We start from the raw sequence: 115,343 nt of genomic DNA, 5'->3' as shown, positions 1-115,343 counted from the left end.
CCTCTTTATCATTCATAGCGATAAGTACAAAATCTACATTTTCTTTCCGGGAGTCGTACAGTTTTTGAATAGAGGGCCATTCTTTTCTGCACGGGGGGCACCATGTTCCCCAGAAATTAAGGAAAACGGCTTTGTTTCTGAAATTTTTGAGATTGGTATCCGGAACATTGATTCCTTTCAGCTCAATATCATAATCCTCTTCATTTACATGTACTGCATTTTCGATGGTGGCCACCGGGAAAAACTGATCTTTCAGGTAGTTTCTTACTCCCGGAATAAAAGCAATGACACCAATAATGATGATCAGTACGAGGTAAATAATATTCTTTTTCATAGGCCGGTTTTTACCGTTATTTTTTTGAACAGATATAGGGTTACAGTAATTCTAAAATTTCCTGAACTGCATCTTGACCCCTGTTTTTGGCGTAGTACAGCTGGAGGTCATTATAAAAATTATCCTTTGGATAGCCTTCAGGATCTGCTTTATGTTTTATCAGAAGCTGATGTCCGTATTGTGGACGTGGTCCCCAGGAATTCTTTACATGAAGATCGCTGTCCAGAATAAGTACCTTAGGAATAGATTCTGTTCCGTTGGTGAGAAACTGGCTGATAAGACTTTTATCACTGTCTCTAAGGAAAATCCTTACATCATTGTGTCCTTCAAAGAATTTAACAAGAGCAGGAACGGTAGCGCTGGCATCACCGCACCATGCTTCGGAAATAATAAGAATCTTTCCGTCAAAGTTTTTAGCAGCAAGCTCTTTCAGCTGATCTTCATCCGGAACATACTTCTTTAAAGTACGGTCCATTCTCTGCAGTCCCAGTTCATAATATTGTTTATATTCGGCTTCCTGTTCATTAACAGGATTTTCCAGTCTTTCTTTTCCAATGCGGATGTATTCTTCAAAAGAGATTCCGCTATCCCAGTAATTTTTCATTACCCAGTATTTATTAAAAATGATTGATATTTCTTGTTTTGTTGATGAGGAACAGATCTGCGAGTACAAAGGCGGCTAAACTTTCCACAACAGGAACGGCTCTTGGAAGCACACATGGATCATGACGTCCTTTTCCTTCTACGGTTACAGGATTTCCGTCTTTATCCACACTTTCCTGGGGTCTCAGAATAGTAGCCACGGGTTTGAATGCTACCCGGAAATAAATGTCCATTCCATTGGATATTCCACCCTGGATTCCTCCTGAGAGGTTGGATTTTGTAGTGAAATCTGTATTGAAAGCATCATTATGTTCTTTTCCTGTCATTTTCGCCCCGCAGAAACCGCTTCCGTATTCAAATCCTTTACAGGCATTGATATTAAGCATGGCTTTTGCCAGTTCTGCCTGAAGCTTGGAAAATACAGGTTCACCAATTCCTACGGGAACATTTTTGATCACGCAGGTGATGGTTCCGCCAATGGTATTGCCTTCTTTTTTGATCTCTTTGATTCTTTCGATCATTTTTTCGGCAGTTTCAGCATCCGGACAGCGAACCTCGTTGCTTTCTGTTTTTGAAAAATCCAAAGCCTGATAAGGTTTTTCACAGAAAATATCACCTACCGAGGAAACGTAAGCATTGATCTCGATATCTGATAAAAGCTGTTTGGCAAGCGCTCCGGCAACCACCCAGTTGATTGTTTCCCTGGCTGACGATTTTCCGCCTCCACGATAATCTCTTATTCCGAATTTCTGATCATAAGTGAAATCTGCATGACTCGGACGGTATGCATTGGCAATATGATCGTAATCTTTTGATTTCTGATTTTCGTTTTCGATAATAAAGCCGATAGGGGTTCCTGTTGTTTTCCCTTCAAAAATACCGGACAGGAATTTCACCGTATCACTTTCTTTTCTTTGGGTAACAATAGCAGACTGTCCGGGTTTTCTGCGGTCAAGCTCATACTGAACCTGATCGAGATCTACCGTTAAACCTGCCGGGAAATTATTGATAATGCCGCCATACGCAGCGCCGTGACTTTCTCCAAAAGTTGTAAGACTGAGAAGATTACCTAATGTATTGAACATGATACAAAATTACCTATTTTTCTTCAGATAATAAAGTTTCTGCATTAGTTCTGTTTATCAGTGTTTTTGATGGTATGAATAACCTTTTCGGCTTCTTTCTTTTCTTCAGGTGACAGCTTTTTCCAGATAAATCCCTTTTTTATATCTTTTTCATCAATGCATTGCGGGAAAATTCCTGAATCTGCATCGTCTGAAATATAGCTTTCTGAGATGGACGGAAGGGGAGTGTCGAAATTAAAAGGATAATTTCTGGAAACATTGAACTTCAGGTTGCCTACTTCAAAAGTGTTGTATTTTTTATACTGATAAACAGAAGGTTCGTATAACTGTTCTTTCTGAAAGCCGGCCATAAAACTTCCGGGCCTGAAACTGGGAATATACTGTTGAATAAAAGCGGGAAACGTAAGAATGAACATTAAGATCAGGCTGCCGGCCGCAAAGATCAATGCCGAACTTTTCCGGTTAAGATATTTAAACAGCAGTACAAAGAATATCACAAAAAATACATCAATAAAAAAACGGTACTGAGCGGAAAAAGCTAAAACGAATATGCTTTTTATGAGCAGAGAGATACAGATCAGGCTGATGGTTCTGTTCTTTTTAACGAAAGCAAACGCTGTAAACAGGATAAGACTGATGATGAAAAGAAGGTTGATCTTTGATTTAATGCCTTTTAAGGTGAGCCAGTTTATGATATGATCTCCAAAACCGAATTTCCGGATTTCCTCATAAGAATACTGCATATCAAAAGTTTTTTGAACGGCATACTGTGAAGAGGTATCCAGTATATCAGGGCTGGGTTTCCACCCGGTTCCGATATCGGCTATGGCAACCGGAAAAACCGGATAGCCAAACGTCCATATATTTTTAATAAAGAACAACAGGAGTATTGAAAATCCGAAGATCAGTTTGGTGAATCCGGTTTTAAGGCTAAAAACGGTAAAGAAGAAAGTAAGGACCGGGAGCCATATCATTGTTGGCTTTATGGCGAAAACTAAAACAGAAAAGGCAAAAAGAAGATTGGTATTCTTATTTCCGGCCAGTATTTCATTCAGGATTATTAATGAGATGGCGATCACAGGCAGATCGGGTGACGGTGACTGTGAAAAAAGAAGCAGTACGGGCAGAAAACATAGCAATATCCAGCTTTTTCTCTCAAAAATATACAGGGCATATATGATAAGAAGAACAGCATTTATCCTTAAGAACGGATCGGAGAAACCTGAAAATCCTGCCTGAAAAATATGCCACAGAGACATCTGTCCCAGGGTGAGATCCAGATTGGAAATGCCTTTCACCAGACCATATTCTGTAAGCCATTGTATAGAAGGTACATAGTATCCGAAATGGTCCAGTATGTAGGGATAGAAAGCGCTGCAATAGAGAATGATCGCCGAGATTACTGCCATTGAAACGGTGTCTTTCTTTGAAAATATATAAAAATTCAGGTATAATTTATCTTTGAAAAAAAAGAAAAGCCCAGCCAGTATTACAGGGATTTCCATATAAATGTTGACAGGAATAAAAAAGGCGGAAATAGTCCAGATAAGACTTAATCCCAATATTCCGGACAGGATCTTTCCTGAGATTCCTTCATATAAAGATCCGGAAAAAAAATCCATGATCTTTCCCCAGCCTGCGAGAACCGGGATAATGAGAATACAGGAAAATAAAAGTAGAATCATAAAAAAAGATTGCTTAAAAATAAGCAATCTTTACATGTTATCATGAAAATATTAATTACGCGGCTGTACTCTTCCGTCTTTTCTGTCCTGTGATCTACCGATCGTATATCCGGTTGCTCCACCTACTACACCACCAATCACGGCGCCCAGACCTCTGTTTTTCTTGGCAATAATAGCACCTGCGGCAGCTCCGCCTACGGTACCGATAATGGTTCCTTTGGCAGCTTTACTCATGCCTTTCTTTTGAGTGGTTCCCTGTGAGGCCGTGCTTCCGTTATCTGCATAACTTCCTCCCCCTGAATTAGAATTGGAACCTCTGTCTCTGTATATGGTTTTTGTCTCTCTTATGACCTGAGGTTTTGAATTATTGGCAGCTGCGGCTTTTGATTTTTTTTCTTCGGCGATGCTGTCTGCTTTTTTCTGAGCTTCGTATACCAGCTTTTCTTTTTCAATAGCCAGTTTCTGTTTTTCTATTTCAAGCTGTCTTGCCTGAAATTCAAGTTTCTGCTGTTCCAGAGATTTTTCTGCTGTCCTTTCATCTTTCTTGCAGGCCGTTAGTAAAAAAACGGATAAAAAACCTGCTAATACTATCTTTTTCATAATTCAAATTTTATAAGTAGTTTCCACCAAAACGGTTTCTGCTTTGTTTGTATTTCCAATTATGAAGCCAAATTTTAGTTAAAGGATGTTAAAATAATTTAAAAATGGAAATTTTTATGTCCACTGCCTATTTTCAGTAGATGTTTTTAAGTCTGTTTAATTTTAATTTGGTTTAGTAATTTGATATGAAGCCGGGAGCTGAAAGAGGGAGGTTATGGAGGTTTTCAGTACTTATATCTTAATTTTCTTAATCCCGGATTCATGTAATTTATACTGATATAATTATTAATTCACGGATGGTTTTTATTCAGTTCATACGAATGAGTTATTTTTGTTTTACCAAATTACTTTATTATGAAAAAATCAATTTTTATGGCCCTTGCCCTTGCGGGGATGTCGGCTGTTGCAGTTTCATGCTCATCCAATGATGATATAACGGATATTCAGACCAGGTCTCAGGAAAAGAATTCAGATCTGTTAAAGGAGATTTCAAAAACAAAAACTTATAAGGTAAGGTTCGGGCTTTTATCTCAGAGCGGAACCAGGATTCTCTCAGGAAATCATGATGTAGGCAGTTTTCTTGCTGAAAATACAGATACCGGAGAGGTGTATGACACTTATTACAGCGGCGGTTTTCAGACTCTTCCTCAATACTATGAGGGAATTCCTGCCGGAAATTATATTTTCTCTGCCATGCAGGGGCAGGGAGGATGGACCGGTTACGGTTCAGTAATTATGACGGTATCTGATGCCCAGATAGATGCCGACGGATATATCACGGTATATATTCCTGTAACCTGGTCAGAATAACTTTGCAGGTAAAAAATATTTGGATAACTTTGTAGACTGTTAGGAGGAAGATGTTCGTTTTATTTCATAGTCTTTAAAGAATTATATCAAATTTTGTGGCATGAAAACTGCTAAATTATATAGACTCTTAACTTTATCCATTTTAATCTGAGTGCTGTATTTGTTTATCAATGCTTATTTTAGGATGTATTTTGTACTTAGAAAAATAAACTATAAATTACGGTGCTGATTTTAAAGTATACCGAAACAATATAAGACATTAATTGTCAACGAATTTCTGTTTGGATTTTTCTGAATAGATTTTTTTCATCATTTGTGTTTTTAGGCCTCCTGAGAAGGGGGCCGTTTTTTGTGAATTAAAATATGCAAAAGATCATGCAGAATCTTATGGAAATGCATAAAAAAACTCCCCATTTCTGGGAAGCCTTCTTTGTTGTTATATATTGAATGTTACTTTTACTTTATTGATCAGCCTGTGTAATTTTTGGGTCTGATAATTCAGGAGCTGATAAATCTCCTGAGGATTCGTATAGCTTTCGGGAACTTCCCTGTTGTTGATCTTCCGGATTCCTCTTCTCTTCATTGTTTCGTGAATTACTTTGGCAAAAGATTCTTTGGCCCCCTGCTTAAAACTCTGCTGCGAAATACCATTGGAATGAAGTCTGTACAGATACAGAGGTTCCTTAATATATTTTACACCTCCGTGTTCAAGTATTTTTAAATACAGATCCTGATCTACCGCACTTTTAAGAGCCGGATTGATCCCTGAAGTCTTTAAATAGATTTCTTTTTTAAACGTGAAAAAATGAGCAAACTGAGTGGGACAGTTGAAAAAATAGCGGCTGTTGTAAATTTGTTTGGTTCCGGCAAATACTTTGTCCGGTCTGAGATTTTCATCGCACAGCATCATCTGAGAGTAGGTAGCAGCAATGTCGCTGTTATGAATGAATTCCTGTACCGTTTTTTCTAATGCGTCGGGATATAGAGCATCATCAGGATCCAGATAAGCACATATTTCTCCTTCTGCATGTTTCATACATTCACTTTTGGTATAGCCGCAGCCCTGGTTGGAAGAGTTGCGGTAGATTTTGAAACGCGGATCATTTTTAATGATCCTCTCAATTATTTCCACAGAGTTATCCGCAGAGGCATCGTCAACAATTATAACTTCCCAGTTTTTGTATGACTGGCTGATCAGTGAATTATAACAGTCTTTAAAATACTTCCCATTATTATAGTTGGCTATAAGTATCGAGAATTTTATCACGTTATATTGAATTAATATTTTTGTAAAACTATGAAATAAAATACCGGAAAAATATAACCTGGATCATGGTGTGTTTTATATTTTTTTATTATTTTTTAAGGATTATGTTTGGAAAATAATTTTTTATAATGAATTATTTGTATGAATATGTTAAAAATAGAATGTGTTTTTTAAAATCAGACCAATGGATTTGAATTTAACATAATAATCGAATTTGGAAAAATATAAATCAAATTTAATTTTATTTAGTAAATAATTTTAATTATTTGAATTTTGTGTGATTAAAAAGGGGTGTATTTGTTTTTTTATTGAATATTATTCTTAAGAAAAAATGAAATTATTTCATCGGTTTTTCTTTTGGATTGGGAACTGCGGAATAATCATGATTAAATTCGGGAATGTGATTGTAATCATAAAATAAATCAGAATAAGCAGTTAACTTTGAGATAAGAATAAAAGTTTGAATAATTTTAATTTCTGATATAAAAAAATTTTTTTCATCATTTGTGTTTTTTTGAAGCCTCCATTATCGGAGGCTTTTTTATATACGGAATAATTTTATGAATCATAAATTACTCTTCCGTCAAACGGTTCGCTCCAGCAGATAAAGACAGAATCATTAAATCTTTTAATCTCGGCCTGGATCACTTCATATCCGTTTTGACTGTTTTTTCTTTCAACAATAAGATCCAAACCTTCACCAATCTCATCGGTTTTGAATTCCAGTTTAAATTCATCTTTATCTTTTACAAAATCTTCTTTTTTGAAATTTGTGTGTGCCATGATGATGTTTTTTAACGTTTATAATTATCAGTGAATAAATTATGCCAATTTAGATCTGTACTTTTAATATTTTACTGTCAGGGTTGACCTGAATGAAAAACCCTCCTAAAAGGAGAGTTGAAAAATATATGGGGTCTAAAAAAAGTGTCTGTTGAAAAACTTCCCTGGACGGGAAGTTGGAAAAAGATAATAATGATGGAAATGGGACTGATATTCATCAAATTTAATAAGAAAAGTTTCCCTATGCGTATGATCCGGGTCATAAAATAAAGAGAAGATTTATCTCTACATTTGGATTACTTCTTCCCGCTAATTACATTTTCATCACTTTATATCATGCTTTCTGCTTCCTCTTCTTAAGATGGGGAAGCATTTATTTCATATTCCGGATTTATAAAATCAGACGGTCCATAACAGAAGAGATATATCCGGTTTCAACTTTAAAGCGTTATCGTCTAAAAAATCTTTGACTTTTCCATCATCAGATCAGTAAAGAGTAAAAAGAGATCCCTCCTTACCACACTGATAACCTTCGGAACTTTCCTTTTCAGATCCGGCTTTCAAATCCGGGATCAAATAACAGGTGCCCCCGATAGATAAAGTTTTTTCAAACAGGAAGGTATGAATGTTTATCTGTTCGAAGCTATGCTATTGAAAATAATAACGTAAAAACCGGAAATAATTTTATATATAAATTTTTTAGATGAAATTGGAAAGCATTTTTCGCTTTTTTTTGTGTTTGGCACGATTTTTCAATGTAACGTAGCAACTCATGTTTAATTTGAGTTTTCATGGTTATTAGTTTTTATCCCCGAAGCAATTCGGGGATTTTTTATTTTATACTGAAAGGGGAAATTGCTTGTAAAATCGTCAGGTTTTTACCTGTGCCGGCCAGGTGAGAATAGTTAATGTGAAAATTGTTTACAGAAGCAAAAAAAGACTTTTATGATCACAACATATTATGCAATGGATAATTTGTTGTATATTCGCCGCAGTTCATATTATAGTTCTATGAAAAACTAGTATTTTTTTGATGCCTTCCATTTTTGGAGGGCATTTTTATGTATAGAAAAAATAAAAAAGTACGCTCGATTCAAAAGTGGATAAAAGAACCAGATGGCATAAATCGAAAAATCCCTAAGCTATTATTAATAGAATAGGGATTTATTAAGAGGTACCTAGCGGATTCGAACCGCTGTAGATGGTGTTGCAGACCACTGCCTAGCCGCTCGGCCAAAGTACCATGTCTTTACCATTTTTAGGTGTGCAAATATAGCAAAATATATGATTCAACAAAAATTTTTTAAGCAATTTCTTTTGTGCCCATGCTGTTTATCTCCTCTTTAGCCTGTTTATCAGCGGTATATTTTTTTACACTGATTACTCTGGTATCGCTCCAGTTGTCATGCCACCCGTTATTTCCCAGGAAAGAGAAAGCATCAAAAGGAACCAGTCTGGAAATATTTCGGATAAAAAAATCCTGAAGGGTGGGAGTAGTTCCGTCTGTACTCATTACTTTGGTTCCTGTAATATATTTTCCGATAGTTCTTCCTTTTGTAAAATATTCCATGAAAAACAGATACAGAAAATAAACGGCGGTGGTTACTAAAATGTCTTCAACCCTGCTGAGGCTGGCAAGTTTGTTTGCAATGTTAAGGAAAAAGTCAATGTTCAGTAATTCGTACACAAGAACTGCAAATGTGCCGTACAGGAAAAAAAGTATATATATAACGACCCTGTCAATGATGAAATTAGCAAACCTGATCCCCTGTGAGGCTTTGTTATCTTCAATAATTTTTAAAAGTTTTTTCATGGTATAGTTTATTATTATTATTATTATTATTATTATTATTATTATTCAGTTTACAGGCCGCTTACAGTTAATTTCAGTGAAGCGCTGGTATCAATAACAGCTGTGATTCCTGAAGGGTTCATCAGAATACTGCCCGGTTTCAGGCTGAATACCTTTCCATTCATTTTTAGCCCTTTATAATATTCTTTGTTGAAAGCTTCCTCAATACTTTTTTTAGAGGCCAGCTCCAGATCCTGGGTTGGAATTCCATATTCTTCCTCAATCATTTTTACGATTTTTCCCTTGAACAGGAGGGTAGCGGTTTTCTGAAGGATATTCGCTGTTTTAAGGTTGAATTTTGTATTGGATAATACAATTTTCTTTTTTACATCATCATACACAGGAATACCGGAAATAAGGGCCCGCCCGTTCACGTAGCCTTCGGTTTCCGCTTCTATCACAACTCTGTCATCAATACCGTAAACTCTGATATCTTTAATTTTTACCTTAGATCCGCGTACATCATATTCTTTGTTTAAAAACATGTTTCTCGCAATATTCGAAGCCTCTGTGAAAGGAATGTTGGCAGTAGTCTGAAGCAGAAACCTGTCGGCAAGTGCCGGAGATACGGTAAAATTACTTACTGTTTTTACAGGCTGGGCTGCTGAGGGCCTGCTTCCGGTAAATGTTTCAGAATATACATCAATTCCGATGTTGGTATCGATCTGGCTGGAGTAAAATTTCAGCGGCGTGATATTCACGCTGATCGGGCTTACTTTCAGCCAGGTATTGTACTCTTCTGAAATGTTGAAAGGCTGGGAAAAAACATTCCATGCCATCACGGCATACTGCTGGAAATTCAACTGGGCAGCCAATTGCTGATCAATGGTTTTACTGAATTTTTCCTGCTGCTCTTTCAGGCTCTTTTCAACAACGGATGTAATGGGAATCTGGATTCTTCCGTAATCGAGCACCGGTTTGGTTACCCATCTGAAGCCGTTGGGACGGGTAAGGGTTGATATGGTCCAGTTATTATTGAATGTAAGTGTGGTACTGAAAGACATTACCGTTTCAAAGGTGGTATTCTGATAGGAATATACGCCTAATGTTCCGATTCCTTTCTCTGCCCAGATTCTTAAAGGAACTTCGATCAGAATATTCTGGTTGGTACCGCCTACCAGGCGGATCGGACGGGTTTTCCATACCTTTACCTTAAACTGGTCGTTATTATTATCCGTATAGGAATCGTCCTGGTAGACAAGATCTTTTACGGTTGTATTGATCATGTTGCTGATTTCGGAAAGAGGGATGGTTACCGGCATTGTTATGCTGGATTTCATCTTCGGAAAATTATAGACAGGTGCTTCTCCGGCAGTACCGCCCTGGCCGAAAATGATACCGAAACTCAGAAGAAATAATATTTTGAAGGATTTCAATGCTTTATGTTTTGATAAAACTAAAATAATAATTTTTAATGATTCTCAGGCTTGAAACTTCTTTCCAGTTCAATGCCTGCTCCTTTCATTTCTCCCTGCATAGGGGGAGAGGTTTTGGTTACTTTTAATTTGATGTAGGAAATCTGTGGAAACCTTTCGTGAATCTTTGAAATAATTCTTCCTGCCACATGTTCCAGCAGTTTGGATGGAACTTCCATTTCCCGGTGAATGACCGCATTGATGTCGGCATAGCTTATCGTGTCATTCAGATCATCGGTTTCTGCCGCTTTCCAAAGATCAGTATGCAGCTCTGCATTTAAAATGTAGTAGGTCCCAATGATATTTTCCTCAGGGAGAACACCGTGATAAGCATATATTTTAATATCCTCAAGATATATTTTACTCATTGTTTCTGTTTTTCTGTTCAGCAAAAATCGTTTTAATTATTCAGAATCAGGACCTGTTTCTATATTTTTTTTCTTTTTTCCCGGAGTTCTGCACAGAAGACCTCAAAAAAGCTACACTTACTGAAGAATTGTCTGCACCTGTTAATTGGTGATTTGTTTTGAATAAAAGAGCATTCATTTTTGTGTAACAAAGAACTCAACAAATCAATTCAAATTATTATGAAAAATTTTAAAAAGCTTTCAAGAGATCAGTTAAAGACTGTTACGGGAGCAGATATGAACTGCGGACCGTTTCCGTGTGTATGTATCTACACCCATTACTGGTGTGAATATCACCGTAAATGTATTCCTAAAGGAATATTTTGCGGTAAAATCCCTGATGAAATATAAGGTCAATTTAAAAAATTAAGCAACATGAAAAATTTGAAAAAATTATCAAGACAGGATTTAAAGAATGTAAAAGGATCAGCCGGAATTGATGGTCCTGTACAAATCTACTGTGGAAAGAACCGCTATTGGTGTGAAAAGAAAAAAGCATGTTTTCCTGTGGGAGTGGACTGCAGTCTCTTTGAATATCCGATAGAAGGGGGAGGGCTGTAATGAGACTTAAAAAAACACAACAAAATAAATGGATTATGAAAAACCTTAAGAAACTTTCAAGAGAAGAGAAAAGTAAGATCAGTGGTGGTTTTACTGAATTCCAGATTGAGACTTGTGGAGGGGCGGCGTATGTCTGCTTTCGTGGCGGCGGAGCGTGGGGATGCTGGAGAAAACCTGGCGGAACCTGCTATCCTCCGATGGTGTAACAAATCATATGAACCTAAAACAAATTATTATGAAAAAATTATCAAGGTCACAGTTAAAAAATATGAATGGCTCAGGATGTCCGGGTGGATGTCCGTATCCTCCGGGAACAACTTTTGGGCCTGTCGGATCAGGAGCATCCCGTACCTGCCAGCAGTATTTTGTGTTGTCTGACTGCTGTAAAGTGCAGTATTTATTAATGCCTGCCTGTGTAGGTCCGGTTATTTCTTAAACAGAATGGTAAACATAACATACTGACGATATTTAAACTATTTTGTTGACCTGTATTTATGGCAGGTTATCTTTTTAGAAATTGAAAAAAGCACTGTTTTTCGCAGTGCTTTTTTATTTATTTTATACTTTTTGAAAGATCCAGCATGGCCTCGATAGGCTTTAATGCCTTTAATCTTAATTCTTCATCGATAAGAATTTCCGGAAGTTCATACTTCATACACAGATACAGCTTTTCCATAGTGTTTCTTTTCATGTAGAAGCATTCTGAACAGTTGCAGCTTTCGTCAAAAACCAATGCAGGGATCAGTTCTTTGTGGGGAGCGCGCTTTCTCATTTCGTGAAGAATTCCTTCTTCCGTTGCGATAATGAATTTCTGGCAGTCATCTTTTTCCACATAGTTCAGCAGGGCGGAGGTTGAGCCGATAAAATGGGCCAGCTTTAAAACAGCTTCTTCACTTTCCGGGTGTGCAATAAGTTTGGCATCCGGATGATCAGCTAGCTGCTTCGCAATTCTTTCCATAGAAAATGCTTCGTGAACGATGCAGCTTCCGTCCCAAAGGATCATATCACGGCCTGTTTTCTGGGATAAATATCTTCCCAGGTTTTTATCCGGAGCAAAGATGATCGGTCTGTCTTTCGGAAGGGCTTCAATTACTGTTTCCGCATTGGAGCTGGTCACGATAATATCACTTTCTGCTTTGGTTTCCGCATTACAGTTGATGTAGGTTGCCACCAGAGCATTCGGGTGCTGTTCACGCATTTTTCTTAATCCTTCACCCGAGCATCCGTCTGCCAGTGAGCATCCAGCCATTGTATCGGGAAGAACGACTTTTTTCGTCGGATTTAAGATTTTAGCTGCTTCCGCCATGAAATGTACTCCGCAGAATACGATCATATCAGCGTTGGTGTCTTTGGCCTGTCTTGCCAGCTGTAAAGAATCTCCGAGGAAATCGGCAATATCCTGAATCTCTCCCGGCTGGTAGTAATGGGCGAGGATCACCGCATTTTTTTCCTCCTTCAGTTTCAGAATGGCTTTTACCAGTTCTTCCCCCTCAGGGATCATGATATCTTTAATATCCAGATATCCCCTTACAGGAATAGCTGCTTTGGCTTTTTCTAATGTTTCGGTACTCATATCAGCCTCAATTTTGTTAATTACAGAAATTATAAATCCAATATATCAGAAGTTAAGTTTATCTGAAGTTCGGTTTTTAATTTCCGATAAAATTTTTTATTAAACTTTCTATTTCTTTTTTTGCTTCATCAAGATCGGTATTAACGACGATCCTGTCGAACTCTGCGGCATAGGCCATTTCTTCTTCCGCCTTAGCTACACGGATTTTGATGGTTTCTGCATCATCTGTGTTTCTGGAAATCAATCTCCGTTCCAGTTCTTCAATGGAAGGCGGTTCAATGAAGATCGACAGGGCTTTGTCTCCGAAATATTTTTTCAGAGAAATTCCTCCTTTTACATCTACATCAAAGATAACCACTTTTCCCTGCTTCCAGATTTTTTCCACTTCAGATTTTAAAGTACCGTAATATTTATCAGTATACACTTCTTCATATTCTACAAAAGCATCTTCTGAAATTTTCTGTCTGAATTCATCAGGACTTAAAAAATGATAGTCCACAGCATGTACTTCGCTGCCTCTCGGCTGCCGTGTAGTGCATGAAATTGAAAATTCCAGTTCCGGAAAGGTTTCCAGGGAATGTTTTACCAGTGTAGTTTTTCCGCTTCCCGAAGGGGCTGAAAATATGATTACTTTATCCATTTATTATTTGTAAAGATTTTCAGACCGGAAACAAAAGACTGAAATCTCACGTTTCCTGGCCTGTTGTCTATAATACGTTTAACGTCTGTTCTTTGATTTTTTCCAGGTCATCCTTCATTTTCACCACCAGCTTCTGGATTTCCGCATGGTTGGCTTTTGAACCCAGCGTATTGATTTCTCTTCCGATTTCCTGAGAAATAAAACCAAGCTTCTTTCCGTTGAAATCTTCGTTATCCATTACTTCCTTGTAATATTTCAGATGCTGGGCAAGTCTTACCTTTTCTTCAGAAATATCAAGTTTTTCGGTGAAATAAGCCATTTCCTGGTAGAAACGTGTCTCATCAACATTTTCAAACTCTTTTAATGTTTTCTGATAACGTTCTCTTACGCTTACAATTCTTTCTTCTTCAAAAGGAATAACCTGAGAAAGATATTGATCAATATTCTGAACATTTCTTTCCAGTTCTTCATGCAGGATTTTACCTTCCGTTCTTCTGAACTCTTCGAAACGGTCAACAGCAGCATTCACGATCTTTGCCAGAGCTTCCCATTCACCTTCCGTAAGTTCATCAGGTCTGGAAGTAATAGCGTCGGGAAGCCTTACCGCCATTTTCAGGTATTCAAAATCAGGACCGTCTGAAGCAATGTTGCGCAGCTCATTGATATAAGAATCAATTAAACTTTTATTGATCTTCACGTCATTCGACTCTTCAAGGTTTTCCAGGTTGATGTAGCAGTCTACCTTTCCGCGGATAATTCTGTCGTTCAGAATTTTTCTGATATCGAATTCTTTTTCTTTATAGCGTAAAGGAACTTTGATATTCAAATCAAAACTTTTGCTGTTCAGTGATTTAATATCTATTGTAATCTTTTTTCCTTCAAAAACATCTTCGGCCCTGCCGAATCCGGTCATTGATAAAATCATAGTTTTTTATTGTTGTACAAAGATAAACATTTAAATTAGCACTGTGAAATCTGTAAAGACTCCATCTGACCGATAAAATAATGAACCTGAACTGATGAAAAACTTAATTTCTGTCGTAGGACCTACCGGAATCGGCAAAACGAAACTGGCCATTGATCTGGCAAAACATTTCCGTACAGAGATAATTTCCTGTGATTCCAGACAGTTTTTTAAAGAAATGAAAATCGGGACCGCATCTCCTTCAGAAGAGGAACTGGCGGAAGCACCTCATCACTTCATCGGTAATCTTTCTGTACAGGAATATTATTCTATCGGGCAGTACGAAGAAGATGCACTGAAAAAACTCAACCAGCTTTTTGAAGATCACGACACCGTTATCCTTGTCGGGGGAAGCATGATGTATGAAAAAGCAGTGATTGAAGGACTGAACGATCTGCCGGAAGCGGATGAAGACAATCAGAAAAAACTTCAGGAAATTTTTGAAAATGATGGCATAGAAAAGCTTCAGGAGATTTTAAAAGAACTCGATCCTGAATATTTTGCTGTTGTGGATTTTCATAATCACAGAAGGCTTTTACGGGCTATTGACGTTATTTGGCAGACAGGTAAAAAGTATTCCGAACAAATTGCTGTTTCACAGGATTCAAGGGATTTTAATGTGATCCGCATAGGGATTGAAGCTCCGAGAGAAGAATTATACGACAGAATTAACAGAAGGGTAGACCTTATGATGGAGAAAGGTCTCCTGGCGGAAGCGGAAGGTCTTGAAAAATTTAAACATTTAACAGCTTTAAATACAGTAGGCTATTCAGAACTTTTTAAATATTTTGACGGCGAGTGGGACCTTGATTTTGCTATTTCGGAGATTAAAAAGAACAGCCGGAGATATGCCAAACGTCAATTGACATGGTACAGAAAAGCGGATGATATTCATTATTTACAATTGGGATATTCGCAGAAGGACTTTGATGAATTAATTGAATATATTACTAAAAGAATAATGTAAAGGGTTTTATTTTGATACAATAACTTTTCGTTAATAAATGGATCAGGATAAGGCTTGAAGCTGAAGAGAGAAACCGGAAGGTTATAAATCTTTATCTGAATTAGATTCTTTATGTTTTTTTTGGTTAAAAAGACAATGTACTAATGACATGCTTTCCACGCAAAAGTTCATGTATAGGCAATACTGATTTTAAGGGAGCAAAGGCTGGAAATCAACGAAGCTGATTCGAAGAAGCGTATGGATAAGCATACCGCTTCAGCAACGAAGTCGCATCACTTTGGCCACTTAAAATAAAGCGGAATTATCCATAAACTTTACGTGAATCTTTTTTGTAGACTTGAAAAAAATATAAAATTCACATTATTTCTTAGTAAAAAAATCAAACATGATTTGTTGAGTTTTGTTAATTAAAAAGCTGATAATCAAATATGTGAAAATATTTTAACAGGCTCTGGAAATAATTTTCACTCTCTTTCTTCCAGCTTTTATACTTAAACTCCTTAATCCGAATTCAGGTTAAATAGTAAAACTTCATATCTCAAATCTCAAATCTCAAATCCCAAATCTCAAATCCCAAATCTCAAATTCTACATCGTCTTTTTACAATTAATGGATTGTTTGCCCTGCGTTAGTTTAGCCCCGGTTACGTTTCCTTTTTTATTGAATGTAAAATTAAATTCTGCATCATTTTCAGGAGAATAAAAAATATTTTCATTTTTGGGGATTAACAATCTTTTTTCTCCTTCCTTTCCGTTATTATACATACTTAAGAATAAATGATTTTTTCCGGCTTTTGAAATCTGAAATTTAGCAACGGTGATTACTCCGGCCAATTTTGCATTATAAACACCTGCAAACTTATCGGCAGATGGTAAAATTTTGCTTTCATATCTGGAAAAATCAGGGTAAATATATTTTTTTCTATAATATTTGGAAAGTATTCCGATGGCAATTGTATTGAGCTTTACCATATTTCCATTAGATAAAATAACCATTGAGAGTTGATCATCGGGAAAATAGCTTACAATTGAATGGAACTCATCTATTCTGCCTGTATGCCCATAGCCTGTTTTTTTATAGAACGGAGCAACTTGTAATCCATACCCGAATGCCTTAGTATTGGCGGTTTCCATTTGGGCAAGAGAATTTTTGGAAACCAGCTTTCCATTGAAAAGGGCATCCATGAGACGGGTAATATCTTCAGTGGTGGAAACAACCGCACCTGCTGAAAGCGTAAAGCTGGGATGGGTATCGGTTTCTTTTAACCATTTTTCTCCATCGTACAGATATGAAATATTCCTTTTGCCATATTCGCTTTCTGAAGTTTCATAATAGGTGTTTTTCAAATCCAATTGATTGATAATTCTTTGCTTTAAATTCTCTTCAAAAGATTTTCCTGTTAAGTTTTCAATAATATAACCCAACAATACATAATTGGAATTGCTGTAAGAACTGTCTTCCCCCGGTTTGAAACCGGCTTTACCGAGATTAATAAGTTTCAGTATTTCATCCTTTGAAAAAACATTGCTTTTTTTGCTGTAATAATCTTCCCACTGCAGATAATCGTAAATTCCGCTGGTATGGTTGAGCATATTTCCGATGGTGATTTTTTCCGAATTTTTAATGTCCGGAAAATATTGATTAAGCTTGGAATTTAAAGAAAGTTTTCCTTCTTCTATTAATTGAAATGTAATAATTGCTGTGAAAATTTTAGTCACCGAACCAATCCTGTATTCCTTGGAACTGTTTGGGAATCTGTTGAAATTTCCGGTGTAGATCGTTTTTCCGTCTTTTTGAAGTAAAACACTTCCTGAAAAAGCATTTTTTTCCTGCAGGTAATTCAGCAAACTGTCAATTGATTTTTTGTAATCGGGATTTTGTGCTGACAGGATTCCAAAAAAAATCAAAATAAATACCAGATATATTTTTTTCATTGTTAATTATTCTGAAGCAAATAAAATAACATTCCTGATTTATTTCAACAGTTTTTTGACCAATGAGACTAAAATCGTGACGTACAGTTTTGATGTTTAAAATGACAGGGTTTGTCCATAAAAAACATATGGTGGCGTAAAAAATATCCAGACCGCTATTAAAAATATTTAAATTTAAAGTTTTATAAAAAGAGATAATGAAGATATTAAAAGGGGATCAGTTTCTCAGGTTGCTGCTAAACACAGTATTTATAGTTTTAATCTTATTTGTTTCGGCAAACAATAATCATAAAAATTACCCTTTAAGTTATATTTTTCTGTATAATATACTCCTTTTTGTACCTGCGTACATCAATAACTTCTGGCTTATCCCTAAGCTGAACCTCAACAGAAATGTAAGAAAATACTTAACCGCTGTTATTATACTTTTTGGGGGTTCCGTCATTATACTGGGGCAATATCTAAAGTATCTGTATGATCATTTTAATACTTCCGGACTTGTTGATTTTACGCCTGTCGCAGCTACTGCTTCGGCTCCTGAAGCAGTAGAAAAATATCAGTATTATTTTGATGTTTTTCCGGGAATTGGTATTGTGATGCTTATGATGGCAACAGGTTATTCTATACAGACCTTTTTATTAAAAATTAAAAAAGAAGAACAGGCGGAAACTCAGCAAAAAATAGCAGAACTTAGTCTGTTAAAATCACAGATAAGCCCTCACTACCTTTTTAATGTGCTTAACAGTCTGTATGCTTTATCTCTTAAAAAATCTGAAGAAACCCCGGATGTTATTTTAAAAATATCTGATATTTTACGATATTCTCTATATGAAACACAGGAAAAAGAAATTGCCATAAGCCACGAAATCCATATCCTGAATATGTATATGGATATAGAAAAGTTAAGAATGTCTGAAAACGCAAGCATTTCTTTCCGGCATTCGGTAAAAGAACCCGTTAAAATTGCGCCTATGCTTTTATTGCCTCTGATAGAAAATGCTTTCAAACACGGCATTGATTCAACGGTTGAAGCTTCTTATATCAAAGCTGTATTAACATGCAGTCATAATAGCCTTATATTTGTCTGTGAGAATAATTTCAAAGAACTGCAGAAGAAAGAAACCGGGGGAATTGGTATTGAAAACATCCGCAAACGTCTGGAATTACTATACCCTGCAAATCATCGGTTAGAAATAAAAAAGCATAAAGATATTTTTAACGTTACCCTTGAAATAAAATTATAAAAAATGGACAGCATAAGATGCCTGATCGTAGATGATGAAAAACTGGCGCAGGAGGTTTTGGTACACCATATTTCAAAGTTTGATGTGCTGCGGCTGGAAGGAATCTGTAATAATGTTTTTGAACTGATTGCTTTTTTGAACAGAGACAAAAATATCGATCTGATTTTTCTGGATATTAAAATGCCTGAGATCAACGGAAATGATTTTGTTACCATGTTTAATCATCCTCCTGCCATTATTTATACCACGGCGTACAGCCAATATGCGCTGGAAGCTTTCGATCACAATGCAGTAGATTATTTGTTAAAACCGATTTCCTTAGACCGCTTTTCTAAAAGCGTACAGAAAGCAACTCAAATTCTGGAAGCGAGACAAAAAATTGTTCCTGTGACAAGGGAACAAAATGAAAATAATGATTGTTTTTATGTGAAAAGTGATAAGCGACTGGTGAAGATTGATCCTAAAGAACTTATTTATATTGAAGGGATGGGAAACTATATCTGCCTGTATACTGAAAACGATAAAGTGATGATTCACGGAACACTGAGCTCCACTGAAGAAAGCTTAAAGCACCTGAATTATATTTGCAGGGTACACAAATCATTTTTTGTCAATCTGAATAAAATCAGTTATCTGGAGCAGCATGTCATTTCATTGATCAATAAAAAGAATATTCCTATTGGATTAAGCTATCGTGATCAGGTATATGAAAAATTAAAGATATGGCAGACCCATAAATAAAATGCGGTCCCGAAAGACCGCACTCCAAACAATATAATTAAAATTTACTACTTCCAGCCGCCGCCTAACGCTCTGTAAAGGTCTACAATACTGCTTAAACGCTGTCTTTTTACAGAAGCCAGATTCAGTTCGGCCTGAAGAGAATTTCCCTGGGCTGTTATCACTTCAAGATAATTGGCCATTCCTCCTTTATACAGCATCTGGGCACTTTTGATGCCGTCTTTCAATGTTGCTGACTGTTCGGTAGCCTTTTGTTCCTGAACTTTTAAACTTTCGTTGGAAACCAGTGCATCAGACACTTCTCCCATCGCATTCAAAACGGACTGACGGAAAGCCAGTACATTTTTTTCTCTCTGTATTTTGGCCACTTCAAGATCTGTTTTCAGCTGCCTTTTCTGGAAAATAGGCTGGGTGATTCCTCCCAGTACAGATCCGAATAAGGAAGCCGGAATCTGAAACCAATTGTCAAACTTGAAAGAATTCACTCCTCCGTTTGCTGTAATTTTCAGAGAAGGATACATATTAGCCTGGGCAATTCCCACAATAGCATTGGATTCCAACAGTACCAGTTCCTGCTGACGTACATCAGGTCTGCGGCTTACCATAGCTGCGGGTAATCCTGCCGAAATATTTTGTGGAAGTGAAGTATCCGACATTTCAATCGTTCTGCTGATCTTGTCGGGAAGTTCACCTACAAGAATGCTCAGTGCATTTTCCTGAATCGCAATATTCTGTTCCAGCTGGGTGATCAGAAGCTCGGTAGACTGTTTCTGAGCAGTTGCCTGCTGTACTCCTAAAGAAGTGGTGTCGCCGCTTTCCCACATTTTCTGCGTAATACTCAATGTACTTGAACTTAATTCCAGATTGGATTTTGCGATCTGCAGCTGACGGTCAAGCATCAACAGGTTATAATATCCCTGGGCAATGGCTGCGACTACCTGGGTCTGTACCGCTTTTGATCCTTCATACGTATGCAGATACTGCATTCTTGAAACCTCCTGCTGATTTTTGATTTTCCCCCAGATATCAGCTTCCCATGAGAGATTGAAGGCCGCATTGTAATCTTCCACATGGCTTTGTCCTAAAAACAGATTAAGGCTCTGCCCGTTCATGCTGTTCTTGGAAGGTTTCGAAATCTGTCCCGAAACTCCGAAACCAACATCCGGATATTGCAGATATTTGGCCTGTTTAAGCTTTTCCTGAGATGCCGCAACCTGTTTTAAAGCGATCTGAAGATCATAATTATTTTTTATTCCTTTTTCAATGAGTTCCTGTAACATAGGATCACTGAAAAACTGTTTCCATTCCAGATTGGCGATACTGGCTGTATCTGCAGTAGCCGTGTACTGGAATTTTTCCGGAAGCCGGAGGTCCGGCTCCGCGTATGCCAGTTTAGACACACACGAAACCGAGGCCACAGCCAATATAAAAGTCAGAAAAATATTCTTTATTCGTTTCATAGTTGTTGTTTAATAAACTTTAATTGAATACAAACTTTGGAGAGAAACTATCTTATTGTTTAGCTGGAGATTTTTCATATTCTTAAAAAAATAATCTCTCGCTGATTTTGCAGATGACACAGATTTTTTTACTTAAAAACTATTGAAATGTTAAACCTTTCATTGTTCTTTCTCTCCAGAATTGGTAGTTAATTTTAATGAGCAGCTGTTAAAGCCTGTTCCTGCTGTAACTTTTTCTGGAGCCTTTTCTTCTTTCTGCTCGGCATTTTTTCATGCAGATACTGGAAGATCACGTACATTACCGGGATAATGAAGATCCCGAATATCACTCCAGTCAGCATTCCTCCAACGGTACTGTACCCGATAGAATGATTTCCTTTTGCAGAAGCACCCTGCGTCCATACTAAAGGAAGCATTCCCACGATAAAGGCAAAAGAGGTCATCAGGATCGGTCTCAGACGTAATCTTGAAGCCTGAAGTGCCGATTCTATCAGCGATTTACCTGCTTTTCTTCTCTGCACGGCAAATTCTACAATCAGGATGGCATTTTTAGCCAGTAATCCGACCAACATGATCAGTCCTACCTGTACATAAATATTATTATCAATCCCAGCCAGTCCTGTGAAGGCAAATACCCCGAAGATTCCTGTCGGAATGGTAAGGATAATGGCAAACGGAAGAATATAACTTTCGTATTGTGCTGCCAGCAGGAAGTAAACAAACAGAATACTTAAAAGGAAAATGAATACAGTTTGTCCGCCTGTCTTGATCTCTTCACGGGTAATTCCGGTCCATTCGTAGCCGTAACCTCTCGGAAGAGACTGCTGTGCTACTTCCTCCACAGCTTTGATGGCATCTCCGGTACTGTAACCCGGTTTAGGGGTTCCGTTGATCGTTACTGCGTTGAAAAGGTTGTTTCTTGTCACCGTTTCAGGTCCGAAAGATCTTTTTAAAGTAACCAGCGTTTTAGCGGGAACCATTTCTCCCGATTTATTTTTCACATAAATTCCTTCCAGGGAATTAATATCGGTTCGGTAAGGAATATCCGCCTGTGCCATAACCCTGTAATATTTTCCGAATCTGTTGAAATCCGAAACAAAGCTGCTTCCGTAGTAGATCTGCATCGTCTGCATCAGCTCAGTGACTGAAACGCCCAGCTGGTTGGCTTTATCAGAATCCACCTCAATGGTGTACTGTGGATTTCCGGCGGCATACGTGGTAAAGGCAAATGCAATTTCCGGACGTTTCATCAGTTCTCCGATAAATGCCTGGGTGGTGGTTCCCAGCTTTTCAAAAGAACTGTTGGTTTTATCCTGAAGCATGAACTCGAAACCGGAAACGTTACCAAACCCCTGCACAGTAGGGAAGTTGAAGAAGAAAGCATTGGCATCCTTCACCTGGCTTACCTTTCCTGTAAGTGTCGCAGCAATCTGGTCAGGGTCTTTCATATCACCACGTTTATCATAATCTTTAAGCTTGATAAAGCCGGCAGAATAGGGAGAAGCGTTGGCATTGCTGATGAAATTCATTCCGTCTGCTACCCAGAGGTGATTGGTGGCTTTTTCACCGTTAATGATTTTGTCGATCTGCTCAGTAGCTCTGCTGGTTCTTTCCAGTGAACTTCCCGGAGGAGTATTCACCGCATACAGAACAAATCCCTGGTCCTCGGTAGGAATAAATCCTGAAGGTGCTTTTTTAATCAGAAAAACACTGATTGCCGTAATAAGAACGAGCCCGCCTACGGCCATCCATTTATTTTTGATCAGAAATTTAACGCTGTAAATGTATTTCCGGGTCATTGTATTGAAGCTCGCATTAAATGCGTTGAAAAATCTGGCTCCAAAACCTTTTTTATGACCGTGCTCACCATGCTCTCCCTGAGGATCATTTAAGAAAATGGCACATAAAGCCGGACTCAGCGTCAATGCATTAATCGCAGAGATCAGAATCGCAATAGCCAGGGTGAATGCAAACTGCCGGTAGAAAACTCCTGCCGGACCCTGCATAAAGCCTACCGGAATAAATACGGCACACATCACCAGGGTAATGGAAATAATAGCCCCGGAAATTTCACTCATCGAATTCATGGTGGCATTCTCTACGGGCATTCCCGTCTGTTCCATTTTGGAGTGGACTGCTTCCACCACAACAATCGCATCATCCACTACAATACCGATGGCCAGAACCAATGCAAACAGGGTAAGCATATTAATACTGAACCCGAACAGCTGCAGGAAAAAGAAGGTTCCGATAATGGCAACCGGTACTGCAATAGCCGGAATTAGTGTAGATCTGAAATCCTGAAGGAAAATATAGACTACGATAAATACCAGAATGAAGGCAATCACAAGCGTTTCCACCACCTGATGAATAGAAGCATCCAGGAAGTCTTTGGAATTATACATAATAATAGGTTTCACTCCTTTTGGCAATGTAGTTTCCATTACCTTTACCTGCTTTTCAATTTCCGTCAGGATCTCGTTGGCGTTGGAACCGGCAGTCTGGAGAATAGCGAATCCTGCTACCGGCTTCCCATCCACCCTGTTGGTTGCGGTGTAAGTATAGGAACCGAATTCTACTCTGGCTACATCTTTTAATCTTAAGAATGATCCGTCATTATTGGCTTTGATGGCAATATTTTCATAGTCTTCATCCTTATTCAGTTTACCTTTATATTTAAGGATATATTCATAGGTTTCCTTACTTCCCTGGCCAAGACGTCCCGGGGCTGCTTCAAGGTTATGATCTTTAATGGCTGCAAGAACTTCCTGTGGAGAAAGGCTGTTGGCCGCCAGTCTGTCCGGCTTCAGCCAGATTCTCATGGAATAATCCCTGGTTCCGAAAACCTGTGCCTGTGCTACCCCCGGAATACGCTGTATCTGTGGAATAACATTGATCTTCAGATAGTTTTGCAGGAAAAGTTCATCGTACTGTTTAGCATCTTCGCTGGTGAGCCCCATAAACATGATCATACTGTTCTGAACCTTCTGTGTAGAGATTCCGGCCTGGACTACCTCCTGGGGAAGCTGGCTCATAGCTTTGGAAACACGGTTCTGCACGTTCACGGCAGCGTTGTCAGGATCCGCTCCCTGCTTGAAAAATACACTGAGGGTCATCGTTCCGTCGTTACTGGAGTTGGAGGTCATGTAGGTCATGTTTTCCACCCCGTTTACGGCTTCCTCGATTGGTGTTGCTACCGAACGGGCAACAACCTCAGCATTAGCTCCCGGATAAAAAGCCGTTACCTGAACACTTGGCGGTGCAATATCCGGAAAGAGGGCAATAGGCAGATTAAAGAGAGACAAGGCTCCCAATAATAAGAGTATAATGGAGATGACCGTTGAAAGGACCGGTCTTTCTATAAATTGTTTTAACATAAGAAGTTTATTTTTTTAAGTCTTCTGTGGAAACAGATTACAAAGGTTTTGCTTTCAGCAAACTGTCGGACGAGATCGGTTTCGGATGGATTGAAGCCCCGTCTTTTAAATTCCCGATTCCTGTGTAGACGATCTTTTCTCCCGGAGTAAGCCCTTCAGAGATAAAGTAATAGCTTTCAGTCTTACCAGAGATCTTTATCGGTTTGCTGGTGACTTTTTTATCTTTACCTAAAACATATACATACGTTTTGTCCTGAATTTCAAAAGTAGATTCCTGCGGAATGATTACCGCGTTGGAAATCAGCTGAGGCATGCGTACTCTTCCGGTATTTCCGGTTCTTAAAGTTCCGTTGGCATTAGGGAAAACTGCGCGTACACTGATGGCTCCTGTCGTTTTATCGAACTGGCCGTCCACAATACTCATTTTTCCTTTTTCGGGATAGATGCTGTTGTCTGCGATCACCAGTTCTACCATCGGCATATTTTTCAGTTTTTCTTCAAGAGAGGCTCCCGGATATTTGTTCTGAAAAGCAATGAAATCCAGTTCGCTTAAAGAGAAGTAAGCATAAATTTCGCTGATGTCCGAAAGTAAGGTCAAAGGATTGGGATCTGTTCTGGAGATCAGACTTCCTTTTTTATAGGGAATTCTTCCGATATATCCGCTTACCGGAGCAGTGATGGTGGTAAATCCTACATTGATCCTTGCGCTTCCCACAGAAGCTTTGGCCTGAGAGGCAGCAGCAACGGCAGCGGCATAATTGGCTTTTGCTGTTTTAAGCTGAACATCAGAAACAACTTTCGCGGCTACTAACGGCTGAAGTCTGTCTACTTCAACTCTTGCTTTTTCAATATTGGCGTTGGCAGCCTGAAGATTGGCCTGTGCCATATTCACCTGCTCGCCATAGCTTCGTGAATCTATTTTAAATAACGGCTGCCCGGCTCTTACGTAAGAACCTTCTTCCACATAAATTCTGTCCAGATATCCGTCTACCTGAGACCGGATTTCTACATTGTTTTTCCCCTCCAGGGCAGTAGGAAATTCCTGGTAAGTGGTAGCGGGAGAGGAGATGACGGTATAAACCGGAAGTTCAGGGGCAGGGGGTGCCATGTTGGAACCTTCTGCTGCTTTGGTGCAGTTCTGTAAAAGGATAATACTTGATATAAGTACGATGAACCTTATTTTTCCAGGTATTTTCATTTGATGGTTTAATTTTTTTAATGAAGTGTTAGATTTAAGTAATGGTGTTCTTTTTGTAAATCATGTTATTTTACCTAACAGTGTTAATTGTATGGGGTAAAAAAAATCAGGATTTCTGATAAGAGAGTCAGGTTGCTGTTTCCATAAGGGCAGATAGTGATTTTTTTAATGTTGTTTATATAATAGTGAAGTGTGTAAACTATATGTTAATTTTTCTAACAGTGTTAAGTTGGCTGACAAAAAGAAAAATCAAATATTTGAGTTAAGAAATTCATAGCACTAAGTTTTTATTGTTTTTTTACAGATTATATCTGATGTTATTTTTCCTAACGGTGTTAATTTTTAATTCAAAAAAAATTTACAGAGACTTAATAAAAGCCGAAACAGTTTCGTCCAGAGTTGTTTTATTCATCGTTGACGGGATGTCTGCATTCCTCATCATCATAATAGAGATCAGTCCGTGTACCGCAGAAAACAAGGCATGCGACATATGGCAGGCATTTTCAGGGTTTGAGCCGTTCTTTTTAATGATATTATAGGTGCATTCATAGATCAGGTCCTGAAAAGAAGAAAATTCTTCCTTCATCTGGCCTTTGCCGCAGCACTGCATTCCCAGACCAAACATCAGCTGGTAATATTCAGGGTTTTTAAAAGCAAAGTTCCAGTAAGCATCTACAATGGCTGTAAGCTGTTCTTCAGGAGTATCGTGCTTTCTCTGGGCTTTCAGCAGCTCTATGTGAAGAAAATGAAAACCGTTCAGGGAAATTTCATACAGAATAGCCTCCTTGTTTTCAAAATAATCATATACTACCGGAGCACTGTATTCAATGGCATCTGCAATTTTCCGCATGGAAAGCGAAGCCCAGCCTTCAGTTTTAGCCAAACCGAAAGCCGCCTGCAAAATATTTGCACGGATAGATTCTTTCTCTCTCTGACGACGTTCATGCAATCCCATGATATAATTACTAACAGTGTTAGCAAAACTACAAACTTTTGAATATAACTTCCAAATGAAATTGTATTTTTAACATTTAACTAAAGTTTATAAATCAGCAGATTCGCTTTGTATCAAAAGAAATTTTATCTTTGTGAACAAAGAAAATAAAGGATATGAATACGCCCTCCAATATGCTGGCTCTAGGAACAAAAGCTCCGTTTTTTGAGCTTCCGAACCCTTCAAAAACCAATGAAATCCAGTCTCTGGATGAACTGAAAGGAGAAAAAGGAACACTGGTGATCTTTATGTGCAACCACTGTCCGTTTGTTCTTCATGTGATTGATAAAATCAACGAACTGTACGAAGATTATAATGATAAAGGAATAGAATTCATCGCGATCAACGCCAATGATATCGAAAAATATCCGGCTGATGCTCCTGAAAAAATGATCGAATTCCAGATCGAAAGAAAATTTGATTTCCCTTATCTGTTCGATGAAAGCCAGGCCATTGCGAAAGCTTATGATGCAGCCTGTACTCCGGATTTCTATTTCTTCGATGACAAACTGGATCTTATATACAGAGGACAGATGGATGATTCCAGACCTGGAAATAATAAAGATGTAACAGGGGAAGATCTGATCATCGCATTTGAAAATCTTCTGGCAGGCGAACCTCAGGAAGAAATTCAGAAACCAAGCATGGGATGCAATATCAAATGGAAATAACAGAAGTTTAATTATTCAACTTCCTCTAAGATATAAAGCTGTTCTTTTTAAGGGCGGCTTTTTTTGTGCATTAAGCATCTGCGGATCTACAAGAGATTTTTTATGCTCGCAGATCGGGCAGATTGGGCAGATCTTTTTGTTGGAGCTGCGCAAAGACGCTGTTTTTTTACCAGCTTTATGGGGTATAAGGCGCAACGATATTATCTCCGATAAAATTTAATACCGTATGATTGGAAAAAAATTGCTGAAAATCTTAGATTTTCTCGCGCTTTAAAAGCAGCATGATGATTTAAAATCTTAGGGGGCCTTCGCGTTTATTCAAAAATTCGTTGAACACCCAGGACCTGTTAAGATAAATGGGTTACTTCTTATCCAGCCAGATTAGCCGTTTTGTATTTCCCTTTTTCATCAACCCTGATCTCAATGGAGTGCCCCCAGAATAGATCGTCATCATTACAGAAAATGGAAGATGAACCATTCTCGTTAAAGACAATGCTCTCTATTGAAACCCGCTGTCTGAAATCTTCAGCAGTGACAGGCTGTTCCTCTCCGGTTTCTTCGTCTTCCTCAATCCAGCAGTCGTTTTTCAGTTTCACCATTGGAGTTTCAGCGGCCAAAAGCATTTCTTCGTAGAATTTTTTTTGAATCTGAAGCTCTGCAAAGGCAGCCAGTTTTTCAAATTGCTCAGGCGTTGAATAGTGAAGGTAAATATCACAGAAAATTCCGTTGATCATAAGGTTTCCTTCATACCATTCAAGTTTTTCATTATAGAGAAACTCTCCCAGGGAAGGAAAGTGAATCATTGTATTTTCAACTTCCGGTTTTTGATGAGGTTCATACTGCTCATTACAGAGACTGTTAAATGCATTGTCAAGTTGCTCTTTCGTAAAGCTGCCCCAGAAATCCAGCTTTCTGAAAAGTTCAGTGACATTGGTTTTGATGTTTTTCTCTTTAGTTACAATCTCAACTTCTCTATTTTGTATAGTCAGTGCTTTATACTTAAATTGACCGGGAAGATAAACATTGCTTTGTGAGCCTCCGTCTTCATCTGAAGTAACGATTGTAATGCCCGGTAGGAAATTTTCCCCATCGGGATAACAGTTTAAAACGCGTATTTCATTTTCATCAAAATCAGCATGAAAGTTCCGGAACAAAAGCAATACAGAATACTCTTCATTCACGGCTGCCAGAGGTGAATATTTTTCGATGAAGGCTTTAAGTTCCTGCGGTTGGCCGGTTCTTGCGTCATCAAGAAGATCCATAAGATCATAATTCCAGGTATTTTTCATGTTTTTTGTAATGTATAGTTGAGGTTAAATAAGACTTTATTGATAGTAATTTTCTACACCAATCCCGATGGTCCAGAAGTTTTTTGCTTTTTCCAGGTCTTCTTCAATCCATTCTTTGTTTTCTTCATACTCATCATTGGCTTTCATATCGGCCATATCCTCTTCCACATCATGAACGGTGATCTGCCGCCATACTCCCACTGAAATATTTAAAAAAGTATAACAGTAGCCAGCCTCGCTGTCATCAATTTTTCCATTATTTTTTTCTGAAAGAATGTCAAGAAGTTGATCAGCTCCAATCTGAAAAGGATTAATTCCATACATTGAAATTTCTGTCTTTTCGGGATAAGGTCCGCTGATAAATTCTATAAACTCAGCATTTCCGTTGTTGTCAAGATCAACCCTGAATTCATAATCATCATAATATAACCGGTTCTTATCTGAGCCGTTTGACGGGGAACCAAGCAGCTTTTCAATGGCTGATCCGGATTCTCCCAATGAAAGTTTTCCGGTATTTTCAATAACAATTCCATCAAGGGGTAAGATTTCAATTTTTATCATGTGAAAAAGGAGTTTTATCTGATGTTTTTATGGAGTTTAAATTAGAAAAAAATTATATATTGACCTTATTGGATGAATAGTTTTTTATAAATTCCGAAGGTGTCTTTTCAGTATATTTTTTAAACATCCGGTTAAAGTAGGTTACATTATTAAAGCCACAACGGTAACTGCATTCCGAAATACTCATATCCTGAGCCATCAGCAGGCAGGCTTTATTGATCCGGTACTGGTTTACAAACTCTGTAAAAGTGATTTGGGTAGCTTTTTTGAAGAAATTACAGAAAGCCGGAAGGGTAAGATTCGCCAGCCGGGCAGCGTCTTCAATTCTGATCTCCCTGTCGTAATTGTTTTCCACAAAAGTGAAAATATTTTCTAGTCTTGTTTTGTTTTTTGAAATGATGGTATAAGGCATGATCTCTTTATTCAGCAGATCATAATCTTTACATTTTGAAAGTTCAAAAAGAATTTCAAGCAGCAGGAGATACCTTTTATAGCCTTCCGATTCCAGCAGTATTTTCAGTTTCGGAAGCATTATTTTTTTTATTCTATGATGAAAATGAATGCCATATTTGGACAGTTCAAGCAGGTTTTTAATAGAGACAGCATCTACTTCCTGTGGCGGGAACTGAAGGATTTCTTCTTTGAACTGGAGCACGATCTCTTCATGCGGGTCCGTAGAATTGAGTCCGAATCCGGAATGGGGAATATTGGAGCCGATCAGGACCAGATCCCCATTCGTATAGTTGCTTTTATGATAGCCGACGTGCCGGGTTCCGGTACCTGAAATGACGCAGACGAGTTCTATTTCCGGGTGGTAATGATACTCCCATTTGAACTCGCAGATCGGCGAGTTGTTATGAAGCGTACGGAAAGAGCTTTTTTCACTCGGAACGATTCTCTCAAAACTGACTTTCATTTCATTAATGTTAATTATTCAATAAAAATACTAATTATATTAATATAGTTCAAATATTGGTTTATTGTGTTAAATTAATGTTAACCCAAATGCTTCTATCTTAGCCGGCAAGAAATGATCTCCATGAAAAATTTCAACATCAAAACCGTACTTTTTCTGAATTATTTTGTTTTCGCCATTCTCCTGAATTCGGTGGGAACAGTAATTCTGCAGGTACAGCAGAACTTCGGAATATCCAAATCTTCTGCAAGCGTTCTGGAAGGTTTCAAAGACCTGCCGATTGCCATATGTTCATTTATCCTGGCATCATTCCTGCCGAAAATAGGCATTAAAAATTCTATGCTGGCCGCCCTTTTTATGGTGAGCTGTATGTGCTTTGTAATGCCGTTTTCCAATGATTTCTGGTTCTTTAAACTGTTATTTGCCGTGGTAGGCGTTTCTTTTGCCCTGATCAAAATATCGGTCTTCACCTCAATTGGCCTTGTAACGGATACGGATAAAGAACATTCCAGCTTTATGGGCTATCTGGAAGGTTTTTTTATGGTCGGTGTATTGATGGGAAATGTTCTTTTCAGCTTATTCATCGATGATCACAATCCGGAATCTAGCCACTGGCTGAATGTATACTGGGTTTTGGGTGCGGTTTCCACTTTATCTTTTCTGTTTCTGTTCTTTTCAAAGCTGGATGAGAAAGAAGCGAAAGATGAGAAAACTGATCTGTGGGGAGATCTGAAGAACAGTATAAGTCTTTTCAGCTATAAAAAAGTCCTGTTCTTCCTGTTGTGCGCTTTCCTTTTTGTACTGGTGGAGCAGAGTTTTCAGACCTGGACACCTACTTTTTATAAGGAGATTTTAAAAGTGCCGACTTCAATGAGCATCCAGGCCGGGGCTGTTCTGGCGGGAGCCTTTGCTCTGGGACGGTTTTTATCAGGCTTTTTCTCCCAAAAATTCAGCTGGATCTATGTGGTATCTTTCTGCGTGATCGGTTTTGGAATCAGTATCCTGCTGGTTTTACCGCTGACCCATAATATTCACATCAGTACCGGAACCAACTGGCTCAATGCTCCGCTGGCCGTGTATTTATTTCCTTTAATGGGAGGTTTGCTGGCTCCTATCTATCCAAGTATCAATTCCGTGATCCTGGCATCCATTCCTAAATATCTGCACAGTGCCATGTCCGGGCTGATCGTTGTTTTTTCGGCTGTCGGGGGAACGATAGGTTCTATGATCACCGGTTTTGTCTTCCAGGAATTCAGCGGACAGCAGGCGTTCTATCTTTCACTGATTCCGCTTTCGCTGCTGATCATTTCAGCAGTTTTCATGAATAAATTAAAAATAAATCCTAAGAAATAAAATGAATAAACAGCTTTATATAAACGAAATTCAGACTCTTTTTGATGATGTACAGAGATCAGAGATCTTTGAAGATCAGAAAATGATGACCGATGCAGTTCCCATGTTCCCGGTTGCTGAGATCAATGCTGAATATGAAAAGAGTAAAGGAACTGAAGGCTTTGACCTGAAAGATTTTGTGATGAACCATTTCGATTTTTTAGGGGCAAGAGTTTCTGTTCAGAGAGAAGACCGTCTTCCCATTGAAGAACATATTGAAAAACTTTGGGATGAACTTACCCGCGATGCCTACGAAGAAAAAGGGACGCTGCTGAAGCTTCCGAAACCTTATATCGTGCCGGGAGGCCGTTTCAATGAGTTCTTTTATTGGGACAGCTATTTTATTATGCTCGGGCTGCAGGTTTCAGGAAGAACAGAGATGATGGAAAATATTGTGGAAAACTGTTCTTATCTGATTCAGAATGTTGGATTTGTACCGAATGCAAGCAGAACCCATTTCCTGAGCCGTTCACAGCCTCCGTATTTTTCGCTGATGCTGGAACTGCTTTTTGAAACAACAGGCGATGAAACCATATACACCCGGTATCATGATACTCTGGAAAAAGAATATGCCTTCTGGATGAATGGGGAAGAATGGCTGAATAATGATTCTTCGGTAAAAAGAATAGCCAGAACCAAAAACGGAGACTTGCTAAACCGTTATTATGACGCAGAAAATGCACCGCGCCCGGAAAGCTATCTGATCGATATTGAAGACCATGAAACTGCTCTGAATGAAGAATTTTACAGAAATATAAGAAGCGCCTGCGAATCCGGATGGGACTTTTCCAGCAGATGGTTTGCAGACGGTGAACATATACAGACCATAGAAACGCTGAATATAGCGGAAGTAGACCTGAACTGCCTTTTATGGCACCTGGAAAATACGCTGACAAAATCTTCAGCCCTTCAGAAACTGGAAGAAAAAGAACACTATTTTAACAGCAGAGCAGCAATGCGCAGACAGATGATCGATACCTGTTTTTGGGATGAAAAAACCGGATTTTACAAAGATTATCACTTAAAAAAACACACTTATACACCGTCTGAGCATATTGCTGCTCTTTATCCTCTGTTTCTGGGACTGGCCAGCCATTCACAGGCTGAATCCGTGGCCGATAATATTGCTGAAAAATTTCTTTACCAGGGAGGTCTGGTTACTACAACAAAAAAATCCGGCCAGCAGTGGGACCTTCCGAATGCATGGGCTCCCTATCAGTGGCTGGGCTTCAAAGCGATGAAAAATTACGGCTTTGATCAGCTGGCAGAGGAAATTAAAAACAATTGGTGCACGAATGTAGAACGGGTGTATGCCAATACCGGAAAACTGATGGAAAAATACAACGCATTAGACACGGAAACGATTGCAGGAGGAGGAGAATACCCGAATCAGGACGGATTCGGATGGACCAATGGGGTTTATCTCAAATTAAAACAAAACTAACTCTATAAAAATCATGTGCTATGAAAAAAAGATCGATATTTTTAATGGCGGCTACGGCTACTCTTTATTTCAATAATATGTATGCCCAGGAAACTCCACAGGATTCCATCAAAACCTCAGCAATAGACCAGATCGTTATCACCGGAAATTCAGGCCCGAAAAAGAAAATAGAATCCAGTACGGCAATTTCTACGTTTACGGCCAAAGAGATCCAGAAACAGAACCCGATCAGTGCAGCGGCTTTGCTGCAGAGAGTTCCGGGGTTTGCTGTGGAAACATCGGGTGGTGAAGTCGGAAATAACCTTTTTGCAAGAGGGATTCCTTCCGCGGGAGCTTATGAATTTGTTCAGGTACAGGAAGACGGACTTCCGGTGTTTGAAGATGGAGCTCTTCAGTTTGCCAATGCAGATAATTTCTTCCGTGTGGATAATACGGTGAGCCGTCTGGAAGCACTGAGAGGAGGCTCAGGATCTATTTATGCCAACAATTCCCCCGGCGGTCTGATCAACTTTATTACCAAAGAAGGAACCAATAATTTTAGAGGAACCGCTAAACTGGAAACCGGAACCTATGGCCTGATGCGTACCGATCTGAATGTAGGCGGCGCTTTGATTCAGGATAAGCTGTTCTTTAATGTAGGCGGGTTTTACAGATCGGATGACGGTATCAGAAAAACAGGATTTAAGGCCAATAACGGAGGACAGATCCGAATGAACCTGAAATACGTATTTGATAAAGGGTATGCCAAAGTATATTATAAAAAGCTGGATGACAGAAATACATTCTATCTTCCGATTCCTCTGACTCAGGACGGAGATAAGCTGAAAGAATTCCCGGGATTTGATGCCAATTACGGAACGTACAGCTACCGGGCAATCGGGCAGTTGAGTATTCCGCAGGCAGGGGGAGGCTTCTTTAAAAGAGACCTTGAAAACGGAATTCATCCGAAAGTGGATGTAGTGGGCGCTGAGTTTAAATATGATCTCGGGAATAATTTCAGTGTGCTGAATAAGACCAGATACACCAATATCAATATGGAATATACGGGAATGTTTCCTGCAGGAGCTCCTCAGCTGGCTTCCGGATATGCAGGCGGGCTGGGTATGAGCAACTATCAGTATTCATTGGTAAGCAATGGGGCGATCGTTAATCCGGAATATATTCAGAAACTGGGATTCTGGGCGATCGATAAACAGATGAATAATTTTGTGAATGATCTTCAGTTCAATTATAAATTCGACAAAGGAAATGTAACGGCAGGTTTTTATAAATCCAACTGGAAATCCCGTCAGTACTGGAACTGGAGCAATATTTTAACAACGGCTACGGACAGACCTCAGCTGCTTAACCTGGTGAATCCTTCGCTTGATCCTTCAGATGCGGGGTATTCCCAAACGTATAACGGGGTTAAAGATATGTCTTTCCTGATAAGGGATTCACAGATTCAGGGAAGCCTGAATGATCTTTATCTGAATTTGGATTACAATATTACAGATGCCTTAAGTGTTAACGGGGGAATTCGTTACAGCCGTGATTTTTATAAAGGATACGGTGTGAATACCACGACTGCCAACCTGAACAATTCAGGGCTTACGACGGACGGAACCCATAGCTTCGCCACTACAACGGCCGATGATAACATGGCGGTTCTGGGAAATAAATATACGTACTGGTATTATGACCTCAGCAAAGTATCCTATACTATGGCCGCGAATTATAAGATCAACCGGGAAAATGCGGTATATGCCCGTTTCTCTCATGGTTTCAGATCTCCGAACGAAGAAGCTTATTATAATAATATGGGAAATCTGGATCAGATCAGGCCGGTCCGCACCAATCAGCTTGAAATAGGCTATAAATATTATTCCAGAACTTTCGATATCGGGGTAATTCCTTTCTATTCCACACTTAAAGATCTTTCGTTCACGGACGTATTCTCAGACGGAACTTCTGAAAATAAATTTGCCAATACCACTAACCTGGGAGTAGAGATTGAAGGATATACAAGACTCTTCAACAATATCCTTGAGGTGACCTTTAACGGAACCATTCAGAATCCGAAATACAAGGATTTTACAGGAAGAAATGCGGACGGAACTACATTTGACTATGACGGAAATACCGTAAGAAGAATGCCTAAGTTCTATTTCAACATTTCTCCGGCGGTAAATATTACCAAAGAGTGGAGAGCTTATGTGAGCATGAACTATTACGGAAAACGTTTCCAGAATGAGGGCAATACCGCTGATAATATCCTGCCTTCTTTCACAGAGTTCGGGGCCGGAATGTCTTACCAGCTTGGAAAAATACGTTTTGCCGTAGACGGAACCAATATCTTTAATACCATTGGAATTACAGAAGGAGATCCGAGATCCCAGACGGTAACAGGAACCAATATCAGAATGGCAAGACCTATTCTGGGGGCTGCTGCCAGAGCTTCTATTACCTTAGATTTTTAATACTTCTATCTCTTTATAACAGAAAACCGTCAGAACCCAGGTGCTGACGGTTTTTATTTTTTTACTCTTTCTTCTAACGGCGCCACTTTCCATTAAATGTACCGTTAAGGAATTCTCCGTTACCCTTTGCTAAAATAGCACAGTCAGGAATTTTTTTTGAGATATCTAAAAGTCCTTCAAATGTATAATTGTTATTCCATACGTCGATGCAGATATTTTCCAGGAAGCAGTACAATTCTAAATTTTTCAGGGCAACAAATTTTTTTAACCCTTCTTCATTAATTGATGTTTCATGAATCTGCAGGTTGGATAAAAAATCCAATGCTGCCAGATCCGGAATACAGTCGTTGGTAAGTTGTGAATTTTCTTTTAATCTGAGGTATTGTAAATTGTTCAGGTTTTTCAGATGTTTTATCCCCTCGTTGGTAATTTCAGTATCCTGTACATCCAAATATTCAATTTTATAGCAATCGGATATATGAGCTAACCCTTCATCATTGAGATTTGAGCAGGAAAAACTGGCAGATGTCAGATTAGGAAACTGGCTCAGAAGGCGCAGATCATCGATATAACCGAGGGACTGTTCCCGTTCAAAACAGAAATGTTTGAGGTTCAGATCGTAATAATGACTCCCAATTTTTATCGGATTTTCCATTTCCTTAAATACGTTTCCCTTAGCGGGTTTTCTTAAGTTTTTTAATTTCTCTGTAATCTGATCCGCTCCTTCTTTGTTATTCAAGCCTTTTTATCCCCAAAATTCCTTAACCCGAACTCTCAGGTTTCTTTACTTAAAAAAAGGATTATACTGCTTCTCAAAACCAATTGACGTAGGATTTCCATGTCCGGAGAAAACCTGCGTTTCAGGATCCAGTACGAAAAGTTTTGTTTTGATACCGTCAATCAGCTGCTCGTAATTTCCTTTGTAAAGATCTGTTCTTCCGATGCTGCCTTCAAAAAGAACGTCACCGGAGATCATGAATTTCTGGTTTTCGTTGTGATACACCACACTTCCCGGAGAATGTCCCGGAACATGATAAATTCTGAATTTTTCTCCGTCCAGATCAAGTTCTTCACCTTCCGTAACATATTGGGTTTCCACTTTTACGGGATCAATAGTCATCCCAAACCGCATGCCGCTTGCCTGAAGCATATCCAGTACTTCCTGATCTTCCCGGTGCAGATAAACCGGAACTTTAAATTTATCAAAAGCCCACTGAAGCCCCAAAACATGATCAATATGAGCATGCGTCAGAAGAATTTTCTGAATATGAAGTCCGTTTTCCGTGATGAAATGATCAATTGCCCGGGTTTCCTACGGGCTCATATTTCCCGGATCTATTAACCATGCGTTTTTGTTTTCGTTGTATAGGATATAAGTGTTTTCGCTTGCAAAATTGAATACGAAACCTTGAATCTGAAGCATATCGGATATTTTTTATTCAAAAGTACGATATTATTAAGAAAATCCCGATTTTTCGTTATCTTCGTCATAATGAAAACTTTGCGCATATTTTTACTTTCTTTAAGCGGGCTGGTTTTGGGACAGAATATCCAGAGCATCCAGCTGTTTAATCCTCAGACCAATGACGAAACTCCGGTAATAAAGTTCGGTGAACAGCTGGTTCTCAGATTCGATGACCTGACCAATGCCAGCGAAATCTACCGGTATACCATCAAACATTACGACCGGAACTGGAATGATGATAATCTTTTCTTTACTGAATTTGCCAATGGAAGCCTGAACGGACTGCTGGACCAGTTCCAGTATTCTTTCAATACCCTTCAGCCTTATACCCATTATAAACTTACATTCCCGAATGATAAGATTCAGCCGAAGATCTCAGGAAACTTTGAACTGATCGTTTATAAGGATTCTGCTGAAAAACCGCTTTTTAAAAGAAGATTCTATATTGTGGAAGATGCCGCCACCTTAGCATTGAATATTTCAAGAATTGCGGATGCCAAAAATCCGGATATCAACCAGAGAGTAGAGGTAAAAGCCGTTTCAAAAGGCGGAGATGTTTCTTCCAATGTGAATTCTATGTCTCTTAATGTGATGCAGAACAACAATCCCAATGTAACGGTAAATAACCTAAAGCCAAGTGCTACATTGGGAAACCAACTGCTTTTCCAGCAAATGAGCCTTACTTTTCCCGGGAATAACGAATTCTATTATTTCGATAATAAAAATATGAACATGGCCGCGGATATGGTTCGTGCCACTGAATTAAAAGACGGAGTGAACCAGACCTATCTGCATTCAGTCTGGGCCTTTCCTCTTAATTACCAGTATCAGCCGGATGTGAACGGTGCCTGGTATTACAGACGAAATGATCTTGGACTGGAAAGAAATGCAGACCGGGAAGCAGACTATTCATGGGTTTATTTTTCCCTGGATTCTGATCCGGTAGATAAAGAAATCTATGTTCTGGGTGGTTTCAACAATTTCACACCTTCCAAAGAAAACCAGATGCAGTACGATGCCGCCAATAAGAAATATGTAGCGAAGATATTTCTGAAACAGGGTTTCTATAACTATATTCTGGCCACCAAAGAAAGTAATGGAAACCTGAATTTTGGAGAAATCAACGGGAATTTCTGGCAGACAGAAAACCTCTATCAGGCGTTTTTATATTATGCACCTTTCGGAAGAAATTATGACGGGCTGATGGGATACGGGGAATTCAGAACACCTGTGGGGGCTAAATAGAATTTTGATCATTAAAAATAATAAGAGACGTTGATAAAAAGCGTCTCTTTTTTTTTCCCGCAGATGATGCAGATTGAGCAGATTTTTGTTGGAATACGCAAAGGGGCACTATTTTTTTACCTGCTTTATGATATAAGGCGCAAGGATTTTATCTCCGATAAAATTTGATACGGTAAAATTTGCTGAAAATCTTTGATTTTCTTGCGCCCTAAAACAGTCGCATAATGAAAAAAACTTGCGCCATTGCGTTTTCCGAGACTAAAGATTATTTTTTATTCTCCCGCAGATGATGCAGATTGAGCAGATTTTTGTTGGAATACGCAAAGGGGCGCTAATTTTTTACCTGCTTTATGATATAAGGCGCAAGGATTTTATCTCCGATAAAATTTGATACGGTAAAATTTGCTGAAAATCTTTGATTTTCTTGCGCCCTAAAAGCAGCATAATGATTCAAAACCTTTGTGCCCTTTAGCATTTAACCAACAATCTGCAATAAAAAAGAACCGCCTGATATGGCAGTTCCTGTATTTTAAACGAGATAAAAGTCATTTAACTTTTCTTCGCAGAGGATTTTAACAACTTCAATCCAGCGGTCTTCATCGTTCAGACATGGAATGTAATGGAAAGTTTCTCCGCCGCCGTGCATAAACTGTTCTTTTCCTTCTTCGGAAATTTCCTCCAGCGTTTCCAGGCAGTCTGAAACGAAAGCCGGACAGACGATGGCCAGATTCTTTACGCCTTTTTTAGGAATGGTTTCCAGCGTTTCATCGGTATAAGGCTCAATCCATTTATCTTTACCCAGTCTCGACTGGAAAGAAACGATGGTTTTTTCTTTGGGAAGTCCCATTTTAGCAATAACAGCTTCCGTGGTTTTATAGCACTGGTGTCGGTAGCAGTAGGCGTTGTGGGTATCTACCTGACTGTTGATACAGTTGGCATCATCAATTTTACAGGTCTTTGACGGATCCGTTTTATAGAGATGCCTTTCCGGAACCCCATGATAGGAAAACTGAAGGGCATCAAAATTTTCCGGAAGCTTTTCCCTGATGCTTTCTGCCAGGCAGTTGATATAAATATCCCGGTTGTAGAAAGGCTGTATATAATTGATCTTCACCTTAGAAAACTTCTTTTTCCGTACTTCTTCCGCTTTTTCAATAACCGTTTCCGTTGTACTCATCGCATATTGTGGATACAGTGGGAAAAGAACGATTTCCGAAACTCCCTGATCCACCAGCTTCTGAATACCAGCTTCAATGCTTGGCTGTGCGTAACGCATTCCGATTTCTACGGGAACATCCACCAGCTTCTGAAGTTTTTTCCGGATTTTTTCAGTAATAACAACCAGAGGTGAGCCTTCATCCGTCCACACGGTTTTATAAGCTTCTGCAGATTTGGCAGGTCTTGTTTTCAGGATAATACCCTGAACAAGAAGGGCACGGAAGATCCAGCGGTAATCAATTACCCTTTCATCCATCAAAAATTCATCAAGATACTCCTTTACATCGTTTACTGCCGTAGATCTTGGCGATCCTAAATTGACCAATAAAATTCCTTTCTTTGAATTTCGGGATTCTTTCTGCAAAACTTTCTTTTTTTATGATGTATATTTCAGTTAATGTTGGATACTGAAGATTTTTGCCTTCAAATCCATAGACCTTTAAGCTTTACAACGGTTATCCGTTTACCGCTTCCACTCTTTCTACCAGATCAGGAACAAACTGTTTCAGAATATTTTCGATTCCGTTTTTCAGGGTAGCCGTAGAGCTTGGGCATCCGGAGCAGGCTCCCTGTAAAAGCATCTTTGCCGTTTTATTTTCCTGGTCGTATTCCATCAGAGAAATTTTTCCGCCGTCATTTTCCACGGCAGGAGCTACATATTCATTTAAAATATCGGAAATTTTCTGCTCATCTTCCGTATAATCCCTGTTGATGATCTTTTCAACCGGATTTTCATGTTTCTGAGGTTCAAGAGTTGAAATTTTCCCTCCGTTCTGAAGATATTCAGCGATCAGGGCGCGAACGGCCATCATCACTTCATGCCATTCCACGGAGTTATCTCTGGTTACGGCCACGAAATTGTCAGAAATAAAAATTTCTTTGGCAAAATCAAACTCGTTGAATACAGCCTGTGCCAAAGGAACCTCAGCAGCCGCATCTCTGGATTTCACTTCTACGAAACCATCCAGCAGCAGTTTACTGGAAACGAATTTCATTACATTCGGATTGGGAGTCATCTCAGCATAGATCTGGTACATCTCCTTTTTCTTCTGAAGATAAATTCTGGGATTGGCCAGCAATTCGTCTTCAATCACATTTTTCAGGCTTTCCGCTACATGTTCCCATTCTACTGTGTCCTGCTTGGCAACAGCTACAAAATTAGCCGTAATGAAAACTCTTTCCACAAAAGGATAGTTGAAAAGTTCCTGTGCCAGCGGAATTTCTGAAATATCTGAACTTCTGTCCAACTCTAAAGAACCCGGAATCAGATTGTAATCTGCAACAAATTTCATCACTTTCGGGTTTTCGGTTGGTTCTATAAGTATTGTACGCATTTTTTCGTTAAATTTGAGATACAAAAATACGCAATTAGAATTTAGAACTTGGAGATTTGAATTTAGATTTTTGCTATCGCAGTGATTTGAAATCAGAAGTTGGAATGAAAGAGAGCCCTTTTTTATTCCTGTTATTTCAGATCAGGTCCGGAATCAGAGATTTATATTTCCAAAATGATATATTTTCAAATTATCAAATTAAAATTATGGCAATTATAAAAGAACTTTTAGGAAAAACGCCTCAGATCGGTGAGGGAACTTTTTTGGCGGAGACAGCAACCATTATCGGAGATGTGACGATGGGAGAGAACTGCAGTATCTGGTATAATGCCGTGATCAGAGGGGATGTTCATTATATTAAAATGGGAGATAAGGTCAATGTTCAGGATAATGCTATGCTGCACTGCACTTATCAGAAGCACCCTCTGAATATCGGGAATAATGTTTCCATCGGCCACAATGCCATTGTTCATGGATGTACGGTGAGAGATAATGTCCTGATCGGTATGGGAGCTATTGTTATGGACGACTGTCTGATAGAAGAAAATTCAATTGTAGGAGCAGGTTCTGTGGTAACGCAGGGAACCCATATCAAATCCGGAGAAGTCTGGGGAGGGGTGCCGGCAAGAAAAATCAAAGATATTTCTGCACAGCTGCTGGAAGGTGAAGTAAACAGAATTGCAGATAATTATGTGAAGTATTCTTCGTGGTACAAGGGAAATGTGAAAGAAGTGGAAGGATAATCCTGATGCGTTATGCAGCTATATAAAAAAATTAAAAGCTCTGTCAGTAGACGGAGCTTTCGTTTTAATCCTTAGTATAAACTCCTGAGTGAGTTTTTTGTTGAATAATTCAACGGGATATATAACCTTTGCTTTGATTTTTTTCTTTTTTACTGCTGTTCCGTCACGAGAACTGGTTTTCCTCCCGAACATTTTACGGCGGTAGGAGGCATTACCATCATACAGTCGGAAGTGATATTGTATTTTTCATTAAATGCTTTTACCTTTTCTGTATAGACATTGATTCTCGGAAGAATTGAAGTTTCTGATTTTTTAGGATAGGCAATGTACAGCATAGGTCCTCCGCAGGCTTTAGCACCCATCGGGGCAAAAGTCCATTCAGAAGCATTGGTGCATTTTCCGGAAGCTTCAGATTCTATGGAGGCCTTTAATTTATCCAGTTGGGCCTGGTCATATCTCTGGCTGTCTTCATCCAGGGGTCTCTGGGCAATATCTTTTGGAAGATCAGTACCTGCATTTTTAGATGTATTACATGAAACCAATGTAATTGTAGTACAAAACAATAATACCGGGATATGGATGAAAACTTTTTTCATAAAAAAATACGTTCTGTTTGAGAATTTCCAAAAGTTATGCCAAGGTAAGAAAATCAAATTCATTTTCCGTATTTTTGAAGCGATGAACAATCATTTTTTTGACTTAATAGAGCATACGAACAGAAGTGTTTTTCTTACGGGAAAAGCAGGAACCGGAAAAACGACCTTTCTCAATGATTTTGTAAAAAGGACGAAGAAGAAGTATATCGTAGTGGCTCCTACGGGAATTGCCGCGATTAATGCCGGTGGAGTGACCATTCATTCCATGTTCGGGCTTCCTTTAAGAACTTTCTTACCCACCACAGACCGTATCGATGGAAGTCTGGCGAATAATATCGCCGATCTGATGCCTCATTTTAAATACAGGAAAGATAAGCTTAAGCTTTTAAGGGAAATTGAGGTTATTATTATTGATGAGGTTTCCATGCTCAGGGCCGATGTTCTGGATATGATGGACTTTTCGCTGCGGTTTATCAGAAGAAATAATCAGCGGTTTGGCGGGGTTCAGATGCTGTTCATCGGAGATCTTTATCAGCTTCCACCGGTAGTAAGGGATGAGCATATTTTAAAGATGTGCTACGATTCACCTTTCTTTTTCGACAGCCTGGCGGTGAAAGATATTCCCCTTCTGACGATTGAATTAACGAAAGTATACCGGCAGTCTGATGAAGATTTTCTTGAAATCCTGAATGCCATCCGCGACGGAGATACCGCCAATATCGATTTTGATCTTCTCAACGAAAGATACGATCCGGATTTTGAAATGGGGAACGAGTCCTACGTTTACCTGTGTTCCCACAATAAAATGGCTGATGAGATCAATCAGGAAAAGCTGGCGGAAATCAAAGTAAATCCGAATACTTATGAAGCCAAGCTCTTTGGTGATTTTAAAGAGAACCAGTTTCCGAACGAACAGTTTCTGGAACTGAAAATCGGGGCTCAGGTGATGTTCATCAGAAATGATATTTCCGGAGAAAAGAAATACTTTAACGGAAAACTGGGGGAAATTTCAGCTTTGGATGAAAATGAGATCAAAGTAATCCTGGACGGCAGTGAAAGGGAAATTACCGTAAAAAGGGAAGTCTGGGAACAGAAAAAATATTTCCTCGATACCGAGAAAAATATCCAGGAAGAAGTGCTGGGAAGCTTTGAACAGTTCCCGATCAAACTGGCCTGGGCGGTTACCATTCACAAAAGTCAGGGGCTTACTTTTGACAAGGTGATCATAGATGCCGGAAAGAGTTTTACAGCAGGGCAGGTATATGTTGCTTTGTCGAGATGCCGTACACTGGAAGGTATTGTGTTGAAATCCAGGATTACTCCGGATGTTATTTTTAAAGATAACAGGATTCTCCAGTTTCAGGGGAATACGCTTGCCAACGATAATGTAGAGGCGATTCTGAATAAAGAAAAATATGATTACAGCATCAGAAAAGTGCTCCGTACGGTAAACTGCCTGTGGTTTCTGAAGGAAGTGGAAGACTGGAACCAGCTGTCTGTGGTTACCAAAAATATAGATCATGTTAAAACCAACCAGCTGTATGTGCAGCTGAAACATGAGATTGTGAATCTCGGGAAGATCTTCGAAAAGCTGGAAAGGGTGATTTTCCAGAAAGTCAGCAATTTTATCGAACAGAAAGAAGAATGGTCCGAAATCGAGAATAAAACGAAAGGAGCCGTTAATTTCTTTTTTGTAGAAATCCGTGATAAGGTCTTTAATCCGCTGAAAGATTTTTATGCCGAGATCAAAGGAGCAAAAGGACTGAAGCAGTATAACGAGGAATTCAGAAACTGGCTGGAAGATATTGAAGAATACCTCAACAGCCTGAAGGAAGCCTATCTGCTGGAAACTAAACTTTTAGATGAAAAAAATGATAAGGAAATCAGTATGAAGATCGCTAAAGTTCCTTCTCAGGTTCTTACCTTCCAGCTATTTGAACAGGGTAAAACCATCGGTGAAATTGCTCTGGAAAGAGGGCTGGTGAAGGAAACCGTCATCGGACACCTGGCAAAATTTGCGGAACAGGGTCTGCTGGATATTGCCAGGGTAATTACTTCAGACAAGATCAAAGCTTTTGAAACGGAATTCTATAAAAATCCTCATGAAACATTGACAGAATGGAAGAATGCACTTCCAAGCAGTTTTGAATTCAATGAGATCAGGATTCTGATCAATCATTATAATTTTCTGAAGGAGAAGGGTAGGATCTAAGAATGTTTTTATTAGTAATCCAGAATAACAACTCTATCTTGAAGATTAATGCTTTCCAACATTTCTACGGATTTAGATAAAAATGCTGATGCGTACCAAACTATTTGTGTTGCTCCATCATTATTTTGTTATCTACACCGTTTTTAAGATAGAGAAACTCTTCTTCAATGATTTTGTGAAGTTCTTTATCACCTGCAAATTTATTATTTATAACTTCAAATGCCTTTTTCTCAAGGTCTGTGAAATCCTCCTCAGTGTATTGATATCCATCAATTCCACTGTCTAATATTTTTTTAGTAAGAAGAATCATATAATCATTAAATCTCAGAAAATCTTCAGCAGAAATATTATACCCGCAATATTCTGCATCCATCGTTTCTTCTATAGGATAATAACTGGTATAATTGCTGTATTGGTACATATAGCTATAACATACTGTTTTAGTAGGAAGCTCATACAACAGGTTGACTCCGTATGAGTCAATATTTTTTTCTAAAATATTCTTGTTATATGTAATTTCTTCATCAAGAAAAAACATGATTTCCAATAGATCTTCTGGTTGAATATAATTGATATCTGTTGAAATTATTTGGGCAATTTTGTTTTCACAGGCATTGAAATGGTCCCCGAATTCCTCTCTTCTCGCCTTTAAAAACTGAGAAAAAGACTTTTTGTGCAAAACAGTATTGCTTATTAAAGGCAGTAAGTTTTTTCTTGCTTTTTCTTGGTTGAATGTATAAATTTCAGTATTTCTTGCCATTTCTTATGTGAATTAAGGTTCAGGGAAATAATTTCAAAAAGTTGTTAACACAAATATTTATCTGTCAAAAGTATAAATTCTATAAATAAATTACTTTAAACAAAAATTAAAATTCCAATAGTTTTTCCCTGAACTGATCGATCGGTTTTATTAATTACAAAAAGTAACTAATGCAGTTTTTATATTTTAAATTTGTTCGGTTTTTTAACCCAAATTTAGAATTATGAAAAATTTTGAAATTTCTGTTTTAGACCTTGCACCGGTAAAGCAGGGGAAAAGCATTCATGATACCTTTCAGGACAGTCTGTCTTTAGCAAATCATACTGAAAGTTTAGATTATAAAAGGTTCTGGCTTGCCGAGCACCATAATATGGAAAGCATCGCCAGTTCTGCCACTTCAGTTCTGATCGGTTTTATTGCCAACGGAACGAAAACTATAAGGGTAGGATCCGGAGGAATTATGCTTCCCAACCACAGTTCACTGATCATTGCCGAACAGTTCGGAACTTTGGAATCTCTTTTTCCTGGTAGAATAGACCTGGGACTGGGAAGAGCTCCGGGAACTGACGGGCTTACCGCTCAGGCATTAGGCAGAAATCCGGCTATCATCAATGAACAGTTTCCAAGACAGATCCTGGAGTTACAGAGGTATTTTTCTGAAGAAAATTCAGACGCGATGGTTCGCGCTATTCCGGGAGAAGGGCTTGATATTCCGCTTTATATCCTGGGATCGAGTACAGACAGCGCATGGCTGGCAGCAGAACTTGGACTGCCTTATGCTTTTGCGGGACATTTTGCTCCTGAGCATATGGAAATGGCGTTTAAGATTTACAGGGAACATTTTCAGCCTTCAAAACAGCTGGATAAGCCTTACATCATAGCCTGTGTAAACGGGGTGGCGGCAGAAACTTCCGAGGAGGCCCATAAGATCTCTACCACTTTATTCCAGGCATTCATCAATATCGTGAGAAATGACAGGAAGCCTTTTGCACCGCCGGTAGAGGATATGGATGATATCTGGTCGCCGATGGAAAAGTCGATGGTGCTTCAGAAGCTGAGGTATACTTTTATAGGAGACCAGGCTGAGGTTGAACAGAAGCTCAGGGATTTTCAGGAAAGGTTCAGTGTGGATGAGCTGATGATCAATTCCCACATTTATGACCATCAGAAAAGGCTGAGATCTTATGAAATTTTCAGAGAGGCAGCAAACTCATTATCCAAAGCGTAACAAACCATCCCGATTAATTGGCAGATGCTTATTTTTATGAGTATCTTTGCATAAATAAAAAGTAAACATGTCTGAGATTAAATTAAATACTATTCCAGAGGCTATTGAAGACCTTAAAAATGGTAAAATAATCATAGTAGTAGATGATGAAGACAGAGAGAATGAAGGAGATTTTCTTTGCGCGGCGGAGCTGACAACCCCGGAAATTATCAATTTTATGGCATTTCACGGAAGAGGGCTGATCTGTATGCCGCTTCCTGAAAAAAGATGCGATGAGTTAGGACTTGAAGTAATGGTAAGCAGAAGCAGCGACCCTAAAGAAACTGCCTTCACCGTATCGGTTGACCTTCTTGGAAACGGAACTTCCACTGGAATTTCTGCAGGAGACAGAGCCAAAACCATTTTGGCACTGATGGACGAAAAATCGAAACCTACGGATTTCATGAGACCGGGACACATCTTCCCTTTACGCGCAAGAAAAGGAGGTGTTCTGAAAAGAGCCGGACATACAGAAGCGGCGATTGATCTGACTCATCTGGCCGGCCTGAAAGAAGGAGGAGTGATCTGTGAGATCATGAATGATGACGGAACCATGTCCCGTTTACCGGATCTCTATGCTTTTGCTCAGAAACACGATATGAAGATCGTTTCTATCGAAGATCTGATCCATTATCAGCTTAAAAAAGGAAACCTGATCGAAAGAATAGAAGAAAGAAAAGTGAAAACGGCTTACGGAGACTATGATTTCTTTGCTTTCAGAGAAACTTCAAATGACCAGATCCATTTTGCTTTGACAAAAGGAGCATGGACTGTTGATGAACCTGTCTTGGTGAGAGTTCAGTCTTCCGATTCTTATTTCGATGTTCTTACCAGACTGAATAACGGTGAAAAACCTTTGCTGGAAAAAGTGACCAACATGGTGAATGAAGCCGGGAAAGGTGCCATTATCTTCATCAATAATGTTTCCAATTCTGAAAATACACTGAGAAAACTTCAGCAGTTCCTGAATTATCAGGACGGGCAGGAGCAGCATCCTACTTTAGCCTACAATTACAGGGATTATGGGATCGGAACACAGATTCTGAAAAACCTGGGAATCAATAAATTTAAAGTAATTACTCAGAACCCGAATATCAAACCTCAGGTGGGTGGTTATGATGTGGAAGTGACTGAGCTGGTTCAGCTGTAATAAATAAGTGAATAGCCAATAGTGAATCAACTTTGTTGTGAAGCTGTTGATACATAAATAACAAAAAGGTTTAGGATTTTTCTGAACCTTTTTTTATTTTTAAACCATGACGGAGCCTTTGAAAAAACACATCAGGGAATATATTGAAATTTCAGATGAAAAGCTGGAAAAATATTGCAGAGCTTTTATTCTACGGAGAATTAGTAAAAAAGAATTTCTGCTGAAAGAAGGCGATATCTGTACTTATGAAGGTTTTGTCCTGAAAGGATGTTTTAAAGTATTCCGGACTAATGAAAACGCAGTTGAGCAGATTCTGCATTTCGGAATAGAAGACTGGTGGCTTTCGGATATGGACAGCTTTATCAATCAGATTCCTTCACAGCTCAATATCCAGGCTATTGAAGACAGTGAGATTCTTCTGATTTCCAGGGAAGATAAAGAAAAACTTTATGATGAGCTTCCTGAAATAGAAAGACTCATGAGGCTCAAGTTTCAGATGTCTATCATTGCTCTTCAGCGTAGAATAATTGATAATCTAAATAAGCCGTCGGATGAAAGGTATCAGGATTTTCTCAGAGATTATCCACAGATTGCCCACCGTCTTACCAATATACAGATTGGCTCTTATCTGGGAGTAACTCCCGAGTTTATCAGCAGGATCCGCAGGAAAATTGTCAGTAGAGGTTAGAGTATAAAAACTCTTGTAGATTCAGCGGATTTTTTTTGTTGGGATACGCAATGCCGCAAGAATAATTTTATAAACTCCATAAAAAGGTGCTAGGATTTTTTCTCCGATAAAATTTTGCATCGTTGAAATACATAAAAATCGTAGATTTTTATCTTAAGTGAGCTTCTATGCTCAAAGCATTTAAACTTATTGATACTAAGGTGTTAAATCTTTTGCGCCTGTTGTGGTTAAATATTTCCCACAGATCGCTCAGATTTCACTGATTTTTGTGGTGGGTTTATTTCTTCATAGATCACCCGGAATATTTTATGGTCTCGCAGATTCGGCAGATTGAGCAGATCTGTTTTCATTCAATAAAAATCGTAGATTTTTTTAGGCCTATGTGAACTTCTATACTCAAAGCATTTAAACTTATTGATACTAAGGTGTTAAAATTCTTTTGTTACTTCTGACTACGTCGAACCTTCGGGTTTGTGGTTGAAATAATTTCCCACAAATTATACTTATTTCACAGATATTTGTGGATGTTTTTTTTAACCAATAAAGTATAAATCAATAGTTTTCATTCATAGAAAAAGCCGGATCTTCAGGGAGAACCGGCTCTGTTTTATATAAGGAGAATAATGGCTTCCATCATCCGTCTTCCTTTCTTATTTACAGACTGATCTCTTCAAAATTTCTGAAACCGTTAAGGAAATCCTTCACTGTCATTCTCTTTTTCCCTTCCAGCTGTAATTCCTGGGGAAAATAAACCCCGTCCTGCGTGTAGATCTTGAATTCATTTTTTGAGATATCAAGTGTCCCTGATGGTTTTCCATGATCTGTAATCTCAAATTTTCCGGCAAATATCTTTAGTCCTTTTTCCTCTTCTCCTATTTTTAGAGTGGTGAATGCAGCCGGGTATGGAGACATCCCGAGAATAAACTGATGAACTGTTTTTGACGGTGCATTCCAGTTGATGCGGGTATCTTCTTTGAAGATCTTGTAAGCGTTTTTTGGATGTTCTGTATTGGGCTGCGGTTTTTCGGTGATGGTATTTTCAGCAAGGCCGTCCAGGGTTTTTACAACAAGTCCGGAACCCATTACCATTAAACGGTCATGAAGGCTGCCTGCATTTTCATCCGCTAGAATTTCAAGCTCTTCCTGAAGAAGAATATTCCCTTCGTCTATTTTTTCGTTGATAAAGAAAGTGGTGGCTCCTGTTTTTTCTTCCCCGTTGATGACAGCATAATTAATCGGTGCTGCACCTCTGTAATCGGGAAGCAGGGAGGCATGAAGATTGAAGGTTCCCATTTTAGGCATTTCGAAAAGAACTTTCGGCATCATTCTGAAGGCTACCACTACGAAAACATCAGCTTCTAATTTTCTCAGTTCTTCCAGAAATTCAGGATTTCTCAGTTTTTCAGGCTGGAAAACCGGGATGTTGTTTTCTGCGGCATATATTTTTACGGGAGACTGGTTTATTTTCTGTCCGCGGCCACTCGCTTTATCGGCAACGGTTACCACACCTACCACTTCGTGATTCGATTGATGAATAGCTTCCAGAGAGGTTCTTGCAAACTCGGGAGTTCCTAAAAAAACAACTTTCAATGATTTCATGGTGCAAAGATAAGAGTTTGAAACGAGAGTTGCGGGAACGGATTGGGAATAACCGATGAACTTTAGGATGCAAAGTTTAGAGTTTTATGTTCAAGGTTCAAAGCTTAAAGTTGCCCGGTAGCCTGAAGTCTGCCTGTTTTATTCCCGATTAGAATATTACTTATCACCCACATTACCTATTACCCATTACTCATTACTCATTACTCATTACTCATCACCCATTACTCATGATTAAGCGCATAAGTTCTGAAATTCAGCATTCTCACTTTTCCGGAATCTAAAAGATAGATAAGGTTTTCCAGAATATTGTTTTTGGAATGATAACTCAGCTGTATGGACAGTTCTTCAATGGTAGCCGGTTTTTTAGCCAGAAGACTGATGATCTGCTGGGAAATATTTTTTCCGAAAATGGACTGTTTATTTTTTTCACAAACAGAACACTGTCCGCAATTCCTGGCATTCTTTTCTCCGAAATAGGCAAGGATAAGTTTCATTTTACAGTGGCTGCTGTTTTCAATATAGAATTTCATCTCTTCCCATTTCTGGATTTTATTTTTCTGGATGTGTTCAAAAAGTTTCCAGTAGGCTCCGCTGATGGCCCTTTCATCACGGGGTTTAAGGAATTTTATGCTGGAGAGGGCTCCGTCTACATATTCCAGATAGTTTTTCTGCTGCAGTTCTTTCAGACGTTCCTTGATCAGTGGAACGGCTGTTCCTATTTTATTGCTTACCTGCTGTTCACTGAACATCACCTTATGCGTGGTAATTCCTGAAATGGTGCGAAGCATCAGCTCAATAAAATAAGCATCTTTCTGCACCAGCTGATCTATTTCATCGGGTTTAATGAGAAGTTCGAGAGAAGAAAGGCTTTTGTTGTCATTATAATAAATGATTTCCTGATTGTGCAGGAAATTAAGCACATTATTGATCTTTGCCCTGGAAAATTTTGTAAAGTTTTGTATTCCCTGGATATTGAGCTGAAAAACTTTTTCCGGAAGTTCATATTCCGCTACCTGGAACACAGAGTAAAGGTAGCTGATGATCTTTAAAAATTCTGCCTTATTGGGAATCTGGTTTTTCAGAATCTCATCAAAATTCATCAGTTCCTGCTGATTCCAGAGCATGAAGGCAAAGCTTTCCTTTCCGTCTCTTCCTGATCTTCCTATTTCCTGGTAATAGTTTTCAAGAGAAGGAGCAGGAGAGTAGTGGATTACAAAACGGACGTTGTCTTTATCAATTCCCATCCCGAAAGCATTGGTGGAGATCAGCACATAATGGTCACTTTTGTTCCAGATCGCCTGGCGGGTATTTTTTTCTTTTGTAGTTAAACCTGCATGGAAAAAATCTACGTTTTTCATGTGGTTTTTCTTCAGAAATTCTGCAAGAAGTTCGGCTTCTTTTCTGGTTCTTACATAAACAATTCCGGAATCTTGGGTATATTTTAAAATATCAAAGACACGCTGGAATTTATCGGCAACCTCTTCTGTAAGGATCCTGATGTTATCTCTTTTAAAACTTTTCTGAAATACGGCCGGTTTTCTGAGCTCAAGTTTATTTTTGATCTCTTCCAGCACTTTCGGTGTTGCTGTGGCCGTTAAAGCCAGGCACGGAATCTCAGGGTGGTTTCTTCTGAATTCTTTGATATTCTGGTAACTGGGCCTGAAATCCTGGCCCCACTCTGAAATACAGTGGGCTTCATCTACTGCAATAAAAGAAAGCTGTATATCATCAATATTCTGAAGGAACTGAATATTGGTAATTCTTTCCGGTGATATGTAAAGAAGCTTGGTAAGGCCATCTCTGCACCGGTCATAGATGGCTTCGGCATCATACTCATCCAGTTCGGAAGACAGGTATTCCGCTTCAATACCGCGGGCTTTAAGCTGGTTGACCTGGTCTTTCATCAGGGCAAGCAGGGGAGAGATCACCAGGCAGGTTCCTTCCTTCAGCAGGGCAGGGAGCTGATAACAAAGTGATTTTCCGGCGCCGGTAGGCAGCAGCACAAGATTGTCTTTCTCATTGATGACCGAATCGATGATTTCTTCCTGAGAGTCTCTGAAGCCGTCATAGCCCCAAAAATATTTAAGGGTATCGTATTTTAATTTTTGAAAATCCTGCTGAGAAATCATAGGGTAAAATTAAGGAAAGTATTACAACAAAAAAAGCCGTGCATCGCACGGCTTTGATATATTACTAAAAGTTTATTATTTAGCTTCGAAGTAAACTCTTCTGTTTGCTCTGTTTTTCCATTCAGGGCATTTGGTAGCTGGTTCACATTCAGGGTATTTAAGGTCTTTTTCACCTTTACCTACTGCATTGATCTTACCGGACTGAACTCCGTTTTTGATCAGATAATTTTTAACGTTATTGGCTCTTCTTTCGGAAAGCTTTTGGTTATAAGCATCTGTACCTCTTGTATCGGTTGCACCCACTACGTTGTAGGAACCGGTTGAAGAGTTGATATAGTTCACCGCGTTATTCAGGATCGGAGTGTTTGACGGTAGAATTCTGTCAGAGTTCAGGTCAAATTCAATTCCTTCCAGTTTGGTTTCTGTTTCTACAACAGGTCCGGTAGGTTGAGTTGGAGTAAGAGGGCATCCGTTGTTTTCAACAGGTCCCGGAACTGTTACACACTTATCGTAAAGATCGATTACTCCGTCAAGATCAGTATCAAGAGCTACACCGGCACCATCCACTCTTGCTCCTGCAGGAGTGTCAAGCTGTCTGTCCCAATCGTCGCATACTCCGTCATTATCAGCATCACCTTTCTTACATACTTCAATATCCTGATCTCTGTTTGCCAGAACATCAAGTTTGTAATAGATCTCCTGAAGCGGGTCATGCCACATTACGTGAGATTCGTGTTTTCCCAATTTCAATGAAACCCCTAAAGTAGCATTGAAGAAGTTGTCAGATACCTGCTCTTCACGTTTGTTGATCGCGCTGTATTTGTCTCCTCCGCCATCGAATTCATCATCTCCGGTTACAACGTACATTACTCTACCTTCGATATCAATTCTTCTGTTCACTTTGAATTTTAATCCGGCACCTGCCTGCATAAACATAGATCCCAGTTTGAAAGGCTTAACTTCTGTTTCCAGTCTCTGTCCTTTCATGTCTTTCTGATAGGCTCTGTACGCAATGGTACCGATACCTGCATATCCGTGTAGTGCCCATCTGAAAGGAGAATGGTTATCCACTCTTCTCAACAGGTTAGAGAAGTTGATATCTCCTAATAAAGAGATCGCATCATACTGAGTTCTTGCTCCTACTGCTGTCGGGTCATTAGGTGCTGCATCTTTGGTATTGAACCATCCCTGTCTTGTTTCTCCTCTGTCATATTGTAGTTTTAAACCGAAAGCATGGGTAATAGCTTTGTCAATACTTACATATGCAGAGTATCCAAAAAGATTTTTACCGTTACCGTTTTTGATAGAAGTTAAATCTGCTGATTGGACTAATGGCACCCCGACACCGGCTGAAATAGACCAGTCGTTGAATCTTTTAGACTGATTGGTAAAAGGGGAAACGTTAGCAGAGCCGGAAGAGAACGTATTTGGGTACTGTCCGGTTGAAACTGCTGTTGAGTCTTGCGCATAACTGGCGGTAGGAACTGCCAGCGCTAATGCTACAACTGCTAAACTTAATTTCATAGTGTATTTTTTATTTAGTTATTTAAATGATTTCATTGTATAAAAGCGTCTGCTTTAGTTAGGGCATCCGTTGTTTTCAACAGGTCCCGGAACCGTTACGCACTTATCGTAAAGGTCAATTACCCCGTCAAGGTCCATATCAAGAGCTACACCGGCACCGTCTACTCTTGCTCCTGCAGGAGTATTCAGCTCTCTGTCCCAATCGTCGCAAACACCGTCATTATCAGCATCTCCTTTTTCGCATACTACAAAATCCGTAGTTGCATTTTCCAGGACATTGGCTCTGTAATAAGCTTCCTGAAGCGGATCGTGCCATGCTAAATGAGAAGGATGTTTTCCGATTTTGAAAGAAACCCCTAAATTCACGGTCCATGCATTATCTGATCTTGAACTGCTGATCATATTATACTTTGCTCCCGGCTTAGAGGTGTCGTAATCGCCCGGATCAGCCCATCCGCCACCGTCGAATTCATCATCACCACTGATGATGTACATGGTTCTGGCTTCAATATCAATAAGCTTGGAAACTTTATACTTCAGTCCCAATCCGAATTGATAGAAAAGTGAATTGATGGCAAAATCCTGTTCAATGAACAGAGGAACTCTTTTCGGAGTATTGCTCCATCTGAACTCATCATTGTCATGCAGGGAGGTTTTGTACCCCTGGAATCCAAGTCCGGCATATCCATGGAAAGCCCATCTGTAAGGAGAATGATTGTCTACTCTTCTTAATAAATTGGAAAGGTTGACATCTCCCATCAAGGCTACCTGGTTATACTTTGTCGTTGCAGTACCTACACCAGCTGCAATACCTGCAGCACCATCCAACATGGCTTTCTGTTTGGTCTCACCTCTCTGATAAATGAGGCTGATTCCAAATACATGGGTGATTTGTTTATCTACACTTACGTAAGCATTATACCCCCAGTTTGTCTTTTTATCATAAAAAGATCTGAGATCGGAATGAACCATAAATGCAGCACCTCCCCCAACAGAAACAGACCAGTCGTTGAAACGCCTGGACTTATTATCAAATGGTTTTACATTAGCGGAGCCTGAAGAAAAAGTATTAGGATACTCGGTGGACGAGCTTACTGTAGTACCTTCCTGGGCAAAAGCTGCAACAGGAAGTGTGGCCAATAATAATAAACCTAATTTCATACTATATGTTTTATGTTTTATTTAGATAAAATCCTTCAATAATATTTTAGAAAAATCCCTTTCAAAAAGATGTTTTTTGTGGGGAATTTCCAGTCTTTCTGATCTGAAATTCAATTCATTATATTTAATGATGTCAATATCTATTATTCTATCGCTATAGCTTCCAGATGATTTTGAATCATTAATTCTCCCCATTTTGACTTCAATATTCTTAACAAAATCAAGCAGTTGAATGGGGGAAAGACGCGTGAATATTATTGATGCAATATTACAAAAAATATTGGAACTGGCAAATTCCACCGGTTCGGATATCAGAAATTCGCTTAGCTGTGAAATCTCATTACCTCCTTCACTTATTTTCTGCAGAGCGAGCTCTATATTTTTTTTTGGATCTCCCAGGTTACTTCCGAGTAACAAAACGACCTTATGCTGCGACATATTGGAAAATTGATTGATTTATGAGAAGTTTCTTTAAAAATGTCCTGGCAAATATAGTGGCAATTATGCTATTATTTGCAGTGTTTTTTGTCTTTTTCATCATGATGCTTGTGTTCAGTTCGATGGGCAACGAAAAGTCGGTAGTGGTGAAAAAGAATTCTGTTCTTACCATTAACCTGAAGACTGATATTATAGACAGTCCGACTGAGGAAAATATGAGCTTATTCAATATCAGTGACAAGAACAAAAGCATTCTGCTGTACGATGTGCTTGAAGCGATACACAAAGCCAAGACTGACGATAATATTAAAGGTATAAGTATTGAGGCTGATCATCTGAATGCCGGAATTACCCAGCTTGATGATATCCGGAGTGCCATTGAAGATTTTAAAAAGAGCGGAAAATTTGTGTACGCCTATGGAAATGCCGTTTCACAGTCTTCCTATTATTTAGGATCTGTTGCAGACCAGTATTACCTTAATCCGTCAGGAATGATCGAATTAAAAGGACTGGCTACGGAAGTTACATTCTTCAAAGATTTCGCTGAAAAATACGGTATCGGTGTTGAAGTAATCCGTCACGGTAAATTCAAATCTGCAGTGGAACCTTTTTTAAGAAATGATATTTCTCCTGAAAATAAAGAACAGCTGAGTACGCTTTTAAATGATATATGGAAAAATACATCCGCTAAGATTGCCGTGTCAAGAAAAATTGATACTGCCCAGTTCAGAATGGTAGTTGACAGTTTGTATGGGATGATCCCGGAACTGGGGCTGAAATATAAACTGGCTGATAAACTGATCCAGAAAACGGAATATGATGAAATGATCAAATCCAAACTGAAACTGAAAGAAAAAGAGAAGCTGAACAGGGTTTCTGTGGCGAATTATATCAGCTCTTATGCGGATGAAGATAAATCCGGAGAAAAGATTGCCGTATTATATGCTTCAGGAGGAATCAACAACGGAGACGGATATAATGATATTTTCTCCGAAAAATATGTTAAGTACATTAAAGACCTTCAGAATGATGATAAAGTGAAAGCGGTTGTTTTCAGGATCAATTCGCCCGGGGGAAGTGCCAATGCATCGGATGAGATCCTGTTTGAGCTTCAGCAGCTGAAAAAGAAAAAGCCATTGGTGGTTTCTTTCGGGGATTATGCTGCTTCAGGAGGATATTATATTGCAATGGCTGCTGATAAAATCTATTCTGAGCCTAATACGCTTACAGGATCTATCGGGGTTTTCGGAGTGATTCCTTATTATAAGGATATTGCCAACAAAAACGGGATCCGTTCAGATATTGTTGCTACCAATGCCAATTCGCAGTATTATTCTGCATTGAACGGTGTTTCTCCTTACGGGGTAAATATGATCACCAGAAGTGTGGAGGGAACGTATAAAAGATTTGTTCACTTTGTGACCCAAAACAGAAAGCAGACGTTCGAACAGATCGACAGTGTAGGAGGAGGAAGAGTATGGAGCGGAACCCGTGCCAAGCAGATTGGTCTTGTGGATGAACTGGGAACACTGAATGATGCGGTGAAATTTGCAGCACAGAAAGCAGGCCTGAAGTCATATCACACAGCTTCTTATCCTAAAAAGATGTCTCCGTTTGAGCAGTTCTTCAAAGACCTTAATGAAGATGATGTTTCTGCAAGAATCATTAAGAATAAGATTGGAAAGGCCAATTATGAGATCCTTCAGCAGATCACCGATAAAAAATTGCAGTCTGAGGTGAAGATGGAAATGCCTTATCAGATTAAAATCAACTAACTAAATTATATTGTACAGAAAATCCCGGGCCTGAAATTCAGATCCGGGATTTTATTTTTTTATTGAATTGCCTGTCAGCTTTTCTTCGTAGCCATTCCGTATATCCAGAGAACGATTAAAGCGCCTCCAATGGCAAGGATCCAGCTGCGTGGGTTCCAGAACGTGGTAACGTCTCCCCAGTGTAAAATATAAACGCCTATCGCACCCCCAACGAATGCTCCTATAATTCCCAGAATAATGGTAATAAGCCATCCGCCGCCCTGTGTGCCGGGCATAATCATTTTAGCAATTGCACCTGCAATAAGTCCGAAAATAATCCATGTTAAAAATCCCATAGTTGCAAATTTTTTTAAATGTTAATATTTTAAATTGATATCGTTTGCTAAGTTAAGGGAAAACATGATATAAATCATCTTTTCTTGAAGAATGAGTCTACAAATTCCGTACCATTGAAAAGCTGAAGGTCCTGCATTTTTTCGCCAACACCTATATATTTTACCGGAATCTGGAACTGATCTGATATTCCGATTACAACCCCTCCTTTGGCTGTACCGTCAAGCTTTGTAACGGCTAAAGCATTCACTTCTGTGGCTGCGGTAAACTGTTTGGCCTGCTCGAAAGCATTCTGCCCGGTGGAACCGTCAAGTACAAGCAGGATCTCGTGAGGAGCATCAGGGATTACCTTCTGCATTACTCTTTTGATCTTGGAAAGTTCGTTCATCAGATTGATCTTGTTATGAAGTCTTCCTGCCGTATCGATGATAACCACATCCGCATCCTGGGCAACAGCACTCTGTACCGTATCAAAAGCTACGGAAGCGGGATCTGATCCCATATTCTGTTTTACGATAGGAACTCCCACTCTTTCGCTCCAGATCGTCAGCTGGTCAACGGCTGCCGCTCTGAAGGTATCTGCTGCCCCAAGAACTACTTTCTTACCTTCAGATTTAAACTGATGGGCAAGCTTACCGATTGTGGTTGTTTTTCCTACTCCGTTTACTCCAACCACCATAATTACGTAAGGCTTTTTGGAGGTATCGATGTTTCCGGTTCCGGCATGAGGGTTTTCAAGAAGAAGTCCTGAGATCTCTTCACGAAGGATCTTATCCAGTTCGTTTACCCCAACATATTTGTCGCGGGCTACGCGTTCTTCAATCCGTTCTATGATCTTAATGGTGGTGGATGCGCCTACATCGGATGCAATCAGTACCTCTTCCAGGTCATCCAGTACTTCATCATCTACTTTGCTTTTACCGACTACGGCCTTCGTCATTTTTTCAAAGAAGCCCTGGCTGGATTTTTCCAATCCCTTGTCAAGGGTTTCCTTTTCTTCTTTCTTGAATATATTTTTAAACCAACTCATAGTTTATTCTTATTTGTTTTTAACAACAGCTGTGGCTTCTATCTCTATCAGAATATCATCTCTGAAGAGGCGGCTTACTTCCACAAGACTGCTTACCGGAGGATTCCGGGTGCTGACATATACATCTCTGATCTTTCTGAAGTCTGATGCTTTGGATATATCTTTAATGAAGATACTCAGCTTTATAATATCCTTTCCCGTACCTCCGTACTCTTTCAGAATGTTCTCTATATTTTTGAAAACCTGCTCTGTCTGCTTTTCTACATTATCTCCCACAGGATTGCCTTCTGCATCCAGCGGGACCTGCCCGGATAATAGAATCATTCTGGATTTTCCACAGTCTATGCTTACTGCCTGTGACAGCCCTTTTATGCTGAAAACTTTTGACGAACTTCTGTATTCTGTCTGAACCGTTGTTTTCTGGCTGAATGAAAAGATAGAAACTGCTGTGAAGACCAGAACAGGAATCTTTTTCATAGTTTACTGATTAATAATCCGGTGAACAAAGATAACAAAAAAACTACCCAAAATATGAGTAGTTTTTTTATATTGTCAATAAAGTGTGGATTATTTTTTCAAATATCCATCCACTTCGTCTGCATTCATTACTTTTTCTTCGAAAACGTAAGCTCCTGACTTAGAAGACTTAACCATCTTCACAACTTTGGTCATTTTCTTAGACTGACCGCTTTGTAGGGTTGCTACTACTTTCTTTGCCATGGTAAATTATTATTTATAAATTACTTGATTTCTTTGTGAACAGTATATTTCTTAAGAACCGGATTGTACTTTTTAAGCTCCAATCTTTCTGTTGTGTTCTTTTTGTTTTTAGTAGAAATGTATCTGGACATTCCCGCCATACCGCTTTCTTTGTGCTCTGTACATTCAAGAATTACTTGAACTCTGTTTCCTTTTTTTGCCATGATTCAATTACTTTTTAATCAATCCGTTTCTTACAGCTCTTTCTAAAGCTTCTTCGATTCCAATCTTGTTAATCACTCTCAATCCATGAGCTGATACTTTCAGTGTAACGTGCTTATCCTGCTCCGGAAGGTAAAACTTCTTCTCTAATAAGTTAATTTCAAAACGACGCTTCGTTTTGTTATTAGCGTGAGAAACGTTGTTACCAACCATTGCACGCTTTCCTGTTATTTGGCAAATTCTTGACATATCTCGATGTTCTTATTTGTATAATATTTGAGAGTGCAAAATAACGAAGAATTTTTTAGATAGACAAATCTTTTGGAAAATATTTGCAAATAACTGGCTGATTAATAATATTGAATTTTAAAATACCCGAAATTCTGAGATACTCAGCCCAATAAGGGTGATATATTTCATGTAATCCGGCTCAGGGAAGCTGTATAAATGTTCTATCTTTGTTTTTAATTAATCTAAATAAAAATAATATGAGGAGGATTTGTATTCTTTTATCAATGCTTCCGGTAGGAATTATGGCGCAGAATTACGCTGAAATTCAGACGGGATTGAAGAATTTTTACTATGGATCGGCTGATGTGGCAGATATGGACAATGATGGTAAGCCGGATGTTGTGATTAATGGCGCGTTAGATATAGATGGTGACGGGCAGGCCGACGTTTCTTATAATGAGATCTATAAAAATAGCGGAACCTCACTGATGCCTTATGCCAATGCCGGAAGTGATGCCAACCATCTGGGAGATATTAAATTCATCGATTTTGATAATGACGGGCTGCTTGACGTGATTTCTACCGGCCTCAGCTATATGGATGTCGTAAATTACAAACATTACAGATTTAAAAATACAGGGAACGGACTGGTAAAAGAAGCGGAATTTCCTGGGAAAATCTATGGCTCTGTGGAAGTCTTTGATTTTGATCATGACGGAAAACAGGATTATGTGATCAACGGAACACAGTATGTGGAAGGAACAGGATTTATCAACGACCTGGATTATTACCGGAATACAGGAAACAGCTTTGAACTGACAAGAAGCTGGATGGAAGGAACACAGAACGGCAGCTTTAAAATGGTAGACCTGAATAATGATCATCTTCTGGATCTTGTTATCCTGGGAACGAATACGGGAAGTGCACCATTATTTAAAGTCTACCTGAATGAAGGCGGAACACTTGAACTTTCCCAGGATTTTAATGCGATGTCCAGCGGAAAGCTTGATTTTGCCGACTTTAATGCAGACGGTTATCAGGATATTGTGGTTTCCGGAACCGATCAGAATAATGCGCCTTATTTTGCTGTCCTGATGAATGACGGAACCGGGCATCTTACCGCACAGGAAATCAGTTCCCAGGAAATTGCAGACGCATCCGTAAGCGTTGGCGATCTCAACAGCGACGGATATTATGATTTTATTATTTCAGGAAATGATGAGGATAACAATGCCGTGGTAAAAACTTTTTTATTCAATCCCTCCAATCAGGAATTTATTGAAAATATACCCACAGGTTTGCACTATTTGGGAGGTACGGGTTTCATCAATCTACTTGACTTTGACAATGACAACCGTCTGGATGTTTTATTGGCCGGATTTGATTGGGCAGATCCGGACTATCCTTCACTTACTAAAATCTTCAGAAACACTTCTCAGGAAGTGAACCGGAAACCCACACCTCCTGCAAACCTTAATCTTACAAAAAATGGTAACCGCTTTCAGTTTTCATGGAACGGAGCAACCGACGACAAAACCCCGGTGAATGCATTGCGCTATGAAATTAAAGTGGGTTCTGCACCGGGAGCCGCAGATATTGCCAGATATACCGTAACAACACCTTCGTGGTTTCTGGATCTGGATCCTTCCGTTCAGAATGTGTACTGGAGCGTAAGATCCATTGATGCTTCCAAAACATATTCGGATCCTTCGGCTGAGGGAACACTGGCTGTGCGGGAAGCAAAGACCGGAAATAAGGTTTCTGTTTATCCTAATCCGGCATCAGATAAAGTATTTATTAAAGGTGAAAAAGTTTCGGAGGCTGAAATGTATTCAATGGACGGGAAAAAACTGAATATTACCCTGGAACAGGATCAGACCATTAGTGTTTCGCATCTTCCGAAAGGAACTTATATTTTACAGTTGAAAATTAAAAACGAAATAACCACTCAAAAACTTATTATTAAGTAAACTGAATCATTTTATCATGAGAAAAGCCAGACGTCCAGCTGGCTTTTCTTTTTTTTATAAACAGGTTTACACAGATCACACTGGTTTTTCGTTGGGATGCGCAAGGTCGCGAGAATTTATCTCCGATAAAATTTTACACTGCTATACATAAAAAATCGTAGATTTTTATCTTATGTGAACATCTATGCGCAAAGTATATCTAAAGCGCCAAACTCTTTTGTGCCTTTTGACTACGTCGAACCTTCGGTTTGTGATTAAATATTTCCCACAGATCGCTCAGATTTCAAGGATTTTTGTGGTGGGTTTATTTCTTCATAGATCACCCGGAATATTTTATGGTCTCGCGGATTCTTCAGATTGAGCAGATCTCTTTTCATTCAATAAAAAATCATAGATTTTTTTAGCTTAAGTGAACTCCTGTACTCAAAGCATTTAAACTTATGGATACTAAGTGTTAAATCTTTTGCGCCTGTTGCATTTTTCAAAATATCAGACTGTTTAAAGTAAAATCGCACTTTATTTCTTCGCTCTGTTTCTAAACTTTTCAATCAGGAAATAGAATAATAAGAACCCTAAGGCAAAGATAGAAAATCTTGAAAGCAGATCACCGGCTCTGGTATAGAAGGTCATGGTGTCATACAGGTTGACTTTGGCAAATAAAGCGGTCTGATCTCCATAAAAAGTATCAGCTGTCACTTCACCTCTCGCATCAATATGAGCGGAAATACCGCTGTTGGCCGCACGGGCAATTTCTCTTCTTGTCTCAATGGCTCTCAGTCTGGCGTAGGATAGAAGCTGTTTGTGCCCTTCAGTAACACCCCACCATGAGTCGTTGGTCATAATCCCCAGGAAATTGGCTCCTTTTTTTACGTAATCGGTGGTGAATTCTCCATAAATGCTTTCGTAGCAAATGATCGGGGCCATTCTTCCTTTATTGTAAGGATTGGTGAAGGCCATTCTTTCTTTATCGGTACCGAGAGAGGCCACTGTTCCGCCGAGATTAAGCATCGCGTCTCCTAAAAGTGGCTTTAAAACACTCATATAAGGGAAAATTTCAACCCCCGGAACCAGTTTTCCTTTATGATAGACCTGAACTTTCTGCTGGGGAGCAAGCTGTACTGCCGTATTGTAGCTTTCCACCCATAAACCCCGGTTGATCTGGTAGGCTTCTTTCGGGATATTTTCCTTGTCAGTATAAAAACGGTGGGATGAAATTCCGGTGGCAAAAACCGATCCCGGATGTAAAGTTAAAAATCCTTTGAGGTTATTCAGAAGAAGGCTCTTTTCAAAAGCTGTCTCAGAAATGGATCCTCTTCCCGGAAGAGCCGTTTCCGGAGCGATATAATAATCGATTTTTCCTTTTGAATTATTTTCAGCCAGAAGCAGCAGGTCATTCTGGATGGTAATGCTGTCTTTTGAATATTTTTCAGCATAAGGATCCAGATCAGGCTGCAACATCAGTACATTCACCTGTCCGGATGGTTTTTCATCAAAGTTTTTATATTTTATCAGGGAGATGATCATCGGAAGAGCGATGAGTCCCGCTACAACGGATGAATTTCTGATAAGGTCTTTTCTCTTTCTTCCCGCTTCCCAGGTTCTCAGGGTGTAGAAGATCAGTACATTGATCAGGAGTATCCAGAAGCTTCCTCCGGTGGCACCCAGCGTGTCATACCACTGAATCAGTTTTGGATATTCGGCAAATACGTTTCCTAAATTCAGCCACGGCCAGGTAAGTTCCCAGTTGAGATGGAATTTTTCAAAACCCATCCAGATGGCGATCAGGAATCCTAGTCCCCAATAAGTTCCCTGCGCGTTTTTATACCAGTGATAACATTGGAATACCAGTGAATATAAAAAAGAATTGACAAGAACGGGAAACAGAACAGCCATCAATGAGTGGCTTCCGTCAGGGTTCTTTGAGCCGTAAAGCCATCCCGTTGTTACTACATTCCAGATCACAAAACACAAGTAGGAAAGCCCGAAAACCATCCAGCTTTTTCTTTTGTAAGAAGAGAATTTGGAAATTCCGTGTTCCATCATCAGAAGCGGAACAAGGGCAAAAAATATAAAAAACGGAACACCGTAGGTCGGCCACGAAACGGAAAGAAGCATCGCTGAAATGAGCGTAAGTAGAACGTATTTCATTAAATTAATTTAACACACAAATTTAATGTTTTTGAAATGAATAAATTTGCAACTGATGTTAAAGAAATTATATAAAATATTAATCGTTCCCTATACGCTTATACTGCTGTACCTCATGTTCCTGGGAATGGGACGGTTTCAGTATGAGGACCACCTGATCCGGATAGAACCCATTTTTTCCACATGGTGGTTTATTCAGGATAATATTGTGTGGACCAATACCGTGATGATTGTTTCAGGAAACGTGATCATGTTTATTCCTTTTGGATTCCTGGGCTGGATTTTTCCGAAGCTCATGAACCTGAAACCACTGCTGTACACCTTTATTTCCTCCATTGTGATTGTAGAAGCGATGCAGTATTTTACCCGGATGGGAATATTTGAGGTAGATGACATCATTCTGAATACGTCCGGAGTTTTCCTCGGATGGCTGTTCCGCCGTTTCTTAGAACAGAAGTTTAGCCGTTTAGTTCTTTAGCCCTTTTCTCTGCATTTAATATTCCATTTTTTAAAATCTCTTTAAAGCTGTTTTCTTCAAAAGTCCTGAGAGCTGCTTCTGTGGTACCGCCTTTGGATGCTACATCTTTAATCAGCTCCTCCAGGCTCTTTTCTGAATTGTTGATCAGGTGATAGGCTCCAAGCATCGTCTGCTTCACGAAAAGTTTGGAAAGGTTTTCATCAATACCCATTTCAACACCGGCCTTGATCATGGCATCTATGATATAATAAAAATAGGCAGGCCCGCTCCCGGAAAGGGCGGTAACGCCGTTCAGCAGGTCTTCGTTTTCCAGGTAAACCGATCTCCCGGTACTGTTCAGCAGCCTTTCAATACTGATCAGTTGGCTGAAAGAGATACCTTCCGCAGCAGTATATCCCGTAATTCCCATTCCCAGAAGGGTAGGAGAGTTCGGCATAGCTCTTACCACCAGACGGTGGTTCAGCAGATTCTGGATTTTTTCAATGGTAATTCCGGCCATGATAGAAAGAACCATCTGATTTTCCTTTAATGAAAACCTGATATTTTCGGTGGTATACTGAAAATCCTGGGGTTTTACAGCGATAATAACAAGATCGGCATCCAATTCTTCAGTTTCGTCAAAGGTGGAAATCCGGGATTTGGGAAATTCTTCCGTTATTTTTGGAATTTTAGAATGGTTTCTCGTGATCAGATGTAGATTTTCAGGTTTGATAAGTTCATATTTCAAAAATGATTTTGAAAAGGAAAGTCCCATATTGCCGGCACCCAGAATTGCTATTTTCATATATTTTGTGTCTTGTTAATTAAGAATTATTCAAATAAATATTTTCTGAAAACCATTGAATAATTATCATTAAAGGTAATGAGTTTAATTTTTTTATAATTGATTTTTTGTGGTTTTTTGTCAATTTTACCAGCTGGATTATAATTCTTGATTAGCACCGATTTATCGTTTGCATTTAAAATTTCTCCTATTGAAAATATTTCTGCCTCTTTTTTTGTGCTGCCAATCGAACAGTGGAAATCCTGCTTCTGTAAAGATCTGAAAAATGTTTCAAAATTTTCTAAAGCTGTTTTTTTAATTATTTTCTGACTGAACTTTATAGCACCTTCATGAGATAAAATTCTTTTCATTGCTTTGTCATAAATATTACATCGTATGCTGGATATTCTTTTCTCCGGAACAGTTTTGAAACCTGTAAAAGCGAAGTCGTCAAACTCAGCGGTCATTACCAGTTCGTCAGACATTTTAACAATGATTCCATAAATAAACTGATCAGGATTTTCGTCAAGATAAATTTTAACAAAGTTATTTTTTTGAATGTGTTTATGGATTAACTTTTTAAATTCCTTGTCAGAATGATCTTTAGACATGATGTATTTTTTAACGAAAATAATGTTTTTTCATCATAAGTTGAAGATCTCACGCTAAGTTACTCTTTTATTCACTTTAATTTGTTGTCTCCGAATTTATTCTTTGCCAAGACTTTTATGACCAGTTTTTTATGCCGCTCATGCACGAATTTATTATTGTATCCGTGGCAATAAAACTTTTATACCTGTTGTCGTTAAAAAGGTTTCCCACAGATTGCTCAGATAACACAGATCTGTGCGGATATTTTTTTCTCTTGCAAATTTTACACATTACAATAAAAAAATCTGCTCAATCTGCCAGATCCGCGAGAAAATAAAGATCTCGATATTCATGGCAAATAATATGGATCAAAATTTTCATTTTAGATTTTGAAATCCTCTTTATCAGAAGAAATAAATTAATGAAGAAGTTAAACATTTCCGAATTTTAAAAACTTTGATTGGTTTATCAACAAAAAAAGTCCGGAATTGCACCGGACTTTCTTCAATTATATTCGTTTCAATTTATTCTACGGGAAACTCCGGTCTTCTCATTTTGAATTTTGTTCCGGAAAGGGATTCGAGGAAAGCGACAAGAGCCTTTTTTTCCTGAGGGGTTAATTTTAAAGGTTTCAGTAAAGGATCGGCTGAAGGGTAATTCGGGTCCAGCTGTTTCTTTTCAGGAGTTGGGTCCATCATATGCATTCCGCTGTCATAGATGTTTACGACACCTTCCAGGTCACCGAACAGGCCGTTGTGCATCCACGGCTGGGTAAGCAGAAGGTCTCTGAGTTGAGGGGTTTTAAATTTACCGATGTCTTCAGGTTTTTTAGTGATATTATACAAACCCAGATCTTCGTATTTTCTTTTGTAATACGTTAGTCCGATATTGTGGAAAGATTCGTCGGTAAGGTACTGTCCGTTGTGGCAGTTCATGCATCTTGCTTTTGTACGGAAAACATGCATCCCATAGATCTCTTCATCGGTTAGTGCATTATGTTTGCCCTCCAGGAATTTATCGAAACGGCTCGGCTGGCTTTTGATGGTTTTCTGGAAATCAGCAATGGCTTTCACAATCCTGTCATAGGTTACTTTATCATCACCATAAGCATTTTTGAAAAGCTGGGTATAGCCTTTTACAGCCTGGATCTTGGCAGGCAGGGTTTTTACATCCATGGCCATTTCGTGGTGGGCGCCAAGAGGTCCGGAAGCCTGTTCTTCAAGGGTTTTGGCTCTTCCGTCCCAGAAAAATGACTGTCTTTCCGCAATATTATAGAGCGACATGGTATTTCTGTTGCCCAGGAGGTGATTATTTCCCAGAGCGACACGTCTGCGGTCTGACCAGCCCATTTCCGGGTCGTGGCACGAGCTGCACGAAATCTGGTTGGATTGGGATAATTTAGGATCAAAGAACAGCATTTTTCCTAAAATGACGCCTGGTTTATCCTGATCTGCAAAATAAGCGGAATCAAATTGAATAGGGGCGAATTCTTTCCATTTTACCCCGTAATCGATGGTGGGTTTCGGCCATTCCGAAATCGCTTTTTTATAGCTTTTTACAATATCCTCAATCGTCGGGTCCTGAACTTCCATCAGATCCTGGCCTACTTTGGGTGTAAAGCTTAATAAAATAAATACAACGACTCCTAAAGCTCCGAATATTCCTTTTTTCATGTCTTAAAACGTTATCCCTATACTTGCGCCTGCAAAATTATTGTTTTTTTTCTGGATTTTCTGCGTCTGATACTGGGCACTTACAAAGAATGCAGGCAGTTTTTCCAGTTTGAAATCATATCTCAGCACCGTTCCGAAAGTAGTGATATCACTGGCCTGGAACAGGTAATCCTGAAGTACCCACTCATCAACGGCTGCATTTCCTGCTGTACCCAGAGCATTAATGGATTTGCTGACTGCTCTTTTAGAGAAATAAGGCTGGAAGGTAAGCACCTGGCTGTTACTGATCTGCTGTCTGTAATCCGCATTGATTCCGAAATAAGAATACACAAATTTCTGTCCGGAATTCGGATAAAGCCTGCGTTCCTTGATCTCTTCATATCCAAAGAAAGGAGTTGCTGTGATGGTAAAAGTATCCTGGTTATACTGATAAAAACCTTTTACAGAGGCCATGTAATTTTCTTTGCGGTAGGCTTCTCTTTTGAAAAGCCGGCTCAGTGATGCCGTATTCATAGAGTAACCGTACTCAGATCCGGTTTTCCGGGAGGCCGCATATGAAGCTGATAATCCCAGTCTGTGTTTTTCTTTAATATTGAAGAATTTTGCTCCTTCCAGTTCAAAGGTTTCATTTTTCAGATCAGACAGATCAAAATAGCTGTTCGTTTCATTATACCCTTTGATATTATTGGATCTTCCCACAGCAGCCTGAAGATAAAAATCCTTTCCCTGTTTATTGGAAATCTGAGCTCCGCCTTTATAGGCAAACTCTTCGTACGTGCTGGCAGGACGGGTTCCGCCATTAAAAAGGTAATTGGAAAAGCCAAATCCGGACATCTGGTATACATAAGGTCTTCCCAGCAGACTTTGAAACTGGATGGAACTGTTTTGAGTGTATTTGTTGAATTCCCCGAAAATGCCTGCTTCATATTCTCTGAACACCCTGTAATTCACTCCGGCATTCACCCGAAGATCTGAAGTTGTACTTTTCATCCTCGGATCTTTTGAGCGGTAGCCCATCTGTGCCGAATAGCTTACCTGCCCGGCCACAGTCCATCTGTTCATGTTCTGCAGGTAGCCGCCGGCAAACTGATAGCGTTCAAGATTTAATTTTCCTCCTACGGAATCTGCGGTGATGTAAGGAGCAATACGTTCGTAATCCAAAGTTTCGTTCCATTTCACAGCCCCTGTTTTTAAATTCTGGTACTTTGCACTTCCCCAGACAAAACGGTTGGGTTTCAGCTTTTGAAAAGATTGGGCTTCTACGGTTAGTCCTTTGCTGCCGTTTCCAAGCTGCTGGCGGTAAGCTTTCTGCTTATTGTCGTGATAACCGACTCCGAATTCCGAAAATGATGAAGAACTGTAACCCGACATGGATGCCGGGTTATAGTAATAATTATTTCTGAAAGCTCTTTCCTGACTGTACTGGTTACTGAGGGTTTTAAAAAGGCTTATACTGTCCTGAGCCTTCATATTAAAAGAAATCCCGATCAGTAACAGGCAGAAAGATGTTTTGGTATGTAACATAATTAGCTGTTGAATATCAGATGACGGCTTAATGAACGATACCGTCTCTTAAACTTGGTTGAGCATCCTTCACAAAGTCATTCGTGGAATTGTTGGTATCCATATAAAGGTTTTTACCGTTGGACATCTGCCCGGTTACCTTACGTCTTACCGATTTTCCGAAACGGGTAGGGTCTTTATCAATCGTCCCTACGGAAGTCCATCCACCATCGATGCTTGCAGAAGTAAGCGTGTGGGCAAATTTTGCAGAAACACTATTGTTTACTCCGTCAATAATCCATGAATTCGGAATAGAATAAGCACTTTTTGAAGTAACTCCACCGGCACTGTTTTGGTAAGTATAGTCGTATTTATTTTTCTGTAAGAAGCTGTCTTCAGTCTCTCCGAACGGGAAACGGGCGATCACATAACTTTCAAAACCACGGTCATGCAGGAAGAACATGTTGAAATTCATCTGTGAGTAGATCACTTTTGCATTGGGAACAGAAGGGTTGTCTACCTGTCCCAGTGCCGGGTTGGTAGATGGATATTCAAAGTTGGCATTGTGAAGGTCATATGCTGTACTCGTCTGTGCCTTGTGATTGATGGCATTATCGGCAATAACGATGAAATCCCCTGGCTGTACCGGATATTCAGTACCTGAACCTGGAAGTACCATCACTGCTTTTACCGGGAATGACAGGTTGGCATTGTACGGGGTTGGATTTTTATCCTCTGTGGTAAGGAATTCAGACTGCCCTATGATCAGTTTGTCTGCATATAATACGCTATTGGTATTATTGGTTAATTTAAAATAACGTCCTGAATTGTAGTTTTTCCCATCCGCTGTTTTAATTCCTGTAAAGAAAACCTCTTCAATAATAAAATCTTCATGGAATTTCTTGATGATCAGAGGGATGTTAAGATTGGTGACAGGCAGGGCGATATCAGTCTGTGCCATAGCACCCACCGATACTTCTTCACCGGCGGAGATTACAGCACCGTTTACTGTAATTTTGTAGGAACCGTATGGTAAAGGCAGGGAATAGGAATTAAGATTATTAATGGTTTCTCTTTTTACCGCACCTGTGTTTACTTCTTTGATCTCAAGGTCGAGGCTTTTATAGGATGAAATATTTTCACCGGAAAAAGACAATGTTAAAACTCCCGTCTGGGTAGTGGAGGTTCCAAAATCATCACTTGAGCATGATGTTACCGTAAATGTTGTGGCCATCATAGCCGCTAAACTTAGGAGTAAAACTCTTTTTTTCATTTTATTTATTTTTTTATTATTAAAAATTGTAGTTCAGTTCCATCCCGAAATATGGAGTGTTGGCTCCTTTTCTGTAAACCGTTACATTATTGAAAACATAAGGCGAACTGTAATTGAAAAGCCTGTTGACGAATAATGAGGTTTTTAGAGCCTTATAAATACTTTTGGTTACTTTTATATTTCCTGTGATGGTAAAGGTCATCAGTGTATCCATATTATCGGTAACCGAAACATTTCTTACGAGCCATTGTTTATAGGTATCGGCTCTGTCAGCATCGGTGAAAGGGTGAACTACACCATCCATTCCGTAGTATGCGATAGGTTCGGCAATTCTCCGGTCATTTCTTCTGTGATCATAAATGCTCCCCTGTAAAGACACGGAAACAATCAGATCCAGGCTTGGCAGATAAGTATCTACTAAAAGATTATAGTTGATATTAGAGTTATTATAACCGTCATCATTTTTATAAATCCCGTAATATGGGAACGGCCCCAGTCCGATAGAAGTATTAGGTTTGAATGTAAACGGAACTGAGTTTCTGTACTGGGTTTTGAACCATGCTCCGGTAAGGGTAAACCTTGTATTGATTGCTCTGATCCTGGGTGAAGTATATCCGAACTCAATTCCCTGCTTTAAAATCTGGCTTCCGTTCTCATCCACAAAATATTCTCCGAAAATGCTTTTCTGTTCATAAGGTACGTTGGTAAGATCCGGCCCGTTAGTCCATTGGGAAAGGTCTACCTGTGTTGCGTCATATAATTTGTAAGAGTGAACAGCGGTATGCTTCATTTTACGGAAACCGTTGTCCATATCTTCCTTAAAGTAAGCCACAAAGAAATCATGATTTCTGTAACTCAGATCCAGCCTGATTTCCTTTTTTACACTTTTTGCCGCTTCCAGATCTTTGTTCTCCCTTGACTGTACATACGTCATGAAGTTCACATAGCGGTACTGCGAATCATTGTGGTAATAATTCAGCTGTGTGTAGTCCCAGTATTCTCTGTTGGGATACAGCATCAGCATGGTAGGCCGTTTGTAGAACTGTCCGTAACCCAGTGTAATATCCGTTTTCAGTGGATAATTGTTGATGGTAAGATGTGGCAGGCTGTACTGGAAATTCAGTCTGGGTTCTGTAAGTACCTTTTTGCTGATGGCAAAAGAAGGATCAATGCCCATGCTTTTTGAAAATCTCAACCCTGCATATAAAGTGAATTTATGACGGTCTAAGGAATAACTCATCTGATCTCCGACAAAAGCAGATAACAGGCTGGAAGCCGGAATATCATTATAAGGTCTCGGTCTTTCTATCCCAGAACTGGCAGACGGCGGTGTTTTCATGTCATAAACAAGTCCTCTTCCGTTGTTTTTTGAATATCTCCAGTCAAGTCCGGCTTCGTACTGATGGATAATTCCTGCCGTTTTTTTAGTCCCGTTTGCCTGGAAGAAAGCCGTGATATCCAGCGGTTTTCCTTCAGTGAAAAACTCAGTTACATAGCGTAAATCGGGAAAATATCCAACGTTTTCACCCTGTTCCGTGGCTAATGAGAAGGATCTCGGACCGGAAAGCTGTATCAGTTTTCTCTGCTCGATCTTTTCAAAACCCTGGCGGATAGCTGTATTAAGAGTTAATTTATTAAAAAAAGCATTTTTGTCCAGCTGATAGATAAAATTATTGGTAAGGCTTATCTTCTGGTTATTGGATTCAAATTTGTCGGTTGAAGGGTATCCGTTATCCGGATCGTATTTTTTATGGTCGATATTAGAGGAAAAATCAATATTGGATCTCCATTCCAGAGGTCTTGACCACAGGGTAGATGTTTTTTTTGAACGGATGGAAGCCGTGATACGCTGATAATTCTCAAACTCATCCGTCGGGTCAGATTTGGAATCCAGGAAATCCGCACTGGCGCTTAATTGCCAGTTGTCTGTGATCTTAAATCCTTTTCCTACATAATACTGCTTGCTGAATCCGTCAGCCTTAAATCTTGCCTGAAGAGGAGAATGTTCTACCTTACGCTCGATCTTGATTAATCCTGAAGTGAGGTCACCGTAAGACGCTGAAGGAATTCCCCGGATTACCTCCACTTTTTCGATGTCATTGGTGGAGATGGTTCGCATATCTACCCCGGAATAAGCCGTTTCACGATATTCCCCGGCTTTGCCGAACTGCTGGGTATCCACAGAAACCTGCATATCTGCATTGGAATTGATGATGTTGTCATCAATCATAAACTGAACGCCTAAAGATGAAGTTTTGTAATCACTTCCGGAGTAACCGCCTGTATTTTCGCGGAGTGTAGCTCTGTTGGTAACATTCAGGGAAGGTGTTTTGGCCAGACCTCCGGGCAGAAGCTCCATCAGATCACTGAAACTTGACGGCTGAAGGTGTTCCATAGCCTGCCTGTTGATGATCGACTTGGTCGTGAGCCCTTTTCCCTCTTTGGAAAATACCACAACTTCCTCCAGTTTGTTGACCGGTAAAAGCTGTACGGTGATATTCTGTCCTGAAGAAACTGAAATGCTGAGTTCTTTTTCCTGGTAATCGGAATGAATGATCCTGATGTGATGTTTACCCCCTGAAACCGAAACAGAGGCTGTTCCGTTTTTGTCTGTGGTGGCAGAAATACCGTCTACCGTAACAGAGGCTCCATTGAGCTCCTTATTATTTTCATTAAAAACGGTAATATTCAGTTGCTGTTTTTCACTTTGAGCATAGATAAGCGGGGAGCTTAACATGAAAAAGAAAGCAAAAGGTAAAAATCTTCTCATTTTTATTTATTCTAAATAAGCAGAGCGCAAAAGTATAAAATATACCGATGCAAAGAAAGTTTATTTAGAACAAATTAAAATAATTGACAAAAATCAGAAATAGAATCTGTAAAATTTTATATAATATCCGGTTGGTGTTATATAATATTCACCTCCCGTTCCAGTTCTATACCGAATTTTTCTTTTACGGAAAGGATGATTTCACCGGAAAAATCAAAGATTTCTTTCCCGGAAGCGTTTCCTGTGGCGTTGATAATCACCAGGGACTGGAGTCTGTGGGAAGCAGCATTGCCGATCTGCTTTCCTTTCCATCCGCATTGCTCAATGAGCCATCCGGCAGGTACTTTTACCCTGTCACCGTTCGGGTATCCCTGAATATTTTCGAATTTCTGCTTCAGTGCTTCGAACTGAGTGAGCGGAATTGTAGGGTTTTTAAAGAAACTTCCTGCGTTTCCTGTTTCTTTCGGATCGGGAAGTTTGCTCTGTCTGATCTGAATTACCGCCCGTGATATATCCCGGATGGTAGGATTTTCTATTCCTTCACGTTCCAGTTCAGATCGGATAGCTCCATACTCTGTTCTAAGGTGATGTTCGTGGGTCGTTAATTTGAAAGTAACTTCCAGAATAACATATTTTCCTTTTCCTTCCTGTTTAAAAATAGAATCCCTGTACCCGAATCTGCAATCCTTCAGATCAAAGGTTTTTACTTCCAGAAGATCAAGATCCAATACTTTACAGTTTACAAATACATCTTTTATTTCCGTACCGTAAGCTCCGATATTCTGCATGGGGGAAGTTCCTACATTTCCCGGGATCAGGGAAAGATTTTCCAGACCGCCGTAATTTTTTTCCAGGCAGTACATCACCAATTCATGCCAGTTTTCTCCTGCTTTTGCCGTTACCAGAACTTCGTTTTCATTCAGAATTTCTTCTGAAATTCCCTTTAAATTAATTTTTACAGCTAGTCCGTCAAAGTCTTTGGTTAGCAGAATATTGCTTCCTCCTCCCAAAAACAGAAGTGGCAGATTATGTTTTTTTGAAAAGACAATCGCTTCTTTCAGTTCTTCAAGGCTGCTGATCTCAGTAAAGTATTGAGCTTTGGCTTCAACGCCGAAGGTATTGTAAGGCTTTAAGGAAAAATTTTCTTGCATGTTTTTATTGATATTCTTTAGGAAGAATGGTATTTAACTGTTCTTTCAGCTGCTGAAACTGTTTATAGTGAACGGTATCCGCAAAAGAATTAACGTAAATATGGGATTTTTTCGGGGTACGGATCTGAAAGGTTTCATCAATACCGTCCACCGACTGTTGGCTTGGAGAACTTTTGATGTAGTCCAGATCTTTCACATTGATGGAAGCTGTCAGTTTCTTCCAGGTCTCAGACCGGATAGGAGCGCTCCATTCTTTATGGGTCTGGTTGGCGGTCATTCCTTTTTCCGCTTTTACGGAATCTCTGGTCACTTTTACAATGTTATAGTTGCCCAAATGTCCGCCTATGTGAGACATACTGATGAAAACAATATCGTTGGGACGATGGTTCGTTGTTTTCTTTTCAGGGGTTTTCTTATCACAGGAAAAAAATACCGGCAACAAAAGACATGAGAAGAAGATGTTCAGACCCGTATTTTTCATTGCCGGTATTGTATGCTGTAAATATAATTATAGATCGAATTCCTTTCTGTATTGAGTCAAGGCATCTTTCAGAATTTCTGCACTTCTCTTCAGATCCTCTTCTTTCAGTACGTAAGCGATTCTTACCTGTTTTTTACCTAACTCCGGATCGCTGTAAAATCCTCCTGCGGGTGCTACCATAATGGTTTCACCTTTGTTGGTATACTTTTCAAGAAGCCATTGTGCAAATTTCTCGGTGTCGTCTACCGGAAGCTCGGCAACACAGTAGAAGGCTCCTCTCGGTTTAGGGCAGATTACTCCCGGAATAGCATTCAGAAGATCCACAAGGATGTTTCTTCTGTGGGTATATTCTTCTCTTACAGAACGGATGTAAGCGCCGTCATTCTGGTGGGCTGCTGTTGCTGCAATCTGGCCCAGAAGTACCGGGCTTAATCTTGCCTGTGCAAAAAGCATTGCGGCATCATGAATTTTTTTGGAACGGGTAACCATGCATCCGATTCTTACCCCGCACATAGAATAACGCTTGGATTCAGAATCAATCACGATACAGTTTTCACTCAGTTCAGGGAAATCAAGGATCGAGATCTGCTGTTTACCATCGTAAACATATTCTCTGTATACTTCGTCAGAAATTACCACGATGTCATATTTTAAAGCAATTTCCGCCAGTTTCTGGAGTTCTTCACGGGTGTACAGGTATCCCGTAGGATTACCCGGGTTACAGATCACGATGGCTCTTGTTCTTTCGGTGATCTTTCTTTCAAATTCTTCGATCGGAGGGAGTGCAAAACCGGTGTCAATAGTAGACGGTACCGCCACTACATTCACGTTGAATGTGCTGGTAAACCCGTTATAGTTGGCATAATAAGGTTCAGGAATGATCACTTCGTCACCGTCATCACATAAAGTAGAAATGGCAAAATTAAGCGCCTCCGAACCACCGTTGGTTACAATGAAATTATCAGGTGTAAGGTCTTCAAAACCTAAGGTATGATAATAATCGGTAAGGGCTTTTCTGTATTCTAAATTACCTTCAGAAAGCGCATATTCCAATACTTTAAGATCAATATTCTTTAAAGCATTTAAAGCTGTTTCCGGAGTTTCAATATCAGGCTGCCCGATATTAAGGTGATAGACTTTAGTTCCCTGCTGTTTTGCTTTTAACGCAAAAGGAACCAGTTTTCTTACCGGCGATGGCGGCATATGCTGTGCTCTGTTTGAAATATTCGGCATTGTTCAAAAAATTTGTATGACAAAAATAGGATTTAATTTCCCAATAATAAAATTAAGAAGCGTTGAGCTGCTGTATCAGTTTATTCTTCTTCTTTATTAATATGATTTTTGCTGTGATTTTTAATAAAAATACGGGATTTTTATTATGAAATAAATAGTTGTATTTTAATTATTTTGGTTTTGTGTTAAAATTTTCCTTAATTTACAGTGCTGATATAAAATGTGAAAATCAAGTTATATCCCGTTTTTTTAACAGGCAGTCGGATCATCTGTGTTGACGATTTTGAATTCTGGCTGTTGAGTTCATGGATTCAGAAACAGATTTCAATCTGCTGTAAAAGCAGTCAAAAGATAAGTTTTTTTAATGTAAATAATGTCTGGCGGCAGTATGTGATGTACTGCTGCTTTTTTTATTTTGGATCAATCTCAAAAGTTGGAAGAATATTTTTTATTCATCGCAATGGAAAACAAATAATGGATAATATTGGCGTGTTTTTTTAAGATAAACAAAGCCGCTTCGCTTATTTTTGAAATACAGGGTTCTGTCTGAAATTATATCTTTGAAAATATAAGAACCTGTTTAGATTTTATTCAAATATTTTTTATGTTAGCAAAACTCAATAGATCATGTTTGAAATTATCCTAACTAAAAAGATCATGTGAATTTTATATTTCTTCAAGTCTGCAAAAAAAGATTCACGCAAAGTCTATGAGTGGCTCCGCTTTATTTTGAGTGAGCAAAGAAATGCTACTTCGTCGCTGATGAAGCGGTATACATCACCAGTACATTATCTTTTAATCAGAAAAATACTCAAAGAATATGGGCCAGATAAAAATTTGAATGGCATACAAAAAATCAAATTCATAAATTTAAACAGGCTATTGTATAATATGTTGAGTTTGATCCATAATTTTTCATACCAGGATATTCAGAAATTTTGTTATTTTGGATAAACTAAAAAACTAACTGAATATGCAGATCCCAGCCAGCTCCGTAGAAGATTATATTTCAAAAATTCCCGAGGAAAGACAGGAAGTCTTCAGAAAATTATTCAATACCATCGGTGATAATCTCCCGGAAGGATTTAAGGAAGGTGTCAGTTATGGGATGGTAGGATGGGATGTTCCTCTTGAAACGTATCCCGCGGGTTATCACTGTACGCCCGGAGCACCTTTACCTTTTATGGGACTGGCTTCTCAAAAGAATTTTATTGCATTTTACCACATGGGAATCTATGCCGAACCTGAACTTCTGAACTGGTTTGTTGCCGAATATCCCAAATATTCCAAAAGAAAGCTGGATATGGGAAAATCCTGTGTACGATTCAAAAAAATGGATGATATTCCGTTTGACCTGATCGCTGAGGTCAGCAAAAAAATGACGGTGAAACAATGGATCGGTATTTATGAAGACCGGTTGAAGAAAAAATAAGACAAAAAGTTCTGAAGCAATACGTTTCAGAACTTTTTTTGATTTATGTTTTTAGAAATCAATGTCCCAGATTCCTGCTCTCCGTTCCAGTTCTATCAGGGCAGCGGCGTTATCTGCGAGAGCCTGATAATAATCTTTTCTTATGCCGTTATAGGTTCTCTGGGCGTTAAGGACCTCCAGGATGGAGCTTTCCCCTCTTTTATAACTGTAATTAATGCCTTCCAGGATACTTTTAGCCTCAGTAAGCATTCCGTTTTGGAACTGTTTCAATTGTTTCTGAGTGGCAGTATAGTGCTGCCAGGCCTGAATTACTTCTGCCCGTATTTCCTGTTCGATCTGCTGGTATTCAAGTTCTGACCGGGAATGAGCCATTTCAGCAATTTTCAATCCTGCATTTCTTCTGTTGGAAAATTTCAGAGGAATACTGAGTCCCAGTTTTACCGCATTGACTGCCGGAGAAGGAGCAATTTCATTAGTCGCTTCGGTATGCCGTTCCGCGCCTGCACTGATTCCCAGATCTATTTTACGGTTGGCTTTTTCAAGGCTGATCTGGCTTTGGGCAATCTGTGTATTTTGTTTAGCGGTCAGTAAATCAGCTCGTTCATTTAATGCGTTGATCAAAAGATCATCCATACTGAAATCCCTGTTGAAAGCATTAAAGTCTCCGGAAACCTCTCGGTCTGTCATTTTATAATCGCTGAGAAAAACGGAAAGCCCCGTCAATGCCTGCTGTACGTCACTTTCAGCCTGATACACTTCATTGAGCAGAGCGGCTGCCTCTAATTTACTTTGCTTTGAAGTAACCAATGATATCGTTCCCAGCCGATACCGGATACTGTCAGACTTGGCCAGCTGTAAAATGTTCTCATAAGAATCCCGTTGTACTTCCAGCAGAGCTTTGGACTTCAGTGCTTCAATATATCCTAAAGAGGCACCTGCCCGAAGGTTCCGGAAAAAATCCTGTAACTGGAGTTTACTCAGTTCCGACTGGTTTCTGGCAAGGTTTATCCTGGCTTTTCTCTTACCTCCCAGTTCAAGGGTCCAGCCGATGGATGCCCCGTAAACATAGCCCATATTTTTATTCACTCCGTTGTTGGTAGTTTCTGCTTCCAGCTGAGGGTCCGGAAACATTCCTGCCGTCTGAACGGAAGCTTCGGCTATACTTATATTGTATTTTTGAGCGGCATAACCCAGATTTCTTTTTCCGACAAGCCCGATATATTCATCAAAACGTAAAATTTCTTTTTCCTGAGCTTTGAGTATTCCTGTTGTACTTAATGATGACAGAAACAGTATGATAAAATGAATTTTAATTTTCATATGATGTCAGATTTTGTTTTTCATTACCGCGTTCAGCCATAAAATAAATAGCAGGCAGTATGAAGAGTGTTAAAACAGTAGAGAACATCAGTCCGTAAACGATTACAGTAGCCAGAGGACGCTGTACATCCGAGCCGATGCCTGTGGCCATTGATGCCGGGAATAATCCGATCACTGCAACCGTAGCGGTCATCAGTACAGGCCTGAAACGGTCCTTTGCACCTTGTGTTACGGCCAGTTTCAGAGCATATCCCTTTTTGCGGAGATCGTTGATATGCGAAATCATAATCACTCCATTCTGAATAGCCACCCCGAATAATGCGATAAATCCTACTGCGGAAGATACGTTCAGAGACATTCCCCGGATATTAAGGGCCAGCATTCCTCCGGATAAAGCGAGCGGAACAACCGACATCAGTACTAAGGCCTGTCTGAAATCCCCAAATGCACCATACAATAAGAGGAACATAATGGCAAGTGCCAACGGAATGATAAAAGCCAGCCTGGAATAAGCCCTGTTCTGGTTTTCAAACTGTCCTCCCCATTTGATCCGGTATTTCTCATGGTCATATTGAATGTCTTTTTCAATCTTATCCCGGGCTTTTTTCAGGAAGGAAGAAAGGTCGGTTCCCCTTAAATTAAGCTTTACAGTGAGATGCCGTTTATTCATTTCCCGGGTAATGGTGCTTTCTCCGGTACTTAATTTTACTTCTGCGACCTGTGATAAAGGAATTCTGGCTCCGGAAGCAGAAGTAAGCATCAGGTTTCCGATTTTATCTGGAGTATCACGGCTGTCTTCCGTGTAACGGCAGGAAATATCATAAACTTTATTACCGGTAAAGATCCGGGAGATGGCTTTTCCGCCTAAAGCTACTTCGATGAGATCTGCTACATCTGCCACATTCAGTCCATATCGGGCAATTTTATCCCGGTCAGCAATGATTTGTAACTGGGGAAGCGGAGGTTCCTGATCAATGGCAAGATCGGCAGAACCGGGAACTTCATTTAATGTGGACAATACATTTTCGGCAATCCTTCGGGTTTCTTTGAAGTCTTCACCATATACCTTCACTACCAGTTCACTGTGAGCTCCCGAAATTTTATCCATGACACCGTCAATCATGGGCTGTGAGAATCCTACGGTGAATCCGGGCATTTTTTTGTAATCTTCCGCCAGTTCTTTAATAAGGTCTGCTTTTGTTTTTCCCGAAGGCCATTCTCTGTAAGGTTTTATTCCTATGGAAACTTCAAAATGGGAAGCTGTCCACGGGTCGGTACCATCGTCATTACGTCCTGCCTGAATCATCATATAGGTGATTTCCGGATGTTTCAGGGTTTTTACGCGCAGGCTGTCACTCATTTCTTTTGACTTAGCCAAAGAAATACCGGGTGGGAGCTGTACCTGAAGCCATATGGAACCTTCGTCCAGCTCGGGAAGGAAATCTTTCCCTACGGTATAGGACAGAACTCCTGCGGACAGCAGAACAATGCTTATCGGCAAAATTACTTTTTGGGGTGTCTGCATAATTTGATCTATTCTTTTTCCATAGACAGCTGTTATTTTTTCCAGCCATTTATTATGGTATATTTTTCCTGGTTTACGATAAATGACATAGGCCAGGCCCGGAATTAAAAGCAATGCAGCTGCAAGTGCACCCAGCAAAGCATAACCTACGGTGAAAGCCATTGGGGTAAAGAGTTTTTTCTCCACTCTTTCAAAAGCGAATAAAGGAAGGTAGGCCGTAATAATAATGATGGTGGAAAAGAAAATAGGTTTAGCGACTTCAATCACTCTTTGGGTAATGCTTTTTTCTTCCAAAGATTCTTCCTGGTTTTCTTCTCTTTTTTTCAGGATGGTTTCCAGCATTACAATGGCCCCGTCTACAATAATTCCAAAATCAATAGCTCCCAGAGAAAGCAGGTTAGCTGGGATATTGGTAAAATGCATCAGAATAAACGCGAATAATAAAGAAACCGGAATGGTAACGGCAACCAGCAATGCGCCTCTCCAGCTTCCCAGAAATACAATCAGTACGATGATGACCAATACAATTCCCTCGGTAAGGGTATGGGAAACGGTATGAAGGGTTGTCTCCACAAGGTCAGTTCTGTCCAGAAAAGGATGGATTTTTACCCCAGCCGGGAGAATTTCATTGTTTAATTCATCTACTGCCTTATGTACTCCTTCCAGAACCTGTGACGGGTTTTGTCCTCTTAATAAAAGAACAATTCCTTCTACACTTTCGGAATAGTTTCTCTTTCTGTCGGTATAGCCGAGAATGCCCTTTCTTTCCAGGTTTCCATATTTTAATATTCCTACATCATTGAGAAAGACCGGGACACCATTTCCGGTTTTTACCACAATTTTTCCAAGATCATCTAAATCTTTTACAAGGCCTATCCCCCGGATGACATAGGCCAGATCTCCCAGTGGAAGCATGCTTCCCCCTGCGCTGATGTTGTTTTTGGAAATGGTTTCGGTAACTTCGGATAGGGAAAGTCCGTACTGTTCAAGTTTATGAGGATCCAGTTCAATCTGAAACTGGGTGGTAATTCCTCCGAAATTGGTAACATCTGCAATCCCGGAAACCTGCCTGATGCGTGGAATGATCACAAATTTCTGTAAATCTGTAAGCTCCCGGAGGCTGTGGGTATTACTCTCGATAATATACCGGTAGACTTCGCCGGTAGGAGAGGTCAGTGGATCAAGCCCCGGCTGGGCATCATAAGGGAGCGTAACATCCGATAATCTTTCCTGGATGCGCTGTCTTGCCCAATAATCATCAACGCCATCATCAAAAACCATTGTAATGATGGACAGACCGAATGTACTTTTACTCCGCATCACATGTATTCCGGGAAGTCCATTAAGAGAGCGTTCCAAAGGTATGGTGATCTGCTGTTCCACTTCTTCGGCAGCCAGCCCCGGAACCTGTGTAACGACCTGTGAGGTGACATCAGCGATGTCGGGATACGCTTCCACCGATAATCTGGTCCAGGAATAGTAGCCGAAGAACCCGAGTAAAAGGAAGAGGGCCAGCATCAGCCATCTTTTCTGTATAGAGATTGTAAGTAATTTCTTCATTGTTCTTGATTTCGCATTGTTTCACATTATTTTGCGTCCGGCATATAGATTCCGCCTTCGGTCATGATGGTTTCGCCTGCTTTCAGGCCTGAGATCACTCTTATTGTTTTCCGATCGGTTTCTCCTGTGATAACCGGACGTCTGGCAAATTGATTTTTACCTGTTTTCACCCACACATATTGAGAACTGTCATCCTGCATCACAGCAGTAACAGGAATCATCACTGTTTTTTCCGGAACTGTTGAGAAATTAACCGTGGCATACATTCCGGGTTTCAGGCTTTTGTCTGGATTATTACATTCAATAAGAACTTTTATGCTTCTGGTATTTTCGTCTACAATTTCATTGATATGATATACTGTCCCGGTAATATTTCTGTCCGGATAAGCGCTTACTTTTACCGAGACATGATCTCCGGTATTGATAAAACGGATGTCTTTTTCCTTGACATCTCCGGAAATCCAGACTTTGGAGAGTTCTGCGATAATAATGACGGGTTCAGCATCACTTTTCAGATATTGTCCGTTCACAATAGTGTTTGAGATAATTTCTCCGCTGATGGGAGCTCTCACAATAAGAGGGCTTCCCAAACTGCTTCCTTTGCTATTGTAAACTTTCAGGGCAGACGATGCGTTGGAAAGGGAGCTCATTTTATTTTTAAAATCGGTTTCAGCTTCATCAAGTTCTTTCCGGATACCCACACCGTGTTTTACCAGATCCTGCTGGCGTCTGTAATTTTTTTCTGCAAGCTGTACCTCATTCAGCGCATCTGTATAGTCTTTCTGCACAGAAAAATAATCGGAGGAGAGAATCTCGAAAAGTGGGCTGCTGGCCGCAACATTTTGACCGAGACGGATAAAGGATTTTGTAATTCTCCCGGAAAAAGGACTGGCAATTTCCGCATAATGATTGGGAATAGCCTGGATGGTTCCGGCCGAAACAATACCATCGCTGTGTTCCTGTTCTGTAACGGCTTCAGTTTTTATTTTTCTGAAAACAGGATTGTTCTCAGGAACGGTGATCTGCCCGTTGCTGATTGTGAGTTCCTGTGCTTCATTTTTCTCAGAAAGACTTTCCTTACAAGAGACTGTAAAGATTACGATAATGCTTAAAATTATTTTTTTCATGATCTTAATAAAGTTGAGTACTGTTATTGATTTCTGCTTTTGTCTGGTTCTTTTTTTTCATTGATGCCAGTTTTTTATTCCGGGTATTTTTATGACCGGATAAAGAGGGTCTGAGAAATATATTCGTAGAAACGATGAAGAAAACGGTAATGAGAGCTTCTTTGGAATAGCCCAATGCACATAATGCGCCTATGGCTGCGGAACACCATAAAGTGGCTGCGGTATTAAGTCCCCGGACGGTAAGGCCGTCTTTCATGATCACACCACCGCCGAGGAATCCGACACCGCTTACAATATAAGAGGTAATTCTTCCGGCAGCGTCACCACCGATTCTGACAGCAATCAGTACAAAGGCAGCCGAGCCTATGCAGACTAAAGTATTGGTGCGGAGACCTGCGTTTTTTTTACGCCACTGCCTTTCGAAGCCTATACCGGCCCCTAAGCAGAATGCCACTGATAAACGAAGAGTAAATTCAAATGTATTCATAACTTTTCCTGTTTTTGCAAAGCTTTTCAGCTATACGGGAAAAGGGGTACAGCTAAAGCTTTAAAGATTGATAATTACGGTAAGGATCCGGGTCCATATGCTTTATTTTTACTGCGCAAAAGTAGAAATGGAATTTTTTTTTTACCGTTAGAGAATCTTTAGAATACTATTAGAAAATCATTAGAAAAACTGTTTCTTCCTGCGGTTTTCTGAAACAGCCTGCGCATGCAGGCCCCTGGCTGTATTTTATTCTTAATTCAGGGGGAAGTTATTTTTACATCTGAAAATTCAATAATTTTGAACATCAGAAAGTTGATCTGAAAAAGTACTGACAGACGGTAGTTTTGGGATTTTCAGAATTCCGGAGGATGGTTTTCAGAAATCAAAGTATATAATTTTATCCATGAAAAAAACAAACATAGCTATATCTGCGACACTTCTGGCTATTATCTGTGTACAGGGGGGAGCCTCTGTTGCAAAACAGCTTTTTCCGGCGATAGGAGCAATCGGAACGGTTACTTTAAGAATTGTGCTGTCAGCTGTTTTGCTGACATTGATTAACCGTCCGAAATTTTCAGCGTTTACAAAGCAAATGTGGATGTATTGTGCTATGTACGGATTTGGACTGGCAGCTATGAATCTTATTTTTTATATGGCTATCCAGCGGATTCCTTTAGGTTTGGCAGTTACCGTAGAGTTTGCCGGACCTTTGTTTCTTGCACTGGCACTGTCCCGCAAACTGCTGGATGTGATATGGGCTTTACTGGCCTGTGCCGGAATTTTACTCATCGTTCCCTGGAAGAGTGATCATATTGATTTATCAGGACTTGGTCTGGCATTTCTGGCAGGATTATTCTGGGCCGTTTATATTGTGATGGGCGGAAAGGTTGCTAAAATAATGGATGGGAAAGATGCGGTAACTACGGGGATGATATTTGCCAGCTTTCTGATTATACCTTTTACTTTATGGGATGGTGCCGTTTTCAATCTTACTCCTGCAATTTTTGTAAAAGGTCTGGCAGTGGCTATTCTGTCCAGTGCATTACCATTTTCTCTGGAGATCATGGCCCTGAAAAACCTTCCGGCCAAAACCTTCAGTATTCTGATGAGCCTGGAGCCTGCATTTGCTGCACTTTCTGGATTTATATTCCTGCAGGAAAACCTGACTTTTTTACAGTGGATTTCTATTGCCTGCGTAATTGCAGCAAGTATAGGAACCACTATTTTCGGAAAGGTTAGCAGCAGTCACTGATGCTGCATTCCTGAAATAAAATGAGAATTTTTTTCATTAAAGGGTTTCAAATACTGTGGTGAAAACAGTTCCGTCAATGTCAGATGTTACGGAAATGCCGGCCTGGTGAAGATTAATGATTTTTTCGGTAAGGAAAAGCCCTATTCCGTGCCCCTTTTCTTTTCCGGAAGTTTCGCTTCTGTAAAAAGGTTCAAAAATATGTTCCATATCTTCCGGGGAAATAATATTTCCTGTGTTGATGAAACTGATACGGAGTTTTTTATCATCTGCTTTTACACGGATAGAGCAGGTATGTTCCGGTGAATATTTACAGGCATTATCAATAAGATTGTTGAAAGCCACCCGCAGCAGATATTCGTTCCCCTGAATAATTAGCTGGCGTTCCTCCACGGTATCCTCAATATTCAGTGAAACTTTATAGGAAGGGTTTTCCTTTATTATTCCGCTGTAAGATTCCAGCAGGACTTCATCAAGTCTTACCTCAGAGAAACTGATTTCATTCGGGTCGTAGCTTGCTTTGGCCAGATCCATCAAACTGTTGGACAATCTGGCCATATTCTGGGCATCTTCCAATGCATACCGGATGGTCTGCTGATGTTCTTCCCGGGTCTGTTCTTTTTCAGAAGCCAGTTCCAGTTCAGTAATAATAGCGGATAACGGAGTCCTGAGTTCGTGTGAAATATTGGATACAAAATATTTCTGGGCATCAAAAGAGTTTTCCAGACGTTCCAGCATACCGTTGAAACTCCGGGCCAGTTCGTTGAGTTCATCTTTTTCTCTGGTTGTTTTCAATCTCAGCTGTAATTTTCCTGCCGTAATTTTTTTAATCTGATCTACCATTTCACTCAGGGGGCTTAATGTTTTTTTGGAAAGAAATATTCCGGCCAGATAAATCAGGATCAGGATGCTGATGAAAGAAATGAGACTGATGGTCTGCAGATGGGTGAGGTATTCATAGCCGTACTGATCATAGGCAGCAGCTGTTACAGCATAAGATTTTCCCTGATCATGATAAACTATTCCGATCACCTGAAGATCGTTTAAAAAGAAACTGATGGTATTTTTCCGGAATATCTCTGAAAGCATTTCCCGGTTTTCTTTTACATAGTCTACTTTGGCATCATCGTGGTAAATAAGCCGGTTGTGGGAATCATAGATGGCCACCTGAACTTCATTCAGGGTTCTGTTGTTGTTTTTGTAAAGTTGATGCATCTCCTGTTCGGGCAGTGAACTTTGGAAAAACAGATCAGCTTTGGCAATCGCTTCATTTCGCAGTTCGCCGTAAAAAGATTTTTCTCTTGCTTCTTTTGATGAGTAATAAACGGAAAAACTGTAAATACCCAGAAGCATTGCCGTAATCAGGGTAAAAAGCAGGGTAAGTCTGGTTCTTATCTTCATCTCTGGTCTGAAGGGTTTACGGTTTATATTGTATTATAAACAGGGAGAATATTTCATCCTTGTTCCGTTCCTGTTTCATAATCTTTCTTCAGGATAAATCCCATGCCGGCTTTGGTGTGAATGAGTTTAATTTCAAAATCCCGGTCAATTTTCTTTCGCAGATAGTTGATGTATACGTCAATAAAGTTAGTTCCGGTATCAAAATGGGTTTCCCATACCTTTTCAGCGATTTCACTGCGCGAAAGAACCCTTTCGGAATTTTCCATCATAAATTTCAGGAGATTGAACTCTTTGGGGGTCAATTTTACAGGAGTCTGATTCCGGCTGACTGTTTTTTGCTCCAGATTCATTTCAATACCTTCATATTTCAGGACAGAAACTTTCAGCTGCCTCTGTTGTGAAAAACGTTTCAGTAAAACCCTGATCCTCGCGGTCAGCTCACGCATTTCAAAAGGTTTGGTCATATAATCGTCCGCTCCGGCATCAAATCCTTCAAGCTTATCGTCCGTGGTACCCAGTGCGGTAAGCATGATTACCGGGAGATCAGGTTTCAAAGCTTTAAGTTCAAAACAAAATTCAAGACCGCTTTTCTGAGGAAGGATAATATCGGTTATCACCAGATCAAAATCCTTTTGATGAGCCAGTTTCAGACCTGTTATTCCGTCATAGGCCATACTTACTTCAAATTCAGCTTCCTGAAGGCCTTTGGTGATAAGTCTGGAAAGTCTGTCGTCATCTTCTACTAATAAAATATGTGGCATAAGAATCTCTGGAATGTTGGGTTGAATGGAAGAGCAGATCGATATTTACAACAAATGTAATGAATTCTATTTTGTAATTTTGACGAAGAAACAATAAGCCGATGCCGGGATTAAAATTATCTTTCAACATAAGTACAGGATGTCTGCTCCTTTTGACCTTACTGTTCATTAACTGCAGTTCTTATCAGAAGGCAGAACTCAGAAACGGAGACCTGCTTTTTGTTACCGCCAAAGAAACCGGACTTTCGGGAGCGATCAACAACGTTACCCGGAAACAGGAAGAAGCTTCTTTTGATCATATCGGAATCGCTGAAAAAGAAAACGGGCACTGGTATGTTCTGCATGCCGCACCCAAAGGAGGTTCCCAGGAGCAGGAGCTGAAAAATTTTCTTAAAGATCAGTCTGATGAAGGTCAGCGCGTCATCATTTACCGTCTGAAACCTGAATATCAGAAAACCATTCCCGCAGCACTCATAAAAGCGGAAGCCATGTTGGGGAAACCTTATAATTTCAATTATATCCTGAATGAAAATTCTTACTATTGCTCAGATTATATTGAAAGAGCATTCAGAGAGAACCATATTTTTAAGCTGGAACCAATGACCTTCAAAGATCCGAAAACAGGGAAAACGAATGAATTCTGGGAAAGTTTTTATCAGAAGAAAAACCTGCAAGTTCCGGAAGGAGAACCCGGCTGTAATCCAAACGGACTGGCTGCTTCTGAAAAGCTGGATAGAATTGGTGAATTATAAAACAGAAGGTTTCAGTTTACAACAACAGGCGCAAAAGATTTAACACTTTAGTATCAATAAGTTTAAATGCCTTGAGTATAGAAGTTCACATAAGTTAAAAAAAATCTACGATTTTTATTGATTAAAAAGAGATCTGCTCAATCTGCAGAATCTGTGAGATCATAAAAATATTAATAAAAATCTCTCCTAAAAAATCGATTGTAGTTTGCAGAATTTATTCAATAGAGGTGGACTTTACCCTGCATGAATAATAATATCATTTCATCCGGGTTTAGTCAAAGCCTATTTATCAGATCAATTTGAAGTTTTTTTTAAAAAATATTAGTCTACTAATTTGGTAGACTAATATTTTTTTATATTTTTGTCACAGATTTAACGCAAAGAGCACTATGATCTGATAATATTAATCCACAAAAATCTTTAGTGATGAGACTACCTAATGTTGATACGCAGGTTTTACAGAATACCGTCAGCCTGCCTAAGAAAGAATTGATCCTGGAAATAGAATTAAATGGCAAAATGAAATTTGAACATTTAATGAATGCAGTCTATAACCAGTTCGGGATATGCCACAGGGTTCTTTCTGCCAACATAGAGTATGTGAACGGATATAGTTTCGGATCTGTGCAGCTTTATATTAAGGTAAGTTCAGATGATTACCGGCAGCTGGAATCTTATCTGAATAAAAATAAACTTTTGAGTACAACAGTAGAGTATATCTGCAGAACGTATTCTTAGTGAGATTCATATAGTTTTAATTACATAAGCATCGGGTAGTTTTCTGCCGGATGCTTTTTTATTACAGTGAGAAATGTTGCCGGTTTTTCCTGATGACAAAAAAACTGTATTTTTAAACCTTATAAAATATGAAAATCTATGATCACAATTTTTGTTATTGCCGCATTAATCGTATTGTTTCTGCTTTACGGGGTTTCTATTTATAACCGTCTGGTGAAACTGAGAAACCTGGTGCAGGAAGCATGGAGCAGTATTGATGTCATGCTTAAAAAACGTCACGATCTTATCCCGAATCTTGTAGAAACCGTAAAAGGATATGCTACCCACGAACGTGAAACTCTTGACAGCGTTACCAGGGCAAGAACACAGGCGGTAGGAGCAGATTCTGTTCAGGCAAAAGAAGCTGCTGAAAAGAACCTGAACCAGGCAATGATGAATCTTTTCGCCGTTGCAGAACAGTATCCGGATCTGAAAGCCAATACCAATTTCCAGCAGCTTCAGAGCGAACTGACTTCCATTGAAAATGATATTGAAAAATCAAGAAGATACTATAACGGAACCGTACGTGAAAACAATACCCTGGTAGAATCATTTCCAAGCAATATAGTGGCCGGAATGTACAAATTTGAAAAATCTCCGTTCTTTGAACTGCAGAATATTGCCGACAGGGAGGTTCCAACCGTAAAATTCTAGGGAATGGAAAAGTTGCTGCAGCTTTTTCTGGTTTTATTCTTTTCTGTTGCCTTTGCCCAGAATGAAACAGGCAGAGAAGACCAGATGACAATTGCCGGACCGGAGAAAATTATTTCATTCCATTCAGATATTGAGGTAGATAAAAATTCCGGAATTACCGTTACGGAACATATTAAAGCATACAGTCTGGGAGATAAGATCAAAAGAGGGATATTCCGTTCCCTGCCTTTATCCAGAAACCTCAATAACAGAAGATATAAGGTAAAATATGATATCATCTCCGTTAAAAAGAACGGAGCAGATGAAAAGTATCATGAGAAAATTTCAAATGATTATCTGGAGATCTATTTCGGAAACAAAGATGTCATTTTGGACCCTGGAACCTATGATTACGAAATAAAATACAAAGCAGAGAACCAGATCGGTTTCTTTGACCGTTATGACGAGCTTTACTGGAATGTAAACGGTACGTATTGGGATTTTGACGTAGACTCAATCTCTGCAAAGGTTATGCTTCCGGAAGGTGCGGGAATCATTCAGAATTCCTGTTATACCGGAGCATATGGCAGTACATCCCAAAATTGTACAGCTAAGGTTCTTTCAGAAAATTCAATAGAGTGGAGTGCTTCCGGTCTGAAAGCCAATGAAGGTCTTACCGTAGCGGTAGGATTTAAAAAAGGAGTGATGATCCCACCTCCGCCGCCTTCTTTCCTTGAGGTGTATGGTATCCTGATCTGCGGGTTTATTGTATTCATCGGTTTGCTCTTTTATTACTATACGACCTGGAAAAAATATGGTGTTGATCCTGAAAAGCCTACTGTTTATCCACAGTTTAATGTTCCTGAAAATATGTCTCCGGCTACACTGGGCTATATCAGATCTGAAAGTTTCAGTAATAAATACCTTACGGCAGCCATTGTCAACCTTGCGGTGAAAGGATATCTTAAAATTATAGAAAATGAAGATTCCGGAATATTGGGAATGTTCAAGACAAAAAAATTTATCTTAAAAAAATTAAAAGAGGCTGATGAGGGGCTTCCTAAGGAAGAAATTAACCTGATGAACAGTCTTTTTTCAGAGTATAAAGATTCTGTAACATTTGATGGGAAGTACGATTCTAAAATTGAAAAAGCGGTTCGTAATTTTAAAGAAACCCTTAAATTTCAACATGATAATTTTCTGAATGAAGGAAATAATACCTCAAAATTGATTCTTCCGTGGATGATAAGTTCTATTGTATATGGTGCAGGATTAGTCCTGAGTTATATGATTTATCCTGAAATTGAAAAATTACTGATTGGAGGAGTTATTTATATCGTTCTTCTGGTTGTATTTATCATTGCTGCTTTTGCGGCGAGAGGTTATTTTTGGATCTTTCTGATACCGGTTCCGTTTATTTTATTCATCGGAGCTTTAGTCATGATCTATCAGGGGCATGATGCCGTAGAAAGCAATAATTTCAATGTATGTTATGTATTTCTGATCCTTACATTTGTAGCTTTACTGATCTATCAGCATCTGATCAAAAGACCTTCAGAAGAAAAGCTGAGAAAAAAATCGCTGATCGACGGATTTAAAATGTACATGGGTGCTGCGGAAAACGAACAGCTGAAATTCCATAATCCTCCTCAGATGACCCCGCAGGTTTTTGAAACCCTTCTGCCTTTTGCGATGGTATTGGGTGTTGATGAGGTTTGGGGTGAAAAATTTGATGATATGCTGAAAAGAACGTCCACAGAGTATCAGAATAACTGGTATTATGGCGGAACGCTGAATCATTATGCTTTTGCCAGTACGCTGAACTCAAGCCTTACCCAATCCATACAGTCAACCTCTACCCAGCCTTCCAGCTCAGGAAGCGGTTCAGGTGGCGGTGGATTCTCCGGCGGCGGTGGAGGAGGCGGTGGTGGCGGTGGCTGGTAGCCGGTTTCCATAAAATAAAAAAGCATTCAAAATTAAACTTTGAACGCTTTTTTTATTCTTAAAGAGCATTAGATTCTTTCAATATCTGCACCGATTGCTTTTAGCCTTCCGTCGATATTTTCGTAACCTCTGTCAATCTGCTCAATGTTATGGATGATCGATTTTCCTTCAGCAGAAAGGGCGGCAATAAGAAGCGCATTTCCTGCTCTGATATCAGGGGAAACCATAGTGGTTCCTCTTAAAGGAGTTTCCTGGTTCAGTCCGATAACAGTAGCTCTGTGCGGATCACATAAAATGATCTGTGCCCCCATATCAATCAGTTTATCTACAAAGAATAATCTTGATTCAAACATTTTCTGATGTACCAGAAGACTTCCTTTAGCCTGAGTAGCCACTACAAGAATGATGGACAGCAGGTCAGGGGTAAATCCCGGCCACGGAGCGTCTGAAATAGTAAGGATAGATCCGTCAATAAATTTCTGAATTTTATAATTTTCCTGAGCCGGAATATAAATATCATCGTTGCTTTGTTCAAGCTGGATTCCCAGTTTTCTGAAGGTATTCGGGATAACGCCGAGCTGGTTCCAGTTTACATTTTTAATGGTAATCTCCGATTTGGTCATGGCCGCAAGACCAATCCATGATCCGATCTCTACCATATCGGGAAGCATGGTGTGTTCTGTTCCCCGCAGATAATCCACTCCTTCAATGGTAAGAAGGTTGGAGCCTATTCCCGAGATATTAGCCCCCATTCTGTTCAGCATTTTGCATAACTGCTGAAGATAAGGTTCGCATGCGGCATTGTAGATTCTGGTTTTTCCTTTGGCAAGAGCTGCCGCCATCACAATATTGGCTGTTCCTGTTACAGAAGCTTCTTCCAGAAGGATAAACTTTCCTTTTAATTCTTTTGCCTTCAGTGAGTAGAAATATTCATCTTCATCGTAATTAAATTCAGCACCCAGTTCTACCAGTCCCTGGAAGTGGGTATCCAGTCTTCTTCTTCCGATCTTGTCTCCTCCGGGAGTTGGCATATACGCTTCTCCATATCGGGCAAGCATTGGCCCCATCAGCATGATAGATCCTCTTAGTTTAGCTCCGTCTTTTTTGAATTCGTTGGATTTGATATAATCAAAATTGACCTTATCCGCCTTGAAAGTATAATCGCCATGACCGTTTTTAGTCACTTTTACACCAAAATCTCCCAGAATTTCAATCAGTCTGTTTACATCGTGAATGTCCGGAATATTTTTAATTCTTACCTCTTCATCCGTTAACAGGACCGCACATAAAATCTGTAAAGCTTCGTTTTTGGCTCCCTGTGGAGTTATTTCTCCCTGCAGTCTTTTTCCTCCCCTTATCTGAAATGTTCCACTCATTACTTTCTGTTTTTATGATTGTTATTGTTGTGCCTTCTTTTATTGGTCTGGTTCTTATTATTGTTGTTATTACTGTTTTTGTTATTCCGGCTATTGTTATTACTGGTATAATAGATCTTGCTTTTTTCAAGGGAATCTATTCCGGTAAGGTCCAGCCTGTTTTCAGACAGCTCTTTCAGATGGCGGAAAATAACGTCGTCCGTTACGTGTTCTTTATTGTATACGTTATAGGACTTCTTCATATTGTTGGCGATCACTTCAATCAAAGCTTCCTTTTCATCTCCTGTTTCCAGCTCGATGGCCTTTTCAATCAGCTGAAGAATACTCTTTCCGTAAAATTTGAAATCTCCCTGCAGTTTAGGGTACTCCATCTTCTTCGGCTTTTCAGCAAGCTGTTCCCGGGTAGGAAAGGGGTAAGGGGATTCTACATCCAGATCATATTCTGCCAAAATAAAAAGATGATCCCAAAGTTTATGTTTATAATTTTCTTCGTCACGGAGCTGAGGGTTTCTCTGACCCATAAAATCAATGATGGCCATTGCCATTTCACTCCTTTCCTCTTTGGTAGGGAGTTCTTTGCAGCGTTCAACCAGCTGCTGTATAATTCTGCCATATTCCGGCATATGAAGCTGGGTTTTTTGGGTATTGTATTCCATAGTATGCAAATATATGGATTAAAAGAAAAATTGTTTTGAAAATCTTAAAAGTTTATGATTTTTTAATGAAAATTGTATACAGGCATTTCTTGAACGGAATTGGAAATATTTCACATGTAATAGAATTTATTTAATAAAATTGTAACTTAGTTATCAGATTAATAAATAAAATATAAGTATGAAAAAAACACATTTCTTCCTTTCTGTACTGGCTCTGACATCCATCAGCTCCTGTCGGAATACTGATGAACCTGTTGGTGAAGACCTGCGTAAAGCAGAAGTACACAATAAAACAGTGAATGTAACGAATCACGATGGAAAACCTTTCAGTACAGGAAATGTTTCCTCAGCCGGAAAATTTATTGCCGGCCCGGGAGGCAGTGTCCTGATGCAGGGGTTTTACTGGGATGTTCCTGCCGGAGGAACCTGGTGGGATACCGTTAAAAATAAACTGGCCGACTGGTCCACAGCAGGGATCGGCGCAGTATGGCTTCCTCCGGCATCGAAAGCCCAGAACGGAGCCTATTCTATGGGCTATGATCCTACCGATTATTACGATTTTGGAAATTTCAGCCAGAATGGAAGCGTAGAAACGCGTTTCGGATCTAGAACAGAGCTGGAAGCCCTGATTACAAAAGCCCATGCTGAAAATATGCAGGTGTACGCAGATATTGTAATCAATCATAACAGTGGCGGTCAGTCTGAAGCGAATCCGTTTACAGGAACCAATACCTGGACCGATTTTTCAGGAATTGCATCTGGAAAATTTAAAAGAAGTTATAATGATTTCTACAAAAACTCATATGGAAATAATGATGAAGGGGCTTTTGGCGGATTTCCGGATCTGTGTCATGCCAATCCTTATGTACAGGACTGGCTGTGGGGACGGGATGATTCTGTTGGAAAATATTATAAAAATGTAATGAAATTTGACGGATGGAGGTTTGATTATGTGAAAGGCTTCGGACCCTGGGTCGTCAATAGCTGGAATTCCAGCGTAGGCGGATTTTCTGTGGGTGAACTTTGGGAATCCAATGTCAATACTCTTGAGTGGTGGGCGAATAACGCCAACAGTTCCGTATTTGATTTTGCCGCTTATTATAAAATGGATGAAGCCTTCGATAACGGAAATCTAAACGTACTGAACGATGATATGATGTGGAAAAGAAACCCGTATAAAGCGGTAACTTTTGTAGCGAATCACGATACCGATATTATTTACAACAAAATGCCTGCCTATGCCTATATTCTGACCCATGAAGGGTATCCGACTGTTTTTTACAGGGATTATGAAGAATGGCTGAATAAAGAAAGACTCAACAACCTGATCTGGATCCATAATAATAAAGCTACCGGAACCACATCTATTCTGTATACGGACAACGATGAATATATTGCAAGACGAAACGGATATAACGGGAACCCGGGGCTGGTGGTGTATATCAACACCTCTTCCAGCTGGCAGGAAAGATGGGTGGAAACCAACTGGAGCAGTCAGCAGATCAAAGATTTTACCGGGCATTCAGGCTGGTATCCAACTACGCAGGGCGATAAATGGGTAAAGATCCAGTGCCCTCCGAACAGCTATTCAGTCTGGTCCTTAAATCAATAATAGCAATCCAAACATCATACAATTAAAAGGGATAAGGTCAATTACTTTATCTCTTTTTATATCTAATATTGAATTTTGAACAAAAAAACCGGCATGATCGGGAGGAAAATATCCGCCAAGATCTGTGGGAAATAATTAACCACAACACAAAAGATTAATATTTTAGTCTCAATAAGTCTGAAAGTTAACGTATAAAAATACACCTTAGTTTTTAGAAATCTGGATTTCTGTTTACGACAGGATAAAAAATCTGCTTAATCTGCATGATCAGCGAGACCATAAAAATACCGGCAAGTTCTTGGTAAAACACTCTCATGTTAGATTGCAGAATTTATTTAATAGAGGTGGACTTTACGCCTAAATAATCATTTCATACGGCTTTAGCCAAAACCTATACAGCAAATTTTCAAAATCTGCCCAATCAGCGAAAGACAAATATTTACAAAAATATGGGTGTTCTGTGGGAAGCAGCAAGCAATAACCTATGCTCCGAAAAATATTTTCACACCTCAATAAACTTTTTCTTCTGGTGCGCATCCGGAAGAAAACACTTTTGATTAGCCAGTTTCATTCTGTTTCGGGAAACAAGGTCATAGGCTTTATCACTCAGGAAGGATGGGAAAATTTTTCCAACAGCGGATAACTTGTATATCCCTCCCAGTATATCAGCGATTTTAAGTACTGCCCGGGACTTGGTAAGGTAATACTTTCCGGGTTTCCAAAGGTATAAAGTGTTGAAAACTTTCGTCTCCAATCCTCTTTCAGACAGGAACTTCTGTCCGAAATCCGACTGCAGGGAAGCAAACATGAACTGATCTTTCCGGTCTCTTTCCAGGATCCACTGTACCCAGAAATTGCAGACTCCGCAGTCTCCGTCAAAAAATACAATATGCTTATCTTCCCAGTTCTCCTGCATGGTGATCGATGTTAAAATGAAGTTTTAATTTCAGTATCTTCTTTGGCTTTCTTGAAATAGTCAGCCAGTTCCTGGCGCTGTCTGTCTGTTAGTTTTGCATCCTGATGGCCTATATAATAGGATTCCAGAGGCATTTCCTTTTTTTCAACCATTTCTATACATTCTTCCAGTTTATGCAGCTGCTGTTTGGGCTCGTATACTGCAAAGGTAGAAAAATTAAGATGCTTTCTGCCTTCATCTATATGATTTTTAACAAACCATGATGCAGGTGAAATATTGGAGTACCACGGATACTTCGTTTCATTGGAGTGGCAGTCGTAACAGGAGCTTCTGATGATCTTTGCCGTAGTTTCCGGTGTTTTTTTGATCTTCAGAAAATCCATGCCCGGCGTAGGAGGCGGATTGGTTTTGTCAATCGGGAAAAACTGAATCATGATAAAGGCAACGAGTAAGATAACAAGTATTTTTTTCATACCAATTTTATGCTTGTTTCCTATAAAAATAATCAAATTTTATCAAACTACCTTTATTTTTAATTTAAATAGGAAAAATTCATTTGAATCATTCTAAATATGATAATTCCTTATTGCTTTTTGTACAGATGTTTTTAAAAATTAACTAACTTAATTGCATGATTGTATCTTTTGCCGGAAGTGCTGTTGAAGAATCAGTAATTTCCGGATTGTTATAGTTTTTAACTATCATTTAAATTAAAATTAATAGATTGTGTTTATTGAGTAGGCTTTGTAAGTTTGTCATATTCTTACAACAGAGAAATTAAACGGTATTAATCAACATAAAATTTAAACGACAATGGAAAAAGATTTGAATGACATCAGTAAATGCCCGTTCCATAACGGAACAATGAAACAGAGTGTAGCCGGTGGCGGAACCCAGAATAAAGACTGGTGGCCCAATCAGCTGAGAGTGGATCTTCTTCGCCAGCATTCCTCTCTGTCTGATCCTATGGAAAACGGTTTTGATTATGCAGCAGCATTTAATAACCTTGATCTGGAAGCCGTGAAAAAAGATCTTCATGCTTTAATGACCGATTCACAGGACTGGTGGCCGGCAGATTTCGGACATTACGGTCCTTTATTCATCCGTATGGCCTGGCACAGTGCCGGAACGTACAGGGTGGGTGACGGAAGAGGAGGAGCCGGCTCCGGACAGCAGCGTTTTGCCCCGCTGAACAGCTGGCCTGATAATGTAAGCCTGGATAAAGCCAGAAGACTTCTATGGCCGGTTAAACAGAAATATGGAAGGAATATTTCATGGGCGGATCTTCTGATCCTTACCGGAAATGTAGCCCTGGAATCTATGGGCTTTAAAACATTCGGATTTGCAGGTGGCCGTGAAGATGTATGGGAGCCGGATGCTGATGTGTACTGGGGATCGGAAAAAACATGGCTGGGAGGTGATCTCCGTTATGCCCACGGTTCTGAAGGCGTTGCAGAACGTCACGGCGTTCTTCCTACCGATGATAATGCAGATGGTGATATCCATTCCCGTAATCTTGAAAATCCTCTGGCTGCCGTACAGATGGGGCTTATCTATGTAAACCCTGAAGGTCCGGACGGAAATCCCGATCCGATTGCAGCTGCTAAAGATATCCGCGATACCTTCGGACGTATGGCTATGAATGATGAAGAAACCGTTGCTTTGATTGCAGGCGGGCATACCTTTGGGAAAACACATGGTGCGGGTCCGGCAGATCACGTAGGAAAAGAACCGGAAGCTGCGGGAATCGAACTTCAGGGATTGGGATGGAGCAGCTCCTATAAATCAGGAAGCGGAGCAGATGCCATTTCCAGCGGCCTGGAAGTAACCTGGACTGAGACTCCAACCGAATGGAGCAATTATTTCTTTAAAAATCTGTTCGAAAATGAATGGGAATTAACGAAAAGCCCGGCCGGAGCCCATCAGTGGATAGCTAAAAACGGTGCTGAAATTATTCCTGATGCATTTGATCCCTCTAAAAAACACAGACCAACCATGCTCACAACGGATTTGTCATTGAGACTTGATCCCGTTTACGAAAAAATTTCAAGGCATTTCTATGAAAACCCCGATGCCTTCGCAGACGCTTTTGCAAGAGCATGGTTTAAACTTACCCATAGAGATATGGGGCCAAAGTCCAGATATCTGGGACCGGATGTACCTGCTGAAGAACTGATCTGGCAGGATCCTCTACCGGAAGTAGACCATGAACTGGTAAATGAATCAGATGTTGAAGCATTAAAAGAAAAGGTTTTAAATTCCGGTCTTAATATTTCCGAGCTGGTATCCACGGCCTGGGCTTCCGCTTCTACTTTCAGAGGAAGTGATAAACGGGGCGGGGCTAATGGAGCCAGAATCAGGCTGGCGCCACAAAAATACTGGGCAGCCAATAATCCTTCCCAATTACAGAATGTTCTGAACGGGCTGGAAAAAATTCAGAAAGAATTCAATGATGCTCAAACCGGAGGAAAAAAGATATCAATAGCAGACCTCATTGTTTTGGCAGGAAGCGCGGCGGTAGAAAAAGCAGTGAAAGATGCCGGGTATAATTTTAAAGTGCCTTTTGCACCGGGAAGAACGGATGCGTCACAGGAACAGACCGATGTAGAATCTATGGGCTACCTGGAACCGGCTGCAGACGGCTTCCGTAACTATCTGAAAAGAAAATTCTCGGTACCTACCGAATCTTTATTAATAGACAAAGCACAGCTCCTGACCCTTACAGCTCCTGAACTTACCGTACTGATCGGAGGAATGCGTGCATTAGATACCAACTTTGACGGCTCAAAACATGGGATTTTCACAGACAGACCAGGTGTACTGACCAACGATTTCTTTGTTAATCTGCTGGATATGAGAACGCAGTGGAAGTCTGTTTCCGCAGATAATGAACTTTATGAAGGAAGCGACCGTTCTACCGGTCAGAAAAAATGGACAGCTACCCGCGCCGATTTGGTTTTCGGTTCCAATTCCGAATTGAGAGCTGTTGCCGAAGTATATGGAAGTGCAGATGCTCAGGAAAAATTTGTAAAAGATTTCATCGCTGCATGGACAAAAATAATGAATCTGGACAGATTTGATCTGAAATAAAGATCTCTGATAGAGATGATGTTATATGTACCCCTGACCAAATTGGTTAGGGGTATTTATGTTAAAATATCAATATGAAATGACGCTATCCTGCTACGCAGCGGGGCTGATAAGTGATTTGACGCAGCGGTATTTAAAGATAATAAAAAAAAACATCTCCCGATACCGCTACGCAAAGTCTCCTGACTTTGCGCCAATGCATCAGTCCTCATAATTATTATATTTCCAAAATTCATTAGTCTTATTTAAAATTATGTTTGTTAAAAGCCGGCACGAGCAGAACGCTCGCGCCAGCGTGGGATTTTTATTGTTCTGTTTATCCTTGCTCAAAGTCGGGAGACTTTGCGCAGCGGGGTATCCTGCTGCGCAGCGGGGCTGATAAGTGATTTGACGCAGCGGTATTTAAAGATAATAAAAAAACAGCTCCCGATATCAGAAGCTGTTTGATCTTAAACTGTAGACTCACAGGGATTCGAACCCCAGATGACTGAACCAAAATCAGTAGTGTTACCGCTACACCATGAGTCTCTGTTTTTAGTGGCGCAAAATTATAAAAATTATTTAATTTAAAAAAATATTTTTTGCAGATTCAGATGTGAAAAAGGGGGTGTTCTATGTAATGAAATGATTATGAACAGAATAAATAAGATAAAAAAATAACCGGAAATAGCAGACATAAGCCTGATTTTTCATCTGCTAAATAATAAAACCTTATCTTTGCAAAAAATTGGGCTCCAAAAGTTGGAGAAACCCATTAATAATTTAATTTATTAAACATTTTTATGTCGAATATTGTCGCAATCGTTGGACGTCCCAACGTAGGAAAATCCACGCTTTTTAACCGTTTACTTGAAAGAAGAGAGGCCATCGTAGATTCTACGGCTGGTGTTACCAGAGACCGTCATTACGGAAAGTCCGACTGGAACGGGGTAGATTTTACAGTTATTGATACCGGCGGTTACGATGTAGGAACGGATGATATTTTTGAAGAGGAGATCCGTAAGCAGGTTCAGCTGGCGGTAGACGAAGCTACTTCTATCATTTTTATGATGAATGTGGATGAAGGGCTTACCGATACAGACCATGAGATCTACCGTCTTTTGAGAAGATCAAACAAGCCGATCTATATTGTAATCAACAAAGTGGATTCCGCAAAAGAAGAACTTCCCGCTACCGAGTTTTACCAGTTGGGAATTGATAAATATTACACCCTTTCCTCAGCAACGGGTTCCGGAACAGGAGACCTTCTGGATGATATTGTAAGAGATTTCCCGACCACAGATTATAAAGACCCGTTTGAAGGATTACCTAAGATCACCATTGCAGGACGTCCTAATGTGGGTAAATCTACTTTAACGAATGCCCTTCTGGATGTTGAAAGAAACATTGTAACAGATATTGCCGGAACCACAAGAGACAGTATTCAGACCCTTTATAACAAATTTGGTCATGAGTTTGTGCTGGTAGATACTGCCGGAATGAGAAGAAAGTCCAAAGTGAACGAAGATCTGGAATTTTACTCCGTAATGAGATCAATCCGTTCCATTGAATATTCTGACGTAGTGATCATCATGGTAGATGCTACCCAGGGATGGGAGTCTCAGGATATGAATATCTTTGGTCTCGCGCAGAAAAACAGAAAAGGAATTGTGATCCTGGTCAATAAATGGGATCTTATCGAGGACAAGCAGACCAATACGATGCGTGATTTCGAGAAAGTGATCAAAGACAAAATAGGTCAGTTCCATGATGTTCCGATCCTGTTTGTGTCGGCACTAACGAAACAGAGAATTCTGAAAGCTGTGGAAGTGGCTATGGAAGTATACGAAGACCGTAAGAAAAAGATCAAAACTTCAAAACTGAACGAAGTAATGCTTCCTATTTTCGAGCAGACTCCACCGCCTGCCAACAAAGGAAAATATATCAAAATCAAGTACTGTGTACAGCTGCCGACCCCGTCACCACAGTTTGTATTCTTCTGCAACCTGCCACAGTATGTAAAAGAACCGTACAAAAGATTTACTGAAAATCAGCTGAGAAAAGAATTCGGATTTACCGGAGTTCCGATCGAAGTGTATTTCAGACAGAAATAAATAGATGCCGATAAAAACCGGACTGTAAATAACAAAAATGCCGGAGAGGATTCATTTCTTTCCGGTATTTTACTTTACTGAATAAGCTTAACTCTGAATTGGATTTCCTGATTGGGATAAATATTTCATTCTTTACAAAATAAGGACATATTTTTCCTGAAAAAAACTTTTCATTATCAACCGGATTTACGGCAGCCGAATGGGTGGGATTGGGTAAATATACTCCGTTTCTTGTTTTTTAGTTGTAATTTTGCAGGAACTAACGAAGATTAACTGTAATAAAAAAATTAAAATATTCATGCTTCATATTTTATCGCAAAATTTTTCCCTTGTTAATGAATGGATCAATGAACTAAGAAATGTTGAGGTGCAGCATGACCGTATGAGATTCCGCAGAAATATGGAACGCATCGGTGAAATTGCAGCCTTTGAAATCAGTAAAGAACTGGAGCATAGAGAAGTTGAAATTCAGACTCCTTTAGATACGATAAAAACTAAAGAAATTGCAGTTCAGCCTGTTATCACTACCATTCTGAGGGCCGGAGTACCTCTGTTTGAAGGAATCCTGAACTATCTGGACAAAGCCGACTGTGGTTTTGTGGCTGCATACAGAAAACATGATGCCAACGATTATTTCTCCATTAAGCAGGATTACCTTACCTGTCCGAATATTGAAGGAAGACCGCTCATTGTTGCTGATCCGATGCTGGCTACCGGAGCTTCTCTTATTGAAGCCATCAAAGACCTTCTGACCAACGGAACACCTACCCAGCTGCATATTGTTGTGGCAATTGCTTCCAGACAGGGGGTGGAAACCATTGAAAAAGCTTATCCTGACGCAAAGATCTGGGTCGGCGCTATCGACGAAAACCTGACTTCCAAAGGATATATCACACCCGGACTTGGAGATGCAGGAGACCTGAGCTACGGAGAAAAACTTCAGCGGTAAACTTCAGGAAAGATTCCAGAAATCTTTCATCAGACCCAACAGTAAATTTGGCCGTACTTTGTCCATAGGATGCCGGGTATCCGGCAGTATGGCCAGTTTTGCATCCGGAATATGGCGGGATGCGTTCACACTTTCTTCAATGCTGACCATCTGATCCTTATCCCCCGTCATAATCTGTACCGGAATATTAATCGAAGAAAGACTTTCCCCATTCAGCGGTGGATTCTGTCCAAGAGAAACCATCATACCGGCAATGGAAGGAAGCAGCTGTTTCCATGCCGTGCCATGCAGATTTTCCAGTTGTTCCGCATATCTGGGTATTTTTGAAAGAATAGCTTCAGGATCAAGCATTTTACTTTCCTGTAAGGCCTGTTCGGCAGTCCAGCTGAATTTTGTTCCCAAAGTCATCACAGAACTGATTCTGTCAGGATATTGCTGCGCTGCACAAAGAGCAACATAGCCACCCATACTGTGTCCTAAAATATCAACATGTTCCAGATTTTCACAGGTAAGATAATCCATCAGCTCTTCAGTATATTTTTCCACTGTAATCCCATTCTCTGGGAATCCGGTTTTGCCATGCCCCGAAAATAAAAAAGTGTGTACCCTGAAATATTTTGACATTTCCTCCAGATAAGGATCGAACAGATTGGTGTGCCCCAAAGCACCATGCAGTAACAGCAGATTTTTCATGATCATGATTTTGTCCGAAATTAAGGAAAAGAACCGGAAGAACAAAGATGGAGAGATGAATCGTTTCGTAGAATGTAAGAGCCTGAAAAATAGATAGAATAAAAACAGATCTGCCTGACTTATGCATCCACAGCCATCACCAGAACGCTCACTTTATTGTCTCCTGCGTTCAGGAACTCCCAGGCAATGGATGAAACCGTATTTCCTGTGGTGAAAACATCATCGATCAGGAGAATGTGCTTTCCGGTGATTTTTTCCGTGAGAGAAAAAGCAGCCGTATTTTCCAGACGGTGTTTTTTATCCTTTAAGGCCTGGGCTTTGGAATAATGATTTCTTCTGACCAGACCGTGAGCGTAAGGAATGTTGTAAAATTCTGACAGCGCAAGGGTATATAAATGAAGCTGGTTATAGCCTCTTTCTCTGAGCTTTCTGGGATGAAGCGGAACCGGAACCAGAAGATCCGGCTTTCCTCCTCTGAAATCCAGCCGCTCGGAAGTCCATGAAGCAATAATTTTTCCTGCATTTTCCCTGCTTTTATATTTCAGCTCATGAATGATCTTCCGGCTCAATCCTTCTTTTTCAAACTGCATCAGTCCATAAGTGTTTTCGGCAGGAAATAAAAGCCTGCATTTTTCTTTAATACTGTTCTCTCCGGAATAATCGGCATGGGTAAAATTGATCTGTGAAAAACACAGATCACAAACCAAAAGATCAGCATCAATAATCCTGCTGCAGCTGATACACCGGTTCGGGAAAAATAGGTCTAATATCATCTGTGCTTATTTCGAAATTAAAGATAAAAGTTAAAGATTAGTTGTAATATCTGCAACCTTCTGTTTGAAATAAGTTACTTTTATTAAAATTTATCGCTATTCAACAGTTTTTCTGATCTTTTCAATTGCATTTTTCATATTCCTGTTGAAATATTCCTTCTCCAGCCGTACAGGGGGAGCCTGTCTTACTTCACAGTCTGCAATGCTGCAGGATTCGCAGGTAACTCCTACATTGATGGTTTTTAATGACGGAGACTTTATAAAGCCGATTTTTTTTATCGTTTGGGAATTCAGTAAAATCCCGAGACAGTAACTTCGGTTGCTGCCATCCGAAAACGGATTTTTCTGGGAGGTGGAAATCACCAGATAACTTACACCCTGATCCTTATAATGAGAGATCTGAGCATCCGTAAGCGTTTCGTTCTCCTTTAAAAGATGCAGGTTTTTAACGGCAATCCATCTCCGGCAGTAATGTTCGTTCATTGCATTGGCATGAGGAGCCTGCTGATGATTCAGATGAAGTTCTTTTAAAATCTGGATTTTATCTGAATCTTTTTTCTTCACCAGGCAGAGGTAAAACAGATCTTTGATTCCCAGTTCCGAAGACAGAATATTGGTGAGCCTGTAATAAAAGGTCTCCGGTGAATCCGTAAAATCCAGGATCAGTTTTTCAAAATTTCCCGGTATCCATTCATGCTGCAGAAAGAATTCGGAAGTACGTTCAGTTACCTTCCTTTTGGAAATCAGTAAGGCTCCTGCAAAATAGGAGGCGTAAAAATTGTTGAGAATCTCCTCAAAACTTCCGAAATCCAGCCAGGAATAAGTGTTGGGCCGGATTTTTAATTCCAGGACATTAAATCCGATCTCTTTAGCCAGAATGAATGTTCGCTGATCTTTTTCCAGTTTCTGATTCAGCAGAAGCAGTTTTTTCCCAGGAATAAACAGAGAGCGTAGATTTCCCAGTGTTCCGAATGCGTCAAAATCTTCAGAACGGATGCTGTATCCGAATTTTTCCGTAAGAATATTCTCCAGAACAGAAGCCTTGAGATCTTTACCGGTATCAAGTTTGTTTTTCTGTGCAAACTCAGCTGTTTTTTCTTCAATTTCAGGAAAGTAATTATCATATAATTCCTGGAAAGACCGGAGTACCGCAAAATAAAAACGTTCTTTTCCCAGGTTGTAATTCTGAGAGATTTCAATCAGGGCATTAATAAAGGCGGTTACCTTTTTAGGGGCATCACTGATGATGCTGATGAGGTTATTTTTATTGATGCCGAAAAGTTCCAGAGGAATCTCTTTAAAGAAATCCGACTGGAGAATTTCATTAAAAGGAGCCAGGCTTTTGTCCAGCTTCGTGGAAACAAGATCATCAAAAGTACAGTCCAGGGATTCCGAAAGCTGAATGATCTTGTCATGTTTCGGATATTTTTTACCGTTCTCAATCTCGTTGAGGTAAGATTTAGACAGTCCTGTCTTTACAGCAAGATCTTGAAGAGACCAGTTTTTCTTTTGTCTCAGCTGCTTGAGCTTAAGCCCGAAAACAGTTTTGATGTAATCACTTTCTGAATGCATATTCAAATATAAATAATGATTGCGGTTATTCGCATAATAAATTTTAAAAATAATTAGCGAACGTTCGCTGTTTGTGAAAATTTTTATTTATGTTTGTAAAATCAAAACTCAAAATCAGCATATTATGGAAACCGAAACACAATTCAAAATAAACGCCCGGAAGCAGTTTGAAACAGTTTTTACTCCTGATCTGAACGATTTTCTGATTGCTTTACACCGGAATTTTAATGAAAGAAGACTGGAACTTTTAGACAGCAGAAAAAAAGTACAGTCGGAGTTTGACCAGGGAAAACTTCCTGAATTTTTATCCGAAACAGAAAACATACGCCAGGGCAATTGGACCTGTGCTCCGCTTCCGGAAGATCTTCTGGACAGAAGAGTAGAAATTACGGGCCCCGTAGACAGGAAAATGATCATCAATGCGCTGAATTCAGGAGCAAAGACCTTTATGGCTGATTTTGAAGACAGCAGTTCGCCCACCTGGGAAAACTGTATTCAGGGACAGATCAATCTGGCGGATGCCGTAAGAAAAAACATCGGTTTTGCAGCTGAAAACGGAAAATCTTATACGCTCGCTGAAAATACAGCCGTACTTCTTGTACGTCCCAGAGGGCTGCATCTTCCGGAAAAACATATTGAAATTGACGGAGAAAAAGCCTCAGGCTCACTGATCGATTTTGGAATTTACTTTTTTAACAATGTGCAGCAGCTTTTGAAAAACGGAAGCGGACCGTATTTTTACCTGCCCAAACTGGAACATTATAAAGAAGCACGCTGGTGGAATGAGGTGTTTGTTTTTGCCCAAAACTATCTGGGAATTGCTAACGGAACCATTAAAGCCACTGTTCTGATAGAAACCATTACCGCATCGTTTCAGATCGACGAAATTCTGTATGAATTGAAAGATCACAGCTCAGGACTTAACTGCGGACGGTGGGATTATATTTTCTCCTATATTAAAAAATTCAGAAACCTGCCCGGATTTATGGTGCCTGACAGGGATCAGGTTACTATGGCATCGCCATTTATGAGTGCCTATTCCAAAAGGGTTATTGAAATCTGCCACAAAAGAAATGTACATGCAATAGGAGGAATGGCAGCACAGATTCCGGTGAAAGGGGATGAGGAAGCCAATAAAATAGCCTTTGAAAAAGTAAGAGGCGATAAAGAACGTGAAGTGAAAAACGGTCATGACGGAACCTGGGTGGCTCACCCTGCTTTGGTACAGGTAGCTATGGAAGTATTTGACCGCTACATGCCTGAAGCCAGCCAGATCAGTAAAAAATTTGAATACCATATCAGAGAAAGCGATCTGCTGGAAGTTCCCCGTGGCAAAATGACCGAAAAAGGAGTCCGGAAAAATATCAACATTGGAATCCTATACCTGGAAAGCTGGCTGATGGGAACAGGTGCGGCAGCCATCTACAACCTTATGGAAGATGCAGCCACAGCAGAAATCTCCAGAACCCAGCTGTGGCAATGGCTGAAAAATGAAGCAGAACTTATGGACGGCAGAACACTGACCCGCGAAATGATTCTTCAGTGGGAAACCGAAGAAATGGAACATATTGAAAAATATGTGGGAGAAATCCGTTTCAGAAACGGGAAATTCAACTTAGCCAAAGAACTTTTCAATGAACTCGTTTTCTCAGAAAAATTTGAAGAATTTCTTACCCTGAAAGCTTATCCTTTTATTGACTGAAATCAGGGAAATCTTTAACCTTATCTAATCAAAAAATCCAAATATTATGAAAACAAAACACGAACAGATCCACGCTTTAGAACAGGATTGGCTGAACAATCCGCGCTGGAACGGAGTAAAAAGAACCTATACGGCTGAAGAAGTCCTGAAACTCCGGGGTTCCTATAAAATTGAATATACCATTGCAACGGAAATGTCTGTAAAGCTCTGGGATAAGCTGAATAACCAGGATTATGTGGCCGGGCTTGGTGCTCTTACCGGAAATCAGGCTGTTCAGGAAGTGGATGCAGGTCTTGAAGCCATATATCTGTCTGGATGGCAGGTGGCAGCTGATGCCAATCTTTCCGGAGAAATGTATCCGGATCAGTCACTTTATCCCGCCAATTCAGTGCCTTCCGTTGTGAAAAAGATTAACAATGCCTTATTGAGAGCAGATCAGATTCAGTCTGTAAACGCAACCGGAGACAGGGAATACCTTGTTCCTGTCGTTGCCGATGCAGAAGCCGGATTTGGAGGTAACCTGAATGCTTTCGAACTGATGAAGCAGATGATTGAAGCCGGAGCAGCCGGAGTACATTTTGAAGACCAGCTTTCTTCAGCTAAAAAATGCGGGCATCTGGGCGGAAAAGTTCTGGTTCCTACCCAGGAAGCCATCAACAAACTTATTGCAGCCCGTCTTGCAGCGGATGTACTGGGAGTACCGAGCGTAATTGTAGCAAGAACAGATGCTGACGCAGCGGATCTTCTGACTTCAGACATTGATGACAGGGATAAAAAATTTGTGACCGGGGAAAGAACTTCCGAAGGTTTTTATAGAGTAAGAAACGGAGTAGAGCAGGGAATTGACCGGGGGCTTTCTTATGCACCCTATGCAGATCTGATCTGGATGGAGACCTCTAATCCCGACCTGGAACAGGCCAGAAGATTTGCAGAAGGGATTCATGCGCAGTTTCCTGGCAAAATGCTTGCCTATAACTGTTCACCTTCATTCAACTGGGCTGCAAAGCTGAGTGTGGAAGAAATGGGTAATTTCCGTGAAGAGCTGGCAAAAATGGGGTATAAATTCCAGTTTATCACCCTGGCAGGTTTCCATGCACTGAATACCTCTATGTTTGAATTGGCTTTAGCTTATAAAGAAAAAGGAATGGCGGGGTATTCGGAGCTTCAGGAACGTGAGTTTGCCCTTCAGCAGAAAGGATTCAGAGCGGTAAAGCACCAGTCGTTCGTGGGTACGGGATACTTCGATGAAATTCAGAATGTGGTAACCGGCGGCTCTTCTGCAACGGTAGCGATGAAAGATTCTACGGAGACAGCACAGTTTCACTGATCATTTTTTTTCCATATTTTTCTAATGTCAACCTTCCCGCTTTGGGAAGGTTTTCTTTGGATTTTTATATTGTTTATCAGTGTTTTATGCTTGTTGGTGATGAAGATTGAAAACCAAACCGTAACTATTAAAAATATGTATTATATTTGAGCGCGAAAAAAAACGGATTTTTTTGAAAAACTATAAAAAAATGAAACTAATTAAAGGATTTTTTATTGCTGCAGGATTAATGCTGACTGCCAATGCTGTGAATGCTCAACAGAAAATAGGAAACGTAAACACCGATGATGTTTTTGAAAGCCTGTCTGAAGTAAAGACTGCAACGGCAACTATTGAAACCATGACCAAGACCAAGCAGGCTGAAATTGAAAAGATGATCGGTCAGTATCAGACCAAACTGAAAGCTGCACAGGATAAAGAAAAGACATTAAGTGAAGCCAATAAAGAAACTGTGACTAAAGAATTAATGGCGGCACAGACCGAACTGGAAGGTTTGGGTAAAAAAATAGAAGAAGCCAGAACACAGGCTGCCAAAGATATTTCAAACAAGCAGAATGAACTGGTTACTCCACTTCAGCAAAAAGTAAAAACAGCAATTATTGCCGTAGCAAAAGAAAAAAATCTGAGCTATGTATTTGATACAGCATCTCAAGGTGGCAATAACCTTATCTATACAGACGGAAGTGAGGATATCACTGCTATCGTAAAAGCTAAACTGGGAGCCTCTGCAACACCTGCCAAACCGGCTGCAAAAAAATAATATTTTACAATTAACTCTATAAAACGGAACCGGATTAATATCTGGTTCCGTTTTTTTATTTATCGGGTATAGCTTGGATCAGAGATACTTTATCAGGGATAATGAAGTTAGGTTTAAAGGCAGGAATCAGGAATTTACTTTTATCTTCTGACTTCAGACTTTGCCAGTCAGAAATTATGATCCCGGATTGAGGTTATTTAATAAATTTGAATAAATTTTTCAGACATGAACTTAGTATACGAAAAGCAGATAAAAGTTACAGAAGAACATATTGACCGGAATCGTCATGTAAACAATGTGCAGTATGTACACTGGGTAGAAGAAATGGCCGCAGAGCACTGGGATCTTCTGAAGCAGAAAACCGGATATGTGAATGATGTCTGGATGCTGGTGGACCATCATATACAATACAAAAAACAGGTTTACCTGGGAGATATCATCACGGTAAAAACATATCCGAAAGCCCCGGAAGGGATCAGACAGCCCCGGAAGGTTGAATTTTACTGTAATGACCGGCTGGTTGTGGATTCCCATACACAGTGGGTATTGGTGGATAGAAACACTCAGAAAATAAAAAGACTTGAAAACGGATGGCTTGGGAAGCTGTCCAATAGCTGAAGACCGTATCAGTTAGGTTAATGATACGTTAATGGCGGCCAAAGCAGGAAGTTCAGCTGTTTATTTTTGTAAGTTTACTCCTGATAAAAGGTCCCGTAGGATATGCGGAATAAACAGGCTTTAAGATTACAGGAGTTATTATGCTAAAGAAATATTTATTATTAAACCTGATGCTGGTCTCCGCTTTAGGTTTTTCACAGGATAAAAAATCAGAAATACAGATTCCCTCCCAGCTTACAGACAGCAGAAGTCTGAATAAATCAGTGAAAAATATCGGAGGGGAGCTTAAAGAATACACAATTGTCGGATTAGGCGAGGGAACGCACGGAACAAAAGAATTTAATGAGATCCGGAGTGAAATTTCAAAAAAACTTATTGATAAACACGATTTCAGGATTGTCGCATTTGAAAGTGCCTATGGTGATGCCGCCTTTCTGAATGATGCTGTAAATTCAGATACAGATCTGAAAACTGCATTGAAAAACTACATGACCTCTATCTGGCAGACAAAAGAGATCGAAAATTTACTGGCCTGGATAAGAGAATACAACAAAAATCACAAGGATAAAGTAATTATTTCAGGTTTCGATACCAATGCTCTGGAAAACAGTGCCCGGATTTTAAAACAGTCTGAAATTAAAGACGGTCAATATTCGGAAATCACAGAACAAATTAAAAAGAAAGCCGTATTTCAGGATGAAATGTGGGAAAAACAGAACGATCCCTCTTTTAAACTGGATATGAAGGTGATGATAAAGAACGGAACGGAAGGTTACCTGCTGACCCGGAAAATAGACAGTATCTACGGAAACAGAATGAACCGGGATTCCAGACTGGCCCTGTATCATCTTCAGCTTGGTTTTGAGATTCCTTATGAAGCCGGTAAAAAGAATTATGATGTTTCCAGGGATCGCATCATGGCAGATATGATCAGAAAAGTACAGTCGGAATATCATAAAAAAATGATTCTTTTTGCCCATAATGCCCATGTTGCCCTGAAACCGGTTCTGGTAGACGGGATGGGAGGTTTTTTAAAAGAAAAATACGGGAAAGGGTATTACGCCCTGGCCACCTTTACAGCATCCGGAAGTTACAGCGCAACAACAGATCCGCGCGCCGTAAAAAGCAATAAATATAATGCCTATGCTTTGCCGGAACTATTGGAAAATGGCTGGGAAGAGCAGCTGATAGAGAAAAGCTCAGGAAATTATTTTGCAGACTTTCAAAAAGATCACACCGGATTGTATGGAAAATCTTTCAGAGCAAGGTTTGTAGGATATGGTCCGGTTACTCCTGAAGCAGAAAAGTTTACCATCACGGAACCGTTAAAACTCAATGAATGTTTCGATGGCCTTATCTTTATTAAAAATACAAGTGCTGCAGAGCACTTAGCTGGCAGCTGATGCCACGCATCTGCAATCAATCTCTTGATGACCTGGCTTCCTGTAAGTCAGGTTATTTTTTATCCCCCAAAAACCGGATATTCCAAAAATTAAATAGGAATCTGTCCTGATGGATTAATTTTTTTTATTTTTTGAAAGTTAATTTCGGAAAATTGTAGATACGGTATGATCACAATGAGTATATTTGGCTGTCAGCGGTAAAGCTGTATCAATATAATCACACGAAATACAGGAATTAATATGGGAGCATGGGGATACAAAGCACTGGAAAGCGATGAGGGAATGGATGTTATAGATTTTATCAGAGACTATACGGAAACAAAATATCCGGGTAATGGTCCGGTGGATCTGAAACTTTCAGAAGTGATCACGGCATTGAAAGAAGCCGGTTTTTTCGGAGAAACACTGGAAGAGGTTGATTTTTTTTATGATCATTCAGCGATGGCTCTTGCAGAATTATACCTGATGTTTCAAAAAACGGGAGCATTGAATTATCCGGATGAAGAAGATGAAACCCGTGATCTTAAAAAGCGGATCCGTTCATTTACGGGGGATTCGGAGGATTTCAATTTTTTGCTTCGCTATCTTACCGATATTAAGAATGAAGTACCGGATGAGTATGGAGAACGCGAGATTGCAGAACTTTGGAAAGATTCCGATGTTTATAACGAATGGCTTGAGAACCTCACGCTTCTAATAGATGGCCTTCAGGAAAAAAATAATTAAAATCTTACTATAAATGGGACTGGATATTTCTTATAATACCGATAATCACGACGATATTTTTACCTTTGAATATATTACAGAAGACAGGTGGACAAAGCTTCACGGTCTGAGCCGCAGTTTTGCAAATTTTATGAATAGGAAAAACGTGATTCCTGATACAGAAAAAACAGAACTGGAACAGATTTCTGAAATTACAGGAATAGATCTTTCAGTAATCCGTCATTTAGATGAAATCCCGGATGGAGAGGAAATGGAAGAAATAAGAGAATATGATCCTGAATTTTACGAAGAACAAAAAAAGGAGTATGAAATTCAGATGAAAAAGATCAGCAGTAATCTGGATGAAGTTTCCGCGAAAATAGCAGAACTTATTGCGGCACTGAATGAGAAAGAAGACCTTTCTTTTCTGTTGCAGCCTACATCCTTTGATTCTCTGAATAATTCGGTATATTTCAAAAAAGAAAATCAGGGTAAAGATAATTTCTATGCCGATTTGAACAATTTTAAAAACTTTCTGGATTATGCGGGACCAAGAGGAACAAAAACAGTCTGGTTCAGATATTTCTGATCTGCTGCTGACAGCCGCCATTCATATTAAATAAACAAAAGGCCATACCGGCCGTATAAAAACTATATAACATGAAAATTCATTATACGGTAATATTATTACTGTTTAGCCTTACAGCAAACGGTCAGGAGAACCTCTACTGGTTTTCGGACGATATTGAAAAGAAGGTTGTTCAGGATTCAACAAAAGATAAGTCATGGACAAGCCAGATGGGGGCTACCTACTATTCGATAAGCGGAAACTATAAACAGGGGCTTGTTAACTGGGACAAAATGTTCGGAAGACCTAAGAAGATCAGCAGTGCCGACAGCCTGAAGTTGACAAAAATGACCCCCGTTAATGCCAAAGACTATATTCTGAGCAGGGCAGCGAATGAAAAAATGATCATCATCAACGAAGCTCACCATAATGCAAGCCACAGAAATTTTGCCTCATCCCTGCTTCAGGGATTATATGATAAAGGATACAGATATCTGGGCGTTGAAACCCTGAGAAATGACGGATCTCTGCATATCGGGAATTTTGCCACACAGGATGCCGGAATGTATTCCCAGGAACCCGAATTCGGAAACTTTATTTATCAGGCTTTGAAAATCGGATTTAAGCTGTTTCCCTATGATACAGAAGAAAAAAACGGGAAAGAAAGGGAAATAGGTGAAGCACAGAATATTTATGATTTCATGCAGAAGAATAAAGACGGGAAATACCTCATCTACTGCGGCTATCAGCATGCTTACAAAGGAATTCACCGGTCATGGGAAAAAACGATGACAGGAAGGCTTTCGGATATGGCCTCTATCAATCCTTTCACTATCGACCAGACCCAGTTTTCAGAAAAAAGCGATCCGAAATACAATGAACCGCTGATCAGAATCGTTAACCGTAAAGATCCTGTTGTACTTACAGATGAAAACCAGGTACCTTACAACGGAGAAGACAAGGAACTGTACACTGATGTTAAAATAATCCATCCTGTTACAGAATATGTGAAGGGAAGACCAGGCTGGATGCTGAACGGAAACAGGAAATTCTATAAAATTCCAAAATCAGGGATCTCAAAATTTCCGGTACTCATTCAGGCATACAGAAAAGGAGAATTTGAGAAAAAAGGGATTCCCGCTGATATTATTGAACTGAACAGTTCAAAAGACAGCCGTTTTATGATTCTGGATAAAGGAAAGTATGATATTATAATCCTGAACAGGGAATATAAGGTCATCAGGAGGTTTGAAACAACAGTATAACTTCAGAGAACAGAAAAATGGATATTGTAAAACATATCGGAAAACATACGGAGAATTTACAGAAAGGTCTTGAAAGATCGTCCATAGAACAGAGAAAAAGCCTGATTATAGCTTTACTGAAGTTTTATTTTCTTTTGGATAATTTTGAGCAGGTTATTGCGAAATATATCAGGATTGAAATTGATAAAAACCGGTTCATCTCAGATCTTAGAAATGAAAATGTTCAGCAGTATAAGGAAGCGATTGCTAAAAGTCTGGACGGACTGGACGAATATGCCGATGATTATGAAGAGCCTGGGCCTGTTGAAATATTTGTACTGGATGCATTTTCCTGTGCGGTTTCTGATGTGGAAAATGCAGGAAATGTAACAGGTTTGCTGACCGGAGTGATTGATGTGCTGGATTATTTTGAAAATTTTTCTGAAGAACCTGAATTCTGGAATGATGTTTTGGAAAAAGAAGTCCGTTTTCAGAATGAAATTCTGTCTGAAACAGATCTCCGGAAAACCTTTGATCCTTCAATATACCATGAACGGTATGAGGAAATAATAAATAAACATAAATTATGAAACAGATGCACACAGATCAGGAATTTTACTTTTCAGCCGGGCTTTACGATATCCCGTGGGAAAGACTGGTTCACTGGTACGGCCGTGCCACCGATTTCCCCGCCTTTTTCTTCGATATGCTTTCAGATGATCCTGAAAAAAAGAAAACAGCGATCGGAAAAATTGAAATGAATATCGAACACCAGGACGGAATCATGATGGCAACACCGTTTGCCCTGCTGTTCCTGTTCCGGCTCATGGCATTTGGTCAGGCAGATAAAAAACAGATTTTAAAAACAATTCTGGCAGTTGTAAAAGCGGCAGAGTATCAGACCGGATATTATGAAGGCCAGGAAGTAGAACGGAAAATAAGCCACATTCAGGATCTGCTGGATGATCAGTATATCTGGCCGGAATTTGAAAGTGAAGATCAGGATGAAATACACTGGGAAGAGTTTGAATATGGTGATGAACATTATTACTGGCTGAAATATATTTTTGATATCACCGGTGCATATGCTTTTACCCTGACAAATCTTACGGATCAGACAGAGAAAGATATAGCCGGGGAAATTCTTAAGCTGCTTACAAAAACAAACAATCAATTCAAATAATATCATATGGGATTATTTAACAAAATTTTCGGACAGCCGGATAAACAGAATTCTGATAACCCTCAAAGTGTACAGCCGGAACAGGCACCATGCAAAACAGAACAGGAACTTCTTGAACGTTATGGTGGGATAGCCTTCGATAAGCAGATAGACTTTGGAGAAGTAATCGGTGATAACAACTGGAATGTAGATATCGGACAGGGAATCATCAGTTTTGGTGAAAATCTTACTTTTCCAATGCAGGTGCTGGGAACTTTTTCCCATTCATCAGAAACATGGCTTTGGGCATGGGCCAATGCACAGTCCAACCTTCCTGAAAACATCATCAGGCAGTCTCTTCAGCTTAAAAAATATGGGGAAGACAACGGAATTGAACTTTTAAGCCTTAATACCTTCGACTCTTCAATGGAAGACCTGCATCTCATAGGCATGACTGCGTCGGGAATGTTTGAGGCAAGCGGTTATTATATTGCAGATTACGGACAGGGCGCTATGGTGGTAACCGTGAAAAGTGACCTTATAGATCAGGCTAAGAGCGATGATCATCTCAGGATTTTTACTGCCTTTCCCCAACTGATCTCACAGCTTGAAATGAATCATAAAAATGCCTTGAAAAATTATCTGACGATTAAAGGATATCAGGTAACCGAAACGGAAAACTCTGTGCAAGGAACACTAAACGGAAATTCCGTGACCGGTGAATTTGATGATTTATCAAGGTTGGTCAATTTAAAAGGATAAAAAAACGCCGGGCAAAAGGATGATATTTGATAAATAACCTGAGCTCGGAGATAATGAATTTAGTAATAAAAAGACTTGAAAATGGAAGAAGGAGACTGGAAGCTATTTCCGGTTACAGATACTGAAAGTTAACGAAAGATCAGATGGTCTTAAAAGATGAACATTTATTATCGGTGGCTTTCATAATTTCCTTCTTCCAGCTTCAGGTCTATATCAGTAAGTGAGGTTAAATATGATGAAGGCTGTGATCGGAATAAGCTGCTTCATTGCAGTTCTGGTTTTGTATAATTATCCGGTTTTTGATAACAAGGGAATTTCATACCTGATTCTTTTTCTGTGTCTGGCTGCTGTTTCTTTTGCAGGGGCAAAAATATATTCACCGGATGACCATGATGAATATGAAACCGTAGAGAAGGAAATGGATGAGCTTCTGAATTTTGATGGAATTTTCGAGTATAAAAAAGATGGATTCTATATTACTCAGAATAAGATTACAGATTTTGTAAAATGGAGTGACATCATAGAGGTAAATTCGTTTAACATTCCTTTACCGTACCGGATAAAACAGGCAGGACTTGAAATAATTACAGATCATAAAAATTATGAATTCGGCAGCGGAAATACACCCGGAATTGAAAAATTGGGAGATCAGCTTTTCAGAAATCTTTCAGACTGGAAATTGGATTCGCCTTTAATAAAAGTAAATAATAACGGACTTGAAAAAGCCAATCTATACACAAGAAAATCCATAAAATAAACGTTGATATTTCTGAGATCAATGATATAATATATGATCAACCTGTGAAGTAAACAGGATCTTTATACACTTCCTTACCCTCTTCAGGATTTCTGAAAAATAAAAAGTAACAACAGTCAAAGCCACCTGGTTTTGGATATGATTATACATGTCCTAGATCCAGTCCATTCAATCTGTTTCTCAATTTCTATTTCAATATTCATTAAAAAAAATTTTCTGAAAAACACGACACGTTCTGTCGCTTTGAAGCCATAGCTTTGCCAAAGAGAGAAAATTTCTTTTGTAAAATTGAGAAAAATATGGAAATGATAAAATAAATAGTATTAGATCCCGTTCAAGTGATACCGCTGTCTTAAAAAGTGTTAAATTTGCAGTGGGAATACAAAAACTAATATTAACTTAAAAAAAGACATCAATACATGAGAAAAAAATATGCAGGCGTTCTGGCTGTATGTGCTGTCCTTACTTTTCCTGCTCAGGAAGTAGTATGGCAGAAAGACCTCAGATCCACTACCCAGGATTTCTTAAGCCAGATTACCACCACCATCGATCAGCAGT

103 protein-coding genes, 2 tRNA genes and 1 pseudogene (1 of these 106 running past the window's edge) are annotated in these 115,343 nt (G+C 39.6%); 43 read left to right on the top strand and 63 right to left on the bottom strand.

Going from position 1 to position 115,343, the window contains the following annotated elements; all coding sequences use genetic code 11:
* The 5 genes in view from AC106S_RS16760 to AC106S_RS16740 are tightly spaced (at most 51 nt apart) and all read right to left on the bottom strand, a layout consistent with a single transcriptional unit that may run on beyond the window.
* On the bottom strand, nt 1–334 hold the 5' portion of the coding sequence (locus tag AC106S_RS16760; RefSeq protein ID WP_482440795.1) for a TlpA family protein disulfide reductase. It extends 206 nt beyond the left edge of the window; 334 of the gene's 540 nt are visible here — the first part of the coding sequence; the start codon lies at nt 332–334; its stop codon lies off the left edge, out of view.
* A gap of 40 nt (nt 335–374) precedes the next feature.
* Complete coding sequence (locus AC106S_RS16755) at nt 375–938, bottom strand: thioredoxin family protein (RefSeq protein ID WP_482440793.1); 564 nt, start codon at nt 936–938, stop codon at nt 375–377.
* Between the two features lie 13 nt (nt 939–951).
* Nucleotides 952–2,022, bottom strand: a complete 1,071-nt coding sequence (aroC, locus tag AC106S_RS16750) for a chorismate synthase (protein WP_482440791.1) — start codon at nt 2,020–2,022, stop codon at nt 952–954.
* A 44-nt stretch (nt 2,023–2,066) separates the two neighbouring features.
* Nucleotides 2,067–3,707 (bottom strand): LIC_10190 family membrane protein, encoded by a 1,641-nt coding sequence (locus AC106S_RS16745; RefSeq protein WP_482440790.1) that lies wholly within the window; start codon nt 3,705–3,707, stop codon nt 2,067–2,069.
* A 51-nt stretch (nt 3,708–3,758) separates the two neighbouring features.
* On the bottom strand, nt 3,759–4,307 hold the full coding sequence (locus tag AC106S_RS16740) for a YMGG-like glycine zipper-containing protein (RefSeq protein WP_482440788.1): 549 nt from the start codon (nt 4,305–4,307) through the stop codon (nt 3,759–3,761).
* A 354-nt stretch (nt 4,308–4,661) separates the two neighbouring features.
* On the opposite strand from AC106S_RS16740, the gene AC106S_RS16735 reads away from it, so the two are divergent.
* Nucleotides 4,662–5,117 carry a hypothetical protein gene (locus AC106S_RS16735; RefSeq protein WP_482440787.1) on the top strand — a complete coding sequence of 152 codons (456 nt, stop codon included), beginning with the start codon at nt 4,662–4,664 and terminating at the stop codon, nt 5,115–5,117.
* Nucleotides 5,118–5,553: 436 nt separating this feature from the next.
* Here the strand turns inward: AC106S_RS16735 and AC106S_RS16730 are convergent, their stop codons facing one another.
* From AC106S_RS16730 to folB, 6 genes are all read right to left on the bottom strand, one after another.
* The gene (locus AC106S_RS16730) at nt 5,554–6,384 is read right to left on the bottom strand and encodes a glycosyltransferase family 2 protein (protein WP_482440786.1); all 831 of its coding nucleotides are present in this window, start codon (nt 6,382–6,384) and stop codon (nt 5,554–5,556) included.
* 558 nt (nt 6,385–6,942) lie between these two features.
* Nucleotides 6,943–7,167 (bottom strand): glutathione synthase, encoded by a 225-nt coding sequence (locus tag AC106S_RS16725; RefSeq protein WP_482440785.1) that lies wholly within the window; start codon nt 7,165–7,167, stop codon nt 6,943–6,945.
* Between the two features lie 1,172 nt (nt 7,168–8,339).
* Nucleotides 8,340–8,410: transfer RNA gene (locus AC106S_RS16720), tRNA-Cys, on the bottom strand.
* Nucleotides 8,411–8,470: 60 nt separating this feature from the next.
* Nucleotides 8,471–8,980 carry an RDD family protein gene (locus AC106S_RS16715; RefSeq protein WP_482440784.1) on the bottom strand — a complete coding sequence of 170 codons (510 nt, stop codon included), beginning with the start codon at nt 8,978–8,980 and terminating at the stop codon, nt 8,471–8,473.
* Nucleotides 8,981–9,030: 50 nt separating this feature from the next.
* Nucleotides 9,031–10,395 carry a DUF4403 family protein gene (locus AC106S_RS16710; protein ID WP_482440782.1) on the bottom strand — a complete coding sequence of 455 codons (1,365 nt, stop codon included), beginning with the start codon at nt 10,393–10,395 and terminating at the stop codon, nt 9,031–9,033.
* 35 nt (nt 10,396–10,430) lie between these two features.
* Nucleotides 10,431–10,802 (bottom strand): dihydroneopterin aldolase, encoded by a 372-nt coding sequence (folB, locus tag AC106S_RS16705; protein WP_482440780.1) that lies wholly within the window; start codon nt 10,800–10,802, stop codon nt 10,431–10,433.
* A gap of 219 nt (nt 10,803–11,021) precedes the next feature.
* On the opposite strand from folB, the gene AC106S_RS16700 reads away from it, so the two are divergent.
* The 4 genes from AC106S_RS16700 to AC106S_RS16685 are packed head-to-tail and all read left to right on the top strand — an operon-like array spanning nt 11,022 to nt 11,838.
* Entirely contained in the window at nt 11,022–11,192 is a 171-nt protein-coding gene (locus tag AC106S_RS16700) for a bacteriocin-like protein (protein WP_482440779.1), read from the top strand.
* A 24-nt stretch (nt 11,193–11,216) separates the two neighbouring features.
* Nucleotides 11,217–11,402, top strand: coding sequence for a bacteriocin-like protein (locus tag AC106S_RS16695; protein ID WP_482440777.1), 186 nt, complete (start codon nt 11,217–11,219; stop codon nt 11,400–11,402).
* Between the two features lie 35 nt (nt 11,403–11,437).
* Nucleotides 11,438–11,608, top strand: coding sequence for a bacteriocin-like protein (locus tag AC106S_RS16690; protein ID WP_153395435.1), 171 nt, complete (start codon nt 11,438–11,440; stop codon nt 11,606–11,608).
* A 29-nt stretch (nt 11,609–11,637) separates the two neighbouring features.
* Nucleotides 11,638–11,838: a hypothetical protein gene (locus AC106S_RS16685; protein ID WP_482440776.1), complete on the top strand. Its 201-nt coding sequence runs from the start codon at nt 11,638–11,640 to the stop codon at nt 11,836–11,838.
* A gap of 117 nt (nt 11,839–11,955) precedes the next feature.
* Here AC106S_RS16685 and nadA read toward each other — a convergent pair whose 3' ends face one another.
* The 3 genes from nadA to AC106S_RS16670 form a co-directional block, all read right to left on the bottom strand.
* Nucleotides 11,956–12,975: a quinolinate synthase NadA gene (nadA, locus tag AC106S_RS16680; RefSeq protein ID WP_482440775.1), complete on the bottom strand. Its 1,020-nt coding sequence runs from the start codon at nt 12,973–12,975 to the stop codon at nt 11,956–11,958.
* A 76-nt stretch (nt 12,976–13,051) separates the two neighbouring features.
* On the bottom strand, nt 13,052–13,615 hold the full coding sequence (gene gmk / locus AC106S_RS16675) for a guanylate kinase (protein WP_482440773.1): 564 nt from the start codon (nt 13,613–13,615) through the stop codon (nt 13,052–13,054).
* Between the two features lie 67 nt (nt 13,616–13,682).
* Entirely contained in the window at nt 13,683–14,540 is an 858-nt protein-coding gene (locus tag AC106S_RS16670) for a YicC/YloC family endoribonuclease (RefSeq protein WP_482440771.1), read from the bottom strand.
* 94 nt (nt 14,541–14,634) lie between these two features.
* Between AC106S_RS16670 and miaA the strand changes: the two genes are divergently transcribed.
* Entirely contained in the window at nt 14,635–15,546 is a 912-nt protein-coding gene (miaA, locus tag AC106S_RS16665) for a tRNA (adenosine(37)-N6)-dimethylallyltransferase MiaA (protein WP_482440769.1), read from the top strand.
* 587 nt (nt 15,547–16,133) lie between these two features.
* On the opposite strand, the gene AC106S_RS16660 is transcribed toward miaA, so the two are convergent.
* The gene (locus tag AC106S_RS16660) at nt 16,134–17,480 is read right to left on the bottom strand and encodes a serine hydrolase domain-containing protein (RefSeq protein ID WP_482440768.1); all 1,347 of its coding nucleotides are present in this window, start codon (nt 17,478–17,480) and stop codon (nt 16,134–16,136) included.
* A gap of 197 nt (nt 17,481–17,677) precedes the next feature.
* Here AC106S_RS16660 and AC106S_RS16655 point away from each other — a divergent pair, with 197 nt between their 5' ends.
* Together AC106S_RS16655 and AC106S_RS16650 are read left to right on the top strand one after the other, a co-directional pair.
* On the top strand, nt 17,678–18,724 hold the full coding sequence (locus tag AC106S_RS16655; RefSeq protein ID WP_482440767.1) for a sensor histidine kinase: 1,047 nt from the start codon (nt 17,678–17,680) through the stop codon (nt 18,722–18,724).
* Nucleotides 18,725–18,727: 3 nt separating this feature from the next.
* Entirely contained in the window at nt 18,728–19,465 is a 738-nt protein-coding gene (locus AC106S_RS16650) for a LytR/AlgR family response regulator transcription factor (RefSeq protein WP_482440765.1), read from the top strand.
* A 47-nt stretch (nt 19,466–19,512) separates the two neighbouring features.
* Here the strand turns inward: AC106S_RS16650 and AC106S_RS16645 are convergent, their stop codons facing one another.
* From AC106S_RS16645 to AC106S_RS16630, 4 genes are all read right to left on the bottom strand, one after another.
* Complete coding sequence (locus AC106S_RS16645) at nt 19,513–20,925, bottom strand: efflux transporter outer membrane subunit (protein ID WP_482440763.1); 1,413 nt, start codon at nt 20,923–20,925, stop codon at nt 19,513–19,515.
* A 194-nt stretch (nt 20,926–21,119) separates the two neighbouring features.
* Nucleotides 21,120–24,302 (bottom strand): efflux RND transporter permease subunit, encoded by a 3,183-nt coding sequence (locus AC106S_RS16640; RefSeq protein ID WP_482440761.1) that lies wholly within the window; start codon nt 24,300–24,302, stop codon nt 21,120–21,122.
* Between the two features lie 37 nt (nt 24,303–24,339).
* On the bottom strand, nt 24,340–25,500 hold the full coding sequence (locus AC106S_RS16635) for an efflux RND transporter periplasmic adaptor subunit (protein WP_482440757.1): 1,161 nt from the start codon (nt 25,498–25,500) through the stop codon (nt 24,340–24,342).
* Nucleotides 25,501–25,858: 358 nt separating this feature from the next.
* Complete coding sequence (locus tag AC106S_RS16630) at nt 25,859–26,455, bottom strand: TetR/AcrR family transcriptional regulator (protein WP_482440752.1); 597 nt, start codon at nt 26,453–26,455, stop codon at nt 25,859–25,861.
* Nucleotides 26,456–26,610: 155 nt separating this feature from the next.
* On the opposite strand from AC106S_RS16630, the gene AC106S_RS16625 reads away from it, so the two are divergent.
* Nucleotides 26,611–27,165, top strand: a complete 555-nt coding sequence (locus AC106S_RS16625) for a thioredoxin family protein (RefSeq protein WP_482440749.1) — start codon at nt 26,611–26,613, stop codon at nt 27,163–27,165.
* Between the two features lie 368 nt (nt 27,166–27,533).
* Here the strand turns inward: AC106S_RS16625 and AC106S_RS16620 are convergent, their stop codons facing one another.
* Genes AC106S_RS16620 through AC106S_RS16610 form a run of 3 tightly spaced genes read right to left on the bottom strand, consistent with a single transcriptional unit; the run spans nt 27,534 to nt 29,931 of the window.
* Nucleotides 27,534–28,454: a DUF2262 domain-containing protein gene (locus tag AC106S_RS16620; protein WP_482440747.1), complete on the bottom strand. Its 921-nt coding sequence runs from the start codon at nt 28,452–28,454 to the stop codon at nt 27,534–27,536.
* A gap of 36 nt (nt 28,455–28,490) precedes the next feature.
* Nucleotides 28,491–29,015: a hypothetical protein gene (locus tag AC106S_RS16615; RefSeq protein ID WP_482440745.1), complete on the bottom strand. Its 525-nt coding sequence runs from the start codon at nt 29,013–29,015 to the stop codon at nt 28,491–28,493.
* Nucleotides 29,016–29,067: 52 nt separating this feature from the next.
* Nucleotides 29,068–29,931 carry an AraC family transcriptional regulator gene (locus AC106S_RS16610; RefSeq protein WP_482440743.1) on the bottom strand — a complete coding sequence of 288 codons (864 nt, stop codon included), beginning with the start codon at nt 29,929–29,931 and terminating at the stop codon, nt 29,068–29,070.
* Nucleotides 29,932–30,054: 123 nt separating this feature from the next.
* Between AC106S_RS16610 and AC106S_RS16605 the strand changes: the two genes are divergently transcribed.
* The 3 genes from AC106S_RS16605 to AC106S_RS16595 are packed head-to-tail and all read left to right on the top strand — an operon-like array spanning nt 30,055 to nt 35,226.
* The gene (locus tag AC106S_RS16605; protein ID WP_482440741.1) at nt 30,055–31,284 is read left to right on the top strand and encodes an MFS transporter; all 1,230 of its coding nucleotides are present in this window, start codon (nt 30,055–30,057) and stop codon (nt 31,282–31,284) included.
* Nucleotide 31,285: 1 nt separating this feature from the next.
* Nucleotides 31,286–32,767 carry a trehalase family glycosidase gene (locus AC106S_RS16600; protein WP_482440739.1) on the top strand — a complete coding sequence of 494 codons (1,482 nt, stop codon included), beginning with the start codon at nt 31,286–31,288 and terminating at the stop codon, nt 32,765–32,767.
* Between the two features lie 20 nt (nt 32,768–32,787).
* Complete coding sequence (locus tag AC106S_RS16595) at nt 32,788–35,226, top strand: TonB-dependent receptor (RefSeq protein WP_482440737.1); 2,439 nt, start codon at nt 32,788–32,790, stop codon at nt 35,224–35,226.
* A 73-nt stretch (nt 35,227–35,299) separates the two neighbouring features.
* On the opposite strand, the gene AC106S_RS16590 is transcribed toward AC106S_RS16595, so the two are convergent.
* The gene (locus tag AC106S_RS16590; RefSeq protein WP_482440736.1) at nt 35,300–35,965 is read right to left on the bottom strand and encodes a hypothetical protein; all 666 of its coding nucleotides are present in this window, start codon (nt 35,963–35,965) and stop codon (nt 35,300–35,302) included.
* Between the two features lie 45 nt (nt 35,966–36,010).
* Nucleotides 36,011–36,649, bottom strand: a pseudogene (locus AC106S_RS16585) (MBL fold metallo-hydrolase).
* Between the two features lie 69 nt (nt 36,650–36,718).
* Between AC106S_RS16585 and AC106S_RS16580 the strand changes: the two are divergent.
* Nucleotides 36,719–37,936, top strand: coding sequence for a type IX secretion system plug protein (locus AC106S_RS16580; RefSeq protein ID WP_482440734.1), 1,218 nt, complete (start codon nt 36,719–36,721; stop codon nt 37,934–37,936).
* A 529-nt stretch (nt 37,937–38,465) separates the two neighbouring features.
* On the opposite strand, the gene hemH is transcribed toward AC106S_RS16580, so the two are convergent.
* Both hemH and AC106S_RS16570 read right to left on the bottom strand, forming a co-directional pair.
* Nucleotides 38,466–39,518: a ferrochelatase gene (gene hemH / locus AC106S_RS16575; protein ID WP_482440733.1), complete on the bottom strand. Its 1,053-nt coding sequence runs from the start codon at nt 39,516–39,518 to the stop codon at nt 38,466–38,468.
* A 91-nt stretch (nt 39,519–39,609) separates the two neighbouring features.
* On the bottom strand, nt 39,610–40,488 hold the full coding sequence (locus tag AC106S_RS16570; protein WP_482440731.1) for a NifU family protein: 879 nt from the start codon (nt 40,486–40,488) through the stop codon (nt 39,610–39,612).
* 206 nt (nt 40,489–40,694) lie between these two features.
* Here AC106S_RS16570 and AC106S_RS16565 point away from each other — a divergent pair, with 206 nt between their 5' ends.
* Nucleotides 40,695–41,231 carry a gamma carbonic anhydrase family protein gene (locus AC106S_RS16565; RefSeq protein WP_482440729.1) on the top strand — a complete coding sequence of 179 codons (537 nt, stop codon included), beginning with the start codon at nt 40,695–40,697 and terminating at the stop codon, nt 41,229–41,231.
* A gap of 149 nt (nt 41,232–41,380) precedes the next feature.
* On the opposite strand, the gene AC106S_RS16560 is transcribed toward AC106S_RS16565, so the two are convergent.
* Nucleotides 41,381–41,827, bottom strand: coding sequence for a hypothetical protein (locus AC106S_RS16560; RefSeq protein WP_482440728.1), 447 nt, complete (start codon nt 41,825–41,827; stop codon nt 41,381–41,383).
* An 82-nt stretch (nt 41,828–41,909) separates the two neighbouring features.
* Here AC106S_RS16560 and AC106S_RS16555 point away from each other — a divergent pair, with 82 nt between their 5' ends.
* Nucleotides 41,910–44,039 carry a helix-turn-helix domain-containing protein gene (locus AC106S_RS16555; RefSeq protein ID WP_482440726.1) on the top strand — a complete coding sequence of 710 codons (2,130 nt, stop codon included), beginning with the start codon at nt 41,910–41,912 and terminating at the stop codon, nt 44,037–44,039.
* Between the two features lie 100 nt (nt 44,040–44,139).
* Here AC106S_RS16555 and AC106S_RS16550 read toward each other — a convergent pair whose 3' ends face one another.
* Nucleotides 44,140–44,799 carry a hypothetical protein gene (locus AC106S_RS16550; RefSeq protein ID WP_482440725.1) on the bottom strand — a complete coding sequence of 220 codons (660 nt, stop codon included), beginning with the start codon at nt 44,797–44,799 and terminating at the stop codon, nt 44,140–44,142.
* Between the two features lie 223 nt (nt 44,800–45,022).
* Between AC106S_RS16550 and AC106S_RS16545 the strand changes: the two genes are divergently transcribed.
* The 3 genes from AC106S_RS16545 (at nt 45,023) to AC106S_RS16535 (ending at nt 47,904) form a co-directional block, all read left to right on the top strand.
* Nucleotides 45,023–46,027, top strand: coding sequence for an LLM class flavin-dependent oxidoreductase (locus AC106S_RS16545; RefSeq protein ID WP_482440723.1), 1,005 nt, complete (start codon nt 45,023–45,025; stop codon nt 46,025–46,027).
* A gap of 67 nt (nt 46,028–46,094) precedes the next feature.
* On the top strand, nt 46,095–47,216 hold the full coding sequence (gene ribB, locus AC106S_RS16540; RefSeq protein WP_482440721.1) for a 3,4-dihydroxy-2-butanone-4-phosphate synthase: 1,122 nt from the start codon (nt 46,095–46,097) through the stop codon (nt 47,214–47,216).
* A 106-nt stretch (nt 47,217–47,322) separates the two neighbouring features.
* Nucleotides 47,323–47,904, top strand: a complete 582-nt coding sequence (locus AC106S_RS16535; RefSeq protein ID WP_482440720.1) for a Crp/Fnr family transcriptional regulator — start codon at nt 47,323–47,325, stop codon at nt 47,902–47,904.
* A 654-nt stretch (nt 47,905–48,558) separates the two neighbouring features.
* On the opposite strand, the gene fmt is transcribed toward AC106S_RS16535, so the two are convergent.
* The 5 genes from fmt to folK form a co-directional block, all read right to left on the bottom strand.
* Nucleotides 48,559–49,503 carry a methionyl-tRNA formyltransferase gene (fmt, locus tag AC106S_RS16530; RefSeq protein WP_482440718.1) on the bottom strand — a complete coding sequence of 315 codons (945 nt, stop codon included), beginning with the start codon at nt 49,501–49,503 and terminating at the stop codon, nt 48,559–48,561.
* Nucleotides 49,504–49,724: 221 nt separating this feature from the next.
* Nucleotides 49,725–51,632 carry a RecQ family ATP-dependent DNA helicase gene (locus AC106S_RS16525; protein WP_482440716.1) on the bottom strand — a complete coding sequence of 636 codons (1,908 nt, stop codon included), beginning with the start codon at nt 51,630–51,632 and terminating at the stop codon, nt 49,725–49,727.
* 75 nt (nt 51,633–51,707) lie between these two features.
* On the bottom strand, nt 51,708–53,156 hold the full coding sequence (locus AC106S_RS16520) for an OmpA family protein (protein ID WP_482440715.1): 1,449 nt from the start codon (nt 53,154–53,156) through the stop codon (nt 51,708–51,710).
* Between the two features lie 54 nt (nt 53,157–53,210).
* The gene (locus tag AC106S_RS16515; RefSeq protein ID WP_482440713.1) at nt 53,211–54,317 is read right to left on the bottom strand and encodes an OmpA family protein; all 1,107 of its coding nucleotides are present in this window, start codon (nt 54,315–54,317) and stop codon (nt 53,211–53,213) included.
* 21 nt (nt 54,318–54,338) lie between these two features.
* Complete coding sequence (gene folK / locus AC106S_RS16510; RefSeq protein WP_482440712.1) at nt 54,339–54,755, bottom strand: 2-amino-4-hydroxy-6-hydroxymethyldihydropteridine diphosphokinase; 417 nt, start codon at nt 54,753–54,755, stop codon at nt 54,339–54,341.
* 20 nt (nt 54,756–54,775) lie between these two features.
* Between folK and sppA the strand changes: the two genes are divergently transcribed.
* A complete protein-coding gene (gene sppA, locus AC106S_RS16505; protein WP_482440710.1) occupies nt 54,776–56,530 on the top strand; it encodes a signal peptide peptidase SppA in 1,755 nt (584 codons plus the stop codon).
* Between the two features lie 74 nt (nt 56,531–56,604).
* On the opposite strand, the gene AC106S_RS16500 is transcribed toward sppA, so the two are convergent.
* From AC106S_RS16500 to rpmB, 6 genes are all read right to left on the bottom strand, one after another.
* Complete coding sequence (locus tag AC106S_RS16500) at nt 56,605–56,865, bottom strand: GlsB/YeaQ/YmgE family stress response membrane protein (protein WP_482440709.1); 261 nt, start codon at nt 56,863–56,865, stop codon at nt 56,605–56,607.
* 74 nt (nt 56,866–56,939) lie between these two features.
* Entirely contained in the window at nt 56,940–57,893 is a 954-nt protein-coding gene (gene ftsY, locus AC106S_RS16495) for a signal recognition particle-docking protein FtsY (RefSeq protein ID WP_062697826.1), read from the bottom strand.
* Between the two features lie 9 nt (nt 57,894–57,902).
* Nucleotides 57,903–58,370 (bottom strand): RidA family protein, encoded by a 468-nt coding sequence (locus AC106S_RS16490; protein ID WP_482440708.1) that lies wholly within the window; start codon nt 58,368–58,370, stop codon nt 57,903–57,905.
* 90 nt (nt 58,371–58,460) lie between these two features.
* On the bottom strand, nt 58,461–58,613 hold the full coding sequence (locus AC106S_RS16485; RefSeq protein WP_002976755.1) for a DUF4295 domain-containing protein: 153 nt from the start codon (nt 58,611–58,613) through the stop codon (nt 58,461–58,463).
* Nucleotides 58,614–58,633: 20 nt separating this feature from the next.
* A complete protein-coding gene (rpmG, locus tag AC106S_RS16480) occupies nt 58,634–58,816 on the bottom strand; it encodes a 50S ribosomal protein L33 (RefSeq protein ID WP_062697831.1) in 183 nt (60 codons plus the stop codon).
* Between the two features lie 7 nt (nt 58,817–58,823).
* Entirely contained in the window at nt 58,824–59,063 is a 240-nt protein-coding gene (gene rpmB / locus AC106S_RS16475) for a 50S ribosomal protein L28 (protein WP_007841810.1), read from the bottom strand.
* 239 nt (nt 59,064–59,302) lie between these two features.
* On the opposite strand from rpmB, the gene AC106S_RS16470 reads away from it, so the two are divergent.
* On the top strand, nt 59,303–61,015 hold the full coding sequence (locus AC106S_RS16470) for a T9SS type A sorting domain-containing protein (RefSeq protein WP_482440705.1): 1,713 nt from the start codon (nt 59,303–59,305) through the stop codon (nt 61,013–61,015).
* Nucleotides 61,016–61,531: 516 nt separating this feature from the next.
* Here AC106S_RS16470 and lnt read toward each other — a convergent pair.
* The gene (lnt, locus tag AC106S_RS16465) at nt 61,532–63,163 is read right to left on the bottom strand and encodes an apolipoprotein N-acyltransferase (RefSeq protein ID WP_482440704.1); all 1,632 of its coding nucleotides are present in this window, start codon (nt 63,161–63,163) and stop codon (nt 61,532–61,534) included.
* Nucleotides 63,164–63,218: 55 nt separating this feature from the next.
* On the opposite strand from lnt, the gene AC106S_RS16460 reads away from it, so the two are divergent.
* A complete protein-coding gene (locus AC106S_RS16460) occupies nt 63,219–63,641 on the top strand; it encodes a VanZ family protein (protein ID WP_482440702.1) in 423 nt (140 codons plus the stop codon).
* Here the strand turns inward: AC106S_RS16460 and proC are convergent.
* The 9 genes from proC to AC106S_RS16415 all read right to left on the bottom strand — a co-directional run bounded on the left by proC (nt 63,622) and on the right by AC106S_RS16415 (nt 75,079).
* Nucleotides 63,622–64,425 (bottom strand): pyrroline-5-carboxylate reductase, encoded by an 804-nt coding sequence (proC, locus tag AC106S_RS16455; RefSeq protein WP_482440701.1) that lies wholly within the window; start codon nt 64,423–64,425, stop codon nt 63,622–63,624. The two genes, AC106S_RS16460 and proC, sit on opposite strands and share 20 nt — an antisense overlap.
* Before the next feature lie 26 nt (nt 64,426–64,451).
* Nucleotides 64,452–64,775, bottom strand: coding sequence for a hypothetical protein (locus AC106S_RS16450; protein WP_482440699.1), 324 nt, complete (start codon nt 64,773–64,775; stop codon nt 64,452–64,454).
* Nucleotides 64,776–65,519: 744 nt separating this feature from the next.
* Complete coding sequence (locus AC106S_RS16445) at nt 65,520–66,668, bottom strand: cytochrome-c peroxidase (protein WP_482440698.1); 1,149 nt, start codon at nt 66,666–66,668, stop codon at nt 65,520–65,522.
* Nucleotides 66,669–66,671: 3 nt separating this feature from the next.
* Entirely contained in the window at nt 66,672–68,192 is a 1,521-nt protein-coding gene (locus AC106S_RS16440; RefSeq protein ID WP_482440696.1) for a DUF6850 family outer membrane beta-barrel protein, read from the bottom strand.
* A 28-nt stretch (nt 68,193–68,220) separates the two neighbouring features.
* Nucleotides 68,221–69,444, bottom strand: a complete 1,224-nt coding sequence (locus tag AC106S_RS16435; RefSeq protein ID WP_482440694.1) for a DUF4876 domain-containing protein — start codon at nt 69,442–69,444, stop codon at nt 68,221–68,223.
* 19 nt (nt 69,445–69,463) lie between these two features.
* Nucleotides 69,464–72,214 (bottom strand): TonB-dependent receptor, encoded by a 2,751-nt coding sequence (locus tag AC106S_RS16430; protein ID WP_482440693.1) that lies wholly within the window; start codon nt 72,212–72,214, stop codon nt 69,464–69,466.
* A gap of 137 nt (nt 72,215–72,351) precedes the next feature.
* Complete coding sequence (gene murB, locus AC106S_RS16425; protein WP_482440691.1) at nt 72,352–73,365, bottom strand: UDP-N-acetylmuramate dehydrogenase; 1,014 nt, start codon at nt 73,363–73,365, stop codon at nt 72,352–72,354.
* Nucleotides 73,366–73,369: 4 nt separating this feature from the next.
* Complete coding sequence (locus tag AC106S_RS16420) at nt 73,370–73,846, bottom strand: hypothetical protein (RefSeq protein WP_482440689.1); 477 nt, start codon at nt 73,844–73,846, stop codon at nt 73,370–73,372.
* 27 nt (nt 73,847–73,873) lie between these two features.
* Nucleotides 73,874–75,079 (bottom strand): pyridoxal phosphate-dependent aminotransferase, encoded by a 1,206-nt coding sequence (locus AC106S_RS16415; RefSeq protein WP_482440687.1) that lies wholly within the window; start codon nt 75,077–75,079, stop codon nt 73,874–73,876.
* A 973-nt stretch (nt 75,080–76,052) separates the two neighbouring features.
* Here AC106S_RS16415 and AC106S_RS16410 point away from each other — a divergent pair.
* Nucleotides 76,053–76,511: a DUF1801 domain-containing protein gene (locus AC106S_RS16410; protein WP_482440685.1), complete on the top strand. Its 459-nt coding sequence runs from the start codon at nt 76,053–76,055 to the stop codon at nt 76,509–76,511.
* 51 nt (nt 76,512–76,562) lie between these two features.
* Here the strand turns inward: AC106S_RS16410 and AC106S_RS16405 are convergent, their stop codons facing one another.
* Genes AC106S_RS16405 through AC106S_RS16390 form a run of 4 tightly spaced genes read right to left on the bottom strand, consistent with a single transcriptional unit; the run spans nt 76,563 to nt 82,530 of the window.
* The gene (locus tag AC106S_RS16405) at nt 76,563–77,831 is read right to left on the bottom strand and encodes a TolC family protein (protein WP_482440683.1); all 1,269 of its coding nucleotides are present in this window, start codon (nt 77,829–77,831) and stop codon (nt 76,563–76,565) included.
* Nucleotides 77,821–80,916: an efflux RND transporter permease subunit gene (locus AC106S_RS16400; RefSeq protein WP_482440681.1), complete on the bottom strand. Its 3,096-nt coding sequence runs from the start codon at nt 80,914–80,916 to the stop codon at nt 77,821–77,823. Before AC106S_RS16400 ends, AC106S_RS16405 begins: the two co-directional genes overlap by 11 nt.
* 26 nt (nt 80,917–80,942) lie before the next feature.
* The gene (locus AC106S_RS16395; RefSeq protein ID WP_482440679.1) at nt 80,943–82,043 is read right to left on the bottom strand and encodes an efflux RND transporter periplasmic adaptor subunit; all 1,101 of its coding nucleotides are present in this window, start codon (nt 82,041–82,043) and stop codon (nt 80,943–80,945) included.
* Nucleotides 82,044–82,047: 4 nt separating this feature from the next.
* On the bottom strand, nt 82,048–82,530 hold the full coding sequence (locus AC106S_RS16390) for an MgtC/SapB family protein (RefSeq protein ID WP_482440677.1): 483 nt from the start codon (nt 82,528–82,530) through the stop codon (nt 82,048–82,050).
* A 403-nt stretch (nt 82,531–82,933) separates the two neighbouring features.
* Between AC106S_RS16390 and AC106S_RS16385 the strand changes: the two genes are divergently transcribed.
* On the top strand, nt 82,934–83,782 hold the full coding sequence (locus AC106S_RS16385; protein ID WP_482440675.1) for an EamA family transporter: 849 nt from the start codon (nt 82,934–82,936) through the stop codon (nt 83,780–83,782).
* 36 nt (nt 83,783–83,818) lie between these two features.
* Here AC106S_RS16385 and AC106S_RS16380 read toward each other — a convergent pair whose 3' ends face one another.
* Together AC106S_RS16380 and AC106S_RS16375 are read right to left on the bottom strand one after the other, a co-directional pair.
* A complete protein-coding gene (locus AC106S_RS16380; RefSeq protein ID WP_482440674.1) occupies nt 83,819–85,180 on the bottom strand; it encodes a HAMP domain-containing sensor histidine kinase in 1,362 nt (453 codons plus the stop codon).
* A 53-nt stretch (nt 85,181–85,233) separates the two neighbouring features.
* Nucleotides 85,234–85,941, bottom strand: coding sequence for a response regulator transcription factor (locus tag AC106S_RS16375; RefSeq protein WP_482440672.1), 708 nt, complete (start codon nt 85,939–85,941; stop codon nt 85,234–85,236).
* 101 nt (nt 85,942–86,042) lie between these two features.
* Between AC106S_RS16375 and AC106S_RS16370 the strand changes: the two genes are divergently transcribed.
* The 4 genes from AC106S_RS16370 to AC106S_RS16355 all read left to right on the top strand — a co-directional run bounded on the left by AC106S_RS16370 (nt 86,043) and on the right by AC106S_RS16355 (nt 90,047).
* Nucleotides 86,043–86,693, top strand: a complete 651-nt coding sequence (locus AC106S_RS16370; RefSeq protein ID WP_482440671.1) for a YiiX/YebB-like N1pC/P60 family cysteine hydrolase — start codon at nt 86,043–86,045, stop codon at nt 86,691–86,693.
* A 426-nt stretch (nt 86,694–87,119) separates the two neighbouring features.
* Entirely contained in the window at nt 87,120–87,431 is a 312-nt protein-coding gene (locus AC106S_RS16365) for an NIL domain-containing protein (RefSeq protein ID WP_482440669.1), read from the top strand.
* Nucleotides 87,432–87,569: 138 nt separating this feature from the next.
* Nucleotides 87,570–88,124: a LemA family protein gene (locus tag AC106S_RS16360; RefSeq protein WP_482440668.1), complete on the top strand. Its 555-nt coding sequence runs from the start codon at nt 87,570–87,572 to the stop codon at nt 88,122–88,124.
* A gap of 3 nt (nt 88,125–88,127) precedes the next feature.
* A complete protein-coding gene (locus AC106S_RS16355; protein WP_482440667.1) occupies nt 88,128–90,047 on the top strand; it encodes a DUF2207 domain-containing protein in 1,920 nt (639 codons plus the stop codon).
* Between the two features lie 68 nt (nt 90,048–90,115).
* On the opposite strand, the gene murA is transcribed toward AC106S_RS16355, so the two are convergent.
* Nucleotides 90,116–91,423: a UDP-N-acetylglucosamine 1-carboxyvinyltransferase gene (murA, locus tag AC106S_RS16350; protein ID WP_482440666.1), complete on the bottom strand. Its 1,308-nt coding sequence runs from the start codon at nt 91,421–91,423 to the stop codon at nt 90,116–90,118.
* The gene (locus AC106S_RS16345; protein ID WP_482440664.1) at nt 91,423–92,079 is read right to left on the bottom strand and encodes a DUF4290 domain-containing protein; all 657 of its coding nucleotides are present in this window, start codon (nt 92,077–92,079) and stop codon (nt 91,423–91,425) included. The genes murA and AC106S_RS16345 overlap by 1 nt, the downstream gene beginning before the upstream one ends.
* A 178-nt stretch (nt 92,080–92,257) precedes the next feature.
* On the opposite strand from AC106S_RS16345, the gene AC106S_RS16340 reads away from it, so the two are divergent.
* Nucleotides 92,258–93,691: an alpha-amylase gene (locus tag AC106S_RS16340; RefSeq protein WP_482440663.1), complete on the top strand. Its 1,434-nt coding sequence runs from the start codon at nt 92,258–92,260 to the stop codon at nt 93,689–93,691.
* Nucleotides 93,692–94,193: 502 nt separating this feature from the next.
* On the opposite strand, the gene AC106S_RS16335 is transcribed toward AC106S_RS16340, so the two are convergent.
* The gene (locus AC106S_RS16335) at nt 94,194–94,607 is read right to left on the bottom strand and encodes a thiol-disulfide oxidoreductase DCC family protein (RefSeq protein WP_482440661.1); all 414 of its coding nucleotides are present in this window, start codon (nt 94,605–94,607) and stop codon (nt 94,194–94,196) included.
* A gap of 11 nt (nt 94,608–94,618) precedes the next feature.
* Nucleotides 94,619–95,080: a heme-binding domain-containing protein gene (locus tag AC106S_RS16330; RefSeq protein ID WP_482440660.1), complete on the bottom strand. Its 462-nt coding sequence runs from the start codon at nt 95,078–95,080 to the stop codon at nt 94,619–94,621.
* A 340-nt stretch (nt 95,081–95,420) separates the two neighbouring features.
* On the opposite strand from AC106S_RS16330, the gene katG reads away from it, so the two are divergent.
* Nucleotides 95,421–97,697, top strand: a complete 2,277-nt coding sequence (gene katG / locus AC106S_RS16325; RefSeq protein WP_482440658.1) for a catalase/peroxidase HPI — start codon at nt 95,421–95,423, stop codon at nt 97,695–97,697.
* Between the two features lie 457 nt (nt 97,698–98,154).
* Here katG and AC106S_RS16320 read toward each other — a convergent pair.
* Nucleotides 98,155–98,225 (bottom strand) — tRNA-Gln (locus tag AC106S_RS16320).
* Nucleotides 98,226–98,479: 254 nt separating this feature from the next.
* Here AC106S_RS16320 and der point away from each other — a divergent pair.
* Nucleotides 98,480–99,790 (top strand): ribosome biogenesis GTPase Der, encoded by a 1,311-nt coding sequence (gene der, locus AC106S_RS16315; protein WP_482440657.1) that lies wholly within the window; start codon nt 98,480–98,482, stop codon nt 99,788–99,790.
* A 298-nt stretch (nt 99,791–100,088) separates the two neighbouring features.
* A complete protein-coding gene (gene upp, locus AC106S_RS16310; RefSeq protein WP_482440655.1) occupies nt 100,089–100,739 on the top strand; it encodes a uracil phosphoribosyltransferase in 651 nt (216 codons plus the stop codon).
* 3 nt (nt 100,740–100,742) lie between these two features.
* Here upp and AC106S_RS16305 read toward each other — a convergent pair whose 3' ends face one another.
* From AC106S_RS16305 to AC106S_RS16295, 3 genes are all read right to left on the bottom strand, one after another.
* The gene (locus tag AC106S_RS16305) at nt 100,743–101,432 is read right to left on the bottom strand and encodes an alpha/beta fold hydrolase (RefSeq protein WP_482440654.1); all 690 of its coding nucleotides are present in this window, start codon (nt 101,430–101,432) and stop codon (nt 100,743–100,745) included.
* Between the two features lie 119 nt (nt 101,433–101,551).
* Nucleotides 101,552–102,205 (bottom strand): ComF family protein, encoded by a 654-nt coding sequence (locus AC106S_RS16300; protein ID WP_482440652.1) that lies wholly within the window; start codon nt 102,203–102,205, stop codon nt 101,552–101,554.
* A gap of 96 nt (nt 102,206–102,301) precedes the next feature.
* Nucleotides 102,302–103,777, bottom strand: coding sequence for a helix-turn-helix domain-containing protein (locus AC106S_RS16295; RefSeq protein ID WP_482440650.1), 1,476 nt, complete (start codon nt 103,775–103,777; stop codon nt 102,302–102,304).
* A gap of 124 nt (nt 103,778–103,901) precedes the next feature.
* Here AC106S_RS16295 and aceB point away from each other — a divergent pair, with 124 nt between their 5' ends.
* The 12 genes from aceB (at nt 103,902) to AC106S_RS16235 (ending at nt 114,785) form a co-directional block, all read left to right on the top strand.
* Nucleotides 103,902–105,479 carry a malate synthase A gene (aceB, locus tag AC106S_RS16290; RefSeq protein WP_482440648.1) on the top strand — a complete coding sequence of 526 codons (1,578 nt, stop codon included), beginning with the start codon at nt 103,902–103,904 and terminating at the stop codon, nt 105,477–105,479.
* A gap of 46 nt (nt 105,480–105,525) precedes the next feature.
* Nucleotides 105,526–106,806 (top strand): isocitrate lyase, encoded by a 1,281-nt coding sequence (aceA, locus tag AC106S_RS16285; protein ID WP_482440646.1) that lies wholly within the window; start codon nt 105,526–105,528, stop codon nt 106,804–106,806.
* A gap of 190 nt (nt 106,807–106,996) precedes the next feature.
* Complete coding sequence (locus AC106S_RS16280; RefSeq protein WP_482440644.1) at nt 106,997–107,566, top strand: OmpH/Skp family outer membrane protein; 570 nt, start codon at nt 106,997–106,999, stop codon at nt 107,564–107,566.
* Between the two features lie 225 nt (nt 107,567–107,791).
* Nucleotides 107,792–108,184, top strand: coding sequence for an acyl-CoA thioesterase (locus AC106S_RS16275; RefSeq protein ID WP_482440642.1), 393 nt, complete (start codon nt 107,792–107,794; stop codon nt 108,182–108,184).
* A 140-nt stretch (nt 108,185–108,324) separates the two neighbouring features.
* Nucleotides 108,325–109,587, top strand: coding sequence for an erythromycin esterase family protein (locus AC106S_RS16270; RefSeq protein WP_482440640.1), 1,263 nt, complete (start codon nt 108,325–108,327; stop codon nt 109,585–109,587).
* Nucleotides 109,588–109,827: 240 nt separating this feature from the next.
* Nucleotides 109,828–110,313: a DUF4259 domain-containing protein gene (locus tag AC106S_RS16265; RefSeq protein ID WP_482440638.1), complete on the top strand. Its 486-nt coding sequence runs from the start codon at nt 109,828–109,830 to the stop codon at nt 110,311–110,313.
* Nucleotides 110,314–110,326: 13 nt separating this feature from the next.
* Entirely contained in the window at nt 110,327–110,881 is a 555-nt protein-coding gene (locus AC106S_RS16260; protein WP_482440637.1) for a hypothetical protein, read from the top strand.
* Nucleotides 110,882–110,952: 71 nt separating this feature from the next.
* Nucleotides 110,953–112,125, top strand: coding sequence for a hypothetical protein (locus AC106S_RS16255; protein WP_482440635.1), 1,173 nt, complete (start codon nt 110,953–110,955; stop codon nt 112,123–112,125).
* Nucleotides 112,126–112,142: 17 nt separating this feature from the next.
* Complete coding sequence (locus AC106S_RS16250; protein WP_482440633.1) at nt 112,143–112,694, top strand: hypothetical protein; 552 nt, start codon at nt 112,143–112,145, stop codon at nt 112,692–112,694.
* Nucleotides 112,691–113,287, top strand: a complete 597-nt coding sequence (locus AC106S_RS16245) for a hypothetical protein (protein ID WP_482440632.1) — start codon at nt 112,691–112,693, stop codon at nt 113,285–113,287. The genes AC106S_RS16250 and AC106S_RS16245 overlap by 4 nt, the downstream gene beginning before the upstream one ends.
* Before the next feature lie 6 nt (nt 113,288–113,293).
* On the top strand, nt 113,294–114,028 hold the full coding sequence (locus AC106S_RS16240; protein ID WP_482440630.1) for a DUF6882 domain-containing protein: 735 nt from the start codon (nt 113,294–113,296) through the stop codon (nt 114,026–114,028).
* Nucleotides 114,029–114,260: 232 nt separating this feature from the next.
* Complete coding sequence (locus AC106S_RS16235) at nt 114,261–114,785, top strand: hypothetical protein (RefSeq protein WP_482440628.1); 525 nt, start codon at nt 114,261–114,263, stop codon at nt 114,783–114,785.
* Nucleotides 114,786–115,343 lie beyond the last annotated feature (558 nt).

It is taken from the genome of Chryseobacterium sp. FR054, from assembly GCF_056844565.1.
The sequence above is the reverse complement of the archived record's forward strand: the minus strand, read 5'-3'. Positions and strand labels throughout refer to the sequence as shown.

What these genes read in the sequence shown, in the direction of transcription:
- AC106S_RS16570 (WP_482440731.1), bottom strand. Translation starts at nt 40,488, where the DNA reads ATGCGTACAATACTTATAGAACCAACCGAAAACCCGAAAGTGATGAAA.
- AC106S_RS16240 (WP_482440630.1), top strand. Translation starts at nt 113,294, where the DNA reads ATGGGATTATTTAACAAAATTTTCGGACAGCCGGATAAACAGAATTCT.
- AC106S_RS16270 (WP_482440640.1), top strand. Translation starts at nt 108,325, where the DNA reads ATGCTAAAGAAATATTTATTATTAAACCTGATGCTGGTCTCCGCTTTA.
- AC106S_RS16445 (WP_482440698.1), bottom strand. Translation starts at nt 66,668, where the DNA reads ATGAAAAAAGGAATATTCGGAGCTTTAGGAGTCGTTGTATTTATTTTA.
- AC106S_RS16655 (WP_482440767.1), top strand. Translation starts at nt 17,678, where the DNA reads ATGAAGATATTAAAAGGGGATCAGTTTCTCAGGTTGCTGCTAAACACA.
- AC106S_RS16250 (WP_482440633.1), top strand. Translation starts at nt 112,143, where the DNA reads ATGGATATTGTAAAACATATCGGAAAACATACGGAGAATTTACAGAAA.
- miaA (WP_482440769.1), top strand. Translation starts at nt 14,635, where the DNA reads ATGAAAAACTTAATTTCTGTCGTAGGACCTACCGGAATCGGCAAAACG.
- AC106S_RS16685 (WP_482440776.1), top strand. Translation starts at nt 11,638, where the DNA reads ATGAAAAAATTATCAAGGTCACAGTTAAAAAATATGAATGGCTCAGGA.
- AC106S_RS16470 (WP_482440705.1), top strand. Translation starts at nt 59,303, where the DNA reads ATGAGGAGGATTTGTATTCTTTTATCAATGCTTCCGGTAGGAATTATG.
- AC106S_RS16415 (WP_482440687.1), bottom strand. Translation starts at nt 75,079, where the DNA reads ATGCCGAATATTTCAAACAGAGCACAGCATATGCCGCCATCGCCGGTA.
- AC106S_RS16695 (WP_482440777.1), top strand. Translation starts at nt 11,217, where the DNA reads ATGAAAAATTTGAAAAAATTATCAAGACAGGATTTAAAGAATGTAAAA.
- AC106S_RS16300 (WP_482440652.1), bottom strand. Translation starts at nt 102,205, where the DNA reads ATGATATTAGACCTATTTTTCCCGAACCGGTGTATCAGCTGCAGCAGG.
- AC106S_RS16640 (WP_482440761.1), bottom strand. Translation starts at nt 24,302, where the DNA reads ATGTTAAAACAATTTATAGAAAGACCGGTCCTTTCAACGGTCATCTCC.
- sppA (WP_482440710.1), top strand. Translation starts at nt 54,776, where the DNA reads ATGAGAAGTTTCTTTAAAAATGTCCTGGCAAATATAGTGGCAATTATG.
- AC106S_RS16645 (WP_482440763.1), bottom strand. Translation starts at nt 20,925, where the DNA reads ATGAAACGAATAAAGAATATTTTTCTGACTTTTATATTGGCTGTGGCC.
- AC106S_RS16385 (WP_482440675.1), top strand. Translation starts at nt 82,934, where the DNA reads ATGAAAAAAACAAACATAGCTATATCTGCGACACTTCTGGCTATTATC.
- AC106S_RS16525 (WP_482440716.1), bottom strand. Translation starts at nt 51,632, where the DNA reads ATGATTTCTCAGCAGGATTTTCAAAAATTAAAATACGATACCCTTAAA.
- AC106S_RS16630 (WP_482440752.1), bottom strand. Translation starts at nt 26,455, where the DNA reads ATGGGATTGCATGAACGTCGTCAGAGAGAGAAAGAATCTATCCGTGCA.
- rpmG (WP_062697831.1), bottom strand. Translation starts at nt 58,816, where the DNA reads ATGGCAAAAAAAGGAAACAGAGTTCAAGTAATTCTTGAATGTACAGAG.
- AC106S_RS16255 (WP_482440635.1), top strand. Translation starts at nt 110,953, where the DNA reads ATGAAAATTCATTATACGGTAATATTATTACTGTTTAGCCTTACAGCA.
- lnt (WP_482440704.1), bottom strand. Translation starts at nt 63,163, where the DNA reads ATGAAATACGTTCTACTTACGCTCATTTCAGCGATGCTTCTTTCCGTT.
- AC106S_RS16500 (WP_482440709.1), bottom strand. Translation starts at nt 56,865, where the DNA reads ATGGGATTTTTAACATGGATTATTTTCGGACTTATTGCAGGTGCAATT.
- AC106S_RS16395 (WP_482440679.1), bottom strand. Translation starts at nt 82,043, where the DNA reads ATGAAAAAAATAATTTTAAGCATTATCGTAATCTTTACAGTCTCTTGT.
- AC106S_RS16375 (WP_482440672.1), bottom strand. Translation starts at nt 85,941, where the DNA reads ATGCCACATATTTTATTAGTAGAAGATGACGACAGACTTTCCAGACTT.
- AC106S_RS16610 (WP_482440743.1), bottom strand. Translation starts at nt 29,931, where the DNA reads ATGAAAGTCAGTTTTGAGAGAATCGTTCCGAGTGAAAAAAGCTCTTTC.
- AC106S_RS16620 (WP_482440747.1), bottom strand. Translation starts at nt 28,454, where the DNA reads ATGAAAAATACCTGGAATTATGATCTTATGGATCTTCTTGATGACGCA.
- ftsY (WP_062697826.1), bottom strand. Translation starts at nt 57,893, where the DNA reads ATGAGTTGGTTTAAAAATATATTCAAGAAAGAAGAAAAGGAAACCCTT.
- murB (WP_482440691.1), bottom strand. Translation starts at nt 73,365, where the DNA reads ATGCAAGAAAATTTTTCCTTAAAGCCTTACAATACCTTCGGCGTTGAA.
- AC106S_RS16405 (WP_482440683.1), bottom strand. Translation starts at nt 77,831, where the DNA reads ATGAAAATTAAAATTCATTTTATCATACTGTTTCTGTCATCATTAAGT.
- AC106S_RS16245 (WP_482440632.1), top strand. Translation starts at nt 112,691, where the DNA reads ATGAAACAGATGCACACAGATCAGGAATTTTACTTTTCAGCCGGGCTT.
- AC106S_RS16690 (WP_153395435.1), top strand. Translation starts at nt 11,438, where the DNA reads ATGAAAAACCTTAAGAAACTTTCAAGAGAAGAGAAAAGTAAGATCAGT.
- AC106S_RS16355 (WP_482440667.1), top strand. Translation starts at nt 88,128, where the DNA reads ATGGAAAAGTTGCTGCAGCTTTTTCTGGTTTTATTCTTTTCTGTTGCC.
- proC (WP_482440701.1), bottom strand. Translation starts at nt 64,425, where the DNA reads ATGAAAATAGCAATTCTGGGTGCCGGCAATATGGGACTTTCCTTTTCA.
- AC106S_RS16650 (WP_482440765.1), top strand. Translation starts at nt 18,728, where the DNA reads ATGGACAGCATAAGATGCCTGATCGTAGATGATGAAAAACTGGCGCAG.
- AC106S_RS16670 (WP_482440771.1), bottom strand. Translation starts at nt 14,540, where the DNA reads ATGATTTTATCAATGACCGGATTCGGCAGGGCCGAAGATGTTTTTGAA.
- AC106S_RS16490 (WP_482440708.1), bottom strand. Translation starts at nt 58,370, where the DNA reads ATGAAAAAGATTCCTGTTCTGGTCTTCACAGCAGTTTCTATCTTTTCA.
- AC106S_RS16485 (WP_002976755.1), bottom strand. Translation starts at nt 58,613, where the DNA reads ATGGCAAAGAAAGTAGTAGCAACCCTACAAAGCGGTCAGTCTAAGAAA.
- folK (WP_482440712.1), bottom strand. Translation starts at nt 54,755, where the DNA reads ATGTCGCAGCATAAGGTCGTTTTGTTACTCGGAAGTAACCTGGGAGAT.
- folB (WP_482440780.1), bottom strand. Translation starts at nt 10,802, where the DNA reads ATGAGTAAAATATATCTTGAGGATATTAAAATATATGCTTATCACGGT.
- AC106S_RS16340 (WP_482440663.1), top strand. Translation starts at nt 92,258, where the DNA reads ATGAAAAAAACACATTTCTTCCTTTCTGTACTGGCTCTGACATCCATC.
- AC106S_RS16550 (WP_482440725.1), bottom strand. Translation starts at nt 44,799, where the DNA reads ATGGCAAGAAATACTGAAATTTATACATTCAACCAAGAAAAAGCAAGA.
- AC106S_RS16295 (WP_482440650.1), bottom strand. Translation starts at nt 103,777, where the DNA reads ATGCATTCAGAAAGTGATTACATCAAAACTGTTTTCGGGCTTAAGCTC.
- AC106S_RS16280 (WP_482440644.1), top strand. Translation starts at nt 106,997, where the DNA reads ATGAAACTAATTAAAGGATTTTTTATTGCTGCAGGATTAATGCTGACT.
- AC106S_RS16755 (WP_482440793.1), bottom strand. Translation starts at nt 938, where the DNA reads ATGAAAAATTACTGGGATAGCGGAATCTCTTTTGAAGAATACATCCGC.
- murA (WP_482440666.1), bottom strand. Translation starts at nt 91,423, where the DNA reads ATGAGTGGAACATTTCAGATAAGGGGAGGAAAAAGACTGCAGGGAGAA.
- AC106S_RS16660 (WP_482440768.1), bottom strand. Translation starts at nt 17,480, where the DNA reads ATGAAAAAAATATATCTGGTATTTATTTTGATTTTTTTTGGAATCCTG.
- AC106S_RS16360 (WP_482440668.1), top strand. Translation starts at nt 87,570, where the DNA reads ATGATCACAATTTTTGTTATTGCCGCATTAATCGTATTGTTTCTGCTT.
- gmk (WP_482440773.1), bottom strand. Translation starts at nt 13,615, where the DNA reads ATGGATAAAGTAATCATATTTTCAGCCCCTTCGGGAAGCGGAAAAACT.
- AC106S_RS16565 (WP_482440729.1), top strand. Translation starts at nt 40,695, where the DNA reads ATGGCAATTATAAAAGAACTTTTAGGAAAAACGCCTCAGATCGGTGAG.
- AC106S_RS16735 (WP_482440787.1), top strand. Translation starts at nt 4,662, where the DNA reads ATGAAAAAATCAATTTTTATGGCCCTTGCCCTTGCGGGGATGTCGGCT.
- AC106S_RS16235 (WP_482440628.1), top strand. Translation starts at nt 114,261, where the DNA reads ATGATGAAGGCTGTGATCGGAATAAGCTGCTTCATTGCAGTTCTGGTT.
- AC106S_RS16330 (WP_482440660.1), bottom strand. Translation starts at nt 95,080, where the DNA reads ATGAAAAAAATACTTGTTATCTTACTCGTTGCCTTTATCATGATTCAG.
- AC106S_RS16370 (WP_482440671.1), top strand. Translation starts at nt 86,043, where the DNA reads ATGCCGGGATTAAAATTATCTTTCAACATAAGTACAGGATGTCTGCTC.
- AC106S_RS16535 (WP_482440720.1), top strand. Translation starts at nt 47,323, where the DNA reads ATGACGGAGCCTTTGAAAAAACACATCAGGGAATATATTGAAATTTCA.
- ribB (WP_482440721.1), top strand. Translation starts at nt 46,095, where the DNA reads ATGTCTGAGATTAAATTAAATACTATTCCAGAGGCTATTGAAGACCTT.
- nadA (WP_482440775.1), bottom strand. Translation starts at nt 12,975, where the DNA reads ATGAGTACCGAAACATTAGAAAAAGCCAAAGCAGCTATTCCTGTAAGG.
- AC106S_RS16410 (WP_482440685.1), top strand. Translation starts at nt 76,053, where the DNA reads ATGCAGATCCCAGCCAGCTCCGTAGAAGATTATATTTCAAAAATTCCC.
- aceA (WP_482440646.1), top strand. Translation starts at nt 105,526, where the DNA reads ATGAAAACAAAACACGAACAGATCCACGCTTTAGAACAGGATTGGCTG.
- AC106S_RS16430 (WP_482440693.1), bottom strand. Translation starts at nt 72,214, where the DNA reads ATGAGAAGATTTTTACCTTTTGCTTTCTTTTTCATGTTAAGCTCCCCG.
- AC106S_RS16605 (WP_482440741.1), top strand. Translation starts at nt 30,055, where the DNA reads ATGAAAAATTTCAACATCAAAACCGTACTTTTTCTGAATTATTTTGTT.
- AC106S_RS16700 (WP_482440779.1), top strand. Translation starts at nt 11,022, where the DNA reads ATGAAAAATTTTAAAAAGCTTTCAAGAGATCAGTTAAAGACTGTTACG.
- AC106S_RS16265 (WP_482440638.1), top strand. Translation starts at nt 109,828, where the DNA reads ATGGGAGCATGGGGATACAAAGCACTGGAAAGCGATGAGGGAATGGAT.
- AC106S_RS16435 (WP_482440694.1), bottom strand. Translation starts at nt 69,444, where the DNA reads ATGAAAAAAAGAGTTTTACTCCTAAGTTTAGCGGCTATGATGGCCACA.
- AC106S_RS16740 (WP_482440788.1), bottom strand. Translation starts at nt 4,307, where the DNA reads ATGAAAAAGATAGTATTAGCAGGTTTTTTATCCGTTTTTTTACTAACG.
- AC106S_RS16715 (WP_482440784.1), bottom strand. Translation starts at nt 8,980, where the DNA reads ATGAAAAAACTTTTAAAAATTATTGAAGATAACAAAGCCTCACAGGGG.
- AC106S_RS16260 (WP_482440637.1), top strand. Translation starts at nt 110,327, where the DNA reads ATGGGACTGGATATTTCTTATAATACCGATAATCACGACGATATTTTT.
- aceB (WP_482440648.1), top strand. Translation starts at nt 103,902, where the DNA reads ATGGAAACCGAAACACAATTCAAAATAAACGCCCGGAAGCAGTTTGAA.
- AC106S_RS16305 (WP_482440654.1), bottom strand. Translation starts at nt 101,432, where the DNA reads ATGAAAAATCTGCTGTTACTGCATGGTGCTTTGGGGCACACCAATCTG.
- AC106S_RS16380 (WP_482440674.1), bottom strand. Translation starts at nt 85,180, where the DNA reads ATGAAGATAAGAACCAGACTTACCCTGCTTTTTACCCTGATTACGGCA.
- AC106S_RS16580 (WP_482440734.1), top strand. Translation starts at nt 36,719, where the DNA reads ATGAAAACTTTGCGCATATTTTTACTTTCTTTAAGCGGGCTGGTTTTG.
- AC106S_RS16555 (WP_482440726.1), top strand. Translation starts at nt 41,910, where the DNA reads ATGAACAATCATTTTTTTGACTTAATAGAGCATACGAACAGAAGTGTT.
- AC106S_RS16440 (WP_482440696.1), bottom strand. Translation starts at nt 68,192, where the DNA reads ATGTTACATACCAAAACATCTTTCTGCCTGTTACTGATCGGGATTTCT.
- AC106S_RS16420 (WP_482440689.1), bottom strand. Translation starts at nt 73,846, where the DNA reads ATGAAAAATACGGGTCTGAACATCTTCTTCTCATGTCTTTTGTTGCCG.
- AC106S_RS16600 (WP_482440739.1), top strand. Translation starts at nt 31,286, where the DNA reads ATGAATAAACAGCTTTATATAAACGAAATTCAGACTCTTTTTGATGAT.
- AC106S_RS16725 (WP_482440785.1), bottom strand. Translation starts at nt 7,167, where the DNA reads ATGGCACACACAAATTTCAAAAAAGAAGATTTTGTAAAAGATAAAGAT.
- AC106S_RS16390 (WP_482440677.1), bottom strand. Translation starts at nt 82,530, where the DNA reads ATGAATACATTTGAATTTACTCTTCGTTTATCAGTGGCATTCTGCTTA.
- katG (WP_482440658.1), top strand. Translation starts at nt 95,421, where the DNA reads ATGGAAAAAGATTTGAATGACATCAGTAAATGCCCGTTCCATAACGGA.
- AC106S_RS16275 (WP_482440642.1), top strand. Translation starts at nt 107,792, where the DNA reads ATGAACTTAGTATACGAAAAGCAGATAAAAGTTACAGAAGAACATATT.
- AC106S_RS16615 (WP_482440745.1), bottom strand. Translation starts at nt 29,015, where the DNA reads ATGATAAAAATTGAAATCTTACCCCTTGATGGAATTGTTATTGAAAAT.
- AC106S_RS16345 (WP_482440664.1), bottom strand. Translation starts at nt 92,079, where the DNA reads ATGGAATACAATACCCAAAAAACCCAGCTTCATATGCCGGAATATGGC.
- fmt (WP_482440718.1), bottom strand. Translation starts at nt 49,503, where the DNA reads ATGAAATCATTGAAAGTTGTTTTTTTAGGAACTCCCGAGTTTGCAAGA.
- rpmB (WP_007841810.1), bottom strand. Translation starts at nt 59,063, where the DNA reads ATGTCAAGAATTTGCCAAATAACAGGAAAGCGTGCAATGGTTGGTAAC.
- AC106S_RS16635 (WP_482440757.1), bottom strand. Translation starts at nt 25,500, where the DNA reads ATGAAAATACCTGGAAAAATAAGGTTCATCGTACTTATATCAAGTATT.
- AC106S_RS16515 (WP_482440713.1), bottom strand. Translation starts at nt 54,317, where the DNA reads ATGAAATTAGGTTTATTATTATTGGCCACACTTCCTGTTGCAGCTTTT.
- AC106S_RS16560 (WP_482440728.1), bottom strand. Translation starts at nt 41,827, where the DNA reads ATGAAAAAAGTTTTCATCCATATCCCGGTATTATTGTTTTGTACTACA.
- AC106S_RS16460 (WP_482440702.1), top strand. Translation starts at nt 63,219, where the DNA reads ATGTTAAAGAAATTATATAAAATATTAATCGTTCCCTATACGCTTATA.
- AC106S_RS16745 (WP_482440790.1), bottom strand. Translation starts at nt 3,707, where the DNA reads ATGATTCTACTTTTATTTTCCTGTATTCTCATTATCCCGGTTCTCGCA.
- der (WP_482440657.1), top strand. Translation starts at nt 98,480, where the DNA reads ATGTCGAATATTGTCGCAATCGTTGGACGTCCCAACGTAGGAAAATCC.
- AC106S_RS16595 (WP_482440737.1), top strand. Translation starts at nt 32,788, where the DNA reads ATGAAAAAAAGATCGATATTTTTAATGGCGGCTACGGCTACTCTTTAT.
- AC106S_RS16365 (WP_482440669.1), top strand. Translation starts at nt 87,120, where the DNA reads ATGAGACTACCTAATGTTGATACGCAGGTTTTACAGAATACCGTCAGC.
- AC106S_RS16545 (WP_482440723.1), top strand. Translation starts at nt 45,023, where the DNA reads ATGAAAAATTTTGAAATTTCTGTTTTAGACCTTGCACCGGTAAAGCAG.
- upp (WP_482440655.1), top strand. Translation starts at nt 100,089, where the DNA reads ATGCTTCATATTTTATCGCAAAATTTTTCCCTTGTTAATGAATGGATC.
- AC106S_RS16335 (WP_482440661.1), bottom strand. Translation starts at nt 94,607, where the DNA reads ATGCAGGAGAACTGGGAAGATAAGCATATTGTATTTTTTGACGGAGAC.
- AC106S_RS16625 (WP_482440749.1), top strand. Translation starts at nt 26,611, where the DNA reads ATGAATACGCCCTCCAATATGCTGGCTCTAGGAACAAAAGCTCCGTTT.
- AC106S_RS16520 (WP_482440715.1), bottom strand. Translation starts at nt 53,156, where the DNA reads ATGAAATTAAGTTTAGCAGTTGTAGCATTAGCGCTGGCAGTTCCTACC.
- aroC (WP_482440791.1), bottom strand. Translation starts at nt 2,022, where the DNA reads ATGTTCAATACATTAGGTAATCTTCTCAGTCTTACAACTTTTGGAGAA.
- AC106S_RS16450 (WP_482440699.1), bottom strand. Translation starts at nt 64,775, where the DNA reads ATGAAAAGAATTTTATCTCATGAAGGTGCTATAAAGTTCAGTCAGAAA.
- AC106S_RS16400 (WP_482440681.1), bottom strand. Translation starts at nt 80,916, where the DNA reads ATGAAGAAATTACTTACAATCTCTATACAGAAAAGATGGCTGATGCTG.